We start from the raw sequence: 112690 nt of genomic DNA on the forward strand, positions 1-112690 counted from the left end.
TTCGTTTTCAGCACAATTACCAACGCTCTGTTGGAGGCCAAAATGTCCAGAGTTTGTCAGGTGACCGGTAAGCGCACAGCCACCGGTAACAACGTTTCACACGCCATGAACCACAGCAAGCGGCGGTTTCTGCCCAACCTGCAGACCCACCGTTTCTGGGTTGAGAGCGAAAAGCGTTTCGTAAAACTGCGTATTTCCACCAAGGGGATGCGTATCATCGATAAAAAGGGTATCGAAACGGTCCTGAAAGACCTCCGTGCCCGCGGCGAAAAGGTCTGAGGAGAGCATCATGCGCGAGAAAATCAAACTGGCGTCCAGCGCCGGCACGGGTCACTTCTACACCACGACCAAGAACAAGCGCAACACGCCGGACAAGATCGAGATGAAGAAGTACGATCCGGTGGTTCGCAAGCACGTGAACTACAAGGAAACGAAGCTCAAGTAAGGCTTCAGGCTGCCGGAGGCTATCTGGAACCAACAGAGCCTCCGGCGGCTATCCCTCCCCCTTGCCCCCGACCGGCCGCGGCAATTCGATTTCCATACTGATGGGCAGATGATCCGACACTGGGTAACTGACCACCTTGGCGTCGTGCACATCCAGAGAAGGACTCACCAGAATGTGATCCAGGGCCTTTTCCGGTCGCCAGCTCGGGAAGCTGAATGCCGAATTGGCCAATGGAGCCAGATCCGCCTCTTTCAGGGGAGACTGCCCCAGGAGCTGATCCGCGTGAGCATTCATATCGCCCATGAGCACCACGTGCTCATAGGGCGCGATCAGGTCCCGGATATAGGCAAGCTGGCGGTTCTGGGCCCCCTTGCTCAATGACAGGTGCATCAGGACCAGGACCAGCGGGTCCTCGGGATTGCCATAATAGGCCACTATCGCGCCCCGGCCCGGAATCAGCCCCGGAAGACGATGATCTTCCACGGCCAGGGGCCGGTAGCGGCTGAGTATCCCGTTGCTGTGCTGGGCAATGCGCCCGAGATTGCGGTTCAGCTGCTGGCGCCAGTAGGGAAAACCACCGTGCTCGGCCAGATACTGCACCTGATTCACAAAACCGCTGCGCATGGAACCGCCATCACACTCCTGAAGCGCAACCACGTCGTAGTTGCGCAGCAGTTCCGCGATGCGATCCAGGTTGTCCTGACGTTGGCGATGCGGCAACAGGTGCTGCCAGCTCCGGGTCAGGTAATGATGATAGGCTTCGGTGGCAATCCCCACCTGGATATTGAAGGTCAGCAGCCGGATACGTCCGGCCCGCTGGAGTGTCGGTGCGAACTCAGAACCAGAGGTGGCGCCGCGAACCGGGTGAAGCCCGCGGAGCCGTTTTACCTGATCTCGCAGTCTTGGGTACACGGATTAATCGCCGGAGCGTTCCTGTTCCACCAGGTGATCAGCAATGGCCAGCATGTTCTCATAATTACCGGCCTTTCTGACGGTAATCACATAGCGCCCCTCAACAACCAGGGTTGGCGTTCCCGTTACCCGCGCGCCCTGCTGGAAGGCCTTGCCGCGGCGCATGGCCGTATCCACCGCGAAACTGTCCCAGGCTTCCGTGACCGCTTCGGCATCGGCTGCGCCAACTTCCTCGAAAAAGCCGGCCAAGGCCTCTTTTGAGTTGAGACTGCGCTTTTCACCGGCCAGGGCGTCAAACAACGGCCCGTGCATTTCATCGACAACCCCAAGTTCACGCGCGACATAGAACGCCTGAGCATGGGTTTCCCAGTCACTACGCATGGATGCCGGCACATGGCGCAGATTCACGTCGTCCGCCAGGTCCTTCTTCCATTCCTTAATGACCGGCTGCATCTGGTAGCAGGAGGGGCAGCCATACCAGAAGACTTCGGCAACCTCGTACTGGTCCCCGGAACGGGTTTCAACCGGGTTGGACAGTTGATTGTAATGCGTTCCCTCTTCCCAGTCCTGCGCCATCGCCAGGGGAGCGACAAACGACAGAGCTAAAAGGGTACACAGAATCCTTCGTGGCATGTTCTTCTCCGAATAGGGCACTAATGAATTGACCACCCTATTGAAGCGAACTTTGAGGGCCGCAGCAAGTACCGATTGAGAAGCCTCAGTAGAGGCCCTCAATGTACTCGGCAACCGCCTCGATTTCCGAGTCGCTCAACCTGGACGCGATGCCGCCCATGATCTGGCTCTGCTCATTGTGGACGCGAGCACCGGATTTATAATCCTTCAGGGTCTGTGCCACATACCCGGAAGACTGACCACTGATGCGCGGATAGCCCGCCGGCTCGTTGCCCTTGCCCTGGGGCCCGTGGCACGCGGTACAGGCTGCGACGCCCTTGGACATATCGCCACCGCGGTAGAGCGACTCACCCTGATCGACCAGCTCCGGATCCGCTTCGCCACGGGGCATATCCTGCTGGCCAAAATACGCCGCAATGTCCTTCAGATCCTGATCGCTCATGCCATCCAGTTGCCCGGCCATCATGGGAATCTCCCGATCGCCGCTCTGGATCGCCTTGAGCTGGCGATAGAGGTAGTTCTCACCGATCCCGGAGAGCTTGGGGTATTCTCCCTGGGTAGGCTCGGCGCCAGCCTCGCCATGACAGGCGACACAGCCGCCAGCCAGCTCCTCACCCGCCTGGGGGTCGGCTGCCTGGACCGTGCCGGTCAGCCCCATCAACACTACTAGACCTGTCAGCAGTTTTTTCATTCTTGCACCACTCGGATTACGCTTTCATTCTGGTCTGGCCAACGGCGCGGACGGACACCCCGCCCAATCGCCGCCGGCCCCGGAAACTGGTGTGGTATTATACATGTTTCGCCACTGACTGAAATCAGCAAAGCAACGGACCCTTTCGTGACCGACCAATCTCCCCACCCCACCATCGCCTTCAACAGCGCGCGCTTTCTCACCAGCGCCGCACACCTGGACCAGTGCCCCGAGGACGAAGGTTGCGAAGTGGCCTTTGCCGGGCGCTCCAATTCCGGAAAGTCCAGCGCTCTCAACGCCATAACACGCAACAGCAAGCTGGCGCGCACCAGCAAGACGCCCGGCCGCACCCGCCTGATCAATTTCTTCACCCTGAGCCGCCCGGGTGCCCGCCTGGTGGACCTTCCCGGCTATGGTTATGCCCGGGTTTCGCGGGAAATGCAGCAGGACTGGGAAAAGCACCTCGGCGCCTACCTTGAGCACCGCCAATCCCTGCGCGGCATGACCCTGATCATGGATATCCGCCATCCGCTGTCAGAGTTCGACGAGATGCTCATCGAATGGTGCCAGCATCATGACCTTCCAATGCTTCTGCTGCTGACCAAGGCCGACAAGCTCAAGAAGAACCCGGCGCGCCAGCAGGTCCGGGACGTCCAGAATGCGCTGCGGGACGTCCCCTGCGTCACCCGGGTCCAGCCGTTCTCCGCCCTCAAGGGCGACGGCATCGATGAAGCCAGGGCCCACCTCAGCCAATGGCTGGATGGGCCCGACCCGGACTGATCAGGAACCTTCAGCCTCGGGCTGGACCCGGGACAGCTGCGGCCGGTAACGCTCTCTGATCGCCGCCATCTGGTCATAATACGAATCGGTCAGGTAGGGCAACTGAAGGGTCAGCACCTGGTAGATCCCCTGCTTGAGTTCCTGCTGGCTGGTGGCATCGTTTCCGCCGTCCGCACGGGCGGTTTTCAGGAACGCCATCCAGTTCGTCACCACCAGCCACACGTTCAGGGCCATGGCTTCCTGTTCCTGATCGGAATGCGGGTGAAGAATGCCCGCATCCTCAAGTCCCTGCAACACCGCCCGTACTTCCGTCAGGCACTGGAAGGTGAATTCGCGATAGTCCATGCGCAAGCGCTCGTCCGTGGTCAGCAGGTATTCGAGATCGCGGTGAAAGAACCGGTAATACCAGAGCCCATCAAAGACCGATTCCAGGTAGAACATCTGGTCCTCGATCGTCAGTGTGCGATCGCGCGGCACCCGGAGGTACCGGTCAACCAGGGCCCGGTACTGGATAAACAGCGAGTAGATGATGTCGGTCTTGTTGCGGAAGTGGTAGTACAGATTCCCGGGGGAGATGCCCAGCTCCGCCGCAATATGGTTGGTGGTGACATTGCGCTCACCCTGTTCGTTGAACAGTTGAAGACTGGTCTGGAGAATCCGGTCACGGGTTTTCATGGGGCCTCTGACAGCAGGGGATTGACTATTAGAGTAGATACTCTAATAATGAATTTAAAGGGTAGCCTATGGCCCGAGGAACGATACAGGAGAACCTGACATGGTCGCGAACGTAGTTCAGCTGACGGATACCAAGAAACAGGTCCAGCAGATTAACCGGGCATTCAGCGCCCAGCGTCAGGCGGCACGCGCGCACCCCACGCCAAGCCTGGCCGAGCGCCGCGAGCATCTGAAGCGGCTCAAGCGCATGCTGCTGGCCAACCAGGACGCGTTCTGCGATGCGATCAACGAGGACTTCGGCGGTCGTTCCCGGGACGAGACGCTCCTTGCCGAGTTCATGCCCTCAATCCAGAACATCAACTACACCCAGCACAACCTGGCGCGCTGGATGAAACCGGAAAAGCGCAAGGTCCACGTGCTGTTCCAGCCCGCACGCAACGAGGTTCACTACGAGCCCCTGGGTGTGGTGGGCATTATGGTTCCGTGGAACTACCCGCTCTTTCTGGCCGCGGGCCCGCTGACCGCTGCCCTGGCGGCCGGCAATCGCGTGATGCTGAAGCTGTCGGAATTCACACCGGCCACCTCCGCGCTGCTTGAACGCCTCCTGCACGAGACCTTCCCGTCTGACCTGGTGACGGTCATCAATGGCGAGGCCGACGTGGCCCAGGCATTCTCCGCCAAGCCGTTCGACCATCTCCTGTTTACCGGCTCAACGCCGGTGGGCCGACTGGTCATGAAGGCGGCTGCCGAAAACCTGACGCCGGTCACCCTGGAGCTGGGCGGCAAGTCCCCGGCCATCGTCTCCCATGAAGTCCCCATGAAGGACGCCGCCGAACGCATTGCCTTCGGCAAGGCCATCAACGCGGGGCAGACCTGTGTGGCGCCGGATTACATCCTGTGCCCCCGGGACCGGGTCAAGAGCTTTGTGGACGAGTTCCGCGCGGCCTTTTCGACCATGTACCCGACTGTGAAGGACAACCCGGACTACACCAGCATCATCAACGAACGCCAGCATGAACGCCTGCAGGGCATACTGAATGACGCCAGGGATAAAGGCGCAGAGGTAATCGAGGTGAACCCGGGGAACGAGTACTTCGGCGAGGGCACCCGCAAGCTGCCGCCGCAGTTGATCCTGAACGCCACCGAAGACATGCGGGTGCTCCAGGAAGAGGTATTCGGGCCACTGCTGCCGATTGTCACCTACGACCGCATGGACGAGGCGCTGGATTACATCAATGACCGGCCCCATCCCCTGGCACTGTACTATTTCGGCTACGACCGCGCCGAACAGAAGTACGTGCGCGAACACACCCGCTCCGGCGGCGTCTGCATCAACGACACCCTGGTGCATGTCGGCCAGGACGACCTGCCGTTTGGCGGCGTGGGTGATTCCGGCATGGGCAGCTACCATGGCAGTGAGGGATTCGTGACCTTCAGCAATGCTCGCGGCATCATGAGAAAACAGCGGTTCAACAGTGGCAAGGTGATTCACGCCCCACACGGGACCCTGTTACACAAGCTGATCTACAGGATCTTCATCCGATAACCAACGGGTGACCCGACAAGGACAACAATAATGCCCCGGGAAAACACAGAAAACGGGGAAGGCAACGCCGACATGGATCGGCGCGCCTTCCTGCGACTCGGCTTCAACGGAGGCACCGCGCTGGGTGGTGCCGTCGCCATCGCCAGCCTCTCCGGCTGTTCCGCGCGCCCCCTGCATGACCCCAGGGGTCCAGCCACCGCCTCGGCCCCCGACCATGGGTGGCACTTTCTCACCGAAGAGGACCGGGTTGTCCTGGCCGCGCTGATTCCCGCGATTATCGGCCCCCAGATCCCGAGCGATGCGGACGAGCGCGAGGCCACCATCGCACGGACCATGGAGGATATGGACCAGGCCCTGCACTTCATGGGCCCGCCCAACCAGGCTGAATTCCGGCAACTGTTCGACCTGCTTGAATTCACGCCAACGCGCCTGACCATGGCTCGCGTGACCTCCTACTGGCCGAATGTCTCGGAAGCCCAGGCTGAAGCCTTTCTTCAGCGCTGGCGCAACAGCAGTTTCAACATCTTCAACAAGGCCTACCTTGGGCTGGTTCAGGTGACCAACGCAGCCTGGTATGGACGCCCGGACCACTATCAGCAGATGGGTTACCCCGGGCCACCCGCCTACACCTACGACGAGCTTCCCCAACTCAACCGCGCAAGCTGAGAATACACAGATGGCAGAGTTCAACCTTTACGGAAAGGGCATTGAAGACGGCTGGGCCGTGGAAGACGCGGCCCGGCTGGAAGCCGACACCCATTTCCAGGCAGACGTGGCGATTATCGGAACGGGCGCGGGTGGCGGAACCACGGCTCAGCTTTTGTCAGAGGCCGGATTCCGGGTGATCCTGGTGGAAGAGGGGCGGCTGTATCATGACCCCGACTTCACCATGAACGAACAGAAAAGCTACAGCCGGCTCTATCAGGAAGGGATGACACGCGCGACAGCGGATGGTGGTATCGCCATCCTGCAGGGGCGGTGTGTGGGCGGGTCCACAACGGTGAACTGGACCTCAAGCTTCCGCACCCCGGAGGCCACCCTCAATCACTGGAAAAACCAGCACGGCATCCAGGACTGCGAGCCGGAAACCCTATCGCCCTGGTTCGGCAACCGTGAGAATGAGCTCAACATCCAACCCTGGACCACCGAGCCCAACCGCAATAACGGGGTTCTGCGCGATGGCTGCCAGGAACTGGGCTGGGACTGGAAAACCATTCCCCGCAACGTGAAGGGCTGCTGGGATCTGGGCTACTGCGGCATGGGCTGCCCGACGAATGCCAAGCAAGGCACGCTGGTGACCAGCGTGCCGGCGTCGCTCAGGCGCGGCGCCACCCTGGTCCACAGCCTGCGGGCCGAAAAACTGCACCATAACCAGGATCGCGTGGAATACCTGGAAGCAACAGCGCTGGGAGAAGATGGGGTGGCACCCACCGGCCGCAAGGTCCGCATCGAGGCGGATCATTTTGTGGTGGCGGCCAGTGCCATCGGGTCGCCCGGTCTGCTGCTGCGCTCAAAGGTACCGGATCCCCATGAACGCCTGGGCCGGCGCACCTTTCTCCACCCGGTCAACGCAGCCGTTGCCCGCATGCCAGAGACCGTTGAGGCCTATTACGGGGCGCCCCAGTCCATCTATTCCGATGAATTTCTCTGGCGGGATGGCGTCGCCGGCAAACCGGGTTTCAAGCTGGAGGTTCCACCGCTGCATCCGGTGATGGCCGCTGCCGTCCTGCCGGACCATGGCGAGGCCATGGCAGCCCAGGCCAATGACTTTCCACGCATCCAGTCGGTGATCGCCCTGCTCCGCGACGGCTTCAACGAGGACAGCCAGGGCGGCACCGTCACCCTTCGTGACGACGGCAGCCCTCAGCTCCACTACCCGATGAGTGACAGCCTCTGGGAAGGCATGCGCGAATCCTGGCTGCGCATGGCGGAATGCCAGTTCGCGGCCGGCGCCAGTGCCGTCAGGGCCGTTCATATGGACTCCGGCTACTGGAACAGCTGGAAGGAGGCGCGGGAGGCGATCAAGGAACTCCCGCTCGCCATACATCGGGCACGTCTGTTCACGGCCCATCAGATGGGGGGCTGCGCCATGGGCGAAGATCCCCGCCACAGCGTCGTGAACAGTTACGGCGAACACCACCAGCTGAGCAACCTTTCCGTCCACGACGCCTCGATTTTTCCGACCAGCCTGGGTGCGAATCCGCAGCTGACGGTGTATGCTCTGGCAGCGCGTAACAGTCAGCGACTGGCTGACCGCCTCAAGGGCAAAGCATGACGGCGTGGGAGATAAGCATCCATGAATACGGCAATCTATCCGGGCACCTTCGACCCGATCACCAACGGTCATACCGATCTCATTAACCGGGCCGCAAGCCTCTTTGATGAGGTCGTGGTCTCCGTGGCAGCAAGTCCCAAGAAACGCCCCCTGCTGCCACTGGAAGAACGTGTGCGACTGTGCGAAAGCGTCCTCTCGGATCTCGATAATGTCCGCGTTATGGGGTTCAGCAACCTTCTCGCCGATTTTGTCCGCGAGCAGAAGGGGAATATTATCCTGCGCGGCCTGCGCGCCGCCTCCGACTTCGAATACGAGTTCCAGCTCGCCGATATGAACCGGCATCTCGCCCCTGGCGTGGAGAGCATCTTCCTGACCCCGGCCAACCACCTCTCCTATATTTCCTCGACACTGATCCGTGAAATCGCCGGGCTGGGCGGCCAGGTTGAGGACTTCGTGGATCCCGTGGTTGCGGAAAGCCTGCGGTATCATTTCCAACAGGCAACGGATTGAGCGCGACACCATGACGGGAAGACAACGGATCGCGCTGGCAGCCCTCTGCCTGGCGCTCGCGGGCTGTGGCAACACGGAGCGGGAAGCGACGCAGCAGGCCGGGGTGGCATCGGCCCACCCGATGGCCACGGAGGCCGGAATCCGGGTGCTCGAGTCCGGCGGCAACGCCTTTGATGCCGCCGTGGCCACGGCTGCCACCCTCGGCGTGGTGGAGCCCTACAGCTCGGGGATCGGTGGCGGCGGCTTCTGGGTCCTGCGACCAGCCGACGGCGACCCCGTGGTAATTGATGCCCGGGAAACCGCGCCGGGAAAGGCCCACCCCGACCTCTACCTGGACGAGGACGGCGAGGTACTGGAGGGTGAGCCCTCACTCAACGGCGCCCTTGCCGCCGGTATTCCGGGCCAACCCGCTGCCCTGGACCGTATAACCGGCGACTACGGCAACCTGCCCCTGCACCGCAACCTTGCCCCGGCCATCAAGCTGGCGCGCACCGGGTTCCCGGTGGATGAGCGATACCGCTCGCTGGCTGAATTCCGTCTGGAGGTCCTCCGTGAGGATCCCACAACCCGGCGTCTCTTTCTGGATGGCGAAGGTAATGTGCCTGAAGCGGGAACCCTGATCCATCAGCCGGCGCTGGCCGACACCCTCAGGACTCTTGCCCGGAAAGGGCGCGACGGCTTCTACCAGGGTGAACTGGCACAGAAGCTGACCCGCGACGTGCGGGCCGCTGGCGGCATCTGGACCGGCGAGGACCTTGCGGAGTACGAAACCATCAAGCGCAAGCCCCGGATCATCGATTTCCGGGACGCACGCATCCTGACGGCCCCCGCGCCTTCATCCGGCGGTGTCGCGCTCGGCCAACTCTTTGGCATGCTGCAGGCTCGCCCGCTGCCCGCGACGGCGGATTCCGTGGAGCGCACCCACTGGCTGACCGAGATGATGCGCCGGGCCTACCGGGATCGGGCCCAGTATCTGGGCGATCCGGCATTCACGGACATACCGACACAGAAACTGCTGTCCCCGGACTACCTGGAAAGCCTCGCATCAGACATCACCCCGGACAGCGCCACACCCAGCGGCCAACTAACCGACCCGGGAACCGATGGGCGCCACACCTCCCACCTGTCCGTAATAGATGCTCAGGGCAACGCCGTATCCGCAACCCTGAGCATCAACTACCCCTTCGGCTCAGGGGTAACCTCAGAGCGCACCGGCATTGTCCTCAACAACGAAATGGATGACTTCAGCATCCGGCCCGGATATCCCAATGCGTATGGCCTGATCGGCGGTGAGGCGAACAGGGTGGAGGCGGGGAAACGACCGCTGTCCAGCATGAGTCCTGTGATTCTGGAAACCGACGGCGCCATAACCGCTGTGGGCACACCCGGTGGCAGCCGGATCATTACCATGAATTTCCTGGCATTACTGGATCTCCTGGATGGCCACGCCCCCGCAAGCGTGGTTGCCAATCACCGCTTTCATCATCAGTACCAGCCGGATCAGATCCAGCATGAGCCGGATACCTTTACGACGACTGAAAAAGAGCGGCTCCGCGATCTGGGTCACGAACTCAAGGACGTGGGCAGGACCTACGGCAATATGCAGCTGATCCGCCAGGCCACGGACACCGGCCGGATAACGGGGGCGTCGGATCCCCGCGGCATCGGCCGAGCAGGGGTCATCGATGCCACTGACTCAGAGTAGGCGGGGCAACTCAAGAACCTGATCGTTCAGGCGCAGCTCCATATTGTCCAGCCGAACATCCAGGTGGTAGCGGCCATCACTGCCGTCAACAATATCACGCTGCTCAAGGCGCTCAAGGACCTTCCTTGCGGTGTTGGGCAGCACCCAGACCATGTTGCGGTCAACGATGAGTACCCCCTGCCCCTCGGCATGGCGCAGGAGGCTCACGGGCTGGTCCCGCTCCGGCGCAGGGCGCTGGGGATAACGCAACACCATCTCGCCCTCGATAACCCCTTCGGGCAACCGCAACAACAGTTCCGGGACGGCCATCTCGCCACCATGGGCAGACAGGCGCTGAAGACTGCTGGAAAGGGATTCGTGGAGCTTCATCTCCTGCGTTGCCCGCCTGGAGGCGCGACCCTCCTCCGAGCGGCTTGTGCGCTGGAGTGCCACGAAAGCGCCGAGTGCCGAGTCCAGGCTCCGCGCATGCAACCCATCGGCTGTCCACTCAAACACCTGGCGTCCGAAGTCTTCCCGTCCGGTTTCAAAGGAGTCGATCCCGATCTGCAGTGCAGCGTCAAAATAGCCGTCCTCTTCCGAGGCGTCGATATCAATGCGCATGCTGCGTGCAATCACCGGGTCAGCGAGGACCGGGTCCAGAGTCATCCGCTCAACGCGGAATCGGCTCTGGCCCTGCCACAGACTCTCAAGCAGTGGCGCCATCTGGTGGTCCAGGCTTACATTCTCCACCCTGAGCACCCCGTCGCCCACGTCCATCTCGAAACCGGGCCAGTCCATGGCCAACTCGTGACTGCCGCTGCCGTGCCAGTAATCCGCCGACATCACGAACTGCTCCACCGTTCCGCGTGTCCCGGCCAATGCCTGGATATCGATATCCGGCGACCAGGAGAACGATGGAATCAGCAGACGCCCATCCAGATGGCCGCCCAATCCCGCCTCGAGTCGCAGCTTCGGTTTCTGTTCCGGGAAAAGCGTGTTGAGCACGCCCGAATCGTCATTCTCGAGCCGGGTCACGGCCCTGATGCCGGTTACTCCATGCTCAAAACGGGTAACAAGGTTGACTGGCTTCGCCAGGGCCGGCTCACCATCGTCCCCTTGCGGCGGCAACAGCTGTGTCCTGGCGGTCGCGCTCAGGTAACCGCGCTCATAGCTCACCGGCCGCAGGCGCCACTCATCCTGCTCACGGGCTTCCAGGTCCGTCACCAGGCGTTTGAACTGGGATTCCGCCAGGACCCCGAATCCATAGGGGGCGCCGAGTGCGACACCAATCAGCAGAATCAGGGCGGCCAGCGGTAGAAAACGCATTGATGGCTTCATCCCGTTCCCGCCAAACGCTGCATCAGGGCCTGTTGGGACGCCACCCGCTTCTCGCCGGGGGCCGGGTGCTGGGCCTGGTAGTCGCCGTTGGGCTGCAGCTCCCAGCTCTGGGCGTTATCCCGCAGATAGACCTCCATATCCCGGCGCAACCGGCGCGCCAGACGCCTGTCTTCAATGGGGAAGCAGGTTTCAACCCGGTTGATGAGATTGCGCTCCATCCAGTCCGCACTGGAACAGTAGACCTCGGACTCGCCACCATTGGCAAACCAGTAAACCCGGCTGTGCTCCAGGAAACGCCCGATGATGGAGACCACTCGGATCCGCTCCGAAAGCCCGGGAACCTGGGGCCGCAGGCAGCAGATACCGCGCACGATCAGGTCGATGCGGACGCCGGCACAGGAGGCCCTGTACAGGGCACGGATCACTTCGGGATCGGTGATTGCGTTCACTTTCGCGATGATGCGCGCCCGTTTGCCTTCGAGCGCGTTCTGGGCTTCACGGTCAATCATCTCGAGCAGGCGCTGGTGCAGCGTGAACGGGGCGTGGAGCAGTTTCTGTATCTTGAGGGTCTTACCCATGCCCGTGAGCTGCTGGAAAATCTTGTTCACATCGTCGCCCAGCGCATCATCACAGGTCATGAAACTGTAGTCCGTATAGAGCCTGGCGTTACCGGCGTGATAATTACCGGTTCCCAGGTGGACGTAGCGTTTCAGCCGGCCATTTTCCCGGCGCACGATCATGATCATCTTGGCGTGGGTCTTATAGCCCACCACCCCGTATACAACGATAGCGCCAGCTTCCTGGAGCCGGCTGGCGAGTTCGAGGTTCTCCGCCTCGTCAAAACGCGCCCGAAGCTCGATAACCGCCGTTACCTCCTTGCCACGCCGGGCGGCATCGGCGAGGGCCTCAACCATTTCCGATTCCGCCCCGGTCCGGTACAGCGTCTGCCGAATGGCCAGTACCTGCGGGTCCCGGGCCGCCTGTCGCAGCAGGTCCACAACCGGCGAGAAGCTCTGATAGGGGTGCAGCAGCAGGATGTCCTGCTGACGAATGGCATCCATGGTGCTTTCCCGGCCTTTCAGGCTCTTTGGGAGACCCGGCGTCATGGCCGGATATTCCAGGTCGGGTCGGTCAACCAGGCTGCTGACAGCGCTGAGGCGAGCCAGATTCACGGGGCCGTTCGCCCAGTAGAGCTCGCGCTCCGTAAGACCGAACTGGCGCAGCAGGAAGTCCACGAGATGCCGGGGGCAGTTATCCGCCACCTCCAGGCGAACCGCATCACCGAAGCGTCGGCTCAGCAGCTCACCACGCAGCGCCGAAGCAAGATCCTCAAGGTCATCCTCGAGCTCAAGGTCGGCATTACGGGTCAGGCGGAACTGGTAGCAGCCCTTGATGGTCATGCCCGGGAAAAGCTCATCCGCATGAGCGTGAATCATGGAAGAGAGGAAAACCAGGTTGTCGCCGCTCTCGCAGACCTCGTCCGGCAGCCGCACCAGGCGCGGCAGTGACCGGGGCGCCGGCACGATGGCCATGCCGGTCTCGCGTCCGAACGCATCCTTGCCGTCCAGCTCCACGATGAAGTTGAGGCTCTTGTTCACAAGACGCGGCAGTGGATGGGATGGATCCAGACCGATGGGGTTCACCACGGGCATCACTTCCTCACGGAAATAGCGCGCCACCCAGTTGGCCTGAACCCGGGTCCACTCCCGCCGCCGGAGGAACTGGATATTCTCTTCCCTGAGGCGGGGGATAATGACGTCATTGAGTATCCGGTATTGCTCCTCCACATAGCGATGGGCCACGTCACTGATTTCATTCAGTACCTGCTGCGGCCCCTTACCATCAGGCCCCAGGACCTCACGGCCGTACTTGAGCTGCTGCCTGAGCCCGGCGGCACGGATCTCGAAGAACTCATCCATGTTGCTGCTGAAAATGCAGCAGAACATGAGCCGCTCAAGCAACGGATGGCTTTCATCACAGGCCTGCATCATTACCCGGTAGTTGAACTGCAGGTGACTGATCTCGCGATTGAAAAAGTTCTCAAAGGCCTTCAGGTCCGGAACCTGGAGTGTCTCGCCCGGATCGGGCACGGCTGTCGTCATTCGTTGCTCCCTCTGGCCAGCAAACGGGCGGCCCTCAACGCGAAATAGGTCAGTATGGCATTGGCTCCGGCCCGGCGCATGGCAAGCAGGCTCTCCATCATCACGGCGTCCCCGTCCAGCCACCCGTTTTCGGCGGCCGCCATGTGCATGGCGTACTCACCGCTGACCTGATAGGCAAACACCGGGACCTGGAACTCGCGCTTCACATGGTGCACGACGTCCAGGTACGGCATACCCGGCTTGACCATGATCATGTCAGCCCCCTCGGAAAGGTCGAGCGCCACCTCCTGCAGGGCCTCCTCAATATTGCCCGGATCCATCTGGTAGGTTTTCTTGTCGCCCTTGCCAAGATTGCCGGCAGAGCCAACCGCATCGCGGAAGGGCCCATAATAGCTGGATGCGTATTTGGCAGAATAGGCCAGAATCCGGGTGTTCACATAACCCTCATCTTCAAGGGCGCCACGCACCGCACCGATGCGACCGTCCATCATGTCGGAGGGGGCCACCACATCGGCGCCCGCTTCAGCGTGGGACAGCGCCTGCCTGACCAGCGCCTCGATGGTCACATCGTTGAGTACGTACCCGGACTCATCGATGATGCCGTCCTGGCCATGACTGGTGAAGGGGTCCAGGGCGACATCCGTGATCACACCAAGTTCGGGAACTGCCGATTTAAGGGCCCGCACGGCCCTCTGGGCCAGCCCCTCCGGGTTCCAGGCCTCGGCGGCATCCTCGCTCTTCACCTCCGGGGGCGTGACCGGGAACAGGGCCACTGCCGGAATCCCGAGTTCCCAGGCCTCGCGGGCGTGCTCAACCATAAGGTCGATGCTCAGCCGTTCAATACCAGGCATGGATTCAACCGCTTCACGTTCGCCTTCCCCGGGAAGCACGAAAACCGGGTAGATCAGGTCGTTGGCGCTGAGGCCGGTTTCCCGGACCAGCCGCCGTGAGAAATCATCACGCCGATTGCGCCGCAACCGGGTTGCCGGAAAATGACGCGCCTCCAGGTTCAATTCATACCCTCCTCTGTCTGCTGCATACGATCCAGGGCCCGGATCCGGGTGCGTTCGCCCTCGCCGTCAAAATAGCGCTCGCGCAGCACCTCGCGCTCCGCCTGAAAGTCCTGCTCGCTGATGTCCTGTCGCCGCAGCGCGGCCAGGTTATCCCGGTACCGGGAAACCCGCCGGCTCCAGTCCTCGCGCTGTTGGTCGAGTTCCGCAAGCTGCTCGGCGCCTTCCTCCCCGAACTGCTGGGCCCTGAGTGCATCAATCGTCTCGGGGTCCGCGTTGCCTGCCTCAAGCTCGGCAACGCTTTCCCGGTACTCGCGATACTGACGGCTCGACTGACGACTCTGGCGCATGGATTCCGGAAGGACGGATTCAGCCTCGGCAAGATGTTGTTCGCGCTCTTCGCTGGAAAGCGATTCATCCGCCTGGATGTGCGCCCGTGCAAGCGCATAATCGTTCAGTGCCTCCTCACGGGCAAAGAAGGTTTCGGTGACACGATCGCCCATGGTTTCGCGCCGCAGATCCCGGACCGAGGCGAGCCGCGCAGCCATCTGATCCGGGGTCGGTTTGTCACCCGCACCGCCCGCGGGCTTTTCCAGATCGCCTACTTCCAGCCGGTACTTGAGATAATCGCGAAGCACCGCCTCCGCTTGTTGCCGCGCTTCCCTGGGCAATTCAGACAGGGCGCCGCGGATGTGACGCACCAGCTCATCAAGGGGCGCTTCCCCCAGGGCTGTCAGATAATAGTCGAACAGGTGGCGCAGCGCCGGCGTTACCTGCCATGCCCCGTCGGGGCCTGCCCGCCACCCATCGGGTTCCTGTGTTCCCTCCAGGGAGGGCGGTAAAGCGGGAGGCTCTTCCAGCTCCCCGTCATCCCCACTCTCCTCCCTGGGGAGGGTGTCAATCACCCCGGGCGCCTCATTCATGCCGTAGCCGCCTGCCTGCCCGGACGGTTCCTCCGGCCCCGGCGCGGTTACCGTGAACCACAGCACCCCAACAAGAGCAAGCCCGGTAACGCCAGCCAGCGGTATCCAGCCTTTTTTCAACGCATTGCTCATAGGGCTACACCATGCCGGGCCATATGGGTTTCTGTTTCACAGGCCCCATTATGCCAGATCCTGCGCCAGCGGCGAGGCAATGGGCATAAAACCCAAACAGCGTCGCAAGTGTGATTTTTTGTAGTAGCACCGGGCAGGATACACGGAAGCATCTAGACTGATGGTCAGGTTACACTGACATAGTGGAGCCTCTATCCCTTGATTGACCGTTTTCAGCCGGGCCCTGCCCGGCTTTTTTGTGGGTTTCGCTTGACTAAAGAAATGAATGGTGATTCACTTTTATTGACGCATTGGTTCACCGCAAAACCGGAGTGAGCAGCCAGTATGGCCTATCGCGAAACCCCCCGCATGAGGGCGCGGAAGGAAGCAACTCGCCAGCGCATCCTCGATACCACCCACGCCCTGGTGGCCGAGGGCGGCTTCGGTCTGGCATCGGTGGCACGGGTCGCCGAAAACGCGGGTGTCGCCATTGGCTCCGTCTACCGGCATTTTGACTCCAAAAGTGACCTGTTTGCCGAAGTATTCCGACGAGCTACGGAACAGGAAGTACACAAGGTTGGCGAAGCACTGGACACCGCCGCTCCCGCCGACGAGGCACTGGCGGAATCGCTTGGTGTTTTCGCGCGCCGTGCCATCCGCAGCCCGACCATGGCCTGGGCCCTGATTGCAGAGCCCGTGGACCCACTGGTGGATGAAGAGCGCCTTCGCTACCGCCAGGCCTATGCCGAACTGTTCCAACAGAACCTGACGCTGGGCATCGAGCAAGGACACTACCGCCCGGACCAGAATCCACAGCTTGGCAGTGCCGCCATTGTGGGCGCCATTGCCGAAGCCCTGGTTGGCCCGCTGTCGCCCGCCGCCGGCGGACTGGACAGTGACTCGGCGGACCGGCTGATCAACGACATTGTACGGTTCTGTATGCAGGCCGTACGCACTGGGGAGTAAAGCGCAATGAACGCACCCTTTGAAACCGGCCAGGACAGCACCTTTCTGGCGGAGACCCACGACGTATTCAATCAGCCCCCCGCGCTGGAGAACTACAACCTCTTCCGCGAGGACCAGGCTCTGCGCGAGGCGGTCAAGCGCGAGGGCGCCGAATGGGCCACGAACGAACTGGACGTGTACGGCGCGATCACCGGGCGTGCGGATGTGATCGACCTGGGCTTCCGGGCCAACGAGAACAAACCCGAGCTGCTTACCCACGACCGCTACGGGCATCGCATTGATGAGGTACGGTTCCATCCGGCCTACCACGAAGTCATGACCATGGCCCTGGAAGGCGGACTGCAGAGCGCCCCCTGGACCGACCCCAGGGCCGGCGCCCATGTTGCAAGGGCGGCGCGTTACTACATGCACTCACAGGTCGAGGCGGCCCACTGCTGCCCGGTGACCATGACCTTTGCCTGCGTGCCCGCCCTGCGCAAGCAGCCGGACCTGGCCGAATACTGGCTTCCCAAGATCCTCAACCGCCACTATGATCCGCGCAATGTGCCGGACACGGAGAAACAGGCGGTCACCATCGGCATGGCCATGACCGAAAAACAGGGCGGTTCGGACGTCCGCGCCAACACCACCCGCGCCTACCCGGTAGCAGAAGAAGGACCCGGCAAGGCCTATGAGCTGGTCGGGCACAAGTGGTTCGTTTCCGCGCCAATGTGCGACGCCTTTCTGGTACTGGCGCAATCCTCCGGCGGACTGAGCTGCTTCCTGCTGCCACGCTGGCGCCCGGACGGGACCAAGAACCCGATGCAGCTCACGCGCCTGAAAAGCAAGATGGGTAATGTGGCCAATGCCTCCAGCGAAACCGAATTACGCGGCGCCCTCGCCTGGATGGTCGGCGATGAGGGGCGCGGCGTTGCCACCATCATCGAGATGGTCGCCATGACCCGTTTTGACTGCATGATCGGCTCCTCCGCCGGCATGCGCCAGGCTGCGGCCCAGGCACTGCACCACTGTGCCCATCGGAGCGCCTTCGGTGGCCGCCTCAGCGAGCAGCCCCTGATGCAGAACGTCCTGGCCGACCTGACCCTGGAGAGCGAAGGCGCCGTGGCGCTGACCATGCGCATGGCAAGGGCGCTCGACCACCAGGACGAGGAGAACGAACGTCATCTTGCGCGGCTGGTGACCGCCGTGGGCAAGTACTGGATCTGCAAACGCACGCCCCAGCACGCGTACGAGGCCATGGAGTGCATCGGTGGCAGTGGTGTGATGGAAGACTGCATCATGCCAAGGCTGCTGCGCGAGTCCCCGGTCAACGCCATCTGGGAAGGCAGCGGCAACGTGCAGTGCCTGGACGTACTCCGGGCAATGAAAAAGGAGCCGGGCGTACTCGACAGCTTCTTCCGGGAAGTGAACCTGGCGCAGGGCATGAACGGCCACTTCGACGCCTTTGCCAGCGCGCTTGAGGACGAATTCCGGAATACGGACAATCTGGAATACCGGGCCCGCAACCTCACCGACCGCATGGCGCTCGCCATCCAGGCCTCCCTGCTGTTGCGCGGCGACAACCAGGCCGTGGCCCAGGGTTTCTGCGCGGGGCGCCTGCAGCAGCGGGACCACTTCCAGTTTGGCAACCTGCCGGATGACGTCGACTGTGCCGCCATCATCGAGCGCGCGACCCCCAGCATGGAGGACTGATGGAGCACCCCCATGTGGCCGCCATGACCCTGCGCTTCCAGGTCTATGGCTGTGAAACCGTACGGGACAAGAAGCGTGTCTTTGCAGCCATGCGACGGGTCTGGGGGAAGGAACCGGATCTGGCCGTGGCCGAGATCGCCGATCAGGACGATCCGGGACTGGCCACCTGGAGCGTGGTCACCACCGGCCCGGATCCCCAGTTGCTCCAGCATCGCCTTCAGGAAGTGGAGAAGGCGATCCTGGCGCGCATTGATGCCCCGATTCTCGACACACAGGTCGAAATCGACTGAATAAAAAGCAGTGCACCGCTCCTACTCGGTGCTTTCTTCGACACTGTCGCCTGCTTCCTCAGCGGTTTCGCCCGCCTGTTCCATGGTATTTTCCTGGGTGCCGGTCATGTCCTCGGTGGTTTCTTCGGCGCTGTCCGCAGCATCCTCGCCGGTCTCCTCCATAGAGGAGTCATCACCGCAGCCGGCCAGGCCCAGCGTTGCAACGAGCATAAGACCAATAATCCATTCGCGCTTCATCATTTGCGTTTCCTTGTGCATTGAAGTGTACGCCGGAGTTTTACATTCTTTTACATACTGCGGCAATAACCTTTGAATTACCTCTGATTCAGAATTATCAGCCTATTAGCGGACAGCCCGTGAGGGAGCGGCGCCGAAGACTGGTCTATGGTGGCCTCAGGCCTTATACTGGACTGCTTGAGGGAGAATCAGACAGGTTGGAAGGGACATAATGGCGAGCAATGGTTGCCAGAATCACCTCTGAAATCCGGACACCCCGCATGAAGATTTCTTCAGCATTGGCGGAGCCGTTTCAGAGCCATCCATTCCGGAGTAATAGCAGTCTATGGGCGGCCACAGCAAAACCGCAAAAGCCAATCTGGATGCCATGTACCGGATCTTCACGGTACCCGAGGCGCCCGATTCCACCCTGAGCCAGGTTGACCAGTACATCTCGGGCAACCTGACCGGCTTTCTGCAGGATCACATCGTCGCCCTGGAGCGCGAAATGGGGGAAATGGAGAAGGACTTCTCCAACCCCCAGGTCCCCGAAAAGCCCATCTTTGTCTCGGAGCAGGTGCAATTCCTGCTGGACAAACTGGTGGCCCAATCCGTCCATACCGCCTCCCCCAGTTTCATCGGGCACATGACATCGGCGCTGCCCTATTTCATGCTGCCGCTGTCCAAGATCATGATCGCGCTGAACCAGAACCTGGTGAAAACGGAAACCTCCAAGGCCTTCACGCCACTGGAGCGCCAGGTCCTGGGCATGCTGCATCACCTGATCTACCGCTTCGAGGATGCCTGGTACCGCCAGTGGATGCACGATCCCCACCAGGCCCTGGGCACCATGTGCTCAGGCGGCACCGTGGCCAACCTGACCGCCCTCTGGGTCGCCCGCAACCAGGCTTTTCCCGCCGAAGGCGGCTTCCGGGGCGTGCATCAGGAGGGGCTGTTCCGGGCGTTGCGCTTCTACGGTTACGAGGGGGCGGCCATACTGGTATCCGAGCGGGGCCACTACTCCCTGCGCAAGGCCGCGGATATCCTCGGACTGGGCCGGGACTTCCTGATCCCGGTGGCCACGGACGCGGACAACCGGATTGATCCGGATGCCCTGCGCGATCGCTGCCTTGAACTCCAGCAACAGAAGATCCGGGTGCTGTCGATCGTGGGCATTGCCGGCACCACTGAGACGGGCCACGTGGATCCACTGGAGACCCTGGCGGATATTGCCCGTGAATTCGGTGCCCATTTCCACGTGGACGCCGCCTGGGGCGGTCCGACGCTGTTCTCGAGGACCCATCAGCATCGACTCAAAGGCATTGATCAGGCGGATTCCGTCACCATCGACGCCCACAAACAGCTCTATACGCCCCAGGGCGCCGGCATGGTGCTGTTCCGCAATCCATCAGTGGTCAGTTCCATTGAGCTTCATGCCCAGTACGTGATCCGCAAGGGTTCCAAGGACCTGGGCAGCACAACCCTGGAAGGCTCGAGGCCGGGCATGGCCATGCTGATCCATTCCGGGTTGCGGATAATCGGGCGGGAAGGCTATGAAATACTGATCGACCAGGGCATTGAAAAAGCCGAGACCTTTGCCGAGATGATCCGCAGGCATGCGGACTTTGAGCTGATTACGGCGCCGGAACTCAACATCCTGACCTACCGCTACTGCCCGGCCCGGGTGCGTGAAGCACTGACCCATGCCAGCGTCGAGGATGCGGAACGCATCAACGCCAGCCTCAACCGCATCACCCGGTTCATTCAGAAAACCCAGCGCGAGCGCGGCAAGTCTTTCGTCTCCCGGACCCAACTGGAACCCGCGCATTACAACCACTATCCGTGCGTCGTATTCCGCGTTGTCCTTGCCAACCCGCTGACCACCCGGGAGATCCTGTCAGATATCCTTGCGGAGCAGGCCGCCATTGGCAGTGAGGATTCAATCGCGGGGGAGAAACGGGCACTGGAAGCCTCGGTGGCAGGGGTACTGGAGACCCTCAGCGCCTGATACTCAGTAAAGGGCTTCCTCGTCCTCAAGAACATCCTCGATCAGGTCCAGGAATATCTCATCGGCGTCACTGTGCTCTTCGGGGATGCGCACGATGGTTTGCGCACTGATTTCCCGAGCCATGGCCTCCCGGGCGCCCTGCTTGTGGCGGTATTCGCGTGCTATTTCCATGCAGCGAGCCGCCGTCGTGGGTTCACTCAGGACTTTTCGGATGAATCCCTTGAGTTCATCAATCACCTTCTGCTGACGACTTTCGGTGGCCGTGCTCATCCCCGTCTCCTGCGCCTGTACGCCGATGGATTCCTGTATACACCAAGGCCAGTATAGCAGCCGCCACGCTACACAAGCATGCCCCGAAGGGTGAAATAAAGCATGCCCGCCATCAGTCCCGACGCCGGCACGGTAATCACCCAGGCCGCCACAATCTTCAGAAGAATGCGACGCTTGACCATCTCTTCCTGATAGATCTTTTTCAGCCGCTTACGTTCCTTTTTCTTCAGCTTGACCTCGGTCTGATTCTTTTTCGCCTGACGGATCATGGCCTCCATTTCCTCCACGGAAGCCTGCTGGAAATCATCCAGGAAAGCCTGCAGTTGCTCCCGGTCATTCCCCTTGTGATGCTCCAGAATGCTGTGCAGGCGGCTGGCGTAATTATGCTTCAGGAATTCGCGCAGGAAACCAACCCCGAACACGGCGCCCAGCGCGATATGAGTGGAACTCACCGGGAGGCCAAGCTGGGAGGCAATGATCACGGTAATGGCCGCAGCCAGGGCAACGCAGAAGGCGCGCGTCTTGTCGAGTTCGGTAATCTCAGTGCCCACGGTACGGATAAGACGAGGACCGAACAGCGCCAGCCCAACGGCAAGCCCCAGGGCGCCGATCGCCATAACCCATAAGGGGATGGGTGCCTCGCCAGCAACCGTCCCCGATTGTACGGCCTCATTGATGGCGGCCACCGGACCGATGGCGTTGGCCACGTCGTTCGCCCCATGCGCAAAGCTCAGCAGGGCAGCGGCAAAGATCAGCGGAATAGTGAAAAGCCCGTTAACCCCCTCGGTGGAGTTCGCCATGGTCGCGGCCTGCTGGACAATACGGCCGCGCACCACCGCAAACACCAGGGCAGCGACCACCAGACCGACGGCACTGGCCTGGAGGAAGCTTGCATCCCAGAGCTCCGGCAGCGCCTTGATCACCAGGTAGGTCGCGAAGGCCCAGGCCATAACGGCAATCATCCAGGGCACAACCCGTCTTGCCGCCATCACGCGGTCCTGTTTATAGAGCACCAGGATCTTGAGCACGAACAGAAACGCAGCGGCGATAAGCCCACCGAGTGCCGGGGAAATGACCCAGGAGGCCACAATCCGTGCCATCACATCCCAGTTGGCAATGGCCAGTCCTCCGGCGGCCAGCCCCGCCCCCAGAACACCGCCGACAATCGAATGCGTCGTGGACACGGGCGCCCCGACCACGGTCGCGAGATTGAGCCAGAGAGCCCCGGCCAGCACCGCCGCGGTCATCAGCCAGATGAAATTGCGGGGATCCGCCACCATCTCCGGATTGATGATCCCGCCCTTGATGGTGCTGATCACCTCCCCGCCGGCAATCAATGCACCCGCCGCTTCGAAAATCGCGGCAATGATAACGGCACCGGTCATCGTCAGGGCGCCGGAGCCAACCGAGGGCCCGACATTATTGGCGACATCGTTGGCCCCGATATTCATTGCCATATAGCCGCCGAAAAGCGCGGCCACCAACAACAGGGGCGCACCCGGGACAGATAGGCCGCCGTAATGCATAAAGGCCCAGATCAGCAGCAGGAAAAGCCCTGCGACACCTATACGAAACAGTCGAGCCGCTGGGGCATCAGAGGAAAGGTCGGCAACGGAGCTCATAACACAGCCTCAAGCTTCATCGAATGGCTCGCGGCACTATAATCGACTCTGTAACAAAAATGAAATCCTGACAACGGAACCTGCTCGTCACCCACCTCGTCCAGTTTCTGGTTACAATACCCGCATCTCTCTGAGCAACGACCACCTTTAATCGAGTGCGCGACAATCCCCATGCAGAAGCCCGGAGAACATACTGCAACAGACGGCATACTGCCTGATTCTGTTGAACAGGAAAGCCGGCGCGTGAGCCGGTTCGTAACCTGGCTGGAATCAACCGGTGTGCTCGTGCTGATCGTGATCGGCCTCTGGGCGGTCCAGAGCGGCGATATGGGCTATGGCCAGGTGCTCTTTCTGTTTGCGGGCCTGCTTGCGGCCAATGAGGGCGCCTTTCAGCTGAGCCGCAAGGCCATTTCCCACCGCAACGGGCTGGTTGTCATCGTACTGCTGCTGTACGGATTCCTCGTCAGTACCGGGGGTCAAAGCAATACTGGCCCCCTCTGGTTCTACGTGATACTGCCCATGACGTTTTTCATCACCGGCCTGCGTGCGGGCGCCTTCCTGGTTGGCGGCGGCATCCTTTACAGCATTCTCGTGTTCCGCTTTCCGGAACTCCCCTGGGTCACCACCCAGTATCACCCGGACTTCCAGCTTCGTTTTGTTGCCAGTGTGCTCTTTGTTAGCGCCTTTTCCGGAATCCTGGATCATCAGCGCCGAAAGGCCCGAAAGGAACTGTTCAACGCGGCACGAAGACACGAGTACGCGGCCAAAACGGATGAGATGACGGGGCTTCCCAACCGCCGTGCCATGCTCGCAGAGCTGAACCGGGAATGGTCCCGTTACCACCGGGCAGGACACCTGTTTTCGATCGTGCTTATGGATCTCGATTATTTCAAGATCATCAACGATCACTACGGCCATGATGCGGGCGACCACGTCCTGGAATCGTTCTCGGCGTTGCTGAAATCGGCATGCCGTGAAAGTGATCTCCCGGCACGATGGGGTGGCGAGGAGTTCCTGATCCTGCTTCCGGACACCTCACGACTGGACGCATTATCACTGACGGAACGGATCCGCCAGGCAACGGAGCAGAAACCCATCATTTATGAGGGGCAGCGGATTCCACTGACGCTCAGTGCGGGCGTCAGTTCCATAACCCAGGCGACAGGCCTCGAGGATCTGCTCAAGCAGGTGGACAAGAACCTCTACCTTTCCAAGGAGCATGGCCGCAACCGCATCACTCCCGGAGTCAAGCAGGATGAAGGCGCAACACAGGCTCGCTAAAGCACCGGCGCTCGTCTAAGGTTTATCATAATAAATGTGGAATACAGGTGATTTTGTGCGGATTGTAGTCGCCACCAGAGCCCTCGTCACTCTGGCACTGATATTGGCTACATGTCTGCCCGGTCCCGCCCTGGCAGACAGCTCTCCCCGTGTTCCGGAAATCCGCTACAAGGCAGTGCCCGCAGAAGCGACTCCGACCCCGCGCAGCCTGCTGGAATCGGGCAACTGGCAACGCGCTTCCTCAAGCCCCAACATGGGCTATGACAGCCGGGCCTACTGGTTCCGTTTTTCCCTGCAAGCACCGGAATCAGGCCGCGTCGAGCGGATTACGCGTATCGGTTACCCCCAGCTTGACGACATACGTTTCCTGCTGTTCCGCAATGGCGAGCTTGAAACATCGTTTCACACCGGAGACCGCAAGCCCTTCGCGGAACGCCCCATACAACACGCCCAGTTCCTCTTCCCCACATCCCTTGAAGCAGGCAATGACTACGAGGTCCTGATCCGGGTGGAAACCAACGGAGCAGTCCAGTTGCCGCTACAGGTCTGGGAGCCCAACGCGCTGTTCACCCATCTCTCGCTTCAGGATCAGGCGCATGCCCTGTACTACGGCATCCTGGTGGTCGTCATTCTGTTCAACCTGTTTATTTTCCTTGCTTTGAGGGAAAAAACCTATCTCTACTACACCCTGGCAATCACCAGCTACCTGTTACTGATGGCCACTCTCAGGGGCACCGCCTTCGCGGTTCTCTGGCCAGGACTGCCGTGGCTGCACAATCAGATGATGCTCGCCACCATTCCGGCGGCCATCCTGTTCTCGGCACTCTTTGTCAGGGCCTTTCTCAGACTGGACCGCAATAACCCCTCGCTGGACATGCTCGCAAAGGGAGCCATCTTCATCGGCTTCCTGGCGCTGCTGGGCGCCTTCGTGTTGGATTACAGTCTCTCCACGCGATTCTCGGTTGTGCTCGCGGTACCGGCCTTCCTGCTTCTGCTCAGCATTGGCCCCATTGAATGGGCACGCGGCAACCGCGCCGCCAAGTTCTACACCCTCGCCTGGGCCGCGCTCAGCATCGGCAGCACACTGGCCGCCCTCAACAAACTGGGATTAATGCCCAACCACTTTGTGACCGAGTACGGCATCGAGATTGGTTCCGCCCTCGAGGCCATGCTCCTGACCATGGCCCTGGCGGAGCGCCTTTACCGCGAACGGCACGAACGCGTTCTCGCCCAGGATGCCCGCCTGCGGGAACACGCGGACCGACGGGAGGCCGAGCTGCGCCTCATCGACCAGGCATTGCACCATCCGGTCACCGGCCTGCCCAACCGCACTTCCTTTGAGATGCTCGTTAATGACGCCGTCCACAATCGCGCCATCGCGCAATACGCCGTCCTGGTTATCCAGCTGAGCAACCATCACGCCATTCAGAAAACCCTGGGCCATGCGAATTCGGAAAGCCTGATGGAGCATTTTGCCCACTGCATCGAAAAGCATGCGCACAGCCTGCCTGGAATTCGCCCTGTCGAGCAGAGCGAACGCGGCCAGCATGTAGTGGCCTCACTTGAAAGCGCCAGCTTCGCCCTGCTTCTGGACGCAACCCGCGTCCGCGAAGAGCCGGAAGCCGTCTACCAGTTTATTGAAACCCTGCGTGAGCCCTTCGAATTCCTGGGAATGCAGCTCCCGCTGAGCCCCCTGGGCGGTGTGGCCATGTTTCCGGAACACGGCGAGGACGCCAGCAGCCTCATCCGCAGGGCCTTTATCGCCCAGGAATCGGAGGAAGCCCAGCGCCGCCACCTGGCCTTCTACCAATCGCACCGCGACCCTTACAGCAAGGAGCGACTGACCCTTGCTTCCGAACTGCGTACGGCACTGGACTCGGGTGAGATGGGGCTGGTCTTCCAACCCAAATACAGCCTGTCCGAACATCAGGTTACTGGCCTGGAAGCGCTGATCCGCTGGCCCGGTCGTAGCGACCCGCCCGATCCGGAGACCCTGATCAACCTGGCCGAGGAAACCGGACTGATCCAGCCGTTGACGCGCTGGGTAATCCGGGAGGCGCTCGCCTGCCAGTCACGCCTGGTCGCTGATGGCTTCCCTCTGAACATTGCCGTCAACATCTCAGCAAATAACCTCAGGGAGCCGGACTTTCCATCGTTTGTCCGGAAAATGACGCAGGGGAACCATCCCGGCCTGACCCTTGAGCTGACGGAGACAGCGATGATGACGGATCCCACAAGTGCCATGGAGGCACTCCGGGAACTGGAGGACGCCGGGATCCCCATCGCGATCGATGACTTCGGCTCCGGCTACTCGTCACTGTCGTATATCAAGAGACTACCGGCTCGGGAAATCAAGATCGACAAGGCACTGATCACTGACATTACCCACCATGGTGACGACCAGCTGATCGTGAAAGCGACGATCGACATGGCACACAACCTCGGGTATCAGGTCATTGCGGAGGGTGTGGAGGACGAGGCCACCCTGGACTGGCTCAGGAGCCTCAATTGCGACGCTATTCAGGGTTACCTCCTGTCGCATCCCATGACGCTTGAGGATCTGGTCCCATGGCTGAACCACGGAATCCAGCTCCCCGGCAGCAATAACCTACACGCCTGAGCGTCGCGACATCAGGCACGCCCGCGTTGACGGATCAAGGCTTCCTGAGCCACGGAGGCCACCAGCTTGCCATCGCGACTGAAAACCGTGCCACGGTTCATGCCGCGCCCGGAGGCGCCGCTGGGGCTGTCCATGTCATAGAGAAGCCAGTCATCCATCCGCAGGGAACGATGGAACCAGATCGCATGATCCAGGCTGGCGACCTGCATGCCGGGGGTTGAAAAGCCGAGACCATGGGGCTGCATAGAGGTGGTAAGCAGGCCGAAATCCGAAGCGTAGGCCAGCATGGCCCGATGCAGGACAGGATCGTCCGGCAATTCCCCCCTGGCACGGAACCAGCTCTGGCGATGGGGTGGCCGCACTTCAGGCTTGAGCGGATCAACGGGATTGACCGGACGGATCTCAATGGCCCGTTCCTTCATCATCTGCTCGCGACGCTCTTCCGGGATCAGCGGGGCAATGTTCTCGCGCAGTGTCTGCTCCGAATTCAGGGTCTCCGGGTCCGGCGCGCCGGGAAAGTCCAGCTGGTGTTCAAAGCCGGACTCCTCGATCTGGAAGGAAACCATGGCGGTGAGAATCTCGCGCTCGTCCTGACGCGCAATCACGCGGCGTACGGTAAAGGTGCCGCCGTCACGTACGCGCTGGACTTCGTAGTCAATGCCCCGGCGTGCATTACCCGGACGCAGGAAATAGGCATGCATGGAGTGGGCAAGCCGGGATTCCACGGTGCGGCTGGCGGACATCAGAGCCTGGCCCAGGACCTGCCCCCCGAATACGTTCGGAAAACCCAGGTCATCACTCTCCGCAGCGAAATGATCATCGCCCAGCGGCGCAACATCCAGAAGCGCTACGAGTTTTCGCGTTACATCATCCATGCCGGCTCCAGTCAGAATCTCGGGGGATACTTTCTACCCTACCTATTTCCATTTCTCAAGCCGGCCTCGCAGCCCATCTCTCTGCTCACGCCGGGAGGATCGCCGGAACCTCTTTCGAGAGCGATTGCTTCTCGGATGCATAGTCGCCGGTAACGGCAAATCCCAGCAGCTGCGAATCCGGGCCGCGGAAAAGCGCCCTCACGCTGTTGCCGTCACGGGATACGTCCCAGTTGCCATCCGAATTGGCGGGGGGCGGGCATACCGCCACGGGACAGGCCGGGGTTTTTACCGTCACAGGCATACTGCCGTAATGCACCGGCGTGGGCGTTCCCGACAGGGTCCTGGCCAGAGCCCGTGCCGCCGCCATCAGAGGCATCACATAGGGCAGAACATGGCCACAGACCTCGGCACAGTCCCCCAGAGCGTAAATACCGGGGTGACTGGTTTCCAGCGTCTGATTAACACAGATGCCGCGGTTCGTTTCCAGCCCCGCCTCGCTGGCAAGTCCGGTCCGTGGCTGCAGCCCAACCGCAGCGACGCCCAGGTCAGCTTCCAGAACATCACCATCATCAAGGCCAAGCCGCACGCCCTCACCGGCATGCTCCACGGTCGTGACCGCCCGGTTAAGGTGAAAACGCACGCCGGCTTCTTCGAGCCCCCGGCGAACGGCCTCCGAGGCTTCCTCCGGGAGCAGTCCCGGGAGCACGGTGTCGGTCGGCGCGACAACATCCACCTCAAACCCGCCGTTGATGAGGTCATTGGCGAACTCGCAACCAATCAGGCCCGCGCCGACCACGGCCACGCGCCTGGCGCTGCCCAGCCTCTGCCGATACCGGCCATAGTCAGTCAGGTCATTCACCTGGTAAAGCGCGTCCATCCCATCACCACCAAACGGGATGCGAATGGGATCAGCACCCCAGGCCAGAACCAGACGATCATAGGGTACGGCGCCCTGATCGGTCTGCACCTGGCCGGCGGCGGTGTCCAGGGCCTCCACCCGTGTATGGGTCAGGATGCGTGCGTTGAGGTTCTCTTCCATCGCCGCGACGTCAGCCTGCGCCAGCTCATCCGCCGACTTCCCCTTGGCCAGGCCATTGGAGAGCATGGGCTTGGAATAACTGCGGCCGTCATCCGCAGTGATCAGTACCAGGGGCGTATCCGTGTCCAGCTTGCGAAACTCCCGGGCCAGTGTGTAGCCGGAGAGTCCCGTACCAACGATCACAATGGCATTGGCAGGGGTGTCCGTCATGGGCTTCCCTCAGTCGATTTCCACCATTTCAAAGTCTTCCTTGCCTACACCACAATCCGGGCAGGTCCAGTCCTCGGGCACGTCCTCCCAGCGGGTGCCCGGTTCTATACCGTCTTCAGGCCAGCCTTCGGCCTCATCATAGATAAAGCCACAGACGACGCATTGCCACTTTTTCAAGGCATTTCTCCTTACTGCTTCAAACGTATCGAGCGCATTCTAACCAAATCCTACGGTAACTTCACAGCTGACGATCACCCCAGGGACGTCATCTCGGCATGGGACAAGCGCCCACCTCTGACGTTATACTCTGCCCCCTTTTTTCAAGAACCACCCTGACTCAAGACAGGACCAGCCCATGGCCAACACTGTTTCCGAAATGAACCGGACCCTGGAGCAGGCTGACTGCCTCTATAGCCGGGCCGACGTTGACGCGGCACTGGACCGGATTGCCAGCGATCTTGGCGCCGCGGTGGCGACAGCCAACCCTGTCATTCTGTGCATCATGAACGGCGGGCTGGTCATTGCGGGCCAGTTGCTTCCACGGCTGACATTCCCCCTGCAGCTGGACTATGCCCATGTCTCCCGGTATCGGGAGACAACCACGGGCGGCGCCCTCGAGTGGGTGGTGCGGCCACAGTCCGATCTTACCGGCCGGACCGTGGTCGTAGTCGACGACATACTGGACGAGGGCACCACGCTCGCGGCGCTGGTTGAGGCCTGTAAGGCGGAAGGTGCCGAGCGTGTTCTGACCCTGGCGCTGATCCATAAGCACCATGACCGCAAGAGCCACCCCGGGTTCCGTGCGGATTTCACGGGCCTTGAAACCGAGGACCGCTATCTCTTCGGGTACGGCATGGACTATAAGGGATACTGGCGCAACGCCCCGGGCATCTACGCCGTCAAGGGACTGTGATCCCATGTTCTCCGGCTTCCGACCTCTGCCCTGTTACCGGATCAGCCACCCGGAACGCCGAGTGGTGCGCCACCCTGGCTCGCTGACCCGTCTGCTGCGGGGGTTCAGCCGGGAGCGGTTTAATGTTGAGGTTCTGGCGGAAGGTATCACGCGCCCGCAGGCGTCCGAGGCACTCGCCCTGGGCATGCCCCCCAGGCAGCTCGCATGGATCCGGGAAGTTCATCTCTGCGGCGATGGCTGCCCCTGGGTGAGAGCCCGCACCGTGATCCCCGTCCAATCCCTCAGGGGACCTGCGCTGGCCCTCAAGCAGCTTGGAAACCGCCCGCTTGGCACTGCGCTCTTCGGAGCCCGGCCCTGGCAACGCAGGGACTTCCAGTGCGGCACCATCACAGCCCCCAATCGCCAGAGGGCAATGCTGGCGAGGCGGTCGCGTTTCCGTCGAGGGCCCTGTACGCTCCTGGTGACGGAATGCTTCCTGCCGCAATTGTGGCAGGATACCCGAACGCTTCCCATGCGGTCTCACCCCATTCATAGTGACCGCATCCGGCCTCTATAATCGGAGAACCGCAACGGACCAGCACCATGAGGATGACCGTGCCACCCTTGAAAGCCCGTTTTCGTGACCGCCTTCCCGACTTTATACAGCTGATGCGGATCAACCGCCCCATCGGCACACTGCTGCTGCTCTGGCCAACGCTCTGGGCGCTCTGGCTGGCCGCCGACGGAGTTCCCTCCTGGACGAATCTCATCGTCTTCACGGCCGGCGTGTTCATCATGCGGGCAGCGGGCTGTGTCATTAACGACTTTGCGGACCGGGAACTGGATGGTCACGTAAAGAGAACGCGGGAACGCCCCCTGGCCACGGGGCGAATCGCGCCCCATGAAGCCCTTATCCTGTTCGCGGGCCTGTGCCTTATTGCCTTCCTGATGGTGGTGCTATTCACCAATGCCCTGACGCTCTGGCTGTCCTTTGGCGGCGTGGCCTTGGCCTTCACCTACCCCTTCATGAAGCGCTACACCAACCTGCCCCAGATCGTGCTGGGCGCTGCGTTCTCCTGGGCAATCCCCATGGCGTGGGCCGCGGAAACCGGCAGTGTCGCGCAGCTCGCCTGGCTGCTCTACATCGCCAACCTCGTCTGGACCGTGGCCTACGACACCCTCTACGCCATGGTGGACCGCGACGACGACCTGAAAATCGGCATCAAGTCCACGGCAGTGCTCTTTGGTGACAATGACCGTGCGGCCGTGGGCATGCTCCAGGGCACGACGATCCTCGTTCTCGCTTTGGCAGGGGACCAGGCGGAACTCGGCACGCTCTACTACCTGGGGGTTACGGCCATGGCCGGCTTTTTTGTCTACCAGCAGTATCTGATCCGTGAGCGTGACCGCGATGCGTGCTTCCACGCCTTCCTGAACAACAATTACGCGGGTCTGGCGGTATTCATTGGACTGGCACTGGATCTTGCGCTGTCATAAAGCTGTCACAATAAGAGGCTGTAATGGAGCCGTCATAAAACAGACAGAGACAGATCACAGTCATGAGTGAAAAAACCGTCCTGATCGTGGATGACGAAGCCTCCATCCGGGAAATGATCGCCATCGCGCTGGAAATGGCCGGCTACCACTATGTGGAGGCCGCCGATGCGAAAACCGCACACGGGCTGATTGTTGACCAGCGCCCCGACCTGATCATCCTGGACTGGATGCTGCCCGGCACCTCGGGTATCGATCTGGCACGTCGGCTCAAACGTGACGATGGCACCAACGAGATCCCCATCATCATGCTCACCGCCAAGACTGAAGAAGATAACCGGATTCAGGGCCTGGAGGCGGGCGCCGACGACTACATCACCAAGCCGTTTTCACCACGGGAGATGGTGGCACGCCTGAAGGCCGTTCTCCGGCGCACGACCCCCGCCGGAACCGACACGCCGGTCGAGATTGGTGGCATTCACCTGGACCCGGTGGGCCACTGGGTGACAGTCGATGGCAAAAACGTCAATATAGGCCCGACCGAATACCGCCTGCTCCAGTTCTTCATGACGCACCCGGAGCGGGTCTATACCCGGGAACAGCTTCTGGATCAGGTCTGGGGTGGCGGTGTTTACGTGGAGGAACGCACCGTGGACGTCCATATCCGGCGGTTACGTAAAGCACTCGGCGACGTCCATGGGCCCCTTGTGCAAACGGTCAGGGGGGCAGGCTACCGCTTCTCCACGCGCAAAACCTGAGACCGGAGTACCATGCGCCACGCCCTGACCCGTCACCTGAGACGACTGCTGCTACTGCTCGCGGCCGCAACCGGGATTGGCTGGCTGGTGGGCTATACGCTGGTCGCCCTCCTCATTGCCATAGCCTTCTACCTGGGCTCGACACTGGTGCAGCTCGCTCGACTCCACCACTGGCTGACCAGCAGTGGCGCGGGCGTCGACCCCCCGGAAAGCACGGGGCTCTGGGGGGAAGTCTTTGACGATATCTATCGACTCCAGAAACGCCACTTCAGCGCCCGTGACCGGCTTCAGACCATGGTCAACCGCATCCGCGAGTCCACCAATTCGCTGCGCGACGGCGTGGTCATGACGGATGCCGAAGGTGCCATGGAATGGTGGAATCACGCCGCCGAATACCTCTGCGGATTTCGCACCGGCAAGGACCGTGGCGAGTACATCTATAACCTGATCCGGGACCCGGAATTCCGGGGCTACTTTGACGCCAAGGACTATTCCGAACCCCTGGAGATTGCCTCGCCAGCCCGCCCCCAGCTCAGACTCCAGATCCAGATCAACCTGTTCGGGGAGGACGATCGGCTGATCACCATCAAGGACGTCACCCGGATCCACCAGCTGGAGAAAATGCGGCGGGACTTTGTCAGCAACGTCTCCCATGAGATGCGCACCCCGCTGACCGTCATCAGCGGCTACCTGGAGACGCTTTCGGAGCAGACGGAGAGCATTCCTCCCGGCTGGCAGCGCCCCCTGGCGACCATGCAGCACCAGGCCAATCGCATGGAAGCGCTCATTACGGACCTCTTGCTGCTATCAAGGCTTGAGACCAGCGAGCGCCGCACGGGCGATGCCGTCTGCTACCCGGAGCCCTTACTCAGGCAGATTCAACAGGACGCCATCGCGCTCAGCGGTGACCAACAGCACCGGATCACCCTGAGCATTGATGATTCGCACGCCATCCAGGGAGACGAGAACCAGTTGCGCAGTGCTTTCTCCAACCTGGTATTCAATGCCGTGAAGTACACGCCTGCCGGCGGCACGGTACAGATCCGTTATGGTGTTGATGACGACGCCATCCGTTTCAGCGTCACGGATAACGGGTCGGGCATTGATCCGGAACACATTCCGCGCCTTACGGAACGCTTCTATCGCGCCGATCCGAGCCGAAGCAAGGAGACGGGCGGCACGGGTCTGGGGTTGGCCATCGTCAAGCACATCCTCTACAACCACGATGGCCATCTGTCCATCGACAGCACACCCGGGCAAGGCAGCACCTTTACCTGCAGTGTTCCCATCGAGCGCATTATCCGTGAGGGTGCGTAAGCCATTCGTCATGATGCGTGTAAGCATTCTCTTACACTGATGTAGGAAATAGCCGTTTTGTGACGTCAGAAAGGCGCAACAAATTCACCACTTAATTTCCATGTCTCTGTTTTTGTTGTGTTTTAATAATCCGGGTCAGAATATTTCGGATAAACTCTTCTATTGACCCCCACACAGCGGGTGGTTTGCTGTTATTGTTTCTCCTGTCAGCGGACGACAGGGAAAGGACGCTACACGGACGGTTTCCTCAAAGGAATTGAGGGGAAGCAGGGAATAAAAGGAAGTAAGGCTTAAGGGAAGCCTAACTACGGAGCTGGCTCGGACGCCGGCACCAGGGATGGGTTCAAGGGAATCACGCCGGGATGGGGTAGTTTTGGCAGGGAGCCACCGCTTTCATCGGAAAGCATTTTCGCCTGTTGGAAGGAATGGCTTCGGCCATTCCTTTTTTTATGTCTGGGTGTTTTGTTTTTGGTGCAAGGTAGGACGATCTGGGGCGGGGACGTCTTCCCGGGAATCGCTGTAAATACGTCCATGTACGCTGCGCTTCCGCCATCCATGGCTCCAGAGCTTCCCGGGAAGACGTCCCCGCCCCAGATCGCCCTACCCCAGATTCAGTAGCCAGCCGCGTGATAGAGGCGGACTCGGTTGAACTCTTCGAACTCCTGAAGATCCGGCCAGGTTCTGGCTTCCCGCGTTGTGAGCAGGTGGTAGTCGTCGTTGCCGAGATTTGACAGGCGGGAGTCCGCCATCAGAACCGATGGGGCTCGGGTCTGGAAATCGGTGAGCATGGGGCGGTTTTCGGGGTCGTAGAGGACGTCCGCCGCGAGCAGGACATCCGGGGGTTCGCCTTCGCGCCAGTCGCTGACCGGTTTTACTTCAACGCCGTTTCGGGCGGCGTTGGTGACGGTTGCGAGCAGGGCTGTTGGGTCGAGGTCGGAGGCGAGGACTTCGCGGGCGCCGGCCATGGCGGCGGCGATGGCGACGACGCCGGAGCCGGCGCCGAAATCCAGTACTCGGCGGTCGCGGACCCATTCGGGGTTTTCCAGCAGCCATGCAGCCATGACCTGGCCGCTGGCCCAGCAGAAGGACCAGTAGGCGGGTTCGTCGACCACGGCCTGGGCTTCGTCGTAATTCAGGGGGTGTTGCAGGCAGTCGGGGTCGAACAGGCAGAGTTCGATATCCGGGCAGCCACGGGGGCGGGTCCAGGTGGTCCTGCCCCGGCTCAGGGTCTGCTGCAGTCGGGTATCGAGTTCGTGTTGTTTCATGGTGGCGCTATCCTAGCCCGGGCCACGGGTAGCGTAAAGCGGATAATGATGCGTTAAACTGGGCGCTTGCCGTAAAAGCCAAGAGTGTCACGTGAGCGAAGAACTTCCTGAAACCGATGCCATCAAAGCGCTTCTTCTCGAGGACGCGCCCCTTCTGGACGTCCGCGCGCCGGGGGAATTCTGCGAGGGCGCTGCGCCCTGTGCCAGCAACATCCCCCTGATGAATGACCGCGAGCGCCACAAGGTCGGCCTGTGCTACAGCGAATCCGGCCAGGAGGCGGCGATTGAGCTGGGGCATCAGCTGGTCAGTGGCGAGACCAAAGCGGAGCGGGTTGAGGGATGGCTGAGTTTCGTGAAACGCCATCCCGGAGCACGACTCTATTGTTCCCGGGGCGGGCTGCGTTCAAGGATCGCCCAGCAGTGGCTGCACGAGGCGGGCGCCACCGTTCCCAGGGTGACCGGTGGCTACAAGGCCATTCGACGCTTCCTGCTGGATGACCTGGAAGCCCGGTGTCCGGATCTGCCACTCATTGTTGTCAGCGGGCGCACGGGCACCGGCAAGACCCGGCTGCTCCATGAACTGCCCAATCCCGTCGATCTGGAAGGCCTGGCTGCACATCGCGGCTCCAGTTTCGGTCGCATGCTCAAGCCGCAGCCCAGTCAGGTGGATTTCGAGAACGCACTTTCCGTGGCGCTGATGAAAGCGGGCCAACCATCCGGGACGCCTATCTATGTGGAGGATGAAAGCCACCTGATCGGCAGGCGGGTACTGCCAACAGCCCTGCAGCAGCGGATGGCATCGGCACCGCTGATGATCCTGGAGCAGCCCATTGAAACGCGTGTCGAATTCATCCTCGAGGATTACGTCATCGAGATGAGCCGGGCCTATATGGACCGGGATGGTGCCGAGGCAGGCTTTGCGGTTTTCCGCGAGTTCCTCCTGGGATCGCTGTCGCGGATCCGCAAGCGGCTGGGCGGACTCCGACACCAGCAGCTGGAAGGCGTCATGACCGAGGCTCTTGATGCCCAGGAAAGCAGTGGGGATCTGGACGGGCATCGTGAGTGGATCAGGACTCTTCTCAATGACTACTATGATCCCATGTATGACTACCAGCTGAGTCGCAAGCAGGGCGCCATTGCGGCCAGGGGCTCCTATGAGGAACTACTGAACTGGTCCCGTCAGACGGACGTATCCCCCGCGACCACCTAACGACAAAAAGGAACAACGAATGCAAGACCTGATCCCGGAGAGCGACCAGATCACGGACCTCGTCACCATGGCGAGTGGCATGCTCATGAGCTACCTGCCGCAGCTGCTTCTGGCCATTATTACCCTAGTGGTCGGCCTCTGGCTGATCAACCGCTTCGTGAACACCCTCGACAAGAAGCTCACAGCCAAGGACCCGACACTCGGGCGCTTTGTCACAGGCCTGACCTCCATCCTGCTCAAGGTCGTCCTGCTGATTTCCGTGGCTTCCATGGTAGGAATCGCGACCACCTCCTTCATTGCCGTCCTTGGTGCCGCCGGCCTGGCCGTTGGCCTGGCGTTACAGGGTAGCCTCGGCAACTTTGCGGGTGGCGTGCTGATCCTGATCTTCAAGCCGTTCAAGGTGGGGCACATTATCGAGGCCCAGGGTTACCTGGGAACCGTCAAGGAAATCCAGATCCTCTATACCCTGGTGGATACCTTCGATAACCGTCTGGTCGTCATTCCCAACGGCTCACTGTCCAATGACAGCCTGACCAACTACAGCGCCTACAGCGACCGTCGCGTGGATCTGAGCATCGGTATCAGCTACAGCGATGATATCCAGAAAGCCAGAGAGGTGACCCAGGCCACCCTGGCGAAGGACGACCGCGTCTACCAGGACCCGGCCCCCATGATCGTGGTCGGCGACCTGGGCGACAGCTCAGTGGATCTCAAGATCCGGATCTGGGCCCATGCCGACAATCTCTGGCCGGTTTACTGGGACATGCTGGAGAAAATCAAGGTCGCGTTTGATGAAAACGGCATCACCATCCCCTTCCCGCAGCGGGATATCCACCATTATCAGAACGATGGCTAACATGTACAAAAGTTAACCATTTTTTCTGACACCTCCGGGCATGCTGGACTAGTCTGACAAACAGGAGCCCGCAAACCGCATGTTCGGCCTGGAGGTGTCAGCCATGCCAGTACGCACTCTGAAAGAGTTTCTTGACGACCATGATGTGGCCTACCGCTGCATCATCCATCCCCCCGGTTTTACCGCCCAGTCACTCGCCCATCACTGCCAGGTCCCCGGCGACCAGGTGGCGAAGACCGTGATTATTGAACTGGATGGTCGTATGGCGATGCTGGTGATGCCCGCCAGTTTCCGGATCCGCTGGGACCGGATGATCGACGTACTGGATACGGACTTTGTGGAGCTGGCCGACGAGGAAGACTTCAAGGACAGTTTCCCGGACTGCGAGGTGGGCGCCATGCCCCCCTTTGGCAACCTGTTCAATATGCCGGTCTATTGCAGTGAAACCCTGACCCAGCAGCCCGAGATCACCTTTGCCGCTGGCAGCCACACGGAAGCCATGCAGATCGCCGTGGCCGACTACCTGCGGTTGGTGCATCCCGTGGAAATCAGCCAGGGCTTCATACGGCCGGGAACACGCAAACCCGCCTGGCTCTCGCGCAAGGCTGGCCGCGCCCAAAAGGCGGGCTGAGCGCCCCTGTCATCGCAAACCACTCTGGCGTAGACTGGCGCTGACGCCTGTTCAGCACGGAAACGCCCATGAGTGACCATCCATTCGACATTGCCATTGTGGGCGCCGGCATGGTCGGCGCCTCCCTGGCGCTGGCCTGCGCCAAAGCGGGCTGGCGTGTCGCTGTCATCGAACCAGCCGCTCCGGCTGAACCTGATCCAGACAGTGAACCCGAACTGCGGGTTTCCGCCCTGAGCGCCGGCAGCGAAGCCTGGCTTAACAGAATCGGTGTCTGGGAGAGCATGGCGAAGTACCGCATGGCCCCCTTCCGGAGCCTGTCCGTTTGGGAAGCGCCTTCAGGCCCGCTGCGGGTACTGCCCGGCGGCCGCCGGCTGGCCCACGGCGCCCGCACCACCTTTGAGGCACAACGACTGGAGCGCTCCCACCTGGGCCATATCGTGGAGAACGGCATTACCCGTTATGCACTCTGGCAGCACCTGGCCACGCATGACAGGGTTCAACTGTTCTGCCCTTCGTCACTGAAACACCTCCAGCAGGGCAGTGAATCAGTAACCCTGACACTGGACAGCGGCGATACGATTGTCGCCAGCCTGGTGGTGGGCGCCGACGGCGCAACCTCGGTAACCCGTAAACTGGCCGGCATTGGCACAACGCGGAACCAGTACCGCCAGCAGGCCATGGTCATCAATGTGCGCCATGAACCACCGCAGCAGAGCATAACCTGGCAGATGTTCACCCCCGATGGCCCTCGCGCCTACCTGCCCCTGCCCGATGCCGCGGGCAGCAGCTGGGGGTCGCTGGTCTGGTACGACCAGCCGGAGAACCTGGATGAACTCATGGCACTGGACGAGCAGGGCCTGATGGCGGCCATACGCCGGGCCTTTCCCCTGGAGCTGCCGGACATCGACGCGGCGCCCGCGCGCGGGCGCTTCCCGATTGCCCGGGAACACGCCCACCAGTATTACCGGGATCGTGTCGTACTCATTGGCGATGCCGCCCACACCATCAACCCGTTGGCGGGCCAGGGCGTGAACCTGGGATTCCAGGACGCTGCCTGTCTTGGCAGCTTGCTTGGAGGCGGCGCTCCCGGGGCCGACCCTGGCAACCCGGAGCTTCTGGCGCAGTACGAAAGCGCGCGGCGGCCCAGGAATCAGTTGATGATGGACGCCATGGACCTGTTCTACCGCTTCTTCAGCAACAACCAGCCACCGCTGCACCTGATGCGCAATCTGGGGCTGGGACTGGCGGGCAACCTGCCTTTTGCACGGGATCAGGTGGCGCGTTACGCCATGGGCATTGACGAAACCCTGCCCGCGCCTGTGGAATCACTGTTAAACCGACTGGCCTGAGATCAACGAGGAACTTCCATGTCCGAAACCATCTTTGACCGCATCATCAAGCGCGAAATTCCCGCCGATATTGTCTACGAGGACGATCAATGCCTGGCCTTCCGGGACATCAACCCCCAGGCCCCGGTTCACATCCTCGTCATACCCCTGAAGAACATTGCAACTGTCAATGATCTGACCGCGGCGGACGAACAGACCGTGGGCCACCTCTACACGGTAGCGGCCCGGATTGCGAAAGAGGAAGGTATTGCGGAGGACGGCTACCGGACGGTGATGAACTGCAATGACCACGGCGGCCAGTCCGTGTACCACATCCACCTTCACCTGATCGGCGGCAAGGCACTTGGCTGGCCACCCTATCCGTCAAGCTGAGCCATCACCGTGTTGCGGGGGTCAGTCGCTCCCCGCATCCAACTGCTTTTCGGTTTCCGCGAGCGGCCGGTGCCGAACATCCATGCCACGGACCATGTAGATGACATGCTCGGCAAGATTGTCCGCGTGGTCGCCCACCCGCTCCAGTGCCCTCAGAGTCCACATCTGATTCAGGCAACTGCCGATGCTGCGGGGATCCTCCATCATGTGGGTGACCAGGGCCCGGGCCGCGCTCTTGTACTCCTCGTCCACCGACTCGTCTTCCTTCATGACGGTAAGTGCGGCGTCCGCATCAAAGCGGGCAAAGGCATCCAGCGCATCACGAACCATCGCGCGCACGTGCTGTGAGATGTTGCGGACCTCCACATAACGGCGGCCGCTGTGGTCCTCCATATCGTCCGCCATCTCGATTGCCAGACGCGCAATCTTCTTCGCTTCATCGCCAATGCGCTCAAGGTCCGCGACCATCTTCACGACGGACATAACCAGACGCAGATCGCTCGCCGCCGGCTGACGCAGCGCAATCACCTGGATCGCTTCCTCGTCGATCCGTATCTCCATCTCATCAACGTCCCGGTCCCGGTCACGGACCTGCTGGGCCTGGTCACCGTTGGCATGGATCAATGCCTCCACGGCTTCACCAATCTGCTTCTCGACCAGGCCGCCCATCTCCAGAAGCTGGTTCTTGAGCTCGCTCAGTTCCTCATTGAACTTCTGCGAGATGTGACGGGAATAGGTCTCTTTCGCCATTTCCATGATGCTTACCCCTTAGCCCGAAGGCCCGGTATTGAAATCGTTTATTGCGCATGATCCGGGAACTGAACCCGCGTTCAAGGTACCCAAAACCATTATAGCCCGAAACCCCTGGTGTCCAGCCAAAGGATTACGGTCCGATCAGCATCGCAAACCTCTGCAATCTGACTATACTGGCCCAAAAGAAATAACCGAAGCCCGGAGGCTTCCGATGAAACCACACCACGACAAACCCCAACCTCGCGGTGAACTCACCCTGCAGCTTGTCACCATGGCCTCCAACGCCAACAATAACGGCGATATCTACGCAGGCTGGCTGGTCAACCAGATGGACCTGGCAGGCGCCACAGCAGCCGGCCGGATCGCGCGCGGCCGCACCGCCACGGTTGCCATCGAGGGTATGGAATTCCTTTCCCCCGTGCGCATCGGGGCAGAAGTCGCCTTTTACACACACCTCGAGGATATCGGCAGCAGCTCCATGAAAATCCGTGTGGAGGTCTGGACCCGCGACCAGACGGAACATCACGCGCGCAAGGTAACGGAGGCGCTCTTCGTCAACGTGGCGATCGATGAACATGGACGGATTCGACAGGTCCCACAGCCCGCTCAGAAACTGTAAACCAGGGATTAGCAGAGGGTATGGTTGTAACAGGGCTGTGGAAGAGCTTCCGCACGTGGGCGACGCTGTTCCATGCCTGGCGCACCACGAAAAAAGCTCCCCGGACAGGGAGCTTTTATGATAGACAGAAAGCTGACAGTTACGCGCTTTGATTGTATTTCCGGCGTCCTGTGATCAAGCCAAGAACGCCGAGGCTGAGCAGACCCAGAGTTCCCGGTTCCGGTACCTTGACCGAGCTGCCATTGAACTCGGTCAAGTGGCTGAGTTCCATTTCCTCCAGCTTGCTCGAGTCAAAGTAGGATAAGAGGTTGAACACGCCCCAATCCATGCTGGACTCGTTTTTAAACAGTACATGCTTCGATTCGCTACTAGCGTTCCCGTCATACACCAGGAAATAGGAGGGGGCGTTGAAAAGCTCGAACGCTACCACGTTCGGGTCTTCGTTAGTGATGGAAAAGCCAGCCCCTTCGGTTTTACCTGCAAACGTCAATGTGGTTCCTGTACTCGAGGAGGCCCACGCGGTCTCAGTTGCACTCCCGGAATTCGGCAAGGTAGTCGATTCTGCCTCAAAACTATCAAGACCACCAACATCGGTGCCCCCGGAAATGGTATAAGCAAACGCGTTGCCGCTCGCACCGAGCACCATCAGCGTAGCTGTTAACAGAAATTTGATTCTCATAATAACCTTCTCCTTGTCACCAGCCACTGGCTGGCGGCTTCAATAGTGGTAAATGGCTTGGCCATCACACCATCCCTTGGAATCCAGGTTGCCCGTTTTCTTTCAGGACGCAAGGGGAATAAAAGCAATTTTCAGGCCAAAAATACAAGGTGTTGAAAATAGAAGGTATATGCTTTTATGGAACTGTGCTTTCGTAAAAAAAACTGACACTTAGGAACCTGGATCCCTTGGTCTGACAGGATCCGGAACCTCTCGGTCTAGGTTGCGTAGACCCCGCCAGTGATATCCCGGCCGCTTCACAGTCCCGCACCCGGGTATTACCATGGTGCTTCAATCGTTGCCAGGAACCCTGCATGATCAGCAGTGATGCCTTCCGTCGTGGCGCCTGCCCCGGAGCAGGCGCACCCATGGAGAGTGGAGACGGTCTGATATCCCGGGTACGGCTACCAGCCGCTCGTCTGTCCGCAAACCAACTCGCAAGACTCGCGACGCTGTCCCTGCAGGACGGGCAGGGACTGCTCGAACTCACCAGCCGGGGCAATATCCAGATCCGGGGCCTGACCGAAACCTCCGAACGCCATCTGACCCGGGAGCTGGTGGCAGCCGGTCTTGCCCTGGCGGACCCCGAAGCGGAAGCCTGCCGGAATATCCAGAGCAGCCCGGGGTACGATCTGGACCCGATGGCCGTAGCCGATACCCGCTCCGTGGCGGAGCGACTGGATGCACGCCTGCAATCCGACCCGGCCTTCCGGAAACTCCCGCCCAAGTTCCGCTTTGTCCTCAATGGCGGCGGACAGGGCCATCTTGCGGAGGTGGACGGCGATATCCGGGCAGACGCCGTCACCACGCCTTACGGCGTGGGCTATCGGTTGGCCCTGGCGGGAACGGCTCACGGCTCACGACCTCTGGGCCTTTGTCGGCCGGAACGGCTCATTGATGCGCTGGCAGGGCTTGCCCACGGGTTTCTGGCGCTCAACGAGCGACTTGTGACCCCCATGCGCAGAATGAGTGGATTGCTTGATGTTCACGGCACAGCGCCCTTTCTAGACGCGATCGGGGCCTGCCTGCAGTCAGCGCCAGATTTGCCAGAGCATCCGACACCCATGAAACCGGGCCCGCTGGGGCGGGGAGTCGTCGCCGGTGTTCCCCTGGGACGTCTTGATGCGGCGCTGGCACAAGCCCTGGCGGAAATCAGCGGGGAATACGGTAATGGGGAGATCCGTACCACCCCATGGCGCCAGGTCCTCATACCCGGGAACCCCGAGCAACTTGGCCCACGACTGCGCGACATCGGACTGATTACGGATCCAATGGATTCGCGAAATTCCATTGTGACCTGCCCCGGCCAACCGGAGTGCCAATCGGGCACGACAGGAACCCGGGACCATGCATTGGACTGGGCTCAGGCCGTACCGGAAATCTTCGATGGCGACTCGATTGTTCATATTTCCGGTTGCGCCAAGGGCTGCGCCCGACCCCGGAATAGCCCCATTACCGTCGTAGCCCACGAGGGGCTCTATGATGTCATCCTGAACGACAGGCCCCTCCCTGAGGATGAGACCAACCGCGTCGTCCGGGGGTTGGAACCTCAGGAAGTGCCCGATACGCTGCGTGCCCTGGCGCGGTCCACCCGCTGATCAGCCCTCTCGGAACAACCGATGATGGGCCGGATCATAGAGTGCACTGTTGCAGAAACCGGTCTCCCCCAGCGCTGGTCCCACCAGGATTAACGCCGAGCGCTTTTCCGGGATACTTTCAACCGCCGCCTCCAGATCGACCAGCGGCGCCCGAAGCACCTGTTCATCCGGCCGGCTTGCACGAAAGACCACGGCCGCCGGGCACTGGCTCCCATAATAGGGCACCAGGCGCTGTACCACGGAATCCAGCGTGTGCAGGGACAGATGGATGGCCAGGGTCGTTCCTGTAGCCGCCCAGGCCTCCAGGGTCTCCCCTTCGGGCATGGCCGAAGCTCGCCCCTGGGTCCGCGTTAGCACCAGACTCTGGGCCACGCCCGGCAGAGTCAGTTCCTGGCCCAGCACGGCAGCCGCGGCTGAGAAGGCCGGAACCCCGGGAGTAAGTTCAAAGGGAATGCCCAGTACCCGGAGGCGTCGAAGCTGTTCCGCGACCGCCGAGTAAATAGCCAGATCCCCCGAATGCAGGCGCGCCACGTCCAGCCCCTGCTCATGAGCTGCCTGGATTTCGCCGATGATGTCATCCAGGGCCATGGAGGCCGTATTCACCAGCCGTGCCTCGGGTGGGGCATGCGACAGAACCTCGTCGGGGATGATGGAGCCCGCGTAGAGGCAAACCGGCGAGGCCGCGATCCGGTCCCTGGCCCGCAGGGTGATCAGGTCCGGCGCGCCCGGCCCTGCCCCAATGAAATGCACCGTCATGATTGTACCTCCTTTCGATGAGCGCCCTTGGTGGCATGCCAGATCGTTATGGGACGGTCGGACCGCCAGCCGTTGAACCGACCCAGGGCCTCGGTGCGATCAACGGAAAGCCGGATAAGCTGTCCGCCATGGCAGGATTGCGCCACCAGTAGCGCCGTTTCCCCTTCCGTGGTCACCGCCGTCGCCACGCAGCGTCCGCCTTCGGGCAATGCCTGCCAGCAACGATCAATGACGCCGTGACCACTGGCACCACCGCCGATAAAGACAGCGTCCGGGTCCGCCAGTTGGGGAATTGCCTCGGTAATATCGGATTCCAGGGTCTCGAGATGGCCAACGCCATGACGACGGGCGTTCTCCCGCACATTGGCCAGCCGGTCCGAACGCTTATCCACGGCGGTCGCCCGGTTCGCACCGTCGCTGCGCAACCACTCCACGGCCACCGCACCGGACCCTGTCCCCAGGTCCCACAGATGCTCACCGCCGCGTGGCGCCAAATGCGCCATGACCACGGCCCGGATTTCGGGGGCCGAAATCTGGCCATCATGGCAGTAATCCGATCCGGGCCGGCCCGGCGCCAGGGCCACGGGTGTCTCCCGTTCGTCGGCAATGCATTCAATCGCCAGGGTATTGAGGTTGAACACTGGTTGATCCAGCCCCTCTCTCGCGCGGATTTCCCAGACGCGTTCATCCGCGCCACCCAATGCTTCCAGTACATGGAGGCGGCTCTCCCCGTAACCACTCTCGCACAGGATGTTCGCCACCGTTTCCGGGCTGCCGCCGTCGTTGCTCAGAACCAGCAGCCGACGCCCTGGCACCAGGCGCGCGCGCAGCCGGTCCGGGTCGCGCGCCACCAGGGAATGACAGTGCAGGTCCTGCAGCGGCCACCCCAGCCGCGCCGCTGCCAGCGAGAACGCCGAGGGCCCGGGATGAACCACCATGGCCTCCGGCGGAAGGTAGCGGCTGAGCGTGGCACCAATCCCGTACCAGAAGGGGTCACCACTGGCGAGCACGCAGACAGGGTGCCCCTGCCGGCGCTTAATCCACTCGATGCCCTCACTGATCGGCGACGGCCACACCTCGCGCTGCTGCCCCGCCACCGCCGGCAGATGCGACAGATGGCGCTCACCGCCGATCACCAGCTCGGCGCTCAGGACCGCATCACGGGCTGCCTCGCCCAGCTCCTGCCAGCCAGCCTCCGAAAGCCCGACCAGGCTGAGCCAGGCGACACGCCCCCCATCGGATACAGACGTACTGTTGTCACTCATTTATACTCCGCCCCATGCAAATACTGATTCTCGGCGGCACCCGCGACGCCATGACCCTGGCCGACCAGCTCCTCGACCATCCCGAGCTGCAACCCATCTACTCACTCGCCGGCCGCACCCGCCGCCCACTGCCGCCTTCACTGCCGACGCGCCGTGGCGGCTTCGGTGGCATCGAGGGCCTCAAACAGTGGCTGATCCGCAACAACACCGCCGCCGTGGTGGACGCCACCCACCCCTTCGCCGCCGAAATGTCCAACAACGCCGCCATCGCCTGCCAGGAACTCGGCATCCCCCTCGGCCGCCTCGAACGCCCGCCCTGGGAAGAAACCGACGACGACCACTGGATCCGCGTCCCGGATCTTCACGAAGCCGCCCGACAGGCCGAAGCCATCACCGACCCCGGCGCCACCCTCTGGCTCACCACCGGCCGCACCAGCCTCGCCGCCTTCGAACCCATCACCGACCGCCACCTCCTGGTCCGCTGCGTCGACCCACCGGACCCGGCCCCCGACTTCCGCAACTGGACCCTCATCGAAGACCGCGGCCCCTACGACCTCGACGACGAACGCAACATCATCACCACCCACAACGTCGCCGCCCTGGTCACCAAAAACTCCGGCGGCCAGGCCGCCCGCCCCAAACTGGACGCCGCCCGCGAGGCCGGCATTCCCGTCGTCATCGTGGACCGCCCAACACTGCCCCCAGCCACCCACAGCTTCGATTCACTCGAAGCCGTAACAACCTGGCTGGACAGAGGCCTGCAAGTAAGCCGGATAAGCCAGGGGCGGGGGTAGGCTGAATGGGAAGCTCCGGAGCCATGGATGGCGGAGGGCAGCCTACAGGGACGTACTTGTGGCGGTTCCCATTCAGCCTACCCCCGCCCCTGGCGTCTACTCGTAGTCTCTAGGACTGTAAACCCAGTCCCGACCAGCATGCGCAAAGAACCGACTCCGAGAGTTCCCCACAATCACCAACGTCCGCATATCCACCTCAGAAGCATCCGCCTCCGCCAGCGTCGTCATCCGAACCCACTCATCAGCACGCCCCACCGCCGCCGCAAACACCACCGGCGTCTCCCCCGGCTGCTCCGCCCTCAGAATGCTCAATGCCTCCCCCATCTGCCAGGGACGACTGGACGAACGCGGGTTATAAAAGGCCATGGCAAAATCCGCCTGCGCCGCCAACTGAAGACGCCGGGCAATCACCTCCCACGGCTTGAGGTTGTCCGACAGCGACATCACACAGAAATCATGCCCCAGCGGCGCCCCCACACGGGCCGCCGCAGCCTGAAGCGCGGAAATTCCCGGGTAAATACCAAACTCAACATCCGCCCACCCAGGCTTCGCATGCCGATCCAGCACCTCGCACAGCGCCGCCGCCATGGCAAAGATCCCCGGATCGCCCCCGGAAACGACGGCCACATGCCGCCCCTCCGCCGCCAGATCCAGGGCCTGGGCCGCGCGCTCCAGCTCCTCGCGGTTGTCCGAGGCATGGCACCGGTGCCGCTCGGAAGCCAGGCGATCCAGGTAGGGCCCATAGCCCACCAGATCCGTCGCCATGCCGATAACCGACTGCGTCTCCGGACTGATCCACCCCGGTCCGGCCGGCCCCACACCGATCACATCCAACCGCTTCATACACGCACTCCCGGCCCCGGAATCAGGATCATCGAGAAGTAAGGTGCCTTGCCCTCCGGCGCCTCGGCCAGCGGCATCACCTGCTCCTCCGGCATGCTTGCCTTCTCCACGTACCAGGCCCGTTCCAGGATGCCCATATCCGATGCAATGCCACGCAGCAGCGGCAGGTTGGTCCCCACCTTCATGATCACAGTGGCCCGTTCCGGATCGATGCTGGCCCGCAGCGCCTTCTCCCCCATGGTCCCGGGAATCACGCGAAGCTGGTCATCGCGCATCATCAGCGGATGCGGCAGCAGTGCGCCACCGGCCATCATCGCGCCAACACCCGGTACCACGGTGCTCTCGTAACGGTCCTTAAGGCGAAGGAAGATGTGCATGAAGGAGCCGTAGAAAAACGCATCCCCTTCATTGAGCACGGCCACGGACCGGCCGGCGTCCAGGTGCCGGGCCACGGCCTGTGCCGATTCCTCAAAGAAATCCTCGATCTGCTGGCGGTATTCCCTGCTGTCATGGGGAATCTCGTTGGTGACCGGATACACCATGGGCAGCTCCTCGTGCTGGGGCGAAATATGCGCCTCGCAGGAAGTACGCGCACGCCCGCGCCCGCTGCGTTTGCAGAAATAGGCCACCACGGGGCAGTTTTCGAGCAGGCGCACGGCCTTGAGCGTCAGCAGCTCCGGATCCCCCGGCCCCGTACTGATGCCGTAGAGATGCCCCTTTCCGGTTGTTGCTGGTTGAACTGATGCATTATTGAACATGGCTGTTATTCCGTTTCACTGGCAAGCGCGTTGACGGCGGCCGCGGCCATGGCACTACCGCCACGGCGCCCGTGTACCGTCATGAAGGGGAGGTCCCGGGTGGCGGCAAGCGCTTCCTTACTCTCCGCCGCCCCGATGAACCCCACCGGAAATCCAAGCACGGCGGCAGGACGCGGTCCGCCCTGCGCCAATCTGTTGAGAAGATGGAACAGCACCGTCGGCGCATTACCGATGGCTACCACGCTGCCTTCCAGATGTTCTTCCCAAAGATCCAGTGCAGCGGCACTCCGGGTGTTGCCAATGGCGGCGGCGTGCTCCGGCACCCGTTCGTCGCGAAGGGTACAGATCACCTGGTTGTCCGCCGGCAACCGTTTGCGGGTGACACCGTGGGCGACCATTTCGCTGTCACACAGAATCGGTTTACCCGCCTGGAGAGCAGCCTTGGCGGCACTGGCAACATCTGCGGAGAAATCCATATCCTCCACAAGATCCACCATGCCGCAGGCATGAATCAGACGAACCGCCGCCTTTTCCAGGTCGGCAGGCACCCTTGAAAGATCCGCTTCCTCGCGGATCGTCGCGAATGACGCCCGGTAGATCGCCGCGCCATCCTTTTCATACTCATGGAGCTCATCCATGTTCTGGTCCTCAAACATCTTGGTTTGTTGAAACTCTGTCGGTAGCTGTTGGGTTTTGGGGGAGGACAGGGTTGGGGGCCGCTTTCCGGGAATCGCTGTAAATACGTCCCTGTACGCTGCCCTCCGCCATCCATGGCTCCGGAGCTTCCCGGAAAGCGGCCCCCAACCCTGTCCGTCTAACCACGAGTTACCGCTGCTACCACCACTTCACTTTTCAAAAAGAAAAACCCTTTTGAGGTCGCGATACCCCCAACTTGAAAGTGAGCGAATCGGGTAGTGCTTTCCGGGAAGCTCCGGAGCCATGGATGGCGGAGGGCAGCCTACACGGACGTACTCGTGGCGGTTCCCGGAAAGCACTACCCGATTTGCTCAGGCACGAAGCCAACATTCCTGAGTCATGGCTTGATCCGTACTCCCCTGGCAATCAGCCACCAAGCAAAAACACCAACAACCACCGTCACGACCGGCAGTACCAGCAACGTCCAACCACCGCCAACACTCCCCGCATCCATCAGGCTGTACCGGAAACCATCCACGATGTAGACCATGGGATTGCCCAGGGACAGCGTGTCCCAGGGCGCGGGAAGACGGTCAATGGGATAGAAGACACCGCCGAGATAGATCAGGGGCGTCAGCAGGAAGGTGGCGATAATCGAAGTATCATCAAAGCTGCGCGCAAACACGCCATTGATCAGCCCCGCAAAGGAAAACAGCAGCGCACTCAGGAAAGCCACCACGAGGCCGGACCCCAGGTGGTGGATTTCCAGGCTGGTCAGCGGCAGCGCCAAGGCCATAACCAGGGCCCCCGCCATCAGCCCACGCAGCACGCCGGCAGTGGCAAAACCGGCGACGATCAGCCAGGCCGGCATGGGCGCCACCAGCATCTCCTCGATGTGAAGCTGAAGCCGGGCGCCATAGAACGCCAGGGTGGTGTTGTTGTAGGCGTTGGTGACCACGGCGAACAGGACCAGCCCGGGCATGATGAAATCCGCATAGTTGGTGCCTTCAACCCGGCCGATATCGCGGCCTACGAAATGACCAAAGATCAGCATGAACAGCGAGGCCGTCACCACCGATGGCAGCAGGCTCTGGACCCAGGAGCGCATGAAGCGACGCACCTGGCGGATGACCAGCCCCTGGTAGGCGTTCCAGTAGATTTCGGCGTTCATTCTGACACCTCCTTGGCCTCGGAATCCTTGGAAACCATCGCGAGAAAACGCGATTCCAGGCTCTTCGAGCCGGTCCCGCTGGCACTGTCATCGCCGAAAAGCTCGGAGGGCGTGTCGTTGGCAATCAGGCGTCCCTCGTTCAGCACGGCCACGGTCTCGCACAGGTCCCGCATTTCCTCCAGGTAGTGGCTGCTCATGAGGATGGTGGTGCCGTTGGCATTGAGTTCCTGCAGCAGCTCCCAGGTATCCCGCCGCGCGGCCACGTCCAGGCCGGCGGTGGGTTCGTCCAGGATCAGGAGCCTGGGTTCGTGAACCAGCGCGCGGGCGAGCATCAGGCGCCGCTTCATGCCGCCGGACAGGCCCCAGGGTTTGCGCTTGGCGCGTTCTTCCAGGCCAACTCGCGCCAGTGCCTGATGGGCACGCTCACCGGCCCGTTTCCGGGGAACGCCGTAATACATGGCCTGACCAACCATGGTCTCGATAATGGGCTCGAAGCTGTTGAAGTTCACTTCCTGGGGCACCAGGCCGACGTGGCGCTTGGCGGCCACCGGGTCGCGCGCCAGGTCGTGGCCGAACAGGGCCACGGAACCGGTCTCGATCCGCACGAGCCCCGTCATCAGGCCGATCAGGGTGCTCTTGCCGGCGCCGTTGGGGCCGAGCAGCCCATGGAAGGCGCCCTGGGGGACCTCCAGATCCACGCCGGCCAGCGCGGTCTGATTGCCTTTGTAGGTTTTGTGGAGGCCGGATAACCGGATCGCCGCCGCTGTCATGCCACCGCCTCCGCATGCCCGATGAGTTCGCCCTTGCGGCTGACCGCGCAGACACTGAGATGCGCTGCATCTGGCAGGTAAGCCCGGGTCCGCTCCAGCCCCAACGCCGCCATGCGGTCTCCCAGCGGCACCTGCTGTGCCTGGCAGTAGCCCAGGGCCTCAATGCTCGTGTTCGATGCCCGGATACGCTCGCAGAGGTCATCATTGGCCCCCACGGCGGCCGCTTCCCGGGCGATGAAATCAAGGTCGATGGCGCAGCGCGCACTGTGGGTATCCGGGTGGCCGGCGGCGTACTTGGTCAGCTTGCCGAAGCCGCTGACCAGCGTGACCCGGGGTAGCGGATGGCGCTTCAGATACTTGAGCAGAGCCCCGAACATGTCGCCCATTTCCACAATCGCGCCTTCTTCCAGACCGTAGTGGGTGCGGGCGAACTGCTCGCTGGTGCCGCCGGTACAGCCGGCAATGTGCGTCAGGCTGTTGGCACGGGCCACGTCCACGGACTGGTGGATGGAGGCGATAAAGGCGGAGCAGGAGAAGGGCCGGACGATGCCCGTGGTACCCAGCACTGAAAGGCCGCCAAGGATACCCAGCTTCGGGTTCATGGTGCGCCGGGCAATAGCGTCTCCGTCATCAATGCCCACGGTCACGCGGAAGCCGCCGATATAGTCCGCCTCGCGCGCGACGGTCTCCAGGTGCTCGCGGATCATCTGGCGGGGAACCGGGTTGATGGCGGGCTCACCGGCGGGCACCGGCAGTCCCTCGCGGGTCACGGTGCCCACGCCCTCGCCGGCACGGAAGGCCACCCCGCTGTCCCCGGTCAGCTCAATCCGCACCCAGAGCCGTGCACCATGGGTGGCATCCGGGTCATCGCCGGCATCCTTGATGATGCCCGCCGTGGCAGCGCCGCCGGCAACACAGAGGTCTTCCAGGACCATGGTCGGTTCCTGACCCCGGGGCAACCGGATGCTCACGCCCCGGTCCTCGCGTCCCAGCAACAGGGCACGGGCCGCCGCCAGTGAGGCCGCCGTGGCGCAAGCGCCGGTCGACAGTCCCTGACGCAGAGGACCATTATGTTCGGGAGTTTCAGGACGCATGGATACTGAAGCCTGGAGTCCTCACCGCCGTGCCACCCGCACACCAACGATGCTGATCCCCTGGGCCGGTCTCCGGACTCGTGCGGGAACCGTACTGGTTCCGGTGAATCGCCTTCCCATGGAGTAGCACCACAGTGGCGGGGAAGATTCACGCTCGACACTTACCGTTGCGGGGGCAGTCCCGGATTTTCACCGGGTTCCCGTTTCAGCCGACTATCCGAACAGATGCCGGCCACCCAGGGACGAAAGAGGGGCAAATCCTAGAGGATCGACGCACCCTGGTCAAATCGCCACCAGCAGCCCTTGATTTTTGCAACACGCTCTATCGCCGGACAACGGCGGCGCTAGTGCGAACCAGTCCGGTATTCTTTAACGCCATGGCAAGCTAGAATGCCGAATCCATGTATGTACGCTCACGAGAGAGCCAATGGCGAAAAGCAGCACACAGCAACCCGGCGAATTCTCGATCGACCAGCTCGCACGGGAAAGCGGCATGACGGTACGCAACATCCGCGTCTACCAGGAGCGCGGCCTGATCCCGCCGCCGGAGCGCCGTGGCCGTAAGGGCATCTACAGCGAGACCCACCTTTCACGGCTGCGCATCATAGGCCGGCTGCTGGAGCGCGGCTACACGCTCAACAACATCGCCGAGCTGGTGGAAAGCTGGGAACAGGGCAATGGCATCGAGCACATCCTCGGGCTGGAAAAAGCCGTTGTCAGCCCCTGGTCCGACGAGCTCCCCGAGTACCTCACTAAGCGCGAGCTGGTCCAGAAGTTCGGCAACATCTTTCTGGGAAAGGCCCTTAACCGCGCCATTGAACTGGAGATCATCATCCCGGAGGGGCGGCGCTACCGTATCCCCAGCCCTCGCATGCTGCATGCCGGCGCCGAGTTGGTGAAAACCGGGATTCCGCTGGAGGATATGCTGGAAGTGGTCGCCTACCTTCGCCAGAACGTTGAGGAAGCGGCCGAGGCCATGGTCAAGCTCGTGGAGACCCACATCTTCGACCGCTCCAGCCCCGAGATGCCCCCGCCCGAGGAGTCCGAGGAGCTGGCCCAGCTCATCTGGCGCCTGCGCCCGCTGGTGGAAATGGCCGTGCTTCCGGAAGTTGCCCGCGCCATGCAGAAAGCCGCCGACCGCCACCTCGGCGACCGCCTTGCCTATGTGCTTGACCATCTGAACCAGCCCGCCTCTTCCCGGGAATAAACCCCCAACACGATCCCATCCCAGACTTGGCCAAAATGACGTCTGGCAGCGTCAATTCGGTCCTTGCCGCCCCATCGATTACTGTTACATTGACTAATGTCACTTTTGGAATTGTAAAGATACCAAAAGCTCAAACACTAACCGGAGAGGGCGCGCCATGACAGCCGCAACCGCAACCGCAGCCAAGCATCATGACACCGAACAGAATATCCCTGGACCGGGCGATGACGGCATGGTCATGCCGGAACGCCGGGACCTGCACTTCCTGCCACCGAAGGAACGTATTCACGACTGGCATCAGGCGGGCCCGCACATGACCCAGTTCATGAACGCCCTGTCGCTGTTCTTCCCGGCCGGCGAACGGCTCTTTATTGACGCCGTGCGCGAGTACCGGGACCAGATCCCCGACCCGGACCTGAAGAAGGCCGCCACCGCCTTCATCGGCCAGGAGGCCATGCACAGCCGGGAACACATCGAATACAACAGCCTCATGGAAGAGGCCGGCCTGCCGGCGGACAAGCTGGATGCCTTCGTCTGGTCCCTGCTGGACTTCCTCAAGGAACGCACCCCCAAGAGCATGCCGTTGTCAGCCACCATCGCCCTGGAGCACTTCACGGCCCTGATGGGCGGATTCCTGCTGGACCATCCGGAAGTCCTGGATGGCTCCCAGGAGGACTACCAGCGCATGTGGCAATGGCACGCCATGGAGGAAGTGGAGCACAAGGCGGTCTGCTATGACGTATGGGAAAAATGCGTCGGGCGCGGCCCCACCGCCTACCTGAAGCGGGCGTTCGGCATGACCGCGGCCACCGCCATCTTCTGGCCGCTGGTACTGGCGTTCTACATGCAGATGGTCAACTCGAGCGAAGCCTGCCGAAAGGAGGGCTGGCGCGGCCACCTGACCGTGCTCAACATCCTTTTCGGAAAGCCAGGCGTACTGCGCAAGCAGATCCCGCACTCGCTGGCGTTCTTCAAGTACAGCTTCCACCCCTGGCAGCAGAACAACAGCCACCACATCGCCCATCTCAACGAACTGGCGGAAGAGGCCGAGGAAGCCTATCAACAGGCCATGTCCAGTTACGGCGAGCATCATCAGACCCATCATTAAGCTCCTCTTCTGGCCCGGTTCGCCGGGCCCTTTTTCCTGTTTGCCGTCCTGACAACCCACCCCGTCACTTGAGTCTTGTTGGTGTCGTAGCAAGGCGTACATTGGAATCAGCACCCATCAAAAGGGAAGGGGGACTTATGACAACCACAACAGACCACCCCACGGAGACCGGCCAGGCCAATACCGGCCCGGGCGACGAGGGCATGGTCATCCCGGAACGCCGCGACCTGCACTTCCTGCCGCCCAGGGAGCGCATCGAGGACTGGCACAAGCTCGGTCCCCACATGACCCAGTTCATGAACACCCTCTCGCTCTTCTTTCCGGCGGGCGAGCGACTGTTCATCGACGCCGTGCGCGCCTTCCGCGACGAGATTCCGGACCCGGACCTGAAAAAGGCCGCCACCGCCTTCATCGGACAGGAGGCCCTGCACAGCCGCGAGCACATCGAGTACAACAAACTCATGGACGAAGCCGGTCTTCCAGCCGGGCGCCTGGACCGCCATGTCACGAAGATGCTGGACTGGTTCAAGGAACACGGCAGCCGCGAGGACCTGCTGGTGGAGACCATTGCCCTGGAACACTTCACCGCGCTCATGGGCGATTTCCTGCTGGATCACCCCGAAGCGATGGAGGGCTCCCAGGAGGACTACCTGCGCATGTGGGAATGGCATGCCATGGAAGAGGTGGAGCACAAGGCCGTGTGTTTTGATGTTTACGAAAAGTGCGTCGGGCGCGGCCCGCGTGCCTACGCCCACAGAACTCTGGGCATGCTGCGGGCCACGACCATCTTCTGGACCAACGTCACCCGCTTCTACCTGCAGATGACCGAGGCCAGCGAAGCCTGCCGCAAGGAGGGCTGGCGCGGCCACCTGACCGTGCTCAACACCCTGTTCGGCCGCCCGGGCCTGCTGCGCCGCCAGCTCCCGTCATGGCTGGAGTTCTTCAAGTACAGCTTCCACCCCTGGCAGCAGAACAACAGCCACCACATTGCACGACTCCAGGAACTGGCGGAGGAAGCGGAAGCGGCGTATCAACAGGCCAACGCCGAGTACGCCACTCACCACTAAGCGCCTACCGGGCCCGGTCCGCCGGGCCCGTCGTCATCCCCGATCCAGCCCCGTCCGGTAATCGCTGCCACTCGGGCGGCTTCCACAGGTGCTTCAGGCGCTCCTTCACCGGCCCCTGGATTGTCATGTCCCGGAACATATCCACATACTCATGGGTCCAGAGCGTAATCAGGTCATTAGCCGGTACCGGTGTGGTGATGCCGTAGACGGGCGGGTCCTTGGCCTTCTCGTCCTCGAAGCTGCCGAAAAGCCGGTCCCAGATGATCAGCACGCCGCCGTAGTTGCGGTCGATGTAGCCGGGATTGCGGCCGTGGTGCACACGATGATGGCTGGGCGTATTGAAGATGAACTCGATCCAGGGATGGAGCTTGCCCACCAGCTCGGTGTGGATAAAGAACTGGTAGACCAGGGACAGCGCATAGACGATGCCGATCCAGACCGGATTGAAGCCGATGAACGCCAGGGGCAGGTAGAAGATCCAGGTGCCGTTGAAGATGTTGGTGGCGTTCTGGCGCATGGCGGTGGTGAAATTCAGCCGTGGCGAGGAATGGTGCACCACATGCGCCGCCCAGAACCAGCGGATGCGGTGCCCCGCCCGGTGCTGCCAGTAGAAGCAGAACTCCACGCCCAGAAAGGTCAGAACACCCGTCAGCAGGTTCAATTCGAAGTCGAACAACCGGTAGTGATACAGCACCGAATACACCGGGAAGGCAATCAGGCCGGCAAACAGCAACTCCGTGATTTGATAACCCGCGCCGAGCATGAAGTTCTTCACGCCCTCGCGCCCGTCCATACGCTCCGGGTCATGCTTCAGCTTCTGGTATTCCCAGAGCGCAACCAGGAGAAAAACCGGCGTCGCCACCACGAAAATCAGCTGCCTTGCATCCAGCGCCAGCCACTCACTGGCCAGTGCCCACAGGGCCAGCAGGCCACTGTCGGCCAGAACCGCGTGCATCATATCCAGTAATGCCATAGCAGACCTCTCCTGTTGATGGGCCGTCGGCGTGTCTTCCTTTATAGGAATCATTCTTCCACCAACGCAGGCTTGATGATTGACAATCCACGCCACGTTATTGATGATTCACGTCAACCTATGAGCATCGGAACACAATGCGCATCAACGGCGCCTGGACAGGCCTGCTCACCGACTGGCTCGACCAGAACCAGCTGGACGCCCCCGGAACCCGATCGCGGCTGGCCCGCTATGCCCCGGACGACAGCGTGCCCGTGGCCGTCTGGCGGGAATTGCTGGAAGATACCCTGGATACCATAGCCACGGGAGTCGCCCCCGAGCTGGACGTCGGGGCCTGCGTCCAGCCCCGCCACGTTGGCGTACTCGGCTACCTGGTCCTGGCCTGCGAAACACTGGGCGATGCCATGCTCGCCTACCAGCGCTATGAACGGCTCTTCTATGGTGAACAGCTGGCCCAGATCGATACCGATGGCACCGATGCCGAGATCCGCTGGCCCCAGACTCCGGAACCCCTGGGCCAGAAAGCTGACGGGGTCGCAATTGCCGCGCTGGTGACCTTCCTGAGGCGCCAGCTGGACGACCCGCCACCGCCCTCCGGCATCGCCTTCCACGACGTGGTTTCCCCTGAACAGGCCTCCGCCTACGAGGCCTTTTTTGACTGCCCGGTTGTCTTCGGAGATGACTTCGTGCGGGTACGTTTTCCCCTGCACTCCCTGCAGATGCCCATGCCCCGCCGGGACCCCACCCTGCGCCAGCTGCTCAACCGCCAGGCCGATGCCCTGCTCCAGACCCTCTCCCGGGACCAGCTCCTGGAAGAACAGCTCCACCGTAACCTGCTGCGGCTGCTGGCGGAGGGGGATCCCACGCTGGAACGCATGGCCCGGCGCCTGCACATGGCCCCGCGTACCCTGCAACGCCGCCTGGCGCGACACGGCATGAGCTGGCAGCAATGGCTGGACCATGCCCGGGAACAGCTGGCCCGCCAGTACCTGGCGGACCCGGGTCTGAACCTGAATGAGATTGCCCTTTTGCTGGGTTTTTCCGAGCAGAGCGCATTTACGCGCAGCTTCCAGAGATGGACGGGCGAAACACCAGGGGGGCGGCGGCGTGTTCGGGATCGGAGGAGCTAGGCGGAAAACATGGAGAGCATGCCGCGAACCAGCGCCGCGGCACCCGCGACGGCAGCAATACCCAGGATGATCGGCCGCAGCCGGCTCGAAGGCAGGCGCCCCACAAACCAGCGCGACATCACAAAACCCACAATGACGCCGGGGGCTGTGGCCAGGAACAGCAACAGCTCCTTCACCCCCAGGTATCCGGAGGCAACCAGCGCCGCAATACTCAATACGCTTGCGAACATGAAGAAGGCGGACATATTCGCCCTGACCAGTGGGCCCTTCTCGTTCTGGTAGATGAGAGCAATGGGCGGGCCGCCAACGGCAGTAATGGTCCCCATGAAGGTGGAGGCGGCACCGGCAACCACGCTGTTGCGGCCGTTGAGCCGGGGCTTCCAGCCACCGACACTCAGCGTAACCGCCAGCAGGATCAGCACCCCGAAGACCAGCTCAAACCCACGGGGTGAAATGACCATCAGCGTTCCGGCTGCAAGGATGGTTCCCAGGACCCCGCCTGCGACGGCAAGGCGCACCTCCCTGACACTCACGCCCATCCGATGGCGCACCAGCATCAGCAGGTTCAGCAGGGTCGCGTTCATAACCAGAGGCCCCGGAACCAGTACCGGGTTGACCAGGAAAAGCAGCGGCGCGGACAGGGTCCCGATACCATAACCCGCCACTCCCTGAAGACAGGCGCCCGCCAGTACCACCAGGTTCGCAATCAGGATCTGCAATAGCGTGATGTCTGAAAGCATGGACCTCCCCCTGAGATGGAAGCGCTCAGCCTACCAGATCCACCAGTCCCAAGTGTGCAATCACAGGCTCCCGTCCACGCTGGTTTTTGTATTACACTGAGCCGAATCCACTCACCAATTTGCCAACAACAACGACGAGAGCTGAACGATGATCCTGAGCCACGCCATTGGAATGCTGTTCCGCCCGGACGCCGAATGGGCCTCCATCAAGCAAGAAAAGCCCACCCCTATTGCGGTGTACGGCCTCTACATCCTCATCCTGGCGGCCATCGGGCCGGTATGCGCCTATTACGGCACGGTGGAAATGGGCTGGTCCATTGGCGACCGCATCATCAAGCTCACGCCGGACAGTGCCATGCAGCTGGTCATACTGACCTACCTGGCCATACTGGCGGGCAGCTTCGCCCTCAGTTACGGCATCGACTGGATGGCCAACACCTTTGGCTCGGAGCACGAGCAGAACGGCAATAACGCGGTTGCGCTGGTGGCCTACTCGCTGACGCCCATGTACGTGGCCGGCCTTACCCTGCTCTATCCGGATCCCTGGATCAACGCCATGGTCCTGCTGGCCGCCGCCAGTTACGGCGCCTTGCTGATGTGGAAAGGGGTGCCCGTCGTCATGGGCATGAGCAAGGAGCAGTCCATGGTCTATTGCGGCGCCATTCTCACCCTGGCACTGGTCCTGCTGGTCTCCACCCTGGCAACCACGGGCCTGCTGTGGAACTTTGGTTTCGGCCCAACCTTTATTGAAAACTGAATATGGGTTTTGAAGTTCACCCACAGCTGAAGGCGGACTGCCATGTCATGGGACGGTTCGCCTCCTCCCAGGTCCTGCTGCACCGCAACAGCCAGATCCCCTGGTACATCGTTGTCCCCGAGGCCAACGTCCGGGAACTCCATGAACTGCGAGGCTCTCCCAGGCAGGATCTCGACGACCTCCTCAACCGGCTCGCGTGTTTTATTAAAACCCACCACCAGTGCGAACATACCAATGTCGCCGCCATTGGAAATCGCGTTCCGCAACTCCATATTCATGTGATAGGGCGCTGGGAAGGCGACCCCTGTTGGCCGGACGTGATCTGGGGCAACCTGCCCGAAGGCCCGGTACGGTCGGATGCCGTACTGGAGCCGCTCAAGGTCGAACTGGGCCGCTATCTCAGACGCGAATAAGCCTGCACCGGCAAGGAGGTTATCATGGCAACCACGGCACTGGTCCCCATTGCCAACGGCAGCGAGGATATTGAATCGGTCACGATCATCGATGTGCTGCGCCGCGCCGGCGTGGACGTCACCGTGGCCAGTGTGCACGAGGAGCGCACCATTACCGCCGCACGCCAGACCCGCATCACCGCCGATGCGTTGATCAGCGAATGCTCGGGCGTCACCTATGACGTGATCGCCCTGCCCGGTGGTATGCCGGGAGCCGAAAACCTCGGAGCCAGCGAACCCCTGCAGGAACAGCTCCGAGCCCAGCGCGACGCTGGCAGGTGGTACGCCGCCATCTGCGCCGCGCCCGCCGTGGCCCTGGAACCCAACGGGCTGCTCGAGGGTCGCGCGGCCACCGCCCACCCGGGTTTCCAGTCCAGGCTGGCAAATCAGAGCCGGGTCAATGAGCGCGTGGTGATTGATGGCAACTGCATCACGAGCCAGGGCCCCGGCAGCGCCCTGGAATTCTCGCTGGCACTGGTGGAAGCTCTCTTCGGCAAAGACAAGCGTGATGAAGTGGCTGCCCCCATGGTACTTCCAACATAACCCTTCAATTTCCTGACTCGGGGACGACACATGAAAATCCTGATGGTACTGACTTCACACAGCGAGATGGGCAACACCGGCCACAAGACCGGTTTCTGGCTGGAAGAGTTCACCACACCCTATTACATCTTCAAGGATGCCGGCGCACAGATCACTCTGGCCTCGCCCAAGGGAGGGCAACCGCCGGTGGATCCCAACAGTGCGGCGCCGGACGCCGCTTCTGACAGCACTGAACGATTCGAGAAGGACGCGGAGAGCAAGGCAGCCCTTGCGGACACCGAAAAGCTCGCCAACGTCCAGGCCAATGACTACGACGCCATTTTCTACCCCGGCGGCCACGGCCCACTCTGGGATCTGGCCGAAGACCCTGACAGTATTACGCTTATTGAGGAGGCCGTCCGACAGGATAAGGTCATTGGCGCCGTCTGCCACGCGCCGGGTGCATTACGGCATGTGCGCGGCACCGACGGCAATCCTCTGGTTCAGGGCAGGGAGGTCACCGGCTTCACCAATGGCGAGGAAGAGGCGGTGCAGCTGGATAAGGTGGTCCCCTTCCTGGTGGAGGACATGCTCGAGGCCAGCGGCGCACACTACACCTGTGGCGAGGACTGGGAATCGCATGTGGTTCGCGATGGCAAGTTGATCACTGGCCAGAACCCGGCTTCCTCGGAAGATGCCGCCCACGCCGTTCTGGCACTGCTGCGCTGATACCGACCTGTGCGGGAGCCGTGCTCAGCGCTCCCGCACCACCCGGGTCACCAGAATGGGCCCGAACACCTCGAATACGATGGTGGACGTCACGACCGTGGCGACGATCAGGCTTCCCTGATCCGGAAAGCGTTCCGCTGCCAGCAGCGCCATACCCATGGCAACACCTGCCTGGGGTGTCAGGGCCAGACCAAGATCCGACGGGATCCCCTTACGGCTATGCTTGAGCGCACGCACCCCCAGGTACCCCCCCAGATAACGTCCGCCAAGACGCAGAAGAATATAGGCCAGGGTCAGCCAGGCCGCCATGCCCATATAGCCAAGATCGACACTCGCTCCCGAAAGCACGAAAAAGAAGATCAGAAACGGCCACTCGATGTGCTCGATCTCCGTGAAGGAACGGGTGTGGTGGCGGGAAAGATTCACGATCAGGAAGCCGGTCGTCATGGCCGCCAGCAATGATGACACCTGGAGGTAGGTGGACAGCCCGGCGACGAGCAGAATCAGTGCCAGGGCCTCCACCAGCGTGGGCTCGCCCGGCTGGATGCGCCCCGTCAGCCAGGCAGCGGGCAACCCGAGAACAGCGCCCAGGACCAGGGCGCCACCGAGCTCCCAGCCCGCATGCGCCAGTGCCTCAGCGCCGTTTCCGGAAGTGGCCCACCCCAGCCCCGCCATGGCAAAACCAAACACGATAATACCCCAGGCATCGTCAATCGCCACGATACCCAGAATTACCCGTGACCTGAGGCTGCTGTCCCCTTCAAACCGGATGGCCTCACTGACGGCGGCCGGATCCGTCGCCACCGAGATCGCCGCCAGGGAAACGGCCACCGCCAGGGAATAGCCAAGAAGCGTCAGACCCAGACCAACCGCCAGAGCACCCACCAGGATCACGGAAACCGACAGGATCAGGATAAGGGGCCCCGTATTCCGGAGGCGCTTCAGGGTCAGTTCGCCCCCCAGAAGAAATGCCACCATCACCAGCGCCACATTGATCAGAGGCTCACTCAGATCGCCCAGGGGCCGTTCATGGGGTTCCCCAAGAATGCCCTGCTGGATCACCGCATAGGCCACACCCACCAGGACCAGCAGCGATATACGCGGCAGGCGTGTGCGCCTGGCCACGGCGTCCGCGAGGATGCTGACTGACAGCAACACCCCGAGCAGCATCAGGTTGAAGCTGCTCTGGCTCATATCGGCAAGCAGTTGATCCATAAACTCCTTATCCAGGACCGGGAAATTTCAGCTGGTATGGCACCCCTTACCGGTTGGGCATGGACATCATATCCACGTCGGACGGAAGCTGGTAGAAGCTGTCCGGCTTATCCACCTCCTTCGCCTCAATCAGGGTAAGACCTTCCTTCTGGCGGAGAATACCCCCGTATCCGGTTTCATCCAGATCCTTCAGCATCTTCCGGGTACTGCCGGAATCCTCCGGATCCAGCATCTGGCCGACGCGGACCATAGCCTTGAGGAATCCCTGGGTAGCCGCGACAACCCTGGGGTGGTCGGAAAGCACCACCTCAAGCGTCCGGCCGTTAATGCTCACCTCATGGACATGCCCCTCGTACCCGGAGACTGTCTCGGTCTTTCCGGTCTTGCGGATTTCCACATTCTCCGCAGAGCTATCGCCGGATCTGTTGTTTCCCTGGGAAAACTGCGCCATGGCCCTGCCCATCTCGTCCATGTTCACGGCCACCTTCCTGCCGCCCTGGTTCATAACCGAATAGACCTTGCCACCGGACACCAGCATATAACCGTCCTGCCCCGCGTTGATCCGGATATGGTCGTCATCCTGGTAATAGACCTCGGTGCGCGTCTGCCCCGGCATCTCAAACACGCCATAGGCGTCCGCCTGGGCCATCACGGAAACGCAGAGACCAACCGTAAGAGTAAGAATCCTGTACATGATGTCGTCCTTGTTGTCGCCAGTTATCAGGGAAACCCGGCATAGGCGGGATTAGAATCAGATTATCAGGAGTTGGGGGGTACGGCCAGACGCCATGATTCCGCCCCTAAGTCAGCACGATCTCCCTGGCCCACTCCGGCAACGGGTCCAGCGTCCATTGCCAATGACCGTCCCGCCACAGCGCCACGCGTTGGTAGGGTTTCCCGGCACTGGAGTTGTCCACCAGGTGGAGTTCATCAGCCAGGCCGACGCTATCCCGAACCAGTTTCCGGGTCCGGGGAATGCGCGAGCGGATCTTGCGCACGGGCACCTTGTGCCCGCCGGCGGTGACGCGGCTGGCGACGCGGGCGATGTTGAGTTCCGGGTCTGTCAGATGGAAGTAGAAGATACGGATGACAAAGCCGCAGGCCTTGGCCCGGGCGGCGAAGTCGACCTTGGAGGGGTGGGAGTAGACGGTCTCAAAGCAGAAGCTCTGCTGTTCGTCCAGCAGGCGCGCCCGCTCCTTCTCGGCCAGCAGTGACGCCTCGTAGCTGTGCTTCTCGGGGCTGCCCGGCCAGAGCAGGCGCGCAACATTGTCGGCATTCACCAGCGGTATGCCCCGTGGCGCCAGAAACTGTTGGTGGAAGGTGGTCTTCCCGGCCCCGTTGCCCCCTACCAATAGCCAGAGTTCAGGCGGCGTCGCGGTCATCCGACTTCCTGAACCGGCCGTTGCGGAAAATGCCGAGGGTACGCGTGCCGTCCGGCTCAATCGCCTCCAGGTAGCCGGGATGCTCCATCGAGGCCTGGTACACCACACGATCCTGGCGGATGCTCTCGGAAAGGCTGCCGGTTTCCCGGGCTGCCTCCACGTCCGCCCAGATGTCATCGGTCGCGGGCATCTCAACAGAGGGTCTTTCCAGATGCACCTCCTTCAGCCCCTGGGTCAACGCGACAAGATCCTCGGCCGACAACTGGCCGGCAACAGCCTGGCCGATACTGGCCCAGAACTCGATCTGCCGGGGCGTGGTGCGGTGCTGGAGCCCGGCTTCAGCGGCGGCCTGCTTTACGAGTTGGTCATCAAGGCGAACCGGTGTGGACATGGGTACCTCCGGAATGGATGCGTCATGTCTAAAGAGTACGCCGCAGCCCAAAGGTGTTGCAAGTTGCTACACCTAAAAACTAAAACCGATTCCGATCCCCCGCCGCCAACGCGTGCTATCCGGCTCGCTGACGCTGAAAATGGTTGAACCAGTGCTAAGCCGGACAGGATCACTGGACGCAAACGCAGCCCGCTCAAAATAGGCGTAAACGGACAATTCCAGGGTTTCCGTTGCGGGCATGGACCAGGCCACCAGATAGCGTTGCCCATAGTCTCCCTCGGGTTCCAGTGTGGTCTTGCCGGCGCCAAGCGCCGTAAGGTCAATGCGGGTCTCAACCGCCGTCGTCCGGAATACCCCGGCTCTTATCCTGAAACTCTGCCCCCGACCAAGGCTGTGATTGAGTTGCACGGATATTTCGGGCGTCCACCACCGATAACGGGATTCCAGGGCAATGGTACTGCCCGTGGCCTCAATATTCCGGTCCCACTGCCGAAACAGGATCCCGCCCCTCAGGGTCAGATTCACCACTTCTGGGGGGAGCCGGTATCCCAACCATGCCCCCGCTTCCTGGAAACGCGTCCGGGTGCGTGTTTCAAGGGCCCGGCCGGTTTGGGTTCTCCCGGAATAGTCCACCTCACCCTGGTGATAACTGGCGGTCAGGCCAGCACTGAGCGCTGGGCGCAGTCGCCATCGGGACTGTAGCGCAAGGCCGGGCAATCCCCCGTCTTCACGGTTGAGAGTCTGCCCGGTGGTGCTGGTTTCGCGGTATTCCGTGTGCAGCCATTCCGTGGCGACGGAAACGTCGGCAGCCAGAGTGCTCGCAGGAAAGGCACAGATAAAGAGAACTACCGACAGAAATAGCGTCAACTCGGCATTTTTACGGTAAGGCATGGAACCTCATGGACAGCCGGTCCGGAAGAGCCGGACCGGCTTTGGGCAGGGTCAGGTGCGGTCCGGCTGATTGTATCTCTCGGCGTTCCCCCCAAATGTCACAACGCATTCGGTGCAATTCGGGAAGGAGACCTCCACTACGACAGCCCCGGAACTATCCGTGATCGTGATGGTGCCGCCAGTAAAGTTGCCATTTGCGCAGTTTTGCCGGTCGATACCCGAGGCATCAAAGTCCACGTAACCCAGGTCACCATCATAAACACGTGCGGATACATCGTAGTTACCGTTGGAGTCCTCGTTAATTGACACGTTCTCAACGCGATAGGTTTCCCCGTCCGGCCCTTCAAAATCCTCTGAGTAGGAGCACGTTGGAGTAGCCGTGTTCAAGCCTTTACAGGTCGTCGTACCGAGAAGAGTCGAGGTGACCGTTTGACCATCATCCACGGTATAGGTCAGGTTCCAGGTCATGGAGTATTCTGTCAGCTCACTGTTTACATAAGTGGCTGAATAGTCACCAGTCCCATCCGTTACTATCTGGCCGCCATTTGTCGAAACGCAGTAATTGTCATAGGTATAGGAAAAGTTAAGGGTTCCGTTTTCCGTAGTGCCCGACTCATCATCGCCTTCATAGAGAATTTCACCTCCACAGCTTCCTTCCGCGACAAGCGTCGCAGCCGTGGGCGTCATACTCAGCTGGTCATTTTCCTCAATGATACGCAGCAGGTCCGCCGTCAACGCGTCCTCCACTTCAGCACTCTCAATAATGGCCGCAGTGGGAACATCGGTCGTTTCGGAATTGATGGCCTGATAGGTCCCTTCTGTTGATGCATAGGCTACTTCCGCCGCATCATCATTGGAGCTGACCGTGGCTTGGTTTTCGTTTCCGTCGAAAGTGGTTCGGGTAATCGTGTCATCATCACCCCCGCCTCCACCACTGCTGCCACCCAGACAGCCCGCCAACAGCAGTGCGCTGCTGCCAGCAATGAGAAGATTTCGAATTGTGCTCGCGAGTCCTGAGTAGGCTCTGTTCATCGTTCATACTCCCTGGTTCAACATCCGGTTTGAAGCAGAGGTTCCGGAGGGAAAACACCGGAGGCACTTCCATCCCTTACCTCTTAACGAAGATTAATAGCACTTAATTCGAAACGCCAGTTGCAGGAAGCATCTTTTTGATGAACGCCATCACGGTTCAGGCGTTCACACAATCAATACAGCGCGTCGCGGTCGGGTCGATGTTGAGGCGGGCGGTGTCGATGTCTTCGCCGCAGACAAAACAGGCGCCATAGTCGCCGTTTTCAATGCGGCGCAGGGCACCCTCGATGCGGGTGAGCATTTCCTTGCGGCGGCGTTCCGAGGCCTGGGCCATCTGCTGACCCTGGAGCGCGTCCATGCGGGAAAGCCGGCCCATGCGCTGCTGGTCCAGCTCCACGGTATCGGAGGCATCATCCTTTTCACGCTCCAGCGCCAGGAGTTCCTCCTTCAGGTCGAGGAGCTTCTGGCGCCAGGCGGCCAGGTCCAGTTCGTCACTCATTCTCCAGGTTCCCCCGGTACTGCTGCATCAGTTTCTGTTTGTCGTGCTCGAGTCTATCACTGATGGCAACCCGGTAAGGCAACCCTGCAGGATGGAGTTGGCGCATGGCGTCAGGCAGGCTCTGGATGGAGGCCAGCGCATGGTCACGGACCGACTGCAGGTCGGGGATGGCTCCCTCCATGGCGTTTCCATTGCGGATGGCGGTTTTCAGGAGTGGCTCGGCGCCTTCCGGCGCGGCTTCATCAGCCGCAGTGATGGTATCGCCACTCATTACACCACCCCGCCAGTTGCGCCAGACCTGCTTGGCCCCGGGCCAGGTACTCTTGTTACTGGAGGCCTTGATGCGCGGCTCGCCATCATATTCCGCCAGCTTATAGGCAAAGTCGATGCTCGATGCGTCGGACACGGCAGCCCACTCCGTCCCCACACCGAAGCCGTCGATGGGAGCGCCGTTCACGAGGAGCTTGCGGATGGCGTATTCATCCAGACTTGAGGAGGCCACGATCTTCACATCCACCAGCCCGGCATCGTCGAGTTTCCGGCGCGCTTTCCTGGAAAGGTCCAGGAGATCGCCGGAATCCAGCCGTATCGCACGGGCCGGCGGCGGGTTGTCACCCCCTTCCCGGAGCAGTTCGATCACCCGGTCCACACCCCGGAGGCTGTCCCAGGTATCCACGAGCAGGGTTGTCTCCGGCCAGTAGTGACTGAAATCACGAAAGGCCCGGGCTTCATCGTTGTAGGCCTGGATAAAACTGTGCGCCATGGTTCCGAGCACGGGAATGCCCAGTGCCTGACCCGCTTCCAGATTGGATGTACCTGAAGCACCGGCAATCCAGCTGGTTCTCGCCAGGTTCATGGCACCTTCCCGGCCCTGGGCCTTACGAGCGCCGAAGTCCATGACGGGGCGCCCATCCGCTGCCTCCACCACTCTGGCAGCCTTACTGGCGAGCACACTCTGTGCGTGAACCGTGTTCAACAGCAGGGTTTCCACAAGCTGGGCCTGGATCAACGGCGCCCGTATGCGCATGACGGGCTCCAGAGGGAAGACAACACTGCCGTCCGGAATCATTTCCACATCGCCGGTGAAGCGCAGATCCTGAAGAAAATTCAGGAAATCGTCCGGGAATCGGTTGAGCCCGGCCAGCCAGTCTATCTCTTCGGGCGTGATCCGGAAGTCCAGCAGCGCCTGCAGGGCCTGGTTCTGACCACAGGCCAACACGTAATTCCGGCTCTCGGGAAGCTTACGGAAGAAGAGCTCGAACACTGCCTCCCGGCTCATGTCCTCGGCGTGATAGACGCGGGCCATACTCAGTTCATAGAGGTCAGTGAACAGCATTCAGCACTCCTTGTTCCGGGTTTACACCAGTTCGGCGCCAGCAGCCTTCATCTCATCCAGGGCCCGCCGGCCGCCATCAGGGTCCACGGCACGGGTCGCATCACGCATGAGAATAACCTTAAAGCCGGCCTTGCAGGCGTCCAGCACCGTGGCCCTGACGCAGACATCCTGGGCCAACCCGCCAATCCAGAGCCGTTTCACACCCTGATGGCGCAGCCAGTCTGCCAGGCCGGTCCCATCCAGCGCCGAGTACTGGTCCTGATCCTCGAACTCACCCTTGGAGACCAGATGGTAATCCGCTGGCAATGCCAGGTCCGGGTGAAAATCGGCGCCGGTGGTCTCCTGCTCACAATGGTGAGGCCAGGGGCCGCCCTGCTCCTCGAAGCTGCAGTGTTTCTCCGGATGCCAGTCCCGCGAGGCCACAATCGGGATCCCCGCCTCAACAGCAGCCTCGATGGCCTCATTGAGGACGGGAACCACCGCATCACCATCCTTCACGCCAAGCGCGCCACCAGGACAGAAATCATTCTGAACGTCGACGATAATCAGGGCGTCGCCCCGGGAAAAAGACGGCCTCATGGTGCCTCCTGCAGCCTGCGGAATGGTCTACTGTCGACTATGGAACCCGCGGGGCCCGGAATCAAGCCCGTTCCGCCATCACACCACCGGTTTATTAGCTCCATACAACCGGCTCTGGAAAAGTCCCGTAAATCGCTGATCAAGACGCTAAATCACGCAAATGTCGTGGGTGCTTTCACAGGAATTTCACATGGATATAGCTCCCCTGGGACTTGAAATATCCGGCAGAGTCGGTACGGTATACGGGATACCCGCAAAAACACGGGGGTGCCGAGAGGCAACCGCCCCCGCTGCTTGTAATTCCCGGCTCTGGTTTGCGCTGGCTCACCAGGGCGATAGGTCAGGCTTCACCGAGAAGCCACTGAGCAGGAAAGCTGCCCGCACGTTCTCGCCCGGCGTTCGCCAGGCACGTGATGGTCACTTTCACTAGCCAGCAGAAAGAATCAAGAACGCAGCGGCAAGCTGTCGACATCAATCGTCTGACGCCGTCGGCCCGTGACGATGGGCGTATTTATACGTGGCAGAGGCGTCAGGTGGATTTGAACCGAGGAGAAGGTGCGAATGAGCGCTCAAAAGCAGGATCAAGCATTCGGCGATAAGCCGGAAGAAGTCCGCGATACCGACCATTATCTTGAAGAATACAACGAAGGCTTTGTCGACAAGTGGGACGACCTCATCGACTGGGACAGCCGCAGCGCCAGCGAAGGCGATTTCTTCATACAGCTGCTCAAGGAACGTGGCTGCAAAACGGTACTCGATGCCGCCTGTGGCACGGGTTTTCACTCTGTCCGCCTTATTGAAGCCGGCTTTGATGTTGTCAGCGCCGACGGCAGCCCCGAGATGCTCGCCAAGGCCTTCGAGAACGGTCGCAAACGAGGCCATGTACTGCGCACCGCCCACGCTGACTGGCGCTGGCTGAACCGCGACATCAATGGTCGCTACGACGCCGTCATCTGCCTTGGCAACTCCTTCACGCACCTGTTCAACGAGCGTGATCGGCGCAAGACCCTCGCCGAGTTCTACTCGGCGCTCAAGCACGACGGCGTCCTGATCCTGGACCAGCGTAACTACGACGCCATCCTGGATCACGGCTATTCCAGCAAGCACACCTATTACTATTGCGGCGACAACATTTCCGTCTATCCCGAGCACGTGGACCAGGGCCTGGCACGGTTCCGTTACGGCTTCCCGGACGACTCCGTGTACCACCTGAACATGTTCCCGCTGCGCAAGGACTATGTGCGCCGTCTGATGACAGAAGTTGGCTTCCAGAAGATCGAGACCTTCGGTGACTTCAAGGAAACCTACCGGGAAAGCGAACCGGACTTCTTCATCCACTTGGCGGAAAAGCAGTATCACGAAGACAACGAGTAAGCCAGCTACAGGAGGTCTGATTCATGACCGAGAAGTATGACAGCGAAGTGGTCAACACGGCGCGCGACTACTACAACAGTTCGGACGCCGATAACTTCTACTACCACGTTTGGGGTGGTGAAGACCTTCACGTCGGCCTTTACGAGTCCGATGATGAACCAATCCTGGACGCAAGCCGCCGGATTGTGGCGCACATCGGTGATCTGATTGGCGGCGACAAGGCCGGCCAGACGTTTCTGGATCTTGGGTCCGGTTACGGTGGCACGGACCGTTACATGCACCAGACACTGGGGCTCAAGGTCACGGGCCTGAACCTGTCCGAGGTGGAGAACGAGCGTAATCGCCAGTTCAACCGTGATCTCGGACTGGAGGACAAGATCGACGTCTACGATGGCAACTTCGAGGAGCTGCCGTTCGAGCACGATTCGTTCGACATTGTCTTCTCCCAGGATTCGTTCCTGCACAGCGGCAACCGCGAGAAGATCATTGAGGAAGTGGCCCGGGTGCTCAAGCCGGGTGGGCTTTTCATCTTCACGGATCCGATGATGGCGGACGACTGCCCGGAAGGTGTTCTCAAGCCGATCCTGGATCGCCTGCATCTGGATACGCTGGGCTCACCGGCGTTCTACCGGGATGCGTGTAAGCGCAATGGGATGTCGGAGATCGGTTTCGAGGATCATTCGCCGCAGCTGCCGCGTCACTACGGTCGGGTTCTGGAGGAGACTCAGCGTCGTGAGCAGGAGCTGGTCGAGAGGGATCTGGTTTCCCAGGCCTACATTGATCGGATGAAGACGGGTCTGCAGAACTGGGTGAATGGTGGTAACAATGGTTACCTGACTTGGGGTATCTTCCGGTTCCAGAAGGACTGAACTTCAGGAACTGAATGACCCTTGAAAAAAGCCGGGCTGGCGTTTGTCAGTCCGGCTTTTTTGTTTTGGGGGAATAGGTGCATAAAGCGGTGAGGGGATGCTGTCGGGGAAACGCTGTAAATACGTCCCTGTACGCTGCGCCTCCGCCATCCATGGCTCCGGAGCTTCCCCGACAGCATCCCCTCACCCCTTTATGCACCCCTAGCCTACTGTTTGGGTGCAGTAATCCTGTCTGTCCTCAACCTTTGTCGCTGGTCGAAGAGGCGATAACTCCCAACCGTTACTGCCAGCATGGTTCCGAAGCCGGTGCCGGCTGCGATCGTGAACATGAGGAGGATCTGGTATTTCACCGCCAGTGCCGGAGGGCTTCCGGCGAGGATCTGGCCGGTCATCATTCCCGGGAGGCTGACGATGCCGGCGGCGGCCATCATGTTGATGGTGGGGATCATGCCGGAGCGCATGGCTTCGCGGCGGATGTCGCTGATGGCGTCCTGCCAGCCCTGGCCGAGCATGAGGCGGCCTTCGATGTCTTCGCGCTGGCGCCAGACGGTGTCGGTGAGGCGGTCGAGGCTGAGGGCGATGCCGTTCATGGTGTTGCCGAGGAGCATGCCCAGGAGCGGGATGGCGTATTGGGGGGTGAACCAGGGGTCGGGGCGGATGACGAGGAGCAGGGTCATCAGGGCGACGGTGAAGGCGGAGACGAACATGGCGGAGGTGCCGATGCCGAAAGCCCAGCCGCCCTTGAGTCGGCGGCGCTGGCGCATCATGACTTCGCGGCCTGCGAGGAAGACCATGGCGATGCCCATGAGGGCGACCCAGCCGAGGGCGCCGGTGCTGAACAGGGCTTCCAGGACCAGGCCGATGATGGAGAGCTGGACCGTGGTGCGGATGGCGGCGATGATCAGGGGCTTGCCGAAGTTCAGTTGGATCAGCCAGGAGCAGGCTGCCAGCGCCAGTACCAGGATGGAAGCCAGGGCGAGCTGCCAGTATTCGAGTTCAATCAGTTCCATCAGACCCGCTCCAGTTGGTGGCCGTGGATTCGGTAGTGGGCGCTGGCGACGCGCTGGATCTGCTCGGGGTCATGGGCGACCCAGAGTGTGGGGCGCCCGGATTCGCGGATGCGCTCCAGCAGCCATCGCTCAACCTGGTCCCGGTTGGTGCCGTCCAGGTTGGCGGTGGGTTCGTCCAGCAGCAGCGCTTCCGGGGCCAGGGTCAGGGCACGGTAAAGGGCCAGGCGCTGTTTCTCGCCCGAGGAAAGGCGGCTGACGGGCCAGTCCAGCACGGAAGGCTCGAATCCCAGAGCCTTCAGGTCCTCCGTCTGCTCGGGGCCGCAGTGGTCACGGACGTGGTCGTGCCACCAGCGGCTCTCCGAGGGGATCAGCATGACCCGGCGGCGCCAGTCACTTGCAGAAAGGTCAGAAGCCGGGGTATCTCCCAGCAGTACCCGGCCCTCATGGGGTTCCAGATCCGCCACGGCCCGCAACAGGCGCGACTTGCCGGAACCCGATGGGCCGGAGATACAGAGGATCTCGCCGGGGCCGACCTGCAGGGAGACAGGCCCGACCTCGCCAACATGGAGATTGTCCAGGGATAGCGTCTGTGTCATCTGATCATTCAGTCCTGAGTTCGCTGAAGTAGCTGGGGTGATACCCGGTACCGTCGACCACGGCAATGGCCTGTCCCCTCGATGGTGCAGGTCCTGCGGTTGACCCGCAGAACGCGTCCCTGAAGCTCTCGCCCAAAACGGACGCTGTCACCGCGCTCAAAACCGGAGCCATGTGCGGTCCTCTCAGCCACCGTAACCGCCGTGGTGGCAAGGGGCTGCGCCATCGCCTCTGAATACTGGTTCAGGGTGCTTCTGAGGGCATCGGCGTGGCCATCCCAATGCAGTTCATCCAATAACCGGTAGAACGCCTGGTTGTGGACCGAGCCCCGACGCCGCTGGCCCTGGCGGGTCTGCAGCAGATGGGCGAACTCGTGACAGCAGGTATGGGCAAGCAGGTTGCTTTCCGACAGCACGCCTCCGTAGTAGCCCCGCCCACGGATCTCGCGCGCGGACAGCCAGGCACCGCAGGACTCCGGGGATGCCTTGTCCGCTACCATGCGGACCCCATAGTTGATCCGGTGCTCGCCGGTGGCGGGATCGTAACGGTGATAGGTGGCCCGCCCCGAGCCCACGCGCAGACGCAGCAGAACGCCATCAGCCAGCGGCGACAGGGTCTCGGCGGTGGCATGGCACATCAGCTGGGCAATCCGGACGGCTCGACTGGACATTGGGCAACCCTGAAAAAATGGCAATTATAAAGCCATCCCCAGTCAGTGACGAGCGGTCGGCCAAGCCATTACACTCGCGTAAATGGCAAAGAGGAGTTCCATTATTATGCGACACACAAGACTTCCAATTCGCCAGATCGCGTTCATCCAGATTCTGGCCATGCTGTTTCTCGCCTGTGCGCCCCTGATGGCCCAGGCCGATATGGTCAGCACCGACAGCGTAGTGGCGGAACAGAAGCTGGATCATGACCGGGACGAACTGAAATCCATGCTGCAGAAGCAGGAGGTCCAGCAGACGCTTGAGCGCATGGGCGTATCCCAGGAGCAGGTGGAACAGCGCATCAACAGCCTGACCCCCCAGGAGCTGGCGGACTTCAACCAACAACTGGCTGAAGCGCCGACCGGTGAGAGCGTGGTCGGGGTTATTGCCTTCTTTGTCTTCGTCTTTATCGTCACGGACATGCTGTGCGCCACCAACATCTTCTCCTTCGTCCGCTGCATCAACTAGCCCTTGTCGCAGCCGCCCTGATTCTGGGTGGCTGCGCCGCCAACCATGAGTGGCCTGAGAAGCGCGAAGGCAGCGGCGCCCGCCCGGAGCACAGGACCCTGGAGGATATTCCCTTCCACGCCCAGGACGCCTACCAGTGCGGCCCGGCCGCTCTTTCCACCATGCTCAATGCAAGGGACATCCCGGCCACGCCGGATGAACTGGTGGACCGGGTCTATCTGCCTGAGCGCGGTGGCACCCTGCAGGTCGAAATGGTCTCCGCCGCCCGGGAGAGAGGGCTGCTCGTCTATCCGCTGGAAGGCAGCCTGGACGCCCTGATGCAGGAGATTGCAGCCGGGAATCCGGTCCTTGTCATGCAGAATCTGGCGCTGGAGTGGTGGCCGCAGTGGCATTTCGCTGTGGTCATCGGCTATGACCGCGAGGCCTCTGAGGTGATCCTTCACACCGACACCCGCCGGGCCCACGCCGAGCCCATGCGCCCGTTCATGAACAGCTGGAAACGTGCGGACTACTGGGCAAGGGTGATGGTCCCTCCGGACCAGCTCCCCGCCACGGCACAACCACTGCCCTGGCTTTCCGCAGCCAGCGACCTGGAGGCCACCGGTCAGCTTGAAGCAGCCCGCAGGGCCTATAAAACCGCGCTGACCGAGTGGCCGGATGAACCCGCGCCCCGCTTCGGACTGGGCAATGTTGCCTACGCCATGGACAGGCCCGGGCCGGCGCTGACCCATTTCCAGCAACTCACCAGGACCCATCCGCAGATGGCCCCGGCCTGGAACAACCTGACGGTGCTTCTTTCTGAGCAGGGATGCGCGATTGCTGCGCGCCGGGTCCATGACTGCGCCCGCAAGACCCTGGGGGACGAGGCAGAACTCCCGGAAAGGCCCGCCTTGAGGGAAACGCGCCGAGCAACCACCGCCTGCCCGATCATTCGCTGCCCCGAGCGCTGAGCCGCCCGACCCGCGGGTTAGGGGCTCCGGCTGCTGAACCCCATTCACTGCTATGATGCAGACAGGACTTTCGATGATCGCCTGCGTTGATTGAAGCGTAATAATAATTACAGGCGACAAGGCAGAGGCACCCATGACGAACGAACCCCAGATCCGCAGAATCCCGGTCGGCATCAGCTCCTGTTTGCTGGGTGAGGAAGTGCGCCATGACGGTGGCCATAAGCATGCCCGATACTGCTCCCAGGTATTGTCCCGGTACTTTGAATTCCGCTCCCTCTGCCCGGAGCTGGAGGCAGGACTGGGCGTACCCCGCCCCGCCATTCACCTGCGCCGGCACCAGGATGGTCTGCGGCTGATCACCACCAAGGGGGATGCGGACCACACCGATGCCATGCAGGACTGGATTCACCAGACCCTGCCCCACCTCGGGGACCTGCGTGGCTACATCCTTAAAGCCAAGTCTCCGAGCTGCGGCATGGAACGCATCCGTATCCACAACGAGGAAGGCAATGTCATTGCCCGGGACGGTCGCGGGCTGTTCGCGGACGCGCTGATCGAGGCCTACCCGGAGTTACCGGTGGAAGAGGAAGGTCGCCTCAACGACAGCCACCTGCGGGAAAACTTCGTCGAGCGCGTCTATGCCTACGATGACTGGTGCAGCATGATCGAGAACGGCCTGACACGGACGTCGTTGCTCGACTTCCACACGCGGCACAAGTTCCAGCTGCTTGCGCACTGCCAGAAAACCTACCGTGAGCTGGGGCCGCTGCTGTCAGACCTCAAGTCCGCACCCCTGGAATCCATTGCCAGGGACTACATCACGGCCTTCATGGCCGCCATGCAGAAACGCATCAGCCGGGGTGACCACGCCAACGCCATGCAGCACCTCATGGGCTTCCTACACGATGCGCTTGGCCCCCAGGACCGCAAAATGCTCAGCGAACAGATCGATGCCTATGTGCGCGGCGAAGTACCGCTGATCGTTCCCATGACGCTATTGCGCATGGCACAGCGGCGCGAGCCCGTTGCCTATCTCGCGCATCAGAACTATCTTACTCCGTATCCGGATGATCTCGGGCTTCGCAACCATGTCTGAGGTCGACTCTATCTGACCCCCGAACAGGTTCTGACTGTGCGAAAAACCAGCCTCATAATTGCCACCCTGCTTCTGACCGCCTGCGCCGCGCCTACCCTAAAGGAAGCCAACCAGGCTCGGGAGGCCGGCAACCCCAAGGAGGCCGCCGAGATCTACGGCCGTCTGGCCAGTGCCGGAAGCGCCCAGGCGAAGCTCCAACTCTACAAGCTGTACCAGGAAACCGGGATCGGTCTGGACTCCGACAGGGCTGCCCGGGACACACTGGAATTGGTGGCCAACGAGGATGGTCTCCCGGAAGCCCAGTACCGACTCGGGCGGATACTGAGAGAGGAACGGGAATTCGAAGCGGCCGAATCCCAGCTTGAGAAGGCAGCCGACGCGGGCTATCAGCCCGCCGTTGAGTACCTGGACACACACGGTGAGCTGCTCCGGCGCGAAGTCCGGGTGGCACGCAGTTCGCCGGACCGCCAGAAACACCTCGGTGATGACCTTTACCAAGGCCGTAACGGTCTCGAAAAGGATGCCGCCCGGGCCGCCTACTGGTATGAACGGAGCGCGGAACGGGGCCATCCCGGGGCCCAGACCATGCTGGGTTACCTCTATTACCAGGGGGACGGCGTTGAACAGGACTACGGCAGGGCCTTCGAGTGGTACAAGGAAGCCGCCCTCCAAGGCCACGCCGGAAGCCAGGCCAGCCTGGGGTATCTCTACGGGGAAGGGCGTGGCGTGGAGCGCAACCTCAAACAGGCCTATGCCTGGTCCACCCTGGCCGCCGAGAATGGCAGCGACCGGGGCTCGAAAAACCAGCAGATCTACCTGGATGCCATGGACAACGACGAGCGGCTGGAGAGCCTCAACGCAATCCGACGCATTGAGAAAATGATCCACGGCGGCAACTGAGCTGCCACCCAGCCAATAAAAAACCCCGCATCAGGCAAGCCGATGCGGGGTTGTCTTTACCCGGGGAGGATTATTCTTCCCAGATCACCTTCTTCTTCTGGTCATACCACTTCGGCAGCTTGTCCTTGTAGTGGTCCTCGATCACGTTCCGCTTGATCTTCATGGTCGGCGTCAGCATGCCGTTTTCCATGGTCCACGGCTCCTTGACCACCACCGCGAAGGCCAGCTTCTCGTGATCCTCGACCTTGGCGTTGACCACATCCAGCTCCTCGGCGATACCGTTCTCGATCTCGGTCTTGTCGCCACCGCGATCCACTTCCGCCTGGGCTTCCTCGGACAGTGTTACAAGGGCACAGGGCTGCGGCTGGTTGGCACCGGCCACGCAGACCACTTCCACCTTCGGATGGGTGAACTTGCTCTCGATTGGCACCGGCACCACGTACTTGCCCTTGGCCGTCTTGAAGAGATCCTTAACACGGCCGGTGATCCGGACATACCCTTCGGAGTCAACCTCCGCCATATCGCCGGTCTTCAGGAAGCCGTCCTCGGTGACCTCTTCCTTCGTCTTCTCCTCGTTCTTGAAGAAACCGATCATCTGGCCGGGACTCTTCACCTGCAGCTCGTCGCCCTCAGCAATGCGGTGCTCCACACCCGGGTTGGCCACACCCACGGTGCCCACCTTGGCTTCACCCGGCCGGTTGGCGTGAGAGTAACCAAAGTTCTCGGACATGCCGTAGACTTCCAGCAGCTCAAGGCCAATGTTGCGGTACCAGTGGATGATTTCCGGGGCCAGCGGCGCTGCGCCGGTGATGGCAGCGCGCACATGGTTGAGACCCAGCTGCTTGAGGATCTTGCGCTTGATCAGCGAGTTGAGTATCGGAATCCGGAACAGGATCTTCTGCTTCTTCGGCGGCAGCTTGTCGCAGATGGCCAGGTAGAACTTCATCCAGAGACGCGGCACGGAGAAGAAGATCGTCGGACGCGCCCGCTGCAGGTCTTCCTGGAAGGTATCCAGTGAATTGGCGAAGAACAGCTGGAAACCGAAGTACAGCGACGAGGTCTGCACCGCCGCGCGCTCGGCCACGTGAGCCAGTGGCAGGTACGACAGCATGCGATCATTCTGGTCCACCGGGAAGATCTGCTTGAGCCCCTCGGCCACGGAGATCATGGTCTCGAAGGAATGCATGACGCCCTTGGGCCTGCCGGTACTTCCGGAGGTGTAGACCAGCGTTGCCAGCTCACTCGGATGCGGCAGGTGGGGCTCCTTCAACGGTTCGGTTTTCGCGGTGATGTCCTTCCACTGCGGCACGTCCTTGCGCGGGGACATGGGCAGCGAGATCAGCGGCAGATCCTCGGGAATATAGTTCTTGATGTCATTCCAGCCGTCGGCGGTACCGTCGAGCTTGCCGATGAACATCATCTTGGCTTCGCTGTGCTCAAGCACATAGGCCGCAGTCTCACCATTAAGGGTAGGATAAAGCGGCACGGAAACATGACCGGCGGCCCAGATGGCCAGATCCGCCATGATCCAGTGGTCACTGTTCTTGCCCAGCAGGCCGATACAGCTCTTCTCCGGCAGTTCCAGGGACTTCAGGTGCGCCGCCATGCGCAGCACCTGGTCTGCCGCCTGCTTCCAGGTGATCTCCGTGGTGGAGCCATCCGGATAGGGCTGCGTCATGTAGACCATATCGGGGGAGCGCTGTGCCCAGTAGAAGAGGCTGTGCAGCGTTGTTTTCCTGTCATCAACATTGACCATTAATAGCTCCTTGGTTTTTATCGGTCGAATTCTTCTTGCAAAAGGTAGAGACCCTAATCAATAGCTCAATCCGTTGCATTGGCCTGATTGGCATATTCTCAACACATTCCAGACAAGTCACCGGAAATGCGTCACAAACAGAGAGTTGAGTCACTCCATCAGGCGCTGTGTGCCCTTTGGCTACGCGCTGGCCCCATGAAATGCTTGTAGCGACCGGGTTTACCCGCAGGGGCCTTGCCAATGTCGATGCCGGCCTTGGCAAGTTCCTTTTTCAGGTCCCGGCGAAAGCTCTGGTAGTCGACTTCCGTTGAGTGGCGGGTGCCCGTTTCAAAATCCATGTGGGGATGGGCCAGCTCCTCGCGAATCGCCGCGCGCATATCACCGGGTCGATGGTAGTTCCCCAGGATCTCCTGGCACGCCAGCTTGGCCTGGTAGTCGGCCATGGGCCAGATGCAGCCCAGCGGCTGGAACAGGCCGATGAAGTAGAGGTTGCTGAAGTCCGCGTGCATCATCTTACGGTACAGGGGCACTTGCTCCTCATGCTCGAAGTCGACCAACGACTTGTCGAAGAAGGGAAAACTGATCCAGAAGCCGGTGCAGGCCACGATGGTGTCATAAGCCTCCTCCCGGCCGTCCTTGAAAACCACCCTGTCACCACTGAGTTCCCGGATCGCCGGTCGCGGCTTGATGCGCCCGTGCCGGATGAAATCCAGAAGATCGGAATTGACCGTGGGATGATGACTCAGCACCAGGCGTTTCGGTCTCGGCAGGCCGTAATTGCGGTAATAATCACCCTGGAGCAGCTTCAACAGGACCGTGAACAGGATCTGGCGGAGCTTCGAGGGCATCCAGGGGGGCATATTCGCCCCCAGCTCGTCCGTCGGCTTACCGAACATGAACTTGGGCAGAAACCACTGGCCACTGCGCATGCTCAGCCCCACGTGATCCGCTACCCGAGCGGCCTCCACCGCCACGTCGCACGCTGAATTGCCCGCGCCGATAATCAATACTCGTTTGCCCCGCCAACTGTCATCCACGCCCCGGAAGTCGTGGGAATGCATCCAGGTGCCGTTGAAATGGCCGGGGTACTCGGGGTTCTTGGGGTTCCAGTGGTGGCCATTGGCCACCATCAGGTGGGTGAAATCATCCTCAACCTCAGTGCCATCGCTCTGGGTATAGCGCAGGTGCCAGGTGCCGTCCTCGTTGCGGGTGACCCTATCAACCCGGGTCTCGAATTGGATGGTTTCCATGACGCCGAAATAACGGGCATAGGATTCGAAATACGCCTGAAGCTGGCGATGGTTGGGATATTCCGGGTAATCGTCCGGCATCGGAAAATCTTCGTACTCGGACCATGCCTTGGAGCTGATGATGTGGGTATTTTCATAGACACTGGCGTGCCCGGTGCGGCTGTTGAACACCCAGTTGCCGCCAACCTTGTCATTCTGCTCGAAAACGGAGACCGGCAGCCCCGCCTCCAGGCAGTTCTTGGCGGCAGTGAGGCCGCTGGGTCCGGCACCGATGACCGCGACCCGGGGAGATTGATTCATGGCTGGCTCCGTCGTCTTGTTGTTGGAATGCCCGACAACGCATTTCTATCAGAAAGCGTCAGTCATGATCCAGACATTCCAACAGCCCGACGGAGTTGGCTCAGGCGCGCCCGCCCTTGAGCAGTTCACCAATACCGCCCAATGCGCCGGTAATCTGGGTAGACTCCAGTGGCAGGAAGACACGGTCACCCTCTTTGGCCACATCCGGCAGGGTCTTGAGGTACTCAAGGGCCAGCAGGTAATTCACTACCTGCTGGGTGCTGAAGTCCTCGCGCTCGGAGGCCACGCTCACTACCCGCGTGATGGCTTCCTGCTCCCCCTCGGCCCGGAGCACGGCCGACTCTTTGTCGCCTTCCGCGCGCAGGATGGCGGCCTGCTTCTCACCTTCCGCGACCTGGATCTCCGCTTCGCGCTTGCCGTTAGCTTCGGTGACGGACGCACGACGATTGCGTTCGGCCGTCATCTGCATGCGCATGGCATCCTCGATCTCCGAGGGCATATCCACATCCTGGATCTCAACACGGGTGGCCTTGATGCCCCACTTGTTGCCGGCCTCGTCCATGGTCTGCTCAAGGTGGGCGTTGATCTCGTCCCGGTTGGAGAAGATCTCGTCCAGGTCTTTCTGGCCGATCAGCGCGCGCAGGGTGGTCTTGGCAAGCACCTCGATGGCCTGGATGAAGTTCTCCACCTTGTAGACCGCGTTGGCGGGATCGATCACCTGGTAATAGATAGCCCCGTTGATGCTCACCGTCACATTGTCCTTGGTAATCATGGACTGGGCGGGGAAATCCAGCACCGTCTCGCGCCGGTCAATACGCTCCTCCTCCATGATCACCGGTTCCTTGGCGCCGTGCTTGTAGCGACGCACCTTGATGGAACGCGGCTTGTCGACGAAGGGAATGATGATGTTGATGCCCGGCTCCAGGGTGCGGCTGTAGCTGCCAAGGCGTTCGATCACCATGGCCTCGGACTGCTGGACGATGCGGATGCCCTTGGCCAGGACATAGATAACCAGCGCTGCCAGCACCACGCTGATGATCAGGCTTGCTTCCATCATGATTGGTCTCCTTCTGCTTCCGTTGCAACAATGGCGGTAATGCCTTTGAAACCGATCACCCGTACCCGTTCACCGGGTTCGGGAGAGTCCCCGTTTTTCAGGCGCGCGGGGAACCAGTTCCCCTCCAGGGCCACGCCAATACGGTGGCCGTGTTTTTCCACCTCTACCGTCCGCTCGCCATAGCCGCTTTCACCCACGAGGCCGGTGCGGCTCTGACGGCCCTGGAAATGGCGTCGAAACCAGATGACAAATCCGGGAGTCAGCACCAGTGCCGCCCCCATGAAAATCAGCACCTGGGCCGTCAGGCTGGGCACGCCGAGCAGAGTCACCAACGCCACCACCAGCGCACTGGCCGCCATAGCCAGCATGATGAAATGGGCACCCGTCAGCTCCAGGGTCGCAAGCACAATCGCCAGCAACAGCCAGATCTGCCATACCGCCATAACGAGGTTCCTTTCTGTCCACAGGTCCGGTTATCGGAAAAAGGCGCTCAAGTATCAGGCGTCAGCAATGGCAAGTAAAGTCTCGCTCCAGACGCTGGCAGGTCTCGCTCGGCAATTCCCCGAAGTAGTTCCGGTAGTGCGCGGCGAACCGGCTCATGTGCTGGAATCCATAAGTCGAGGCATGCCAGGCAATCGAATGGCGGCGCTCCGTGTCCCTGAGGAGGGCCAGCCTGACCCGGATCAGGTGGCAGGCGCGGAAATAGGCATAGGGCGTGCAGTCAAGGTTGCGCTCGAACGCGTAGTAGAGGCCCCTGGCGCTCATGTGAGCCACGTCACAGACGGCATCAAGGTGGTATTCGCTGGCGGGAAGCTGCAGCAGGTAGTCCATGGCGCGCAGGACTCTCGGGTCCATAACCTCGGGTCCCGAAGGCGCTGCCCGTTCCTCAGGGTCAATCCCGAAAAGCTGCAGGAACTCCCCGCGAATGCGTTCAAGCAGGCGAAGCTTGGCGGTGTAACCCAGTCCGTGGTGGAGCCGGTAAGGGATGGATTCCATCAGAACCTGAGCACAGTCGGCCAGACCCTTGCCATCCTCTGACTGAAGCACGTCCTGGATACGACGCCGTACACCCTCAGACTCAACACTGAACCGCAACACCAACAGTTCGCAGTCCGCCGAAAACTGCCATGTCTGGTCACTCTTCGGAAGCAGAAAGAAAGGCCCGTTCCGCCCCTGGACGGCAGCAGGGTACTGCTCCAGACGGGCCCGACCACGCAAGGGAATGACGCACCCGAAAAAATCCTCATTCCAGAACTCGGCCATGACGGGCTGGCCACACGTCACATACCCCACCCGTGCTGGCCCCGACACAAGAGTAGCAAGGCACCCGTCACCGCCCGAGGGCTCGTCTGCAAGTTCACGGATCCGGGGGTCCCGCACCAACGAGCCCAACAGATGCTCCATCCGACTGACTGAGGCCCCAATACAGCGGGCATGACCAATCAGCGGTAGCCGAAGCAACCTATCACTGTGACGGGAATGTGCGGGCGGACTGGTGAAGGCCAACAAGTCGCGACTACCTCCGGGGCACGGGAACGAATAACCATACAGAAGTTAGGGTTATTCATGATATTGAACAATGATTTTTATCAACACAACAGAAAGGCCTCAGAGAGGAGCTCTAATAGTCTTTTGAATTTACAGGATTTAATAGTTAACGGATTGCGTATTGCGATAGGCGGGGATGGCGATTTTGGGGAGGAAGTGAACACCGGAGGGAATGCGTCAGCATCCCTCCTTTGCGGGCAACACCGGCGGTTATTTAGTAGCTGACAGGCCCACCATCAGCAGCCGCTTCTCCAGGCGGCTGTGGAAGTTATCGGGTTCCGACAGCCCCATGCGCTCCAGCAGGCGGAGCTGCTCCGCATCCGGCTGGGGCGCCCTGAGCGCCTGCAGCAAAAGCCCGATCTTTCCTTTGGTGCTGCCTCCCTTTGCCTTGAGCGCTTTCAGGGCCTTGCCCAGCTTGAGCTCGTCATCGGTGAAGTCACAACCAAACGGGAATCGCGGGAACAGGTCGTGGGACTGTTGGAACGCCCCGATGACAGCCTCGATTCGCTCCGGAGTGTTGTTCCGGAACTCTGCTGGCACTTCCCAGTCCTGAGGAATCTTGCCGGCTTTCTTCGCCTGGCTCACCAGCTCGGGCTGGAAGCGGGAATCGGCGATCTTGATCAGTTCCTGGAAGACTTCCTGGTCGGATTTACCACGCAGGTAGGCAATACCGTACTCGGTAACCACGAAGTCCCGCAGGTGCCGGGGAATGGTGCAGTGGCCGTAGTTGAACATGATGTTGGACGCGGGCTTTTCCCCGGAGTTGCGGACCGCGCGCAGCGTGAGGATTGAATGGCCCTCGGGCAGCTCATGGGCCATGGCAACGAAATTGTACTGGCCGCCAACCCCACTGAGCACCTGCCCGTTTTCCAGCCCATCCGAGACGGCGGCTCCGTTGAGCGTCACCATCATCGCCGAATTGATGAACCGGGCATGGCGACGCTGGGCCTGTTTCAGGGACTGGGCGCCGTACTGGTGATCATAGAGCTGGTTGATGAAACACACGCTGGTCATGGAAATACTGTTGCGCTCTTCCTCTGACAGTTCGCGCAAGCCCTGATAGAATTTTTCCGGCCCGATGTAGAAACCACCGTGCATTACCACTCCGCCACTGAGCTGTTTCCCGAGTGCATGGATCTCAATGGCCTTACGACTGCTCTCATCGCTGAGGTCCGGGGTGATGCCTTCTTCGTCCACCAGCAACTGCCCACCCTTGAACTCACAGTCCGCGCGAAGGATGCCGAAGCGCTGGAGCCAGGTCAGATCCCTGGCCCGCAACGTGGACCGGATGAGCCCTTCCTCCACCAGGGTATCCAGGGTCTGCAGCGACACCCGCTTGGCAATGCGTCCGTCATCAACCAGGCGCTGCAGGGTCTCGTCCTCAAAGACTTCGCGTGTCAGCACCCCGTCCTTGAGCAGGTACAGGAAGCCATCCACCATCATCTCACTGCAGCCATAGAGGCCATCGGGAAGCGGGTCCGTCCCGCCCACTTCGTTCACGATCGGGAAGTTCTTCTCAAGGCCCACCTTTTCGGCAAGCTCAACATAGCGATCATTGTCGTGGTGACGCGTCAGCGTGCTGTAGACCACCGCATCACCCAGGGAGCCGATGCCCACCTGAAGGGTACCCGCATCGCGGATCAGTGAACTGGCGTAAAAGCCGATCATGTGGTCCTCGGGCACCACCGGCATCTTGGGCGCGCTGAACAGGGGGTGATTCCAGTCGTCGCCCTTGAGTATCACATCAAACTCATCCATGGAGCGGTCTGCATGGTGACCCATCCAGGGCAGTTGGTCGTTGACCTCGGCCATGATCGCGACAGGTTCCCCGGCGGCCTCGCGGGCTCGCATTTCCGGAATGAGATCAATGGTCAGGTCGGGATTACAACTGAGGCTCACCCGCTCCTCGCCAGCGGGATGGGGCGCGACCATCTGGCCGACCACATTGACCCCCTGGGCCATGAGGTCCCGCACCGCGTGGGTATAGTTGGTGCAGATATAGTTCTGCTGCTGATCCTTATGGCCAAGCCAGCTGCCCGCCTTGAAGAAGAACTCGGAGACCTGGACGTTATCCGGGAGCTGCCCCTGGCGCAGGTCAACCACGTAATCGAGATCCGGGACCCCCTTGAATACGCGTTCAACGAATGGCCCCATGAATCGACGCTCCAGGGACTGCCCGCCCAGCGGTTTTTCCAGGGAAAGTGCCGTAAAAATGTGCAGTTTCAATTCCGGGTCCTTCCGGGCGCGCTGGTAAAGCGCGTTGACCAGATTAACGGGCTTACCGAGGCCAAGGGGTAGGCCCAGGCGAATATCCTTGCCAACCTTGGCGATCACGGCATCGACGCTCCGCTCCAGGCTCTCGAAACTCTGATGCGTTCTTGCTGTTGCCATTACCACTTCCCTCGCTCTATACAATACGACGCTTCACGTAGCTACCCGGTGCGTCCTCGATAACATCAAGCTTCCCGTCACCGGGAATCCTCTGTGCAACTTCCTCGCCCTGGAACTCACTGACCCACGCCTGCCAGTGGGGCCACCAGGATCCGGGATGCCGCTCTGTTCCTTCAAACCAGGCATCAGGATCCTCGGTTTCCGTGTCGTTCAGGTAGTACCCATACTTGTTGGCGTGCGGCGGGTTGATGATCCCGGCCACATGCCCCGACTCACCCAGGACAAACTGCTTGCGCCCCTTGGGAAGGAGATAGCTTGCGTAGGTGCTCTTCCAGACCGCTATGTGGTCCTTGATCGTGGAAACGAACATGGAGGGCGTATCAATGCTGGTCAGATCAATGGGGGTTCCCGCGACCTCCAGCGCATTGGGCTCCTTGAGGCGGTTATTCACGTACATCTCGCGCAGGTAGAACTTGTACATGGCCGCCGGCAGGTTGGTGGAATCCGAGTTCCAGTACAGGAGGTCAAACGGCAGCGGATCCTGGCCCTTGAGATAGTTGTTCACGAAGAAGGACCAGATCAGGTTGTTTTCCTTCAGTGTCGAGAAGCTGAAGGCAACCAGGCGGCCATCATAGTAGCCCAGCTGGTCGATGTACGACTCCATGGCCTGGACAATATTCTCGTTGATGTAGATGCCGATCTCGCCCGGATCCTTGAAATCCAGCAGCGTGGCCAGGAAGGTAGCGGAAAGGATGCGGTCATCCTCGCCCTTCTTCTTGAGATGGGCCAGCGTGGTCGCCAGCAGTGTGCCTCCAACGCAGTAACCGATGGTGTTCATTTCCCGCTCGCCGGTGGCCGCCTCCACCGCGTCCATGGCTTCCAGTACACCCTGGGTGACATAGTCGCTGAAAGTGGTCTCGGCGTAGGAGGCATCCGGATTAACCCAGGACATCATGAAGACAGTGTGCCCCTGGGCAACGAGCCAGCGCATCATGGAGTCTTCCTCGGTAAGATCCATGATGTAGTACTTGTTGATGAAGGGTGGGACGATCAGCAGAGGACGCTGATGCACCGTTTCCGTGGTCGGCTGGTACTGGATCAGCTGGAAGAGATCGTTCTGGTACACCACCTTGCCGGGGGTGACCGCCACGTTCTGTCCCACCCGGAAGGCTCCGGTATCGGTCATGGACACATTAAGCATCTGCCGCGAACGGCGCACATCCTGAAGGAAGTTCTCCAGACCACGGATGACACTGAGCCCCCAGGTTTCGCGGCAGCGGCGCACGGCCTCCGGGTTGGTCAGGAAGAAGTTGGTCGGCGCCATGGCATTGATGAACTGTCGGGTCAGGAAACTGAGCTGGCGATGGTTCTGCTCGCTCAGGCCTTCCAGGTCATCCACCATTTCCTGAAGATAGCGGGAATTGAGCATGTAGATTTCGCGAATGGCGTAATAGAGCGGGTTGCGCTCCCAGGCCTCATCGTCGAAGCGATGATCGCTTTTATCGGGCTCGACCACCGGATCCGGATGGCGGCCGATCAACCGGGCCGCGACATTCTGCGAGAGCTTCGCATACCCCTGGGCCAGCTCCATGCCATCCCCAAACGCCTTGGACGGATTGACGGCCGCCTCGCGGAGGGTATCCGTCATGGTGGAACTGACGTCCAGCATGAAGGAGGTATCGGTATTGGATAGATTGCGGGGGTCCAGGTTTCGCCTGGTGGTATCCAGCATCAGCTTACCGAGCGCCGGCACGTGCTCGCTAAACTCGTTCTTGACGCGTTTCAGCAGTTCAAACATTGAAAAACCTCGGGAGCGCGGCACTGAAGGGGGCTCTCCAGTGCCATAATGCTCATGCGATCGTTATTATTGGGAGGATTTCTCGGGCGTTTTCGTCTTGCCTGCCTGGCTCTTCGAGCTGGTGGAAGACGACTTGGAAGCGCTGGCGCTGCTTCCCTGAGAAGCTTTCTGCCCCTGAGAGGTTTTCTTCCCCTGAGAGGTTTTCTGTCCCTCGTCTTCCTCGTGAAACACCTCGCTGGCTTCCTCCCGGAATTCATCCGCCATGCGCGAGAGCTCGTTCATGTTCTCGCTGGCCTTTTCCACAATATTGTTGAACATCTCTGCCTGGTCACTGAGGTACTTCTGGAAGTCCTCGTAGTCGCGGATCTGTGTTGCCGCTTTCGCCTGCTGGCCCGCCATGCTCATGAAATCCCGGAGGGCTTCCATCTGCATCTCACCCACCTTGGATACCGTGCTCATGGTCAGCTTGTTGAACCTGGAAACGGGTTCCGCTGTTTTCTTGAGGTTCTCAAACATCATTCTGCTCCTTCTCGTTTATCATCCTTACACCACTGACGTAAGGGTTCAGTGCATGTGCATACCGCCATTGATCGAATAATCCGCGCCCGTTATGAAGGCCGATTCATCATCCGCCAGGAACCGGACCACCCTTGCCACTTCCTCCGGCTCCGCAAGGCGGCCAACCGGGATCTGGGCCACAATCTTCTCCCGCACTTCCTCAGACACTGACATTACCATATCTGTCGCCGCATAACCGGGTGAAACCGTGTTGACGGTAATGCCCTTGCGCGCAACTTCCTGGGCAAGAGCCTTGGTAAAACCATGAATACCAGCCTTGGCCGCTGAGTAGTTCACCTGCCCGAACTGCCCTTTCTGCCCGTTAACCGAGGATATGTTTACGATACGCCCGAACCCCTGCTCAAGCATCCTATTGAGAAAAGGGTGCGTGACGTTGAAGACACTGTCCAGATTGGTATGGATGACGTCATGCCACTGCTCAACGCTCATCTTCTTCATGACCGCGTCCCGCGTGATACCCGCGTTATTGACCAGAACATCAAGACGCCCGTACTCCTCAAGCAACTCGTTGGCGCCGCTTCGACAGCTTTCCGGGTCGGAGACATCCATGCAGACCAGACCAACTTCCAGCCCGTCAGCAGCCATTTCCTGCTGCCATTCCACGGCGTGCGCCTTACGTTCGGGTGAACGATAGGAGGACACCACCTTATAACCATCACGCGCGAACGCCTTGCAGATCGCGGTCCCGAGGCCGCCATACCCGCCGGTTACCAACGCTATTCTTGAATCCTGTCCCTCAGACATAACCAGAACTCCTCCTCTGACATCACAACCAAAGTTCAACCATAAATAACCCTGCGGGTCTGCCTATTGACGTCGGTCATCAGTTGGGATCCTGGGCCAGCGCCGTGATACGGAATGTGAACCGATCGTCGAAAACTGGCAGAATAGCCGCTCTCTTTACCCCAAACCCATCAAGCCGGAAGAGGACCCCATGAAGCCTGTCTCAGCGACTGCGTTTGCGACGCTCGGCGCCGCCATCATTGCCATGAGTTATGGTCTGGCCCGCTTCGCCTATGGGCTTTTTGTGCCACCAATCCGTGAAGAGCTTGGTCTGGGTGCGGATGTCATGGGGTCGGTAGGCTCCATGGCCTTCATCGGTTTCATCGTTGCGAGCCTGGTCGCAGCGCCTCTTGCCAGGCGTCTGGGCGCGCGTGACGGGGCCATGCTTGCCTGTGCATTCGGAGCCATCGGACTCACATTGATCGGCAAGGCCGGGAGCGCGCTGACGCTTGGCACTGGCGTCTTCCTCTGCGGTATCTGCACGGGCCTGAGCATGCCCGCGCTATCGGAGGGTATCCACAAGGCGATTCGCCCCGGATTGCACAGTCGGGTCAATGCGGTGATGAACGCGGGCACGAGCGTGGGGGTTGTCGTCTCGGTCCCCGCCGTTCTGCTTCTTGCCAATGCGTGGCGGGGCGCTTATGCCTCCTTTGCCATCCTCGCTGCGCTTCTGGCCCTGGCTGCCTGGTGGTTCATCCCCAGGAGCGGGTCCGTCCCAACCGACGACCCACCGACACAGGCACCCCCCATCACGCCCTTGCAGCGGCGTCGACTGATCGGCATGAACATCTTCGCCTTTGGCATGGGCATTGTGAGCTCGGCTTACTGGGTCTTCACCCCGGACCTGGTGGTTGAACTTGGGGGCCTGGCACCGAACCTGACGGGCTGGCTCTGGCTGGCAGTGGGTCTGGCGGGGCTCGGTGCGGCCCTGGCCGGAGACATGTGTCAGCGCTACGGCGCGGGGCCAACACAGGGCCTGGCCCTGGCCGGCGTGGCCGTGGCGACGGTCATGCCACTCGCGGCGCCCGACAACCTGCCCCTGGCTATCGGCTCGGCCGCGATCTTTGGCCTGGCCTACATGACTCTTGCCGGCACCTACCTGGTCAGCGCCATTGCAATGCTGCCGGACCACCCCTCGCTGGGCGGGGTTCTTCCCTTCCTCGCCATTGCCGTCGGGCAGGCCGTGGGATCGGCCCTGGCGGGCATTGCAATCGCCCAGACTGGCTACATCATAGCCTTCGGCGTCTTTGCAGCCGCCTCCCTGGCCATCGCCCTCTGTTTCCGCTGGTACCCCGAGCCGTTTCCGGAAGCGGGTTCCGCCTAGCGCCCCCAGAGCCTCTTTATAATGCCGCGGATCGCGGCGGCGGGAAGCGTTCCTGAAACCGTCCACAGACTGCGCATCCTGCGCGTAATGGGGCGGTGCAGCTCGGAGCTGCGGGTCAGCTTCCACACTTCCCTGGCCACATCCTCAGCCGTGAGATGAACACCCATGGCGTTGAACATGCCCGAGCCGGCCTCGTTCGATGCCACCATGCCGGTCTTCACGAAAGGCGGCATCAGGTCGCAGACACGGATGTCATAGCCCTCCCATTCAATATCCAGCGCCTCCGTCATCGCCCGTACCCCGTGCTTGGTAGCGGAGTAGGAGGCGAAATCCGGCGTGCCGTAAATGGCCGAGGCGGAACTCATGTTCACCACCCGGGCGCCAGGGGTGTCACGCAAATAAGGGAAGGCAGTGTGCAGGACATTGATCAGGCCGGTGAGGTTCACGTCCACCACCTGCCGGTGATCCTCGAGGTGAATCTCCTCGAAACGCCCCACCCGCAGAAGGCCGGCGTTGTTATGCAGCACATCGAGCCGGCCGTCAGTCCGCGCGGCAAAGCCCGCCAGCGACTGTCGCACCGAGGCCGCATCGACCACGTCCGTAACGTGAATACTGCACTGCGCCTCGCCGAGTTCCTCCTGCAGAGAATGGAGCGCCGCCTCATCCAGATCCGCCGCGCCGACAAACCAACCCTTAGCGACAAAGTAATGGGCCGTGGCGCGCCCAATCCCTGCGCCGGCCCCGGTTATGAAGATACTGTTCATGCTTCCTCTTGCTCCTTCAGGCCGGCCCCGGGGGAATACCGAGGGCAATCCAGACAGCCAGTAACAGCGGCCACACCACCGCGAACGCGATTGCGTAGGGCAGCATCAAGGCCACCAGAGTGCCAATTCCCGCGCCCGGGCGCCAACGCTGGACAAACGCCAGAACGATCACCCAGTACGGGTTGAGTGGCGTAATGATATTGGTCACCGAGTCCCCGATGCGATAGGCCGCCTGCGTCAGCTCCGGGCTGAGCCCTGCCTGCATGAGCATGGGGACAAACACCGGCGCCAGGAAGGCGTACTTGGCCGAGGCCGAACCAATGAACAGGTTCGCCACCATGGCCACCAGAAGGAAACCCAGTGCCAGTGCCGGCGCCGGAATCGCCAGGGACGCCAGCGCCTTGCCGCCGGTAATGGCCAGCAGAAGCCCGAGCTGGCTGTAACTGAAAGCCTCGATGAACTGGGCTGCTACAAACGCAAGCACGATGTAGGGCGCCAGGGCCGCGATGGTGTTGGCAAGCATTGTCGCCAGGTCCTCGTCACTGGTAATGGTGCCGGCAAAGCACCCATAGGCAAGCCCCGGCACAAGAAACAACACCAACAGCAGCGGCACCATGGCCTCAACCCAACGGGCGAAATTTTCACCCTGTCCATGCAAGGGCCCACCGGGGACAAGGATCATCAGGAGGACGGCTCCGAACGTAACTGCAAAGGCGGCGCCCGCTGCCTTGAGGCCCCTTTCCGGCATTGGGCCCGCGTCATACCCAGCCTCCCCCTCTCCGGCGCTGTCCGCACCCGCTTCCTGGCGCGGCTCAACAATACGGGTGGTGACCCACCAGCCTACGCCGGTCAGTACCAGGGTGGAGGCAATCATCAGCCACCAGTTCGCGGTCACTGCCACAGCGTAATCCGGCTCAAGGATCCGCGCGCCAGCTTCGGTCAACCCGGCCAGCAGCGGGTCCAGCGCGGTAATCATCAGGTTGGCGCTGAAACCGGCCGATACCCCGGCAAACGCAGCCGCCAACCCCGCCAGCGTCGAACGACCGGCGGCATGGAAGAGTACCGCTGCCAGTGGCGGCAGGACCACATAGCCCGCATCCAGAGTGATTGACGACAGAATCCCGAGAAGCACCACCGCGGGCGCCAGCAGTCGATCCGGGGTCACGCGCAGGAGGCGTTCAAGCAACGCGGGCAGCAACCCCGACCGCTCCGCCACGCCAATTCCCAGCATGGCCACCAGAACCAGCCCCAGGGGCGGAAAGGTCACGAAGTTTTCCACCATGCTGGAGAACAGCCACCAGAGGCCCTCACTCTCAAGCAGTCCCTCTGCCGTTACCAGTTCTCCCTCACCGGAAGCACCGGCGGGCTTGCGTACCGACCATCCCGCCCAGACGGCGAGCTGAGAGAGCACCATGACCACGGCCAATGCCATCGCAAAGAGCGTGACCGGGTGTGGCAGCGCGTTCCCGGCACGTTCAACGCGGTCCAGCCAGTGGGAACCTCTGGTTTGCTGATCATTCGGACTCATTCAGGTTACTCCGGAAACAGCTCCGACCTTGTGTAGATGGACAACTCTTGTTGATGCCGCTCCGCTTCCGGATCCTCCGCCACACTCACACTCTCGATCCAGGCAGTATACTCAGCGGGGAAACGGTTTTCCCGGGCACCAATGCGCACATGTTCCCAGTACCAGCGATAGGGCGTCAGTGTCGGGTCGATGTCGGTTGCCACATAGATCTGCGTATTCAGGCGCTCACCCTGCCCCGTGATAACCTCGACCATCTTCTCGGCATAGCCGTACCCCAGCCCCTCCACACGGTCCAGGTCGCCCTTCTCGGAGGCTGCAATATCCCATACGATGCCTATGACGCGATCGCCGGATTGCCCCGTGTATTCGGCATCACACTTGGCCGAACCATCAGCACGGCTGCGTTTATGGAACACCATCCGATGCTCCGGCAGTTCCGCCACCGCCACAAAACGGGCCGAGGGGACGCGGGCCTGCAGACGTCTCTGGGACATATTCGAGCCATAGGAAAAACACAACATCGCTTTGGATTCTCCGAATAAAAATCGAACAAACTGCTATGCTCAGAATTGAATTCAACAGGATAGTTCACGTGACGTCACTTTGGCATTATCCCCGGGTTCCCGCGGAATGGCGCCCCGCATTCAGGGACTACCAGCGCCGTCTGGCCCGCCAGTACGCAGTGCTGGCAGCCTGGGTCACGCTGATCATGGTTCCCCTGTTCCATGTTTCCGACTGGTGGATCGATCCGGTCCCCCAGGGATTCTGGGGGTACGACCTGTTGATGCGCCTGCCACCATTAATGCTCGCGCTGATTACTCTCTGGCTCCATTACCGGCGCCCTGACGGGCCGTGGCCCCGAATCATGGCGATAACTCTGGGCCTGACCATCATGTTGATGACGACCGGCCTGTTGGTACTGCATCATCTGGCGGGCACCGAGGTCACTGACCTGATGGTTCGAGGCCTGATCATGACCACCGCCGCCGTGGCCATTGTGGCCACCGCCGGTATCCGGGATCTTGCGGTGATCTACGGCATTCCCTTCGCGGGACTGCTGATCCTGCTTGCAAGCAGCGGCACCGATTCTGTCACGGCCATGGGTTTGGTGATCCACCCGCTGATGATGGCCGTCATCGGCTGCATAATCGCTGAAGTGCTCTTCATCTCTCGCGTGCGGGCCTTCAATGACCGGCAGAAACTGCATCACAATGCCATGACCGATCCTCTTACCGGCCTGCTCAATCGCCGGGCAATGGAAGGCCAGCTCCAGGTGGAACACGCCCGCTCCAGCCGCCATCACAACACCTACGCACTGGTCATGGCGGATCTGGACCTTTTCAAACATGTGAACGACACCTATGGGCACGACGTGGGTGACGAGGTGCTCAGGGACCTGGCGGAGCGGATGCGGGCATCGGTGCGCATCGAGGATGCCATCGCCCGCTGGGGCGGCGAGGAATTCCTGATTCTGCTGCGTGCCACAGGCAGTGAGGAGGCGCTTATCGTGGCCGAAAAAATCCGCAGAAAAGTCAATGAGAAGGCGTTCTATGCCGGCGCCACTACCCTACCGATTACAATCAGCCTGGGCGTCGGCGTAGTCGACGGCGACCCGGACCCCGACGAGGTCATCAAGCGGGCGGATCAGGCCCTGTACCGGGCCAAGGAGAACGGACGCGACCGGGTCGAGATACTGGAACAAGCCTCTGATGGCAATTGAACTGTTCACCGCCCGAGCGCCAGGGCTCTATGCCAGGCACCGCGCTGGCTGCCATGGCGACGCTACCCCGGATCCTGATAAACCCGCAGCATCCGAAACCGGGCGAGCCCCCAGACCACCAGGGGCCAGAACACCGTGGTCGCCATATCCCCCAGACTGATCTGCCAACGCCAGTGGCCCAGCTGCAAGAGATCATCGCGCATATCAAGCATCTCGCCCAGCGCGGCGGCAACGAACACCATGGCCAGGGGTAGAAACGCATCAAGAGGGCGCCTGAACAGCAGGGCCGCACCGAAGAACACGGCCAGCCCTACAAAGACATGCAACGCATCCTTGGACAGACCCAGGGTTGCTACCAGGTCAAGCTTTACTACCTGGAAAAGGGATAGCTCCATTCGCCCGGGTCTCTCCTTGTACGCGAGTCACGATCAGCGGAACGAGTCGATGATGCCGTTCAGCGTCTTGCTGGGCCGCATCTGGCTCTGGATCTTGTCCGCGTCCGGATAGTAGTAGCCACCGATATCCACGGCCTGCCCCTGGATCTCGATCAGCTCCTTCAGGATGGTCTCCTCGTTATCCGCGAGCTCCTTGGCCAGCTTCCCGAACTTCTCCTTGAGCTCCTTATCCTCATCCTGCGCTGCCAGGGCATCGGCCCAGTAGAGCGCCAGGTAGAAGTGACTGCCCCGGTTATCAAGCTCGCCGGATTTGCGCGAGGGCGACTTGTCCTCTTCCAGGAAACGGGCGGTAGCCGCATCCAGGCTCCTGGACATGATCCCGGCTCTTTCGTTGCCCTGCTTATTCCCCATGTGCTCAAGCGACACCATCATCGCCAGGAATTCACCCAGCGAGTCCCACCGCAGGTGATCTTCCTCGAGGAACTGCTGGACGTGCTTGGGCGCGGAGCCGCCCGCACCGGTCTCGAAGAGGCCGCCACCGGCCAGCAACGGAACGATGGAGAGCATCTTGGCGCTGGTGCCCAGTTCGATGATGGGGAAAAGGTCCGTGAGGTAGTCCCGCAGCACGTTACCGGTGACGGAGATGGTATCGCGGCCGCGGATCATGCGCTCCATGGTGTAGCGGATGGCGCGATCCGGGGACATGATCTCAATATCCAGACCTTCGGTATCATGCTCTTTCAGGTAGTGCTTCACCTTACGGATCATCGATGCGTCGTGAGGGCGTTCCGGATCCAGCCAGAAGATGGCCGGCATGCCGCTGAGCCGGGCACGTTCCACGGCCAGACGGACCCAGTCGCGGATGGGCAGGTCCTTGGTCTGGCACATGCGCCAGATATCACCATGGTCCACCTTATGCTCAAAGATCACGCTGCCATCTTCGCCGACGACCCGCATACGGCCGTCCTCAGGCACCTCAAAGGTCTTGTCGTGAGAGCCGTATTCCTCGGCCTGCTGCGCCATCAGGCCCACGTTGGGCACGGTTCCGATGGTGCTCGGGTCAAAGGCGTCATGGTGCTTACAGAAGTTGATGACTTCCTGGTAGATGGTGGCGTAGGTGCTCTCCGGGATCACCGCCTTGGTGTCCTTCATCTTGCCATCCGTGCCCCACATCTTGCCGCCTGCGCGGATCATGGCCGGCATGGAGGCGTCCACGATCACGTCGCTGGGCGTGTGCAGGTTCGAGATGCCGCGATCCGAATCCACCATGGCCATTTCCGGGCGGTTGATGAAGCAGTCGCGGATGTCTTCCTCAATTTCGGAGCGTTCCGAGAAGGACAGGTCCTTGATCTTGTCATAGAGGTTGCTCATACCGCTGTTCGGGTTGACGCCCATCTGTTCGAACAGCTCCTTGTGCTTCTCAAAGACGTCCTTGAAGTAGACCGTCACCGCATGGCCAAACACGATCGGGTGAGACACCTTCATCATCGTCGCTTTCACGTGCAGCGAGAACAGCAGCCCGGCACGACGCGCGCCCTCGATTTCCTCTTCCAGGAACTGGCGCAACGCCTTCACGTTCATGAACATGCCATCAATCACTTCCCCTTCCTCAACGGCAACTTCCTTGAGGGGCGTGGTCTTGCCACTGTCGCCGACGAGTTCAATGCGCACCGTCTGGGCCTTGTCCACAATGGTGGACTGCTCGCTGTGGTAGAAGTCGCCACTGCGCATGTGCGCCACGTGGGTGCGCGATGCCTGGCTCCACTTGCCCATGGAGTGGGGGTGCTTCTTGGCATACTCCTTCACGGCCTTCGAGGCCCGCCGATCCGAGTTCCCCTGGCGCAGCACCGGGTTCACGTTACTGCCCAGCACCCTGGCATAACGGTCCTGGATGGCCTCTTCCTCATCCGTTTTTGGCGCCTCGGGATAGTCCGGAATGGCGAACCCTTTCTCCTGGAGCTCGCCCACGGCTTCACGCAGCTGGGGGATGGACGCGCTGATGTTGGGCGTCTTGATGATGTTGGCATCAGGGTGATTCGTGAGCTCTCCAAGCATCTTCAACTGGTCTGAAACCTGCTGATCCTCACGCAGGTAATCCGGAAACTGGGCCAGTATCCGCGACGCCAGGGAGATATCACTGGGCTCCACATTGATTCCTGCCGGGGAGACAAAAGCGCGAACAATGGGGAGAAAAGAGTAAGTGGCGAGAGCGGGGGCTTCGTCGGTTTCGGTATAAACAATTCTGGGTGCGTCGGTTGTCATGTCGTCCTCGGGTCCGGCTTTGTTGAAGAGATTAATGGCGTATCAGAAAGCTCAGGGGTTCCCAGTATGAGCCTTAACTATGGCGCGGTGAATGCTACTTTAGCATTAGACCCCTTGCGGGTTCACCCAAACCACCCCGACCCCAGCAGCAGCTGGACCAGGGTGGCGTTGGCGATGTCGATGAAAAACGCACCCAGAAGCGGAATCACGAGATAGGCCTTGGGGCTGGGTCCGTAGCGGCTGGTCAACGCGTTCACGTTGGCAATGCCCACAGGTGTCGCCCCCAGTCCCATGCCGATAAAACCACTGCTGATGCAGGCGGCATCATAGTCCCGCCCCAGCAGCGGGAACACGACCCAGATGGTGAAAGTGGTAATAACCACCGCCTGTAACAGCATCACCAGGCTGATCAATCCCACAGCTCCCTGCAGGGCCAGCAACGGCAGGCTGATCAGGCTCATCCCCAGGAACAGCTGCAGGCTCAGGTCGCCCATCAGCTGGATGGGCCGATGGTCTATTTCCACCCGGAACAGCTCCAGGCTGTTGGTCAGTACAATGCCAAGGAACATGGCGGTGAGAAAGGCGGGAAGCCGGACTTCGAGCCCCGAAAGCCAATCATAGATGACGGAGCCGAGGGCAAAACAGAGCGCAACCAACAGAACCGCCCGGAGAAGGCTGTTGAGTTCAATCAGGTAGGTGATTTCCTTCGTTCTGGCCGCCGCATTGGGGAGCCGGCCATCTTCCCCGCCCGGCGCCAGACGATAGTGACCCACAAGCCAGGCGCCTACCGGCCCGCCAATCAGGCCACCACTGATCAGCCCGACCGTGGCGAAGGTCATGCCCATCGACTGGGCGTTGGCCAGCCCGAAATGCTCCTCGAAAAGCTGCCCCCAGGTCAGCGCAGTGCCATGCCCTCCGGCCAGCGAGACGCTCCCCCCGATCAATCCATAAAGCGGGCTCTCGCCGCTGATCAGCGCAACAAGGGTGCCCGCAAGATTCTGGAAGAGCAAAAGCAGCACGGCGAGTCCGAGCATCAGCGCAAGCGCCTTACCACCCTCAAGCATCTGGCGCAGACGGGCAGAGAGGCCGACAGTGCTGAAGAATACAATCAGCAGCAGGTCCCTGAGTTCAAGGTCAAACCGGATGTCCCAGCCGCTGGTAATCTCAATGGCAGCGACCAGGGCGCTGGCGGGCAGGCCACCGGTAACGCCGGCCGGGATGTTGAGGCGACCGAGTATGGCGACCCATTGATTGATACGAAGCCCCAGCCACAACACCACGATCGCCAGTGACAGCGTCACCGGGGTGTTGATCAGGAGTATCGGGGCAGCGTCAGGCATGGGCTGGTTCTGTTACCCGCTCTCACCCCAGGTTCTTGTGGCTGCCGTCGCACAGCGGGGGCGTGCCGGTTTGCTTGCACCCGCAGAAGTACAGCGTTCCAGCCTCCTCCGGGGTGTAGGCTACCGGCGTGATGCCAGTCCCCTTATGGGATCCGTCACAGAAGGGCTGGCTTTCGCTGCGTCCACAGGCGCACCACATCAGTTTCTTTCCGGCTTCAACCTGAACCGCGAATGGCGCCTTCTGCGCAATAACAGGCTCTGTCATGACCGACTCCTTTTTGTTGCTGCTCGGATGTTGGATTCCTGATTGTCTCCATAACAATACGGCAATAATGATGACAAGGGTATTATCACCCGTGTGCAGGATTGGTGCGTATCCTGCGAAGCGTTGCTCCTGATTGGGGCATGGCCTGCTGCTCCATTCCCCCTACCCGCGGATTGAATCCCCTCAAAGAAACAGCTCATGCATAAATGCCAAACCCCGGAATACGGGCCTTCGCGCCCACGACACCCAGGTTGGAACACAGTTGGCACAACGAATGCTACAGGGGGTGGTGCATTCGATATGCCTACGTCCTCCGGACGCGAATCAACCCAACTGAACAGGAAGGCAGCCTATGTCTTATCTTCAACCCAACGAATTCGTCACCAAACTGGTGGATGCCGGCGAAGCCAAAATCTATATGGGTACACGGGACACGCTCATCCGTGCCTTTATGGCGGGGGCAACCCTGGCGCTGGCGGTTATCTTCGCCGTCACGATCGCCGTTCAGACCGGTTCGTTCCTGATCGGCTCACTGTTGTTTCCGGTCGGCTTCTGTATGCTCTATCTCATGGGCTACGACCTGCTCACGGGCGTATTCACGCTCGTACCTATGGCGTTGCTGGACAAACGCCCCGGCGTGACCATGCCCAGAATGCTCAAATGCTGGGGCCTGGTAGGTCTCGGAAACCTTGGCGGTGCGCTGTTCATCGCGGTTTTCGGCTATCTCAACTTCTCCATGGGCGGCTCCGAGGCCATCAACGAAGTGGGCCAGAAGATGATGCAGGTCGGCGAAAGCCGCACGGTAGGTTACCAGGAGGCGGGTCTGGCCGGCTGGATCGTTCTTTTCCTGCGCGGCATGTTCTGTAACTGGATGGTCTCCATGGGCGTCGTCGGTGCGACCATTTCCACCCATGTTTCGGGCAAGATCATGGCCATGTGGATGCCGATCATCGTCTTCTTCTATCTCGGCTTCGAGCACTCCGTCGTGAACATGTTCCTGTTCCCGATCGGGCTTATGATGGGCGGTGAATTCACCCTCTACCAGTACATCATGTGGAATGAGATCCCGACGGTCCTGGGCAACCTCGCCGGTGGCCTGACCCTGGTCGGACTGGTGCTCTACACAACCCATGTGCGCACCCAGCCGAAGAAGACCTTCGCCTGATTGCACTCAGAAAGGGTCCGCCTCTGCGGGGCCCCACCACTGAAGGCTGGTGCCGGGATGATACCCGGGCACCAGCTTTCTCGTTAAAGCCACCGGCCAAACAGCGAGGGTCGCAATGACAGCGCATTTGCGCGTTTCAGTGGGACAGTATTCTGACGCCGGTTCCAAGCCCGCCAACCAGGATGCCCATGGCGCCCGGATCCCTGACGACGCGGAACTCGATTCAAAGGGAGTCGCCATGGCGCTCGCCGACGGGATCAGCACCAGCGACGTGGGCCACATCGCCAGCGAAACCGCGATCAAGAGTTTCCTCCAGGATTACTACTGCACCTCCGCCGCCTGGTCGGTGAAGAAGTCCGGCCAGCGGGTCATCGATGCCACCAATGCCTGGCTGCACTGGCACACCAATAACAGCTGGGCCCGGTATGACAAGGATCGCGGTTACGTCTGCACCTTTACCGGCTTGGTGATCAAGTCGACCACGGCGCACCTCTTCCATATCGGGGATTCCCGGGCCTATCGGGTGCAGGGGCGCACCCTGGAGCAGCTCACCCGGGATCACCGCCATTGGGTCTCGGCCGGGAAGAGTTACCTCGGACGCGCCCTCGGTGTGGAGAATCGGTTGGAGATCGATTATCAGTCATTCACCGTCGAGGCTGGCGACACCTTCGTCCTGGCAACCGACGGCGTCTACGAGGCCCTGACCCCCGAAACGGTAACCGCCGTGATAAGGGCCCACAGCGATGACCTGGACGCCGCCGCAAGACGGCTCGTCAGCGACGCCTACAACCAGGGCAGCACGGACAATCTCACGGCCCAGATCCTGCGCGTCGACGCGGTTCCCCCGCCCGCGCTCCGCGAATACCAGCAGCGCGCCACCGAGCTCCCCTTTCCGCCCGCACTGGGTGCGCGCAGCCTGATCGACGGCTACGAGATCATCCGCGAGCTCCACGTCAGCAGCCGCAGTCACGTCTACCTGGCCATGGACAGCGAAACGGGCAGGCCCGTGTCTCTCAAGGTACCGGCAAGCGACCTGCGCGAGGACCCGGTGGCCCTGGAACAGTTCCTGGCCGAGGAATGGATCGCGCGGCGCGTGAACAGCCCCTTTGTGCTGAGACCGAGCGATCGCTCCCACGCCCAGAACTACCTGTACGTGGTCACCGAATACATCGAGGGGCAGACCCTTACCCAATGGATGCGCGACAACCCCTGTGCCGAGTTCGGCCAGGTCCGGACACTCGTTGAACAGATCGGCAAGGGGCTGCGCGCCTTTCACCGGCAGGACATGATCCACCAGGACGTCCGCCCGGAGAACGTAATGATCGACAGCTCGGGAACCGCCAAGCTGATCGACTTCGGCGCGGTCCGCGTTGCCGGAATCAGCGAGGGCGCGGCCCGCAACGGCGAGCCTATTCTGGGGACGGAACAGTACTCCGCGCCCGAGTACTTCATGGGGGAAGGGGGGTCCGCCCGATCCGATGTGTTCTCGCTGGCCGTGATCACCTACCAGATGCTCACGGGCCGGCTGCCCTATGGCCCCGAGGCGGCGCAAGTGCGGACCCGAGCGGGTCTCAACCGGCTCCGGTATCATCCCGTAAGCCACTACAATCGGGGCTGCCCCGCCTGGATCGATGGCACCCTGCGCAAGGCCCTTCATCCCCACCCCGAGCACCGCTACGCGGAAGTCTCCGAGTTCCTCCATGACCTGCGCCACCCGCGCCCCGAATTCATCAACGCCGAGCGACCGCCGCTCATCGAGCGCAACCCCGAGGCATTCTGGAAAGGCGTCTCACTGATTCTCGCGGCCATCGTGGTGACCCAGTTGATCCTGCATCATCAATGAATGGAGCCGGCGAACAATCACATTCGGCCGGTGCTTCGTATACCCTGTGGTTAATGCACTAACGCACTGCCCCTGGAGAGACCATGCGTTCAGTATTCCTTGTGGACAACGGCTCGTTAAGACCAGCCTCGACCCTCAACCTGAGGCGGATCGCCGCCGCGCTCAGCGAACGTACCGGCATCCCCGTGGAAGCCGCCTCGCTGCTGCACTCCAACAAGGTCCCGGCGGAGGAGCTGGAGGGAACACCGGCCACCACCCTGGGCCCGGCCGCGACAAGGCATGCGGAACAGGGCAGTCGGGAAATCGTGGTGCTGCCGTTCTTTTTCGGGCCGAGTCGCGCGCTGACCGGTTACCTGCCCGAGCGCATGGCCACACTCCGGGAGAGCTATCCGGATGTGACCGTGCGCGTTGCCGCCCCGCTGGTCGACCTTCAGGGGCCAATTGACCTCAGGCTGGCACGGATGCTCAGGGATGGCGCCCTGGAGCAGATGCCCCCCAGGGCCCGACCCGCCGTGGCCCTGGTGGACCATGGCAGTCCGATTCCCGAGGTAACCGCCGTGCGCAACGTCCTGGCAGGCCAGCTGGCCGCATTGCTGGAGGGCGAGGCCCACAGCGTCACGGCCGCCTCCATGGAGCGGCGCGAAGGGGATGAATACCGGTTCAACGAGCCGCTTCTGGAGAACCTTCTGGATCAGCCCGGCTTCAACCAGGGAGAGGTCATCCTTTCCATGCTGTTCCTTTCGCCGGGTCGCCATGCGGGCCAGGATGGCGATGTGGCGGGCATCTGCGCAGAGGCGGAGCAGCGCAATCCGGGCCTTAAGACCGCGATCAGCCGGCTGGCGGGCGAGCACGAGGGCATGGTGGATATCCTGGCGGATCGGCTCAGGCAGGCCCTGGACGGTGAACGATTCCTTTTGGACCTCCCTGGCAGCGGGTAAGCGGCCTTCGGCAATCAGAACGGCAGATACAGGTCGCGGGCTTCTTTCTCGTAGACCCCCTGTTCCTTGAGCTTTCGCAGTTCCCCGGAGAGAGCCTGGATAAAAGCCCGGTTCCGTGCCGTGTTGTGGCAGTTGAGTCGGTCAAAACTGTGCATCAGCGGGTGCTCGGGGGAGTAATTCAACCGATCGAGGAAGGGGCGGATATCCGGCATTGCAGCAATAAAGGCATCAATGCGGCCCAGCTCCAGCATCCGCACGGCCTGCTCCTCGGTCCTTACCTGCTCCAGCCCATGATTCTCCCCCAACACCGGTTTGAGGTAGACCTCATGCCCCATAATACCGCCAACAACGCGGTCATCCAGCTCATCCAGGGAGGTTATGGAAGGTTGTCCGGCGGGCGTGAAAACATAGAATACAAACTTTCCGAGCGGGTAGCTCTGAACAAGCTCATCCTCTCCGTAGCGCCTCTCCAGAACGGTGGTAAGGGAGAAAATACAATCAACCCGCCGCTCCTCAAACGCCTTGAGGGAGCGCCGGTACGGGTAGAACACCTGCTCAATCTCCGCATCCAACGGTTCCAATGCCTGCGCAACCAAGCGCTGATAGACGCCGGAGTGATCCTTTTCCAGCAGGTTGGCCAATGGCGGAACCGCTACCCGGATCCCCTCCCCCCAGGCCGGACTGAAAGCCACCAGGAACACGCAGGCAAGCAGCACTCGCCTGACTCCCGCATTGATCATCATCGTCGCTGTAACACCTTATGGAACAAACGCACCCTGTAGATTAGACCTGCCATGGGTCAAAGGCGAGTCTACCCCCGGGGCTGCTGAACGTACACTACTGGTAACCCCGTAGGTCCACCTCAACACCCACACCACTCTCAATACGATCGCCGGGGTGGGTAATGACCACCTCATCCCCGGAAAGCCCATCTGTCACCTGGGTCCAGAGACCACTCCGGCGCCCCGTTTTCACGGTTTTCAGCACGGCCTGCCCATCCTCTACAACGAAAATAGCCCAGCTGTCGTCACGCCGGAACAGGGCACTGGATGGCACCTGCACCACGTCCTCGCCCTCCCAGAGGATGAAGCGTGCCTCAACCCGGAAGGCATCCCCCAGCTCCGGCCACTGCTCCCTGGGGGATGTGATCTCGACCCTGACGGGCACACGCTGTTCATCCACGCCCAGGGCGGAGACCCGGGTATAACCCGCGGGCTCCACGCGATGCACTCGCCCCTCCAGCTCATCATCCCGGCCCCAGCGATCCAGGACCACGCGCATACCCTCCTCCACCCGCACTGCGTCCATGGACAACAGATCCACACGAACCTCAAGGGTGCTGAGATCCCCAATCTGCAGGATCTCCTCGCCAGCCTGTACCGGCCCCTCGCAGCACCGGTACACGCGGGTAACGGTACCGGTTATGGGTGCCCTTACGGACAGGCTCGGCTGTTCCAGGGGGGCACGCTCCCCGTCCGCAATCTCGACAACCGCGCGCGCGGCCTCCAGCTCAAACCGAGCCACCTCAACCGCATGGCGGGCGGAGCGTTCCGCCGCACGGGCCGAATCACGCTGACTGCGCCGCCGATCCCGCTCCTCGGCAGAGATGGCGCCACGTTCATGCAGGCGCTGGGCCCGCTCGTATTCCTTCTGCGCCAGCTCATGCTGCGACTCGCGCGCCTCGAGTTCCGCCTCGGCTGCCTGCAGGCGAGCCTGGGCAGCCGACACCCTCTCCCTGGCCTGCTCCCGGGCCCGTGCATCCAGCGCGGGTGTAGGGAGGGATTCAAGCTCAAACAGGGTGTCGCCGGCCTCAACCCTGTCCCCCGGATCCAGATCGACGCGGCGGAGAAAACCACTGATGGGCGCGGATACATGATGCGGTTCCGGCAGATGCGTTTCACCCTCGTCCTCCACATACTCAGTGAACGGTCCCCGGCGCACCTCGGTGGCGCTGACCGGGATGGGCGAGGGCTTCAGCGCCAGAATCAGAAGGCCCAACAGTACGAGCCCCGCAATGCCGATCATGATCTGCTTTCGGTTCATGGTTTTATCTACTCAGCCGTTTTCAGTGCGTCAATCATATTCAGACGGTAAAGGCGTCGCGCGACAAACAGCAGCGACAGGGTCGCAGCAAGCACCACGCCCGCCGCGGCAAAGGCATAGGTCTGATGGGTAATCACAAAGGGTACCCGGAAAAGATCCATACTGATGCTCTGGTTCAAAAGCCACGCCAAGGCGGTCCCCAGCCCCCAACCGACGGGAATCGACAGCAGGGTCAGAAGGCCAATCTCGCCAATGAGGATCCACGCCACCTCCGTCCGGGTGAATCCCAGGACCCGCAGCGTCGCTAGTTCCCGGGCCCGTTCGGCAAAGGCGATGCGCGCATTGTTATAGAGCACCGCAAAGGCGATGGAGCCCGCCAGCAACAGCATAAAACCCATCATGAACAGCATCGTATCCTCAATATAACGCCTGATGCTGGTCCGTGATTCCCTGATCATTCCCACGCTGGTAACAAGGGGCATATCCCACAGACGGTCGAACAACGCCTGTTCCCGGCTCTGGTCCGTGAGCAGCCAGGCCCCGGTCACGGCGGGCCCCTCGCGCAACAGCCGGTTCAGTGCACGACGCTCCATGTAAGCGCCCATGCCAATGGGTTCGTTGACGGTTCCCGCGACCGGCACCGACAGTGTCCGGCGTTGCCCCTCCATAACCTCCACGTCAACGGTGTCCCCCGGCTCCACGCCCAGATGCTCGGCCAGATAGGCCGTCAGCAGCAGTCCCTCCCCGGGCAGGGTGATGTCCCGATAAGCCGTGTCGATCAGCCCACGCAGCCTGCGACTCGCATCCATGCCCTGAATGGCCGTGCGGTATTCACGGTGGCCATGCGTCAGCCGGGTCGCCACATCCCGGAAGGTCTCGACGGCCGTGACACCCGGCTGATTGAGGAGGCTCGCCTTGACGCCCGGCGCAACCGGCTCGGAAAAATAGATATTGGTGTCCGCCTTCTGGACCAGCCGGTACTGGGTATCAATCAGGTGATCCACGGCATTGAACTGGAAGCTGCCCACCAGGATCAGCGCCCCGGAAAGACTGATGCCCAGCACGGAAAAGGCGGCCTTCAGCCTGTGCCGGCTGAGGTTGCGGATGATGATGCGGCTGGGCTGGCTGAGCCAGCGCCAGAGCACGGAACGCTCCAGCGCCGTCTGGTGATAGGTCTCCGGTGCGGGAGGGCGCATGGCCTGGGCGGGCGGAAGCCGCGCGGCCCGGCTCACGGCACGGAAGGTTCCCAGTCCCGCCGCTGCCCCCGCGATGGCCACACCCAACAGGATTACCCGGGGCTGCAGCCGGAAGCTCATGGCCGGGAAACGGAAATACTCCATGTAAACCCCGGCCAGGCCGCTGGCGGCCCACCCGCCAAGCACCACCCCGAAAACGCAGCCAATGAGCACGATCAGGCCGGTAAGAAGCCCGTAATACCAACCAATAGCCCCATTGCCATAGCCAAACGCCTTGAGCACGGCAACCTGCTGGCGCTGCGTATTGATGATGCGGGCCATCAGCACATTCAGAAGGAAAGCGGCGACACCCAGAAAGATCGTGGGCAAAATCGTGGCGGACATCCGGAGCTGGTCCAGTTCCTGGGAAAGAAAACGGTGGGACAGCTGATCCTCCCGATCATAGGCCCCCAACCCGCCATAGGGCGCGAGTATCCCGTCCACTGCCTCAATCATGGGCTCAACGGGCACGCCCGATTGCAGGCTCAGGGCCAGGCGGTTGAAGGCCCCATCCATATCGAGGGAGGCGGCCAGGGCGCGCCGGTTCATCCAGAGTACGCCGAATCGCTCGTAATCCGGGAGAAGGTCGCCGGGGCCCAGCTGGTAGATGAATTCGGGAGAGAGCGCCACACCACTGACACTGAGGGTTTTCAGGCGTCCATTGATGATGGCGGTCAGGTTGTCGCCTACCTGAAGGCCATGAGCCTCGGCAAAGGGTTCACTCAGCAGGACCTGGTCATTGCGCCCGGATTCGGGAAGCGAACCCTCCCTCAGGTGGAGCTGGTTCAGGTCAGGCTGGCGCCCATCCGGAATGGAAAGCACCTGGCCCCGTACCGGGTCATCGAATCCCGGCACTTCCAGGCGGACCGGTGACTGGACCTGTGTCTGTAGCAGGCTGACCCCCTCAATCTCCCGCACCCGCTCGGCAACGCGCTCCGGGGCCCGCTTGAGATCCACGAAGACATGGGCGAAGTTGAACTCCTCGTAGAAGCGATCCTTGGACAGCCGTATCGCGTCCAGGGATGTGACCAGCATGACCAGGGTCATCACACCTGCCGCGATGACAATGGCTATCGCGGTAACCTGCCCGCGCAGCATGGCCAGATCGCGAATGAGCTTTCGCCTCAGGGTCCTCACCAGTGAAGCTCGCCCGGCGCCGCGCGCCGTTGGTTCACATGAACACTGGCCACCTGACCATCGCTGAGCTGGATTACACGTTCCGCCATTTCACCGATCACCGCATTGTGCGTAATAACCACCGTGGTGGTACCCAGTTCCCGGTTCACATGCTCGAGCGCCTCCAGGACGCGCACCCCGGTTTTCGAGTCCAGGGCCCCGGTGGGTTCATCGCAGAGCAGGACGTCAGGCCGCTTGGCAATGGCCCTGGCGATGGCGACGCGCTGCTGTTCACCGCCGGAAAGCTGGGACGGGAAATGGTCCATGCGCTCTTCCAGCCCCACCATCGCCAGGGCTTCTTCCGGTGTCATGGGATTGCGGCTTATCTCGGTGACAATGGATACATTCTCGCGCGCGGTAAGACTCGAGATCAGGTTGTAGAACTGAAACACAAATCCCACATGATCGCGGCGGAATGCCGTCAGTACTCTGTCAGAGGCTCGTACAAGGTTTTGGTCGCCATACATCACCCGCCCATCCGTAGCGCTATCCAGGCCACCAAGAATGTTGAGAAGCGTGGACTTTCCGGAGCCTGAAGCACCCAGCATCACACTGAGCTCCCCGGCATAGAGGTCCAGGTCCACCCCCCTGAGAGCATGGATCTCCATCTCACCCATCGCATAGACCTTGGTCACGCCCCGAGTGGAAAAAACCACCCTCGATGACACCCCCACTTCCTCCATCATGCCTCCCTGGGTTGCCAGTACCCCTCGCTACCCGTATGTGATAGGTTTGGCGCCATGATTCGAAGCCTGATCTACGACACACTGATCCTCAAGCTCACAGCCCGCTGGTACGCCGCAGTGCTCGAGCGTTTGCCGGAGAATGCCGTGCTGCTGGACGTGGGCATCGGCACAGCCGGGGCCCTGCTGGCCAATGCCGAGCTGGCTCAGCGGAAGCAGCTGCAGATCACCGGCATTGATATTGATGCCGACTACGTCGAACGCGCACGGCAACAGCTCCAGGCCTCCTCCCTGAGTGAGCGATCAGAGGTCCGGCAGGAATCCGTCTATGATCACCAGGGCGGCCCCTACGATGCCGTTTACTTCTCGGCAAGCTTCATGTTGCTGCCCGAGCCCGAGCGGGCACTCAGGCACTGCAGCTCACTGCTGAAGCCGGGCGGGCGGATCTACTTCACGCAAACGATCCAGAGCAGGCGCTCGCGCTGGATGGAGGCCCTCAAGCCCATGCTGCGCCGGGCCACCAGTATCGATTTCGGGCGGGTAACCTACGAAGAGGACTTCAAGTCCCAGATTCGTGCCGCCGGGCTTGTTCTTGATGAGTTCACCATCCTGGAACAGCACAGTAGCCGGGATTCATGTCTTGCCATCGCCTCACCAGGGGCCGGTCAATAAAAACTCCGTTAACGCCCCTGGGCACCCCGCCTCAACCAATCATGCACGAACGCCAGTTTATGCCGTGCATGGTCCGAGAGTACAAACGGATAGAGATCCGGCAGCCCCATGGACCGGTTGACGTGATTGACCCCCACGGTGAGAGAGGCCGCAACCTTGATCAGGCGATTCGCGTCCGGTTCCGAATACGGATCCCAGCCCGGGTAGGGTATCTCTGGCGAGGACAGGCCCGTCGCGACAAAGCTGTCTGTAATATCAGTAAGATGCAGCAGGTGCGCCGCAGTCTCGGCCCAGTCCTCATGCGGGTGCGCGGAGGCATAAGTGGTCAGGTAGTACTGCTTCCATTCCGCCGGCGGCCCGTTCTCAAAGTAGTATTGAAGTGATGCCCGATAATCAATGCGCTCATCGCCAAACATGGCGCGGAAGGCCTCAAGGAAATCATCCCGGAGGCTCAGCCGCCACCACAGCATATGGGCGATCTCGTGGCGCATATGGCCGATCATGGTCCGATAGGGCTCATGCAGAGCCTCACGGCGGGTTGTACGCAGCACCGGATCCGCCTCGGCCACACTGATGGTCACGATGCCCTCGACATGGCCCATGGGCACCGGCGTCGGGCCTTCCGCGAGCATGTGAAAAGTGGGAGGCGCACCCGGGTCCTCCGGCCGGAACCAGTGCCAACGGCCCAGATTATCAAGCGCCCAGCGTTTGGCCGCCTCGGTCTGAGCCCAGTTGGGCATCGCATTGGGAATTGAGGGGTCCGGGGCCAGCGCCGTCATCGCACAGGACCGGCAGAACGCACCCTCCTCGGGGGCAATCCAGTTACAGCCAATCACATCCCGGTTGGCGCAGAATGGCGGCATGGGCAGGAAGGCCCGGGCCTGGGGGTCGTACGCGACGGGCGTTCCGTCGGCGGTCGCGAGATTGTCGAACCAGAGTGATCCGGAACCGACTGGGTTGGCGAAGACACGCATAAAGAAATCCTTGAGGGATGGTGATCCAGTATAGGGACTGTCGGCGATCTGCGTCGATCAGTCTCCCGAACAAAATGCGGCGATTCCATGGCTGTTGATATGTATCATCGGTAAACACAGGATTTACCCCCAGAATGGCGCCCAGAATCCACCAAGTAAAGGAATCTCCGAGTGAACGGAACCAGTACCTCAAAACGCCTTCAGGCACACATTGACGCGCTCCGGGCGCAGAATATCCACGTCACCCCCGATGCCTCGGCAGACCACCTGCATAATGGTGTCGACACGCCACTGCCCCCTCCCGACCTGCACGGCGCCTATACCAACAACCGCCCATTACCCACCGAGGGCATTAAGGAGCGTCGCGCCTGGATCATCGGTGGCGGCATTGCTGGCCTGTCCGCTGCGTTCTTCCTGATTCGTGACGGTCATATGCCGGCCGAAAACATCACCTTCATCGAAGAACAGCCAATCGAAGGCGGGTCCCTAGACGGCGCCGGCAACCCGGAAGACGGCTACATTGTCCGCGGCGGCCGGGAAATGGAAATGACCTACCAGAACTTCTGGGATGTCTTCTCGGAAATCCCGGCACTGGACCTGCCCGAGCCGTTCACGGTCCTGGACGAGTACCGCATCCTCAACGATGCGGACAAGAACTGGTCGAAGGCGCGGCTTCTGGAGAAACAGGGCCAGATCAAGGACTTCTCGACCATGACGCTGACCGCGCTCCAACAGATGGAAGTCATCAAGCTCCTCCTGACCCCGAAAGAGGAACTGGATGATGTCACCGTCGAGCAGTGGTTCAGCGATGGCTTCCTGCGCAGCAACTTCTACACCTTCTGGCGCACCATGTTCGCCTTCCAGAACTGGCACTCGGTGCTGGAGATGAAGCTCTACATGCACCGCTTCCTGCACCTGCTGGACGGGCTCAACGACATGACCTCCCTGGTCTTCCCCAAGTACAACCAGTACGACAGCTTCGTGCGTCCGCTCACGGAATGGCTGAAGGACCAGGGCGTCAATATCCGGTACGACACCATCGTGACCGACCTGGAGATGGAAACCAGCGACAACACCCGGACTGTCACCAGCATCAAGTGCCACAGCGATGAGGGCGGAGCAACCCTGAGCGTGGACCGGAACGATCTCGTCTTTGTCACCACCGGCTCAATGACCGAGGACACCGCGTACGGCGATGACGACACAGTGCCGGAACTGCGTGATCAGAACGAGCCGGGACCGGGCTCTGGCTGGCAACTCTGGAAGAACCTGGCCGGGAAATCCGAGGTTTTCGGCCGGCCGGAGAAATTCTGCGGCGACATACCCGGCTCAATGTGGGAGTCAATAACGCTCACCTGTAAGCCCTCTCCTCTGATGGACAAGCTCAAGGAGCTGACCGTTAACGACCCTTACTCGGGTTTCACGGCAACAGGCGGCGTCATCACCTTTACGGACTCGGCCTGGCTGATGAGCTTCACCTGCAACCGCCAGCCGCACTTTCTGGACCAGCCCGATGATGTAATCGTGCTCTGGGCCTACGCCCTGTGGATGGACACGCCGGGCGATTACGTCCAGAAAACCATGGCGGAATGCACCGGTAAGGAAATACTGACCGAAATGTGCCATCACCTCGGGCTCATCGACCAGGTGGATGAGATCATTGCCGCAACCAAAACGCGCATGGCACTGATGCCCTACATCACGTCCCAGTTCATGCCGCGCGCCAAGGGCGACCGCCCCTGGGTGGTTCCCGAGGGCAGCACCAATCTGGCGTGCATGGGGCAGTTCGTTGAAACCCACAATGATGTGGTCTTCACCCTTGAGAGTTCGGTCCGCACGGCACGCATCGGCGTCTACAGCCTGCTCGATATCAGGAAACAGGTCCCCGACATCTATCCGGGCCAGTACGACCTGCGCCGACTGCTCAGGGCTACACGCACCCTGAACAACGACGAATCGTTCATCGGCGAGGGCATTCTCAGGCGCATCCTGGGCGGCACCTACTTCGAGCACATCCTACCTCTGGGCCCCGGTGAGAAACCCGGTGATCTGGACAGGCCCGGGCTGATGGAGCAGCAGATGGAAGCCATTCGCGGATTCATCGAGGAAAACCAGCCCCTTGAAGACGCCAGGGCATGGATCACGCGTGCTCTTGAACGGCTCCGTGGGCGCTAAAGCCATCCAGCGAAGCGGGTAGCTGCCCTGCGCAGCTACCCCGTTACCCGATACGTACACATCTTGCAGGTATTGCCTTCCTCGTCACGCGAATAAGCTCAGAAAATGCACCTCCGGTAATATGACCGTAGGTAAAAAAACTAGTCCCTGGATACCCTCTGCGGGGATTTCCTTCCCGCGCGGCCGTGGCGCCTTTGCATCACCCGCAACCACAACCCAAGGCCTACTGCGACAACACCACCGGCAATCAACCCACTCAAATCGGCGGCGAACTCGGCCACGGCCGTGAGGCTGTCGGCGAACATGTACCCGAGGCCGACATACATACCGACCCATACCACCTCTCCAGCCGCACTCCATGCGCTGAAGCGGGCCCAACGCATGCGCCCCGCGCCACTCGCGAAGTTGACGTAGGGCCCAAACGGACTGATCAGCCACCGGCTGAGAAAGACTCCCACTCCGCCCCACTCGTCAATTGACGCCCGCGCCCTACTCAACAGACGGGCCCGACTCCTCCGGGCCTCCGCCCATCGCTCCAGGGCCCGCGCACAGGACCGCCCGACCAGGAACCCGGTCTGGTCGCCGCTCAGGGCCCCGCCATAGGCTGACAGGCTTGCAGTGATCAGCACCAGATCCCCTGACGCAGCAAAGGCACCCCCGGTGAGCATCATCAGAGATGCCGGCACCGGCACAGCCAGACAGCTCAGGAAAGTGATGACGAACAGGGCCAGACTGCCGTAGTTGGCAACGAGGATGAAGACCGTGTCCGTCATTGACGGCCACCCTTATGAGTACGCGCAGCCTCATCGACGCGGCGTTGTATCTCCTCGAGGGTCAGATCGGAGCTCTTGACAAGCTCCGCCAGCGTGCGAGGCTCACCATCGACAGCTTCCAACTCCAGTACATCACGGACCACCGTAGGTGGCAGATCGTAGGAATGGGCCACATAGCGCGGGGTCATCCAGCCTTCCAACGGCTGGTTATCGTGGGCGGGATCAACCCAGTACAGGGTGAACATCAGCAGGCGCGCGGCAAAGAACAGCGTCACCACAAGCGCCGTAATAAACGCCAGAAAGAGGAAGCGGTGTTTGCGCCAGAGATTACGGGCAGCGGTCAGCAATTTACGGTATCCGCCTTGAATGCGTCGTGGACAGTGACAGTGCTCTGCGGAGTATGGGCGTCAAAAGCCAGCGCGACAAAGACGTCCGGTGGAAGTCCAGCGAGTGCCATCAATCATCCCACTCATGATATTGATTGCCCTGCCTCAACAGCCAATAGGTAATGCCAAGCGCCAGTGTGGTCGCCGCAATACCGATCAGGTACATGGGAGTCAGTGTTTCGAAATCCAGCACGATGACCTTCCGGGCAATGGCCATAAGCGCGGTGGCGACAACCAACTGCACGGGAAAGACATTGGTACCAAGATAGAGTCGTATATTAATGAAAATTTCCACGGCAATCAGCACTGCCATAAAAGCGCCGAACGTGTAGAAAATATCGTTAATGTTCAGAAGCAGGAAAGGTGGCGTGATCAGCCTGTCGTAAATGATGTAAATAACATCACCGACACCCCAGAGAATAACGGCGACCATCAGTACCGCAAGTACCCGAATCGCAAACCGAATAATCCGGTGCAGGCCGCGGAAAAACGGGTCCGGGAAATCAATCGGAAGTTCCTGATGGAGTTCGTGCCGGTCCTCTGGCGCTGACTGAGCAGGTGTTGCTTCTCTATCGCTATCGGCCATCCAAGTTCTCCATTAATCCCCGAAAAGCGCACGGAATCAGGCTTTTTTGACGAATTCAGATTTCAGCCGTTGACCTACAGGCTCTTAACCACTGTGGCGCCGATTGTTGCCCTCTTGCCTGTACGATATCCTGAACACGCCCGGTAAGACTATCCTTACTGGCAGAAAACGGGAGGCGCTGAATTGCCACAATGCTGATCTACACCCTCTGTGCGCTGGCTATTATTGGCGTCTTCATTTTCTACCTGTTTTTCTATCGCGCCTGGCGGCGGAACAGGCAACTCCAGCAACCATTCCCGGAGCACTGGCGGAAAACACTCAAAACCCAGGTGCCTTTATATCGCAAGTTGCCCGCTCAGCTCAGGCACCAACTTGAACAGCACGTACAGCTATTCCTGGCGGAAAAATCCTTCTACGGGTGCGACGGATTTGAAGTGGACGACACCGTCCGCCTCACCATTGCGGGGCATGCCTGCCTGTTGATCGTTGCCCGCAACTTCTCCGATTTCGACGAGATAGGCAGCATCCTGGTTTATCCGGACAGGTATTATGCCAGGGGTGTTGAAAGCGATGGGGTCGTGGTCAGCGTAAGCAACCAGGTCCGCGCCGGCGAAGCGTCAAACCACGGCCAGGTCGTGCTGGCATGGACCGATTGCGAGGAAGGCGCCGTCCATCCACACGGGCACCATAACGTGATCCTTCACGAATTTGCCCACCAGCTGGATTACCTGGACGGCACCGCCGATGGCGCTCCACCACTCAGCGGCGAACAGGCACGGCATTGGCAGGACACCATGACCCGTGCCTACGAACAGCTGCGCCACTCACTCCGTCATCACCAGAAACCCTGGCTCGACCCTTACGGCGCCACCGAGCCGGCGGAGTTTTTCGCCGTACTGACGGAAACCTTCTTTCAGCAGCCTGGTCATCTTCAGGCGGAACAGCCAGAGGTCTATGAGGCACTTTGCGGTTTTTTCCGGTTAGATCCTCTCAATCTCCGCTCACACCCAGCCGATCCAGGTAAAGGTTAAGCTCCGCTTCGCTGAGATTGACGTATTCCTGAACCCGGCCATAGAGCATGACGGTTGGCACGTTGCGACCATTCAGCTCACGCTGGGTTTCCTGCAATACATACAGGATGATCCGCTCAGTGCGAGTCAGACCGTCGCGCACATCAGGAATGGTTTCCAACAGGGTTTCAACGTCTTGCGGGCTCAATGTCAATTCAACCGGTTATCCAGAGTTGCTGGCGGCAGTGCCAGACGACGGCTGATTGATGGCATCCACCACGGCGTTGGCCGAGCGCACGGCGGATTCCAGCAGCGGCACGCCCTCGTAGGCCCAGGAGCCACAGAAAAAGACCTTGCGGCCGGGCTGACGGTGCCATTGGGATAAGGCTTCGTGCACCCGGGCGGTGCCGGGGTGAACCACCGCGCGCTCCAGCGGCACACAGGCGAGCACAGTGTCCGGGTCCGGTTCGAACAGCGGGTTCCAGGTCTGGAACACCGGCGCGCTGCCTTTGAGCGTAGGCTCGACCCGGTTAACCCAGACGGTGAACATGGGCTTTTCCAGCGCGTCGTCCATCTGGAAATTCAGCGCGGTCCAGTCCTCTTTCTTCGCGGGCATGAAACGTGAGTCCTGATGGACCCAGAGCTTGCCCGAGTCGAACCCGATATTTTCCAGCGTTTCCCGCTCATTGCCAAACTGCGTGTCATCCAGAAAGCTCAGATGATTGGCCTGGGTGGCGATGATCACCCGGTCGAACACACCGCCGTCGCCCCGCTCGTTATAGACCTTCACCCCTTCGTCGCCTTCCTCGACCTGCGCCACGGGGCTGCCGGCATGTACAGGCAGGTCTTTGGCCAGACCCTGGACCAGCGCCGGGGTGCCGCCCTTGAGGCGGCAGAGTTCAGTACCGTGGAGGATGCCATGGAGCAGCGAAAGCAGCTGCGTCGCCGGCCAGTTCAACAGGTGTTTTTCCTCACAGGTGCAGATGGTGGTGAGGATGGGCAGCACCAGCCCGCGCCAGAACAACGGGTCGAAATCATGTTGCTCCAGGATTTCACCCAGAGTGGCGTCGCTGTTCGCACGTTCGAGCTTGCGAGTCAGGCGACCCAGTTGCCAGACGCCCAGACCCATACGCAGTGCGCGGGGGTCCAGGTAGCGCCAGGAGCCGATAAAGGGCCAGCCCAGAACCGGCACTTCCCCGCTGCGGAACCAGGTGTAACGATTGGTCCAGCTGCATGAGGCGTGGGTGCGCACCTCGAAAGTGCCCACACCCACTTCCTTGGCGAGTTCGAGCACGCTGGGCCAGGCGTCGGAACTCATCACACGCAGGGGCACATCCACCAGGCCGC

At 61.1% G+C, this 112690-nt stretch carries 114 protein-coding genes and 1 riboswitch (1 of these 115 running past the window's edge); of the genes, 49 read left to right on the forward strand and 65 right to left on the reverse strand.

The window, feature by feature from the left end; all coding sequences use genetic code 11:
- The first annotated feature begins 42 nt into the window (after positions 1 to 42).
- Both rpmB and rpmG read left to right on the forward strand, forming a co-directional pair.
- Positions 43 to 279: a 50S ribosomal protein L28 gene (gene rpmB, locus DES49_RS10255; protein WP_133736313.1), complete on the forward strand. Its 237-nt coding sequence runs from the start codon at positions 43 to 45 to the stop codon at positions 277 to 279.
- A gap of 10 nt (positions 280 to 289) precedes the next feature.
- Complete coding sequence (rpmG, locus tag DES49_RS10260; protein WP_133736314.1) at positions 290 to 445, forward strand: 50S ribosomal protein L33; 156 nt, start codon at positions 290 to 292, stop codon at positions 443 to 445.
- A gap of 48 nt (positions 446 to 493) precedes the next feature.
- Here the strand turns inward: rpmG and DES49_RS10265 are convergent, their stop codons facing one another.
- The 3 genes from DES49_RS10265 to DES49_RS10275 all read right to left on the reverse strand — a co-directional run bounded on the left by DES49_RS10265 (position 494) and on the right by DES49_RS10275 (position 2681).
- Positions 494 to 1357, reverse strand: coding sequence for an endonuclease/exonuclease/phosphatase family protein (locus DES49_RS10265; protein WP_133736315.1), 864 nt, complete (start codon positions 1355 to 1357; stop codon positions 494 to 496).
- A gap of 3 nt (positions 1358 to 1360) precedes the next feature.
- Positions 1361 to 1990: a thiol:disulfide interchange protein DsbA/DsbL gene (locus tag DES49_RS10270; RefSeq protein WP_133736316.1), complete on the reverse strand. Its 630-nt coding sequence runs from the start codon at positions 1988 to 1990 to the stop codon at positions 1361 to 1363.
- Between the two features lie 85 nt (positions 1991 to 2075).
- Positions 2076 to 2681 carry a c-type cytochrome gene (locus tag DES49_RS10275; RefSeq protein ID WP_133736317.1) on the reverse strand — a complete coding sequence of 202 codons (606 nt, stop codon included), beginning with the start codon at positions 2679 to 2681 and terminating at the stop codon, positions 2076 to 2078.
- Positions 2682 to 2828: 147 nt separating this feature from the next.
- On the opposite strand from DES49_RS10275, the gene yihA reads away from it, so the two are divergent.
- On the forward strand, positions 2829 to 3461 hold the full coding sequence (yihA, locus tag DES49_RS10280; RefSeq protein WP_243865014.1) for a ribosome biogenesis GTP-binding protein YihA/YsxC: 633 nt from the start codon (positions 2829 to 2831) through the stop codon (positions 3459 to 3461).
- On the opposite strand, the gene DES49_RS10285 is transcribed toward yihA, so the two are convergent.
- Positions 3462 to 4136 carry a TetR/AcrR family transcriptional regulator gene (locus DES49_RS10285; RefSeq protein ID WP_133736319.1) on the reverse strand — a complete coding sequence of 225 codons (675 nt, stop codon included), beginning with the start codon at positions 4134 to 4136 and terminating at the stop codon, positions 3462 to 3464.
- 100 nt (positions 4137 to 4236) lie between these two features.
- Here DES49_RS10285 and DES49_RS10290 point away from each other — a divergent pair, with 100 nt between their 5' ends.
- The 5 genes from DES49_RS10290 to ggt are packed head-to-tail and all read left to right on the forward strand — an operon-like array spanning position 4237 to position 10172.
- Positions 4237 to 5682 carry a coniferyl aldehyde dehydrogenase gene (locus tag DES49_RS10290; protein WP_133736320.1) on the forward strand — a complete coding sequence of 482 codons (1446 nt, stop codon included), beginning with the start codon at positions 4237 to 4239 and terminating at the stop codon, positions 5680 to 5682.
- Between the two features lie 30 nt (positions 5683 to 5712).
- A complete protein-coding gene (locus DES49_RS10295) occupies positions 5713 to 6348 on the forward strand; it encodes a hypothetical protein (RefSeq protein WP_133736321.1) in 636 nt (211 codons plus the stop codon).
- Positions 6349 to 6358: 10 nt separating this feature from the next.
- A complete protein-coding gene (locus tag DES49_RS10300; RefSeq protein ID WP_133736322.1) occupies positions 6359 to 7957 on the forward strand; it encodes a GMC family oxidoreductase in 1599 nt (532 codons plus the stop codon).
- Positions 7958 to 7978: 21 nt separating this feature from the next.
- Positions 7979 to 8467, forward strand: a complete 489-nt coding sequence (gene coaD, locus DES49_RS10305; RefSeq protein ID WP_133736323.1) for a pantetheine-phosphate adenylyltransferase — start codon at positions 7979 to 7981, stop codon at positions 8465 to 8467.
- Between the two features lie 10 nt (positions 8468 to 8477).
- Positions 8478 to 10172, forward strand: a complete 1695-nt coding sequence (gene ggt / locus DES49_RS10310; protein ID WP_133736324.1) for a gamma-glutamyltransferase — start codon at positions 8478 to 8480, stop codon at positions 10170 to 10172.
- Here ggt and DES49_RS10315 read toward each other — a convergent pair.
- The 4 genes from DES49_RS10315 to DES49_RS10330 are packed head-to-tail and all read right to left on the reverse strand — an operon-like array spanning position 10164 to position 15656.
- On the reverse strand, positions 10164 to 11489 hold the full coding sequence (locus DES49_RS10315) for a DUF945 family protein (protein WP_133736325.1): 1326 nt from the start codon (positions 11487 to 11489) through the stop codon (positions 10164 to 10166). The two genes, ggt and DES49_RS10315, sit on opposite strands and share 9 nt — an antisense overlap.
- Positions 11486 to 13591, reverse strand: a complete 2106-nt coding sequence (gene ppk1, locus DES49_RS10320) for a polyphosphate kinase 1 (protein WP_133736326.1) — start codon at positions 13589 to 13591, stop codon at positions 11486 to 11488. Before ppk1 ends, DES49_RS10315 begins: the two co-directional genes overlap by 4 nt.
- Positions 13588 to 14604: a porphobilinogen synthase gene (gene hemB, locus DES49_RS10325; RefSeq protein ID WP_133736327.1), complete on the reverse strand. Its 1017-nt coding sequence runs from the start codon at positions 14602 to 14604 to the stop codon at positions 13588 to 13590. Before hemB ends, ppk1 begins: the two co-directional genes overlap by 4 nt.
- The gene (locus tag DES49_RS10330) at positions 14601 to 15656 is read right to left on the reverse strand and encodes a lipase secretion chaperone (RefSeq protein ID WP_133736328.1); all 1056 of its coding nucleotides are present in this window, start codon (positions 15654 to 15656) and stop codon (positions 14601 to 14603) included. Before DES49_RS10330 ends, hemB begins: the two co-directional genes overlap by 4 nt.
- A 324-nt stretch (positions 15657 to 15980) precedes the next feature.
- Between DES49_RS10330 and DES49_RS10335 the strand changes: the two genes are divergently transcribed.
- The 3 genes from DES49_RS10335 to DES49_RS10345 are packed head-to-tail and all read left to right on the forward strand — an operon-like array spanning position 15981 to position 18583.
- Complete coding sequence (locus DES49_RS10335; protein ID WP_133736329.1) at positions 15981 to 16601, forward strand: TetR/AcrR family transcriptional regulator; 621 nt, start codon at positions 15981 to 15983, stop codon at positions 16599 to 16601.
- 6 nt (positions 16602 to 16607) lie between these two features.
- Entirely contained in the window at positions 16608 to 18293 is a 1686-nt protein-coding gene (locus DES49_RS10340; protein ID WP_133736330.1) for an isovaleryl-CoA dehydrogenase, read from the forward strand.
- Positions 18293 to 18583 carry a DUF503 family protein gene (locus tag DES49_RS10345; protein ID WP_133736331.1) on the forward strand — a complete coding sequence of 97 codons (291 nt, stop codon included), beginning with the start codon at positions 18293 to 18295 and terminating at the stop codon, positions 18581 to 18583. The genes DES49_RS10340 and DES49_RS10345 overlap by 1 nt, the downstream gene beginning before the upstream one ends.
- A gap of 21 nt (positions 18584 to 18604) precedes the next feature.
- Here the strand turns inward: DES49_RS10345 and DES49_RS10350 are convergent, their stop codons facing one another.
- Positions 18605 to 18823: a hypothetical protein gene (locus DES49_RS10350; RefSeq protein WP_243865015.1), complete on the reverse strand. Its 219-nt coding sequence runs from the start codon at positions 18821 to 18823 to the stop codon at positions 18605 to 18607.
- Positions 18824 to 19145: 322 nt separating this feature from the next.
- Between DES49_RS10350 and panP the strand changes: the two genes are divergently transcribed.
- Positions 19146 to 20807: a pyridoxal-dependent aspartate 1-decarboxylase PanP gene (gene panP / locus DES49_RS10355; protein WP_133736332.1), complete on the forward strand. Its 1662-nt coding sequence runs from the start codon at positions 19146 to 19148 to the stop codon at positions 20805 to 20807.
- A 3-nt stretch (positions 20808 to 20810) separates the two neighbouring features.
- Here panP and DES49_RS10360 read toward each other — a convergent pair whose 3' ends face one another.
- Together DES49_RS10360 and DES49_RS10365 are read right to left on the reverse strand one after the other, a co-directional pair.
- Entirely contained in the window at positions 20811 to 21077 is a 267-nt protein-coding gene (locus DES49_RS10360) for a hypothetical protein (protein WP_133736333.1), read from the reverse strand.
- A gap of 68 nt (positions 21078 to 21145) precedes the next feature.
- Positions 21146 to 22699, reverse strand: a complete 1554-nt coding sequence (locus DES49_RS10365) for an inorganic phosphate transporter (RefSeq protein WP_133736334.1) — start codon at positions 22697 to 22699, stop codon at positions 21146 to 21148.
- Between the two features lie 243 nt (positions 22700 to 22942).
- Between DES49_RS10365 and DES49_RS10370 the strand changes: the two genes are divergently transcribed.
- Positions 22943 to 23980 (forward strand): GGDEF domain-containing protein, encoded by a 1038-nt coding sequence (locus DES49_RS10370; RefSeq protein ID WP_243865016.1) that lies wholly within the window; start codon positions 22943 to 22945, stop codon positions 23978 to 23980.
- Between the two features lie 34 nt (positions 23981 to 24014).
- Entirely contained in the window at positions 24015 to 26600 is a 2586-nt protein-coding gene (locus DES49_RS10375) for an EAL domain-containing protein (protein ID WP_133736336.1), read from the forward strand.
- 11 nt (positions 26601 to 26611) lie between these two features.
- Here the strand turns inward: DES49_RS10375 and DES49_RS10380 are convergent, their stop codons facing one another.
- The 3 genes from DES49_RS10380 to DES49_RS10390 all read right to left on the reverse strand — a co-directional run bounded on the left by DES49_RS10380 (position 26612) and on the right by DES49_RS10390 (position 28901).
- A complete protein-coding gene (locus tag DES49_RS10380) occupies positions 26612 to 27475 on the reverse strand; it encodes an acyl-CoA thioesterase (protein WP_133736337.1) in 864 nt (287 codons plus the stop codon).
- Positions 27476 to 27560: 85 nt separating this feature from the next.
- Positions 27561 to 28724, reverse strand: coding sequence for an FAD-dependent oxidoreductase (locus DES49_RS10385; protein WP_133736338.1), 1164 nt, complete (start codon positions 28722 to 28724; stop codon positions 27561 to 27563).
- A gap of 9 nt (positions 28725 to 28733) precedes the next feature.
- The gene (locus tag DES49_RS10390) at positions 28734 to 28901 is read right to left on the reverse strand and encodes a rubredoxin (protein WP_077529675.1); all 168 of its coding nucleotides are present in this window, start codon (positions 28899 to 28901) and stop codon (positions 28734 to 28736) included.
- A gap of 178 nt (positions 28902 to 29079) precedes the next feature.
- Here DES49_RS10390 and DES49_RS10395 point away from each other — a divergent pair, with 178 nt between their 5' ends.
- From DES49_RS10395 to phoR, 5 genes are all read left to right on the forward strand, one after another.
- On the forward strand, positions 29080 to 29637 hold the full coding sequence (locus tag DES49_RS10395; protein WP_133736339.1) for a hypoxanthine-guanine phosphoribosyltransferase: 558 nt from the start codon (positions 29080 to 29082) through the stop codon (positions 29635 to 29637).
- Between the two features lie 4 nt (positions 29638 to 29641).
- Positions 29642 to 30193, forward strand: a complete 552-nt coding sequence (locus DES49_RS10400) for a chorismate--pyruvate lyase family protein (protein WP_133736340.1) — start codon at positions 29642 to 29644, stop codon at positions 30191 to 30193.
- Between the two features lie 32 nt (positions 30194 to 30225).
- Positions 30226 to 31113, forward strand: a complete 888-nt coding sequence (ubiA, locus tag DES49_RS10405) for a 4-hydroxybenzoate octaprenyltransferase (protein ID WP_133736442.1) — start codon at positions 30226 to 30228, stop codon at positions 31111 to 31113.
- A 62-nt stretch (positions 31114 to 31175) separates the two neighbouring features.
- On the forward strand, positions 31176 to 31868 hold the full coding sequence (phoB, locus tag DES49_RS10410; RefSeq protein ID WP_133736341.1) for a phosphate regulon transcriptional regulator PhoB: 693 nt from the start codon (positions 31176 to 31178) through the stop codon (positions 31866 to 31868).
- Between the two features lie 12 nt (positions 31869 to 31880).
- Complete coding sequence (gene phoR, locus DES49_RS10415; RefSeq protein WP_133736342.1) at positions 31881 to 33185, forward strand: phosphate regulon sensor histidine kinase PhoR; 1305 nt, start codon at positions 31881 to 31883, stop codon at positions 33183 to 33185.
- A 611-nt stretch (positions 33186 to 33796) separates the two neighbouring features.
- Here phoR and DES49_RS10420 read toward each other — a convergent pair.
- Positions 33797 to 34450 carry a class I SAM-dependent methyltransferase gene (locus DES49_RS10420; protein ID WP_133736343.1) on the reverse strand — a complete coding sequence of 218 codons (654 nt, stop codon included), beginning with the start codon at positions 34448 to 34450 and terminating at the stop codon, positions 33797 to 33799.
- Positions 34451 to 34541: 91 nt separating this feature from the next.
- On the opposite strand from DES49_RS10420, the gene mnmH reads away from it, so the two are divergent.
- The 5 genes from mnmH to DES49_RS10445 all read left to right on the forward strand — a co-directional run bounded on the left by mnmH (position 34542) and on the right by DES49_RS10445 (position 38868).
- The gene (gene mnmH / locus DES49_RS10425; RefSeq protein ID WP_133736344.1) at positions 34542 to 35660 is read left to right on the forward strand and encodes a tRNA 2-selenouridine(34) synthase MnmH; all 1119 of its coding nucleotides are present in this window, start codon (positions 34542 to 34544) and stop codon (positions 35658 to 35660) included.
- A gap of 19 nt (positions 35661 to 35679) precedes the next feature.
- Positions 35680 to 36516 (forward strand): mechanosensitive ion channel family protein, encoded by an 837-nt coding sequence (locus DES49_RS10430; protein WP_133736345.1) that lies wholly within the window; start codon positions 35680 to 35682, stop codon positions 36514 to 36516.
- A gap of 103 nt (positions 36517 to 36619) precedes the next feature.
- Entirely contained in the window at positions 36620 to 37147 is a 528-nt protein-coding gene (locus DES49_RS10435; RefSeq protein WP_133736346.1) for an aminoacyl-tRNA deacylase, read from the forward strand.
- 68 nt (positions 37148 to 37215) lie between these two features.
- Positions 37216 to 38496, forward strand: coding sequence for an FAD-dependent oxidoreductase (locus DES49_RS10440; protein ID WP_133736347.1), 1281 nt, complete (start codon positions 37216 to 37218; stop codon positions 38494 to 38496).
- 18 nt (positions 38497 to 38514) lie between these two features.
- A complete protein-coding gene (locus DES49_RS10445) occupies positions 38515 to 38868 on the forward strand; it encodes a histidine triad nucleotide-binding protein (RefSeq protein ID WP_133736348.1) in 354 nt (117 codons plus the stop codon).
- Positions 38869 to 38889: 21 nt separating this feature from the next.
- On the opposite strand, the gene phoU is transcribed toward DES49_RS10445, so the two are convergent.
- Positions 38890 to 39624, reverse strand: coding sequence for a phosphate signaling complex protein PhoU (gene phoU, locus DES49_RS10450; RefSeq protein ID WP_133736349.1), 735 nt, complete (start codon positions 39622 to 39624; stop codon positions 38890 to 38892).
- Between the two features lie 208 nt (positions 39625 to 39832).
- On the opposite strand from phoU, the gene DES49_RS10455 reads away from it, so the two are divergent.
- Complete coding sequence (locus tag DES49_RS10455) at positions 39833 to 40240, forward strand: acyl-CoA thioesterase (RefSeq protein ID WP_133736350.1); 408 nt, start codon at positions 39833 to 39835, stop codon at positions 40238 to 40240.
- A gap of 139 nt (positions 40241 to 40379) precedes the next feature.
- Here the strand turns inward: DES49_RS10455 and DES49_RS10460 are convergent, their stop codons facing one another.
- A complete protein-coding gene (locus DES49_RS10460) occupies positions 40380 to 40919 on the reverse strand; it encodes a PEP-CTERM sorting domain-containing protein (protein ID WP_133736351.1) in 540 nt (179 codons plus the stop codon).
- A 353-nt stretch (positions 40920 to 41272) separates the two neighbouring features.
- Between DES49_RS10460 and cobG the strand changes: the two genes are divergently transcribed.
- Positions 41273 to 42556, forward strand: a complete 1284-nt coding sequence (gene cobG, locus DES49_RS10465; RefSeq protein WP_133736352.1) for a precorrin-3B synthase — start codon at positions 41273 to 41275, stop codon at positions 42554 to 42556.
- On the opposite strand, the gene cobM is transcribed toward cobG, so the two are convergent.
- A complete protein-coding gene (gene cobM, locus DES49_RS10470; protein ID WP_133736353.1) occupies positions 42557 to 43312 on the reverse strand; it encodes a precorrin-4 C(11)-methyltransferase in 756 nt (251 codons plus the stop codon).
- A complete protein-coding gene (gene cbiE / locus DES49_RS10475) occupies positions 43309 to 44577 on the reverse strand; it encodes a precorrin-6y C5,15-methyltransferase (decarboxylating) subunit CbiE (protein WP_133736354.1) in 1269 nt (422 codons plus the stop codon). Before cbiE ends, cobM begins: the two co-directional genes overlap by 4 nt.
- A 14-nt stretch (positions 44578 to 44591) precedes the next feature.
- Here cbiE and DES49_RS10480 point away from each other — a divergent pair, with 14 nt between their 5' ends.
- Positions 44592 to 45371 carry a cobalt-precorrin-6A reductase gene (locus tag DES49_RS10480; protein ID WP_133736355.1) on the forward strand — a complete coding sequence of 260 codons (780 nt, stop codon included), beginning with the start codon at positions 44592 to 44594 and terminating at the stop codon, positions 45369 to 45371.
- Between the two features lie 96 nt (positions 45372 to 45467).
- On the opposite strand, the gene cobJ is transcribed toward DES49_RS10480, so the two are convergent.
- The 6 genes from cobJ to DES49_RS10510 form a co-directional block, all read right to left on the reverse strand.
- Positions 45468 to 46214, reverse strand: a complete 747-nt coding sequence (gene cobJ / locus DES49_RS10485) for a precorrin-3B C(17)-methyltransferase (RefSeq protein WP_133736356.1) — start codon at positions 46212 to 46214, stop codon at positions 45468 to 45470.
- On the reverse strand, positions 46211 to 46972 hold the full coding sequence (locus DES49_RS10490) for a precorrin-2 C(20)-methyltransferase (protein ID WP_133736357.1): 762 nt from the start codon (positions 46970 to 46972) through the stop codon (positions 46211 to 46213). The genes cobJ and DES49_RS10490 overlap by 4 nt, the downstream gene beginning before the upstream one ends.
- Positions 46973 to 46977: 5 nt before the next feature.
- Positions 46978 to 47610, reverse strand: coding sequence for a precorrin-8X methylmutase (locus DES49_RS10495; protein ID WP_133736358.1), 633 nt, complete (start codon positions 47608 to 47610; stop codon positions 46978 to 46980).
- A gap of 395 nt (positions 47611 to 48005) precedes the next feature.
- Positions 48006 to 48779, reverse strand: a complete 774-nt coding sequence (locus DES49_RS10500) for an ABC transporter permease (RefSeq protein WP_133736359.1) — start codon at positions 48777 to 48779, stop codon at positions 48006 to 48008.
- Complete coding sequence (locus DES49_RS10505; RefSeq protein WP_133736360.1) at positions 48776 to 49549, reverse strand: ABC transporter ATP-binding protein; 774 nt, start codon at positions 49547 to 49549, stop codon at positions 48776 to 48778. The genes DES49_RS10500 and DES49_RS10505 overlap by 4 nt, the downstream gene beginning before the upstream one ends.
- Positions 49546 to 50643, reverse strand: a complete 1098-nt coding sequence (locus DES49_RS10510) for a cobalt-precorrin-5B (C(1))-methyltransferase (protein ID WP_133736361.1) — start codon at positions 50641 to 50643, stop codon at positions 49546 to 49548. Before DES49_RS10510 ends, DES49_RS10505 begins: the two co-directional genes overlap by 4 nt.
- Positions 50644 to 50689: 46 nt before the next feature.
- Positions 50690 to 50898, reverse strand: a riboswitch (cobalamin riboswitch).
- Between the two features lie 172 nt (positions 50899 to 51070).
- Between DES49_RS10510 and DES49_RS10515 the strand changes: the two genes are divergently transcribed.
- The 3 genes from DES49_RS10515 (at position 51071) to DES49_RS10525 (ending at position 54025) form a co-directional block, all read left to right on the forward strand.
- Positions 51071 to 51850 carry a MerR family transcriptional regulator gene (locus tag DES49_RS10515; protein WP_133736362.1) on the forward strand — a complete coding sequence of 260 codons (780 nt, stop codon included), beginning with the start codon at positions 51071 to 51073 and terminating at the stop codon, positions 51848 to 51850.
- Between the two features lie 157 nt (positions 51851 to 52007).
- A complete protein-coding gene (locus DES49_RS10520; protein ID WP_243865017.1) occupies positions 52008 to 52958 on the forward strand; it encodes a metal-dependent hydrolase in 951 nt (316 codons plus the stop codon).
- 137 nt (positions 52959 to 53095) lie between these two features.
- Entirely contained in the window at positions 53096 to 54025 is a 930-nt protein-coding gene (locus DES49_RS10525; RefSeq protein ID WP_208297031.1) for a metal-dependent hydrolase, read from the forward strand.
- A 4-nt stretch (positions 54026 to 54029) separates the two neighbouring features.
- On the opposite strand, the gene DES49_RS10530 is transcribed toward DES49_RS10525, so the two are convergent.
- Positions 54030 to 54998 carry a sterol desaturase family protein gene (locus DES49_RS10530; RefSeq protein WP_133736363.1) on the reverse strand — a complete coding sequence of 323 codons (969 nt, stop codon included), beginning with the start codon at positions 54996 to 54998 and terminating at the stop codon, positions 54030 to 54032.
- 137 nt (positions 54999 to 55135) lie between these two features.
- On the opposite strand from DES49_RS10530, the gene DES49_RS10535 reads away from it, so the two are divergent.
- The gene (locus DES49_RS10535) at positions 55136 to 56128 is read left to right on the forward strand and encodes a helix-turn-helix transcriptional regulator (protein ID WP_133736364.1); all 993 of its coding nucleotides are present in this window, start codon (positions 55136 to 55138) and stop codon (positions 56126 to 56128) included.
- On the opposite strand, the gene DES49_RS10540 is transcribed toward DES49_RS10535, so the two are convergent.
- Complete coding sequence (locus DES49_RS10540) at positions 56125 to 56868, reverse strand: sulfite exporter TauE/SafE family protein (RefSeq protein ID WP_133736365.1); 744 nt, start codon at positions 56866 to 56868, stop codon at positions 56125 to 56127. The two genes, DES49_RS10535 and DES49_RS10540, sit on opposite strands and share 4 nt — an antisense overlap.
- A gap of 148 nt (positions 56869 to 57016) precedes the next feature.
- Between DES49_RS10540 and DES49_RS10545 the strand changes: the two genes are divergently transcribed.
- Genes DES49_RS10545 through DES49_RS10560 form a run of 4 tightly spaced genes read left to right on the forward strand, consistent with a single transcriptional unit; the run spans position 57017 to position 59328 of the window.
- Positions 57017 to 57625 carry a Yip1 family protein gene (locus tag DES49_RS10545; RefSeq protein WP_133736366.1) on the forward strand — a complete coding sequence of 203 codons (609 nt, stop codon included), beginning with the start codon at positions 57017 to 57019 and terminating at the stop codon, positions 57623 to 57625.
- A gap of 2 nt (positions 57626 to 57627) precedes the next feature.
- Positions 57628 to 58038, forward strand: coding sequence for an HIT family protein (locus DES49_RS10550; RefSeq protein WP_133736367.1), 411 nt, complete (start codon positions 57628 to 57630; stop codon positions 58036 to 58038).
- 24 nt (positions 58039 to 58062) lie between these two features.
- A complete protein-coding gene (locus DES49_RS10555) occupies positions 58063 to 58620 on the forward strand; it encodes a DJ-1 family glyoxalase III (protein WP_133736368.1) in 558 nt (185 codons plus the stop codon).
- A gap of 30 nt (positions 58621 to 58650) precedes the next feature.
- Positions 58651 to 59328, forward strand: a complete 678-nt coding sequence (locus tag DES49_RS10560; RefSeq protein WP_133736369.1) for a type 1 glutamine amidotransferase domain-containing protein — start codon at positions 58651 to 58653, stop codon at positions 59326 to 59328.
- 24 nt (positions 59329 to 59352) lie between these two features.
- Here DES49_RS10560 and DES49_RS10565 read toward each other — a convergent pair whose 3' ends face one another.
- The 9 genes from DES49_RS10565 to DES49_RS10605 form a co-directional block, all read right to left on the reverse strand.
- Positions 59353 to 60543 (reverse strand): cation:proton antiporter, encoded by a 1191-nt coding sequence (locus DES49_RS10565; RefSeq protein WP_133736370.1) that lies wholly within the window; start codon positions 60541 to 60543, stop codon positions 59353 to 59355.
- Between the two features lie 46 nt (positions 60544 to 60589).
- A complete protein-coding gene (locus tag DES49_RS10570; RefSeq protein WP_133736371.1) occupies positions 60590 to 61237 on the reverse strand; it encodes a hypothetical protein in 648 nt (215 codons plus the stop codon).
- Positions 61238 to 61343: 106 nt separating this feature from the next.
- A complete protein-coding gene (locus DES49_RS10575; protein WP_133736372.1) occupies positions 61344 to 61925 on the reverse strand; it encodes an ATPase in 582 nt (193 codons plus the stop codon).
- On the reverse strand, positions 61906 to 62316 hold the full coding sequence (locus DES49_RS10580; protein ID WP_133736373.1) for a TA system antitoxin ParD family protein: 411 nt from the start codon (positions 62314 to 62316) through the stop codon (positions 61906 to 61908). Before DES49_RS10580 ends, DES49_RS10575 begins: the two co-directional genes overlap by 20 nt.
- Before the next feature lie 72 nt (positions 62317 to 62388).
- Entirely contained in the window at positions 62389 to 63207 is an 819-nt protein-coding gene (locus tag DES49_RS10585; protein WP_133736374.1) for a hypothetical protein, read from the reverse strand.
- A gap of 51 nt (positions 63208 to 63258) precedes the next feature.
- Positions 63259 to 64239 (reverse strand): hypothetical protein, encoded by a 981-nt coding sequence (locus DES49_RS10590; RefSeq protein ID WP_133736375.1) that lies wholly within the window; start codon positions 64237 to 64239, stop codon positions 63259 to 63261.
- Between the two features lie 157 nt (positions 64240 to 64396).
- A complete protein-coding gene (locus DES49_RS10595) occupies positions 64397 to 64738 on the reverse strand; it encodes a TraR/DksA family transcriptional regulator (RefSeq protein ID WP_133736376.1) in 342 nt (113 codons plus the stop codon).
- Positions 64731 to 66074, reverse strand: coding sequence for a nicotinate phosphoribosyltransferase (locus DES49_RS10600; RefSeq protein WP_133736377.1), 1344 nt, complete (start codon positions 66072 to 66074; stop codon positions 64731 to 64733). The genes DES49_RS10595 and DES49_RS10600 overlap by 8 nt, the downstream gene beginning before the upstream one ends.
- A gap of 21 nt (positions 66075 to 66095) precedes the next feature.
- Positions 66096 to 66653: a nicotinamidase gene (locus DES49_RS10605; RefSeq protein ID WP_133736378.1), complete on the reverse strand. Its 558-nt coding sequence runs from the start codon at positions 66651 to 66653 to the stop codon at positions 66096 to 66098.
- Positions 66654 to 67214: 561 nt separating this feature from the next.
- On the opposite strand from DES49_RS10605, the gene DES49_RS10610 reads away from it, so the two are divergent.
- Together DES49_RS10610 and DES49_RS10615 are read left to right on the forward strand one after the other, a co-directional pair.
- Positions 67215 to 68027, forward strand: a complete 813-nt coding sequence (locus DES49_RS10610; RefSeq protein WP_133736379.1) for a glycine/sarcosine N-methyltransferase — start codon at positions 67215 to 67217, stop codon at positions 68025 to 68027.
- Positions 68028 to 68050: 23 nt separating this feature from the next.
- Positions 68051 to 68896 (forward strand): class I SAM-dependent methyltransferase, encoded by an 846-nt coding sequence (locus DES49_RS10615; RefSeq protein ID WP_133736380.1) that lies wholly within the window; start codon positions 68051 to 68053, stop codon positions 68894 to 68896.
- Between the two features lie 206 nt (positions 68897 to 69102).
- On the opposite strand, the gene DES49_RS10620 is transcribed toward DES49_RS10615, so the two are convergent.
- The 3 genes from DES49_RS10620 to DES49_RS10630 are packed head-to-tail and all read right to left on the reverse strand — an operon-like array spanning position 69103 to position 71170.
- Entirely contained in the window at positions 69103 to 69906 is an 804-nt protein-coding gene (locus tag DES49_RS10620) for an ABC transporter permease (protein ID WP_133736381.1), read from the reverse strand.
- Entirely contained in the window at positions 69906 to 70502 is a 597-nt protein-coding gene (locus DES49_RS10625) for an ABC transporter ATP-binding protein (RefSeq protein WP_133736382.1), read from the reverse strand. Before DES49_RS10625 ends, DES49_RS10620 begins: the two co-directional genes overlap by 1 nt.
- Before the next feature lie 8 nt (positions 70503 to 70510).
- Entirely contained in the window at positions 70511 to 71170 is a 660-nt protein-coding gene (locus DES49_RS10630; RefSeq protein WP_133736383.1) for a hypothetical protein, read from the reverse strand.
- A gap of 106 nt (positions 71171 to 71276) precedes the next feature.
- Between DES49_RS10630 and DES49_RS10635 the strand changes: the two genes are divergently transcribed.
- The 4 genes from DES49_RS10635 to DES49_RS10650 all read left to right on the forward strand — a co-directional run bounded on the left by DES49_RS10635 (position 71277) and on the right by DES49_RS10650 (position 74624).
- Positions 71277 to 71678, forward strand: coding sequence for a PA2779 family protein (locus DES49_RS10635; protein WP_133736384.1), 402 nt, complete (start codon positions 71277 to 71279; stop codon positions 71676 to 71678).
- A complete protein-coding gene (locus tag DES49_RS10640) occupies positions 71636 to 72628 on the forward strand; it encodes a PA2778 family cysteine peptidase (protein WP_133736385.1) in 993 nt (330 codons plus the stop codon). The genes DES49_RS10635 and DES49_RS10640 overlap by 43 nt, the downstream gene beginning before the upstream one ends.
- Before the next feature lie 151 nt (positions 72629 to 72779).
- Positions 72780 to 73724, forward strand: coding sequence for a YbgA family protein (locus DES49_RS10645; RefSeq protein ID WP_133736445.1), 945 nt, complete (start codon positions 72780 to 72782; stop codon positions 73722 to 73724).
- Positions 73725 to 73760: 36 nt separating this feature from the next.
- Complete coding sequence (locus DES49_RS10650) at positions 73761 to 74624, forward strand: tetratricopeptide repeat protein (protein WP_133736386.1); 864 nt, start codon at positions 73761 to 73763, stop codon at positions 74622 to 74624.
- Between the two features lie 70 nt (positions 74625 to 74694).
- Here DES49_RS10650 and DES49_RS10655 read toward each other — a convergent pair whose 3' ends face one another.
- From DES49_RS10655 to phbB, 9 genes are all read right to left on the reverse strand, one after another.
- Entirely contained in the window at positions 74695 to 76380 is a 1686-nt protein-coding gene (locus tag DES49_RS10655) for an AMP-binding protein (protein WP_133736387.1), read from the reverse strand.
- 158 nt (positions 76381 to 76538) lie between these two features.
- On the reverse strand, positions 76539 to 77930 hold the full coding sequence (locus DES49_RS10660) for a flavin-containing monooxygenase (RefSeq protein ID WP_133736388.1): 1392 nt from the start codon (positions 77928 to 77930) through the stop codon (positions 76539 to 76541).
- Between the two features lie 100 nt (positions 77931 to 78030).
- Positions 78031 to 78987: an SPFH domain-containing protein gene (locus DES49_RS10665; RefSeq protein WP_243865018.1), complete on the reverse strand. Its 957-nt coding sequence runs from the start codon at positions 78985 to 78987 to the stop codon at positions 78031 to 78033.
- Positions 78984 to 79430 (reverse strand): NfeD family protein, encoded by a 447-nt coding sequence (locus tag DES49_RS10670; RefSeq protein WP_133736389.1) that lies wholly within the window; start codon positions 79428 to 79430, stop codon positions 78984 to 78986. The genes DES49_RS10665 and DES49_RS10670 overlap by 4 nt, the downstream gene beginning before the upstream one ends.
- Before the next feature lie 61 nt (positions 79431 to 79491).
- Positions 79492 to 80379, reverse strand: a complete 888-nt coding sequence (locus DES49_RS10675; RefSeq protein ID WP_166646061.1) for an AraC family transcriptional regulator — start codon at positions 80377 to 80379, stop codon at positions 79492 to 79494.
- Positions 80380 to 80745: 366 nt separating this feature from the next.
- The gene (locus DES49_RS10680) at positions 80746 to 82926 is read right to left on the reverse strand and encodes an acetyl-CoA hydrolase/transferase C-terminal domain-containing protein (RefSeq protein ID WP_133736391.1); all 2181 of its coding nucleotides are present in this window, start codon (positions 82924 to 82926) and stop codon (positions 80746 to 80748) included.
- A gap of 16 nt (positions 82927 to 82942) precedes the next feature.
- The gene (phaC, locus tag DES49_RS10685; protein ID WP_133736392.1) at positions 82943 to 84724 is read right to left on the reverse strand and encodes a class I poly(R)-hydroxyalkanoic acid synthase; all 1782 of its coding nucleotides are present in this window, start codon (positions 84722 to 84724) and stop codon (positions 82943 to 82945) included.
- A 66-nt stretch (positions 84725 to 84790) separates the two neighbouring features.
- Positions 84791 to 85243, reverse strand: coding sequence for a phasin family protein (locus DES49_RS10690; RefSeq protein ID WP_133736393.1), 453 nt, complete (start codon positions 85241 to 85243; stop codon positions 84791 to 84793).
- A 45-nt stretch (positions 85244 to 85288) separates the two neighbouring features.
- Positions 85289 to 86047, reverse strand: a complete 759-nt coding sequence (gene phbB / locus DES49_RS10695; RefSeq protein WP_133736394.1) for an acetoacetyl-CoA reductase — start codon at positions 86045 to 86047, stop codon at positions 85289 to 85291.
- 190 nt (positions 86048 to 86237) lie between these two features.
- Here phbB and DES49_RS10700 point away from each other — a divergent pair, with 190 nt between their 5' ends.
- Entirely contained in the window at positions 86238 to 87410 is a 1173-nt protein-coding gene (locus tag DES49_RS10700; protein ID WP_133736395.1) for an MFS transporter, read from the forward strand.
- On the opposite strand, the gene DES49_RS10705 is transcribed toward DES49_RS10700, so the two are convergent.
- From DES49_RS10705 to DES49_RS10715, 3 genes are read right to left on the reverse strand one after another with little or no spacing between them, the layout of a single operon-like run.
- Entirely contained in the window at positions 87407 to 88174 is a 768-nt protein-coding gene (locus DES49_RS10705) for an SDR family oxidoreductase (protein WP_133736396.1), read from the reverse strand. The genes DES49_RS10700 and DES49_RS10705 overlap by 4 nt on opposite strands.
- A gap of 16 nt (positions 88175 to 88190) precedes the next feature.
- Positions 88191 to 89702 (reverse strand): AbgT family transporter, encoded by a 1512-nt coding sequence (locus DES49_RS10710; RefSeq protein WP_133736397.1) that lies wholly within the window; start codon positions 89700 to 89702, stop codon positions 88191 to 88193.
- 5 nt (positions 89703 to 89707) lie between these two features.
- Positions 89708 to 90223: a gamma-glutamylcyclotransferase family protein gene (locus DES49_RS10715; protein WP_133736398.1), complete on the reverse strand. Its 516-nt coding sequence runs from the start codon at positions 90221 to 90223 to the stop codon at positions 89708 to 89710.
- A gap of 71 nt (positions 90224 to 90294) precedes the next feature.
- Here DES49_RS10715 and DES49_RS10720 point away from each other — a divergent pair, with 71 nt between their 5' ends.
- Complete coding sequence (locus DES49_RS10720; protein WP_166646062.1) at positions 90295 to 91422, forward strand: GGDEF domain-containing protein; 1128 nt, start codon at positions 90295 to 90297, stop codon at positions 91420 to 91422.
- A 62-nt stretch (positions 91423 to 91484) separates the two neighbouring features.
- Here DES49_RS10720 and DES49_RS10725 read toward each other — a convergent pair whose 3' ends face one another.
- The 4 genes from DES49_RS10725 to DES49_RS10740 all read right to left on the reverse strand — a co-directional run bounded on the left by DES49_RS10725 (position 91485) and on the right by DES49_RS10740 (position 95684).
- Entirely contained in the window at positions 91485 to 91817 is a 333-nt protein-coding gene (locus DES49_RS10725) for a hypothetical protein (RefSeq protein WP_133736400.1), read from the reverse strand.
- Between the two features lie 33 nt (positions 91818 to 91850).
- Entirely contained in the window at positions 91851 to 94079 is a 2229-nt protein-coding gene (locus DES49_RS10730; protein WP_133736401.1) for an NADP-dependent isocitrate dehydrogenase, read from the reverse strand.
- Between the two features lie 122 nt (positions 94080 to 94201).
- A complete protein-coding gene (gene gltS, locus DES49_RS10735) occupies positions 94202 to 95419 on the reverse strand; it encodes a sodium/glutamate symporter (protein WP_133736402.1) in 1218 nt (405 codons plus the stop codon).
- Positions 95420 to 95441: 22 nt separating this feature from the next.
- Entirely contained in the window at positions 95442 to 95684 is a 243-nt protein-coding gene (locus DES49_RS10740) for a CDGSH iron-sulfur domain-containing protein (protein ID WP_133736403.1), read from the reverse strand.
- A 352-nt stretch (positions 95685 to 96036) separates the two neighbouring features.
- Here DES49_RS10740 and DES49_RS10745 point away from each other — a divergent pair, with 352 nt between their 5' ends.
- From DES49_RS10745 to DES49_RS10755, 3 genes are all read left to right on the forward strand, one after another.
- Positions 96037 to 96849 (forward strand): formate/nitrite transporter family protein, encoded by an 813-nt coding sequence (locus DES49_RS10745; protein WP_133736404.1) that lies wholly within the window; start codon positions 96037 to 96039, stop codon positions 96847 to 96849.
- A gap of 115 nt (positions 96850 to 96964) precedes the next feature.
- On the forward strand, positions 96965 to 98692 hold the full coding sequence (locus DES49_RS10750; RefSeq protein ID WP_133736405.1) for a bifunctional protein-serine/threonine kinase/phosphatase: 1728 nt from the start codon (positions 96965 to 96967) through the stop codon (positions 98690 to 98692).
- A gap of 83 nt (positions 98693 to 98775) precedes the next feature.
- The gene (locus tag DES49_RS10755) at positions 98776 to 99630 is read left to right on the forward strand and encodes a sirohydrochlorin chelatase (RefSeq protein WP_133736406.1); all 855 of its coding nucleotides are present in this window, start codon (positions 98776 to 98778) and stop codon (positions 99628 to 99630) included.
- Between the two features lie 14 nt (positions 99631 to 99644).
- On the opposite strand, the gene DES49_RS10760 is transcribed toward DES49_RS10755, so the two are convergent.
- The 4 genes from DES49_RS10760 to DES49_RS10775 all read right to left on the reverse strand — a co-directional run bounded on the left by DES49_RS10760 (position 99645) and on the right by DES49_RS10775 (position 104770).
- Positions 99645 to 100373, reverse strand: coding sequence for a substrate-binding periplasmic protein (locus DES49_RS10760; RefSeq protein ID WP_133736407.1), 729 nt, complete (start codon positions 100371 to 100373; stop codon positions 99645 to 99647).
- A 94-nt stretch (positions 100374 to 100467) separates the two neighbouring features.
- Positions 100468 to 101673 carry an efflux RND transporter periplasmic adaptor subunit gene (locus tag DES49_RS10765; RefSeq protein ID WP_133736408.1) on the reverse strand — a complete coding sequence of 402 codons (1206 nt, stop codon included), beginning with the start codon at positions 101671 to 101673 and terminating at the stop codon, positions 100468 to 100470.
- Between the two features lie 8 nt (positions 101674 to 101681).
- Positions 101682 to 104045, reverse strand: coding sequence for an ABC transporter permease (locus DES49_RS10770; RefSeq protein WP_133736409.1), 2364 nt, complete (start codon positions 104043 to 104045; stop codon positions 101682 to 101684).
- The gene (locus DES49_RS10775) at positions 104042 to 104770 is read right to left on the reverse strand and encodes an ABC transporter ATP-binding protein (protein WP_133736410.1); all 729 of its coding nucleotides are present in this window, start codon (positions 104768 to 104770) and stop codon (positions 104042 to 104044) included. The genes DES49_RS10770 and DES49_RS10775 overlap by 4 nt, the downstream gene beginning before the upstream one ends.
- Positions 104771 to 104824: 54 nt before the next feature.
- On the opposite strand from DES49_RS10775, the gene DES49_RS10780 reads away from it, so the two are divergent.
- A complete protein-coding gene (locus tag DES49_RS10780) occupies positions 104825 to 105439 on the forward strand; it encodes a class I SAM-dependent methyltransferase (protein WP_133736411.1) in 615 nt (204 codons plus the stop codon).
- Positions 105440 to 105447: 8 nt separating this feature from the next.
- On the opposite strand, the gene DES49_RS10785 is transcribed toward DES49_RS10780, so the two are convergent.
- Entirely contained in the window at positions 105448 to 106413 is a 966-nt protein-coding gene (locus DES49_RS10785) for a zinc-binding metallopeptidase family protein (RefSeq protein WP_133736412.1), read from the reverse strand.
- 171 nt (positions 106414 to 106584) lie between these two features.
- Between DES49_RS10785 and DES49_RS10790 the strand changes: the two genes are divergently transcribed.
- Complete coding sequence (locus DES49_RS10790) at positions 106585 to 108588, forward strand: oleate hydratase (RefSeq protein ID WP_424955231.1); 2004 nt, start codon at positions 106585 to 106587, stop codon at positions 108586 to 108588.
- Between the two features lie 140 nt (positions 108589 to 108728).
- Here the strand turns inward: DES49_RS10790 and DES49_RS10795 are convergent, their stop codons facing one another.
- The 3 genes from DES49_RS10795 to DES49_RS10805 all read right to left on the reverse strand — a co-directional run bounded on the left by DES49_RS10795 (position 108729) and on the right by DES49_RS10805 (position 110333).
- The gene (locus tag DES49_RS10795; protein WP_133736413.1) at positions 108729 to 109361 is read right to left on the reverse strand and encodes a DedA family protein; all 633 of its coding nucleotides are present in this window, start codon (positions 109359 to 109361) and stop codon (positions 108729 to 108731) included.
- A complete protein-coding gene (locus tag DES49_RS10800; RefSeq protein ID WP_133736414.1) occupies positions 109358 to 109708 on the reverse strand; it encodes a hypothetical protein in 351 nt (116 codons plus the stop codon). The genes DES49_RS10795 and DES49_RS10800 overlap by 4 nt, the downstream gene beginning before the upstream one ends.
- A 109-nt stretch (positions 109709 to 109817) precedes the next feature.
- Positions 109818 to 110333, reverse strand: coding sequence for a phosphate-starvation-inducible PsiE family protein (locus DES49_RS10805; protein ID WP_133736415.1), 516 nt, complete (start codon positions 110331 to 110333; stop codon positions 109818 to 109820).
- Positions 110334 to 110524: 191 nt separating this feature from the next.
- On the opposite strand from DES49_RS10805, the gene DES49_RS10810 reads away from it, so the two are divergent.
- A complete protein-coding gene (locus DES49_RS10810) occupies positions 110525 to 111364 on the forward strand; it encodes a M90 family metallopeptidase (protein WP_424955232.1) in 840 nt (279 codons plus the stop codon).
- Here the strand turns inward: DES49_RS10810 and DES49_RS10815 are convergent.
- Together DES49_RS10815 and DES49_RS10820 are read right to left on the reverse strand one after the other, a co-directional pair.
- The gene (locus DES49_RS10815) at positions 111324 to 111551 is read right to left on the reverse strand and encodes a hypothetical protein (RefSeq protein ID WP_133736417.1); all 228 of its coding nucleotides are present in this window, start codon (positions 111549 to 111551) and stop codon (positions 111324 to 111326) included. The two genes, DES49_RS10810 and DES49_RS10815, sit on opposite strands and share 41 nt — an antisense overlap.
- Positions 111552 to 111566: 15 nt before the next feature.
- Positions 111567 to 112690, reverse strand: partial view of an FAD-dependent oxidoreductase gene (locus tag DES49_RS10820; protein WP_133736418.1) — the 3' portion only. Its footprint extends 142 nt past the window's final position; 1124 of the gene's 1266 nt are visible here — the last part of the coding sequence; its start codon lies off the right edge, out of view; its stop codon occupies positions 111567 to 111569.

It is taken from the genome of Halospina denitrificans, from assembly GCF_004364635.1.
Taxonomy (GTDB): Bacteria; Pseudomonadota; Gammaproteobacteria; order Pseudomonadales; family Oleiphilaceae; genus Halospina; species Halospina denitrificans.

Excerpts from the sequence above, each read along its gene's own strand:
- rpmB (WP_133736313.1), top strand. The coding sequence starts at position 43 with ATGTCCAGAGTTTGTCAGGTGACCGGTAAGCGCACAGCCACCGGTAAC.
- rpmG (WP_133736314.1), top strand. The coding sequence starts at position 290 with ATGCGCGAGAAAATCAAACTGGCGTCCAGCGCCGGCACGGGTCACTTC.
- DES49_RS10270 (WP_133736316.1), bottom strand. The coding sequence starts at position 1,990 with ATGCCACGAAGGATTCTGTGTACCCTTTTAGCTCTGTCGTTTGTCGCT.
- DES49_RS10275 (WP_133736317.1), bottom strand. The coding sequence starts at position 2,681 with ATGAAAAAACTGCTGACAGGTCTAGTAGTGTTGATGGGGCTGACCGGC.
- DES49_RS10285 (WP_133736319.1), bottom strand. The coding sequence starts at position 4,136 with ATGAAAACCCGTGACCGGATTCTCCAGACCAGTCTTCAACTGTTCAAC.
- DES49_RS10290 (WP_133736320.1), top strand. The coding sequence starts at position 4,237 with ATGGTCGCGAACGTAGTTCAGCTGACGGATACCAAGAAACAGGTCCAG.
- DES49_RS10295 (WP_133736321.1), top strand. The coding sequence starts at position 5,713 with ATGCCCCGGGAAAACACAGAAAACGGGGAAGGCAACGCCGACATGGAT.
- DES49_RS10300 (WP_133736322.1), top strand. The coding sequence starts at position 6,359 with ATGGCAGAGTTCAACCTTTACGGAAAGGGCATTGAAGACGGCTGGGCC.
- coaD (WP_133736323.1), top strand. The coding sequence starts at position 7,979 with ATGAATACGGCAATCTATCCGGGCACCTTCGACCCGATCACCAACGGT.
- ggt (WP_133736324.1), top strand. The coding sequence starts at position 8,478 with ATGACGGGAAGACAACGGATCGCGCTGGCAGCCCTCTGCCTGGCGCTC.
- DES49_RS10315 (WP_133736325.1), bottom strand. The coding sequence starts at position 11,489 with ATGAAGCCATCAATGCGTTTTCTACCGCTGGCCGCCCTGATTCTGCTG.
- ppk1 (WP_133736326.1), bottom strand. The coding sequence starts at position 13,591 with ATGACGACAGCCGTGCCCGATCCGGGCGAGACACTCCAGGTTCCGGAC.
- DES49_RS10330 (WP_133736328.1), bottom strand. The coding sequence starts at position 15,656 with ATGAGCAATGCGTTGAAAAAAGGCTGGATACCGCTGGCTGGCGTTACC.
- DES49_RS10335 (WP_133736329.1), top strand. The coding sequence starts at position 15,981 with ATGGCCTATCGCGAAACCCCCCGCATGAGGGCGCGGAAGGAAGCAACT.
- DES49_RS10340 (WP_133736330.1), top strand. The coding sequence starts at position 16,608 with ATGAACGCACCCTTTGAAACCGGCCAGGACAGCACCTTTCTGGCGGAG.
- DES49_RS10345 (WP_133736331.1), top strand. The coding sequence starts at position 18,293 with ATGGAGCACCCCCATGTGGCCGCCATGACCCTGCGCTTCCAGGTCTAT.
- DES49_RS10350 (WP_243865015.1), bottom strand. The coding sequence starts at position 18,823 with ATGATGAAGCGCGAATGGATTATTGGTCTTATGCTCGTTGCAACGCTG.
- panP (WP_133736332.1), top strand. The coding sequence starts at position 19,146 with ATGGGCGGCCACAGCAAAACCGCAAAAGCCAATCTGGATGCCATGTAC.
- DES49_RS10360 (WP_133736333.1), bottom strand. The coding sequence starts at position 21,077 with ATGAGCACGGCCACCGAAAGTCGTCAGCAGAAGGTGATTGATGAACTC.
- DES49_RS10365 (WP_133736334.1), bottom strand. The coding sequence starts at position 22,699 with ATGAGCTCCGTTGCCGACCTTTCCTCTGATGCCCCAGCGGCTCGACTG.
- DES49_RS10375 (WP_133736336.1), top strand. The coding sequence starts at position 24,015 with ATGTGGAATACAGGTGATTTTGTGCGGATTGTAGTCGCCACCAGAGCC.
- DES49_RS10380 (WP_133736337.1), bottom strand. The coding sequence starts at position 27,475 with ATGGATGATGTAACGCGAAAACTCGTAGCGCTTCTGGATGTTGCGCCG.
- DES49_RS10385 (WP_133736338.1), bottom strand. The coding sequence starts at position 28,724 with ATGACGGACACCCCTGCCAATGCCATTGTGATCGTTGGTACGGGACTC.
- DES49_RS10395 (WP_133736339.1), top strand. The coding sequence starts at position 29,080 with ATGGCCAACACTGTTTCCGAAATGAACCGGACCCTGGAGCAGGCTGAC.
- DES49_RS10400 (WP_133736340.1), top strand. The coding sequence starts at position 29,642 with ATGTTCTCCGGCTTCCGACCTCTGCCCTGTTACCGGATCAGCCACCCG.
- ubiA (WP_133736442.1), top strand. The coding sequence starts at position 30,226 with ATGACCGTGCCACCCTTGAAAGCCCGTTTTCGTGACCGCCTTCCCGAC.
- phoB (WP_133736341.1), top strand. The coding sequence starts at position 31,176 with ATGAGTGAAAAAACCGTCCTGATCGTGGATGACGAAGCCTCCATCCGG.
- phoR (WP_133736342.1), top strand. The coding sequence starts at position 31,881 with ATGCGCCACGCCCTGACCCGTCACCTGAGACGACTGCTGCTACTGCTC.
- DES49_RS10420 (WP_133736343.1), bottom strand. The coding sequence starts at position 34,450 with ATGAAACAACACGAACTCGATACCCGACTGCAGCAGACCCTGAGCCGG.
- DES49_RS10430 (WP_133736345.1), top strand. The coding sequence starts at position 35,680 with ATGCAAGACCTGATCCCGGAGAGCGACCAGATCACGGACCTCGTCACC.
- DES49_RS10435 (WP_133736346.1), top strand. The coding sequence starts at position 36,620 with ATGCCAGTACGCACTCTGAAAGAGTTTCTTGACGACCATGATGTGGCC.
- DES49_RS10440 (WP_133736347.1), top strand. The coding sequence starts at position 37,216 with ATGAGTGACCATCCATTCGACATTGCCATTGTGGGCGCCGGCATGGTC.
- DES49_RS10445 (WP_133736348.1), top strand. The coding sequence starts at position 38,515 with ATGTCCGAAACCATCTTTGACCGCATCATCAAGCGCGAAATTCCCGCC.
- phoU (WP_133736349.1), bottom strand. The coding sequence starts at position 39,624 with ATGGAAATGGCGAAAGAGACCTATTCCCGTCACATCTCGCAGAAGTTC.
- DES49_RS10455 (WP_133736350.1), top strand. The coding sequence starts at position 39,833 with ATGAAACCACACCACGACAAACCCCAACCTCGCGGTGAACTCACCCTG.
- DES49_RS10460 (WP_133736351.1), bottom strand. The coding sequence starts at position 40,919 with ATGAGAATCAAATTTCTGTTAACAGCTACGCTGATGGTGCTCGGTGCG.
- cobG (WP_133736352.1), top strand. The coding sequence starts at position 41,273 with ATGATCAGCAGTGATGCCTTCCGTCGTGGCGCCTGCCCCGGAGCAGGC.
- cobM (WP_133736353.1), bottom strand. The coding sequence starts at position 43,312 with ATGACGGTGCATTTCATTGGGGCAGGGCCGGGCGCGCCGGACCTGATC.
- cbiE (WP_133736354.1), bottom strand. The coding sequence starts at position 44,577 with ATGAGTGACAACAGTACGTCTGTATCCGATGGGGGGCGTGTCGCCTGG.
- DES49_RS10480 (WP_133736355.1), top strand. The coding sequence starts at position 44,592 with ATGCAAATACTGATTCTCGGCGGCACCCGCGACGCCATGACCCTGGCC.
- cobJ (WP_133736356.1), bottom strand. The coding sequence starts at position 46,214 with ATGAAGCGGTTGGATGTGATCGGTGTGGGGCCGGCCGGACCGGGGTGG.
- DES49_RS10490 (WP_133736357.1), bottom strand. The coding sequence starts at position 46,972 with ATGTTCAATAATGCATCAGTTCAACCAGCAACAACCGGAAAGGGGCAT.
- DES49_RS10495 (WP_133736358.1), bottom strand. The coding sequence starts at position 47,610 with ATGGATGAGCTCCATGAGTATGAAAAGGATGGCGCGGCGATCTACCGG.
- DES49_RS10500 (WP_133736359.1), bottom strand. The coding sequence starts at position 48,779 with ATGAACGCCGAAATCTACTGGAACGCCTACCAGGGGCTGGTCATCCGC.
- DES49_RS10505 (WP_133736360.1), bottom strand. The coding sequence starts at position 49,549 with ATGACAGCGGCGGCGATCCGGTTATCCGGCCTCCACAAAACCTACAAA.
- DES49_RS10510 (WP_133736361.1), bottom strand. The coding sequence starts at position 50,643 with ATGCGTCCTGAAACTCCCGAACATAATGGTCCTCTGCGTCAGGGACTG.
- DES49_RS10515 (WP_133736362.1), top strand. The coding sequence starts at position 51,071 with ATGGCGAAAAGCAGCACACAGCAACCCGGCGAATTCTCGATCGACCAG.
- DES49_RS10520 (WP_243865017.1), top strand. The coding sequence starts at position 52,008 with ATGACAGCCGCAACCGCAACCGCAGCCAAGCATCATGACACCGAACAG.
- DES49_RS10525 (WP_208297031.1), top strand. The coding sequence starts at position 53,096 with ATGACAACCACAACAGACCACCCCACGGAGACCGGCCAGGCCAATACC.
- DES49_RS10530 (WP_133736363.1), bottom strand. The coding sequence starts at position 54,998 with ATGGCATTACTGGATATGATGCACGCGGTTCTGGCCGACAGTGGCCTG.
- DES49_RS10535 (WP_133736364.1), top strand. The coding sequence starts at position 55,136 with ATGCGCATCAACGGCGCCTGGACAGGCCTGCTCACCGACTGGCTCGAC.
- DES49_RS10540 (WP_133736365.1), bottom strand. The coding sequence starts at position 56,868 with ATGCTTTCAGACATCACGCTATTGCAGATCCTGATTGCGAACCTGGTG.
- DES49_RS10545 (WP_133736366.1), top strand. The coding sequence starts at position 57,017 with ATGATCCTGAGCCACGCCATTGGAATGCTGTTCCGCCCGGACGCCGAA.
- DES49_RS10550 (WP_133736367.1), top strand. The coding sequence starts at position 57,628 with ATGGGTTTTGAAGTTCACCCACAGCTGAAGGCGGACTGCCATGTCATG.
- DES49_RS10555 (WP_133736368.1), top strand. The coding sequence starts at position 58,063 with ATGGCAACCACGGCACTGGTCCCCATTGCCAACGGCAGCGAGGATATT.
- DES49_RS10560 (WP_133736369.1), top strand. The coding sequence starts at position 58,651 with ATGAAAATCCTGATGGTACTGACTTCACACAGCGAGATGGGCAACACC.
- DES49_RS10565 (WP_133736370.1), bottom strand. The coding sequence starts at position 60,543 with ATGGATCAACTGCTTGCCGATATGAGCCAGAGCAGCTTCAACCTGATG.
- DES49_RS10570 (WP_133736371.1), bottom strand. The coding sequence starts at position 61,237 with ATGTACAGGATTCTTACTCTTACGGTTGGTCTCTGCGTTTCCGTGATG.
- DES49_RS10575 (WP_133736372.1), bottom strand. The coding sequence starts at position 61,925 with ATGACCGCGACGCCGCCTGAACTCTGGCTATTGGTAGGGGGCAACGGG.
- DES49_RS10580 (WP_133736373.1), bottom strand. The coding sequence starts at position 62,316 with ATGTCCACACCGGTTCGCCTTGATGACCAACTCGTAAAGCAGGCCGCC.
- DES49_RS10585 (WP_133736374.1), bottom strand. The coding sequence starts at position 63,207 with ATGCCTTACCGTAAAAATGCCGAGTTGACGCTATTTCTGTCGGTAGTT.
- DES49_RS10590 (WP_133736375.1), bottom strand. The coding sequence starts at position 64,239 with ATGAACAGAGCCTACTCAGGACTCGCGAGCACAATTCGAAATCTTCTC.
- DES49_RS10595 (WP_133736376.1), bottom strand. The coding sequence starts at position 64,738 with ATGAGTGACGAACTGGACCTGGCCGCCTGGCGCCAGAAGCTCCTCGAC.
- DES49_RS10600 (WP_133736377.1), bottom strand. The coding sequence starts at position 66,074 with ATGCTGTTCACTGACCTCTATGAACTGAGTATGGCCCGCGTCTATCAC.
- DES49_RS10605 (WP_133736378.1), bottom strand. The coding sequence starts at position 66,653 with ATGAGGCCGTCTTTTTCCCGGGGCGACGCCCTGATTATCGTCGACGTT.
- DES49_RS10610 (WP_133736379.1), top strand. The coding sequence starts at position 67,215 with ATGAGCGCTCAAAAGCAGGATCAAGCATTCGGCGATAAGCCGGAAGAA.
- DES49_RS10615 (WP_133736380.1), top strand. The coding sequence starts at position 68,051 with ATGACCGAGAAGTATGACAGCGAAGTGGTCAACACGGCGCGCGACTAC.
- DES49_RS10620 (WP_133736381.1), bottom strand. The coding sequence starts at position 69,906 with ATGGAACTGATTGAACTCGAATACTGGCAGCTCGCCCTGGCTTCCATC.
- DES49_RS10625 (WP_133736382.1), bottom strand. The coding sequence starts at position 70,502 with ATGACACAGACGCTATCCCTGGACAATCTCCATGTTGGCGAGGTCGGG.
- DES49_RS10630 (WP_133736383.1), bottom strand. The coding sequence starts at position 71,170 with ATGTCCAGTCGAGCCGTCCGGATTGCCCAGCTGATGTGCCATGCCACC.
- DES49_RS10635 (WP_133736384.1), top strand. The coding sequence starts at position 71,277 with ATGCGACACACAAGACTTCCAATTCGCCAGATCGCGTTCATCCAGATT.
- DES49_RS10655 (WP_133736387.1), bottom strand. The coding sequence starts at position 76,380 with ATGGTCAATGTTGATGACAGGAAAACAACGCTGCACAGCCTCTTCTAC.
- DES49_RS10660 (WP_133736388.1), bottom strand. The coding sequence starts at position 77,930 with ATGAATCAATCTCCCCGGGTCGCGGTCATCGGTGCCGGACCCAGCGGC.
- DES49_RS10665 (WP_243865018.1), bottom strand. The coding sequence starts at position 78,987 with ATGATGGAAGCAAGCCTGATCATCAGCGTGGTGCTGGCAGCGCTGGTT.
- DES49_RS10670 (WP_133736389.1), bottom strand. The coding sequence starts at position 79,430 with ATGGCGGTATGGCAGATCTGGCTGTTGCTGGCGATTGTGCTTGCGACC.
- DES49_RS10680 (WP_133736391.1), bottom strand. The coding sequence starts at position 82,926 with ATGGCAACAGCAAGAACGCATCAGAGTTTCGAGAGCCTGGAGCGGAGC.
- phaC (WP_133736392.1), bottom strand. The coding sequence starts at position 84,724 with ATGTTTGAACTGCTGAAACGCGTCAAGAACGAGTTTAGCGAGCACGTG.
- DES49_RS10690 (WP_133736393.1), bottom strand. The coding sequence starts at position 85,243 with ATGATGTTTGAGAACCTCAAGAAAACAGCGGAACCCGTTTCCAGGTTC.
- phbB (WP_133736394.1), bottom strand. The coding sequence starts at position 86,047 with ATGTCTGAGGGACAGGATTCAAGAATAGCGTTGGTAACCGGCGGGTAT.
- DES49_RS10700 (WP_133736395.1), top strand. The coding sequence starts at position 86,238 with ATGAAGCCTGTCTCAGCGACTGCGTTTGCGACGCTCGGCGCCGCCATC.
- DES49_RS10705 (WP_133736396.1), bottom strand. The coding sequence starts at position 88,174 with ATGAACAGTATCTTCATAACCGGGGCCGGCGCAGGGATTGGGCGCGCC.
- DES49_RS10710 (WP_133736397.1), bottom strand. The coding sequence starts at position 89,702 with ATGAGTCCGAATGATCAGCAAACCAGAGGTTCCCACTGGCTGGACCGC.
- DES49_RS10715 (WP_133736398.1), bottom strand. The coding sequence starts at position 90,223 with ATGTTGTGTTTTTCCTATGGCTCGAATATGTCCCAGAGACGTCTGCAG.
- DES49_RS10725 (WP_133736400.1), bottom strand. The coding sequence starts at position 91,817 with ATGGAGCTATCCCTTTTCCAGGTAGTAAAGCTTGACCTGGTAGCAACC.
- DES49_RS10730 (WP_133736401.1), bottom strand. The coding sequence starts at position 94,079 with ATGACAACCGACGCACCCAGAATTGTTTATACCGAAACCGACGAAGCC.
- gltS (WP_133736402.1), bottom strand. The coding sequence starts at position 95,419 with ATGCCTGACGCTGCCCCGATACTCCTGATCAACACCCCGGTGACGCTG.
- DES49_RS10740 (WP_133736403.1), bottom strand. The coding sequence starts at position 95,684 with ATGACAGAGCCTGTTATTGCGCAGAAGGCGCCATTCGCGGTTCAGGTT.
- DES49_RS10745 (WP_133736404.1), top strand. The coding sequence starts at position 96,037 with ATGTCTTATCTTCAACCCAACGAATTCGTCACCAAACTGGTGGATGCC.
- DES49_RS10750 (WP_133736405.1), top strand. The coding sequence starts at position 96,965 with ATGACAGCGCATTTGCGCGTTTCAGTGGGACAGTATTCTGACGCCGGT.
- DES49_RS10755 (WP_133736406.1), top strand. The coding sequence starts at position 98,776 with ATGCGTTCAGTATTCCTTGTGGACAACGGCTCGTTAAGACCAGCCTCG.
- DES49_RS10760 (WP_133736407.1), bottom strand. The coding sequence starts at position 100,373 with ATGATGATCAATGCGGGAGTCAGGCGAGTGCTGCTTGCCTGCGTGTTC.
- DES49_RS10765 (WP_133736408.1), bottom strand. The coding sequence starts at position 101,673 with ATGAACCGAAAGCAGATCATGATCGGCATTGCGGGGCTCGTACTGTTG.
- DES49_RS10775 (WP_133736410.1), bottom strand. The coding sequence starts at position 104,770 with ATGATGGAGGAAGTGGGGGTGTCATCGAGGGTGGTTTTTTCCACTCGG.
- DES49_RS10780 (WP_133736411.1), top strand. The coding sequence starts at position 104,825 with ATGATTCGAAGCCTGATCTACGACACACTGATCCTCAAGCTCACAGCC.
- DES49_RS10785 (WP_133736412.1), bottom strand. The coding sequence starts at position 106,413 with ATGCGTGTCTTCGCCAACCCAGTCGGTTCCGGATCACTCTGGTTCGAC.
- DES49_RS10795 (WP_133736413.1), bottom strand. The coding sequence starts at position 109,361 with ATGACGGACACGGTCTTCATCCTCGTTGCCAACTACGGCAGTCTGGCC.
- DES49_RS10805 (WP_133736415.1), bottom strand. The coding sequence starts at position 110,333 with ATGGCCGATAGCGATAGAGAAGCAACACCTGCTCAGTCAGCGCCAGAG.
- DES49_RS10810 (WP_424955232.1), top strand. The coding sequence starts at position 110,525 with ATGCTGATCTACACCCTCTGTGCGCTGGCTATTATTGGCGTCTTCATT.